96 protein-coding genes, 5 tRNA genes and 1 riboswitch are annotated in these 92,244 nt (G+C 33.0%); of the genes, 14 read left to right on the top strand and 87 right to left on the bottom strand.

The window, feature by feature from the left end:
• Nucleotides 1-56 precede the first annotated feature (56 nt).
• The 17 genes from BK821_RS12035 to BK821_RS11955 all read right to left on the bottom strand — a co-directional run bounded on the left by BK821_RS12035 (nt 57) and on the right by BK821_RS11955 (nt 15,732).
• Nucleotides 57-139 (bottom strand) — tRNA-Leu (locus BK821_RS12035).
• A 347-nt stretch (nt 140-486) separates the two neighbouring features.
• Nucleotides 487-933, bottom strand: coding sequence for a SprT family protein (locus tag BK821_RS12030; protein WP_046837767.1), 447 nt, complete (start codon nt 931-933; stop codon nt 487-489).
• A complete protein-coding gene (locus tag BK821_RS12025) occupies nt 926-3,076 on the bottom strand; it encodes a Tex family protein (protein ID WP_046837768.1) in 2,151 nt (716 codons plus the stop codon). The genes BK821_RS12030 and BK821_RS12025 overlap by 8 nt, the downstream gene beginning before the upstream one ends.
• Before the next feature lie 158 nt (nt 3,077-3,234).
• Nucleotides 3,235-4,005 (bottom strand): RNA polymerase sigma factor SigB, encoded by a 771-nt coding sequence (gene sigB, locus BK821_RS12020; protein ID WP_063410319.1) that lies wholly within the window; start codon nt 4,003-4,005, stop codon nt 3,235-3,237.
• Nucleotides 3,980-4,462 carry an anti-sigma B factor RsbW gene (rsbW, locus tag BK821_RS12015; protein ID WP_046837769.1) on the bottom strand — a complete coding sequence of 161 codons (483 nt, stop codon included), beginning with the start codon at nt 4,460-4,462 and terminating at the stop codon, nt 3,980-3,982. The genes sigB and rsbW overlap by 26 nt, the downstream gene beginning before the upstream one ends.
• 1 nt (nt 4,463) lies before the next feature.
• Nucleotides 4,464-4,790, bottom strand: a complete 327-nt coding sequence (locus BK821_RS12010) for an anti-sigma factor antagonist (protein WP_046837770.1) — start codon at nt 4,788-4,790, stop codon at nt 4,464-4,466.
• Between the two features lie 79 nt (nt 4,791-4,869).
• On the bottom strand, nt 4,870-5,871 hold the full coding sequence (locus BK821_RS12005) for a SpoIIE family protein phosphatase (RefSeq protein ID WP_046837771.1): 1,002 nt from the start codon (nt 5,869-5,871) through the stop codon (nt 4,870-4,872).
• A 349-nt stretch (nt 5,872-6,220) separates the two neighbouring features.
• Nucleotides 6,221-6,583: a type II toxin-antitoxin system PemK/MazF family toxin gene (locus BK821_RS12000; protein WP_046837772.1), complete on the bottom strand. Its 363-nt coding sequence runs from the start codon at nt 6,581-6,583 to the stop codon at nt 6,221-6,223.
• Nucleotides 6,580-6,750, bottom strand: coding sequence for a type II toxin-antitoxin system antitoxin MazE (gene mazE, locus BK821_RS11995; RefSeq protein WP_046837773.1), 171 nt, complete (start codon nt 6,748-6,750; stop codon nt 6,580-6,582). Before mazE ends, BK821_RS12000 begins: the two co-directional genes overlap by 4 nt.
• 87 nt (nt 6,751-6,837) lie before the next feature.
• Nucleotides 6,838-7,986 carry an alanine racemase gene (alr, locus tag BK821_RS11990; protein ID WP_046837774.1) on the bottom strand — a complete coding sequence of 383 codons (1,149 nt, stop codon included), beginning with the start codon at nt 7,984-7,986 and terminating at the stop codon, nt 6,838-6,840.
• Nucleotides 7,987-8,101: 115 nt separating this feature from the next.
• Nucleotides 8,102-8,452, bottom strand: a complete 351-nt coding sequence (acpS, locus tag BK821_RS11985) for a holo-ACP synthase (protein WP_046837775.1) — start codon at nt 8,450-8,452, stop codon at nt 8,102-8,104.
• 54 nt (nt 8,453-8,506) lie between these two features.
• A complete protein-coding gene (locus tag BK821_RS11980; RefSeq protein WP_071331714.1) occupies nt 8,507-9,013 on the bottom strand; it encodes a PH domain-containing protein in 507 nt (168 codons plus the stop codon).
• Complete coding sequence (locus BK821_RS11975) at nt 9,006-10,508, bottom strand: PH domain-containing protein (RefSeq protein ID WP_071331713.1); 1,503 nt, start codon at nt 10,506-10,508, stop codon at nt 9,006-9,008. The genes BK821_RS11980 and BK821_RS11975 overlap by 8 nt, the downstream gene beginning before the upstream one ends.
• Entirely contained in the window at nt 10,501-10,980 is a 480-nt protein-coding gene (locus tag BK821_RS11970; protein ID WP_046837778.1) for a PH domain-containing protein, read from the bottom strand. The genes BK821_RS11975 and BK821_RS11970 overlap by 8 nt, the downstream gene beginning before the upstream one ends.
• Before the next feature lie 217 nt (nt 10,981-11,197).
• Nucleotides 11,198-12,718 carry a degradosome RNA helicase CshA gene (gene cshA / locus BK821_RS11965; RefSeq protein ID WP_046837779.1) on the bottom strand — a complete coding sequence of 507 codons (1,521 nt, stop codon included), beginning with the start codon at nt 12,716-12,718 and terminating at the stop codon, nt 11,198-11,200.
• A gap of 572 nt (nt 12,719-13,290) precedes the next feature.
• Nucleotides 13,291-14,649: a UDP-N-acetylmuramoyl-tripeptide--D-alanyl-D-alanine ligase gene (locus tag BK821_RS11960; protein WP_046837780.1), complete on the bottom strand. Its 1,359-nt coding sequence runs from the start codon at nt 14,647-14,649 to the stop codon at nt 13,291-13,293.
• A 12-nt stretch (nt 14,650-14,661) separates the two neighbouring features.
• Nucleotides 14,662-15,732 (bottom strand): D-alanine--D-alanine ligase, encoded by a 1,071-nt coding sequence (locus BK821_RS11955; RefSeq protein ID WP_046837781.1) that lies wholly within the window; start codon nt 15,730-15,732, stop codon nt 14,662-14,664.
• A 270-nt stretch (nt 15,733-16,002) separates the two neighbouring features.
• On the opposite strand from BK821_RS11955, the gene BK821_RS11950 reads away from it, so the two are divergent.
• Nucleotides 16,003-17,211, top strand: a complete 1,209-nt coding sequence (locus BK821_RS11950) for an FtsW/RodA/SpoVE family cell cycle protein (RefSeq protein WP_046837782.1) — start codon at nt 16,003-16,005, stop codon at nt 17,209-17,211.
• Between the two features lie 137 nt (nt 17,212-17,348).
• Here the strand turns inward: BK821_RS11950 and BK821_RS13385 are convergent, their stop codons facing one another.
• From BK821_RS13385 to csoR, 3 genes are all read right to left on the bottom strand, one after another.
• Nucleotides 17,349-17,489, bottom strand: coding sequence for an Lmo0850 family protein (locus BK821_RS13385; protein WP_101118351.1), 141 nt, complete (start codon nt 17,487-17,489; stop codon nt 17,349-17,351).
• Between the two features lie 216 nt (nt 17,490-17,705).
• Nucleotides 17,706-17,909, bottom strand: coding sequence for a putative copper chaperone CsoZ (csoZ, locus tag BK821_RS11945; protein ID WP_046837783.1), 204 nt, complete (start codon nt 17,907-17,909; stop codon nt 17,706-17,708).
• A 15-nt stretch (nt 17,910-17,924) separates the two neighbouring features.
• Nucleotides 17,925-18,218 carry a copper-sensing transcriptional repressor CsoR gene (gene csoR / locus BK821_RS11940; protein WP_046837784.1) on the bottom strand — a complete coding sequence of 98 codons (294 nt, stop codon included), beginning with the start codon at nt 18,216-18,218 and terminating at the stop codon, nt 17,925-17,927.
• A gap of 143 nt (nt 18,219-18,361) precedes the next feature.
• Here csoR and cls point away from each other — a divergent pair, with 143 nt between their 5' ends.
• The gene (cls, locus tag BK821_RS11935; protein WP_046837785.1) at nt 18,362-19,846 is read left to right on the top strand and encodes a cardiolipin synthase; all 1,485 of its coding nucleotides are present in this window, start codon (nt 18,362-18,364) and stop codon (nt 19,844-19,846) included.
• Nucleotides 19,847-19,950: 104 nt separating this feature from the next.
• Nucleotides 19,951-20,598, top strand: coding sequence for an HD domain-containing protein (locus BK821_RS11930; RefSeq protein ID WP_071331712.1), 648 nt, complete (start codon nt 19,951-19,953; stop codon nt 20,596-20,598).
• A 137-nt stretch (nt 20,599-20,735) separates the two neighbouring features.
• On the opposite strand, the gene yidC is transcribed toward BK821_RS11930, so the two are convergent.
• From yidC to BK821_RS11895, 7 genes are all read right to left on the bottom strand, one after another.
• Nucleotides 20,736-21,605: a membrane protein insertase YidC gene (yidC, locus tag BK821_RS11925; protein ID WP_046837787.1), complete on the bottom strand. Its 870-nt coding sequence runs from the start codon at nt 21,603-21,605 to the stop codon at nt 20,736-20,738.
• 87 nt (nt 21,606-21,692) lie between these two features.
• Nucleotides 21,693-22,331: a thiamine phosphate synthase gene (gene thiE / locus BK821_RS11920; RefSeq protein WP_071331711.1), complete on the bottom strand. Its 639-nt coding sequence runs from the start codon at nt 22,329-22,331 to the stop codon at nt 21,693-21,695.
• A 3-nt stretch (nt 22,332-22,334) separates the two neighbouring features.
• Nucleotides 22,335-23,126 carry a hydroxyethylthiazole kinase gene (gene thiM, locus BK821_RS11915; protein ID WP_071331710.1) on the bottom strand — a complete coding sequence of 264 codons (792 nt, stop codon included), beginning with the start codon at nt 23,124-23,126 and terminating at the stop codon, nt 22,335-22,337.
• Nucleotides 23,116-23,937, bottom strand: a complete 822-nt coding sequence (thiD, locus tag BK821_RS11910) for a bifunctional hydroxymethylpyrimidine kinase/phosphomethylpyrimidine kinase (protein ID WP_071331709.1) — start codon at nt 23,935-23,937, stop codon at nt 23,116-23,118. The genes thiM and thiD overlap by 11 nt, the downstream gene beginning before the upstream one ends.
• Nucleotides 23,930-24,619: a thiaminase II gene (gene tenA / locus BK821_RS11905; protein ID WP_071331708.1), complete on the bottom strand. Its 690-nt coding sequence runs from the start codon at nt 24,617-24,619 to the stop codon at nt 23,930-23,932. Before tenA ends, thiD begins: the two co-directional genes overlap by 8 nt.
• A gap of 80 nt (nt 24,620-24,699) precedes the next feature.
• A riboswitch (TPP riboswitch) is annotated at nt 24,700-24,798 on the bottom strand.
• A gap of 144 nt (nt 24,799-24,942) precedes the next feature.
• Nucleotides 24,943-25,614, bottom strand: a complete 672-nt coding sequence (locus tag BK821_RS11900) for a transglycosylase family protein (RefSeq protein WP_046837792.1) — start codon at nt 25,612-25,614, stop codon at nt 24,943-24,945.
• A gap of 477 nt (nt 25,615-26,091) precedes the next feature.
• Nucleotides 26,092-26,511, bottom strand: coding sequence for a single-stranded DNA-binding protein (locus BK821_RS11895; protein WP_046837793.1), 420 nt, complete (start codon nt 26,509-26,511; stop codon nt 26,092-26,094).
• A 189-nt stretch (nt 26,512-26,700) separates the two neighbouring features.
• Between BK821_RS11895 and BK821_RS11890 the strand changes: the two genes are divergently transcribed.
• Nucleotides 26,701-27,144 carry a YwpF-like family protein gene (locus tag BK821_RS11890; RefSeq protein ID WP_046837794.1) on the top strand — a complete coding sequence of 148 codons (444 nt, stop codon included), beginning with the start codon at nt 26,701-26,703 and terminating at the stop codon, nt 27,142-27,144.
• A 58-nt stretch (nt 27,145-27,202) separates the two neighbouring features.
• On the opposite strand, the gene fabZ is transcribed toward BK821_RS11890, so the two are convergent.
• The 31 genes from fabZ to BK821_RS13660 all read right to left on the bottom strand — a co-directional run bounded on the left by fabZ (nt 27,203) and on the right by BK821_RS13660 (nt 55,037).
• Nucleotides 27,203-27,640, bottom strand: a complete 438-nt coding sequence (fabZ, locus tag BK821_RS11885; protein ID WP_046837795.1) for a 3-hydroxyacyl-ACP dehydratase FabZ — start codon at nt 27,638-27,640, stop codon at nt 27,203-27,205.
• A 57-nt stretch (nt 27,641-27,697) separates the two neighbouring features.
• Nucleotides 27,698-28,963: a UDP-N-acetylglucosamine 1-carboxyvinyltransferase gene (murA, locus tag BK821_RS11880; RefSeq protein ID WP_046837796.1), complete on the bottom strand. Its 1,266-nt coding sequence runs from the start codon at nt 28,961-28,963 to the stop codon at nt 27,698-27,700.
• Nucleotides 28,964-29,064: 101 nt separating this feature from the next.
• The gene (locus BK821_RS11875) at nt 29,065-29,298 is read right to left on the bottom strand and encodes a DUF1146 family protein (protein ID WP_046837797.1); all 234 of its coding nucleotides are present in this window, start codon (nt 29,296-29,298) and stop codon (nt 29,065-29,067) included.
• Nucleotides 29,299-29,527: 229 nt separating this feature from the next.
• On the bottom strand, nt 29,528-29,932 hold the full coding sequence (locus BK821_RS11870) for a F0F1 ATP synthase subunit epsilon (RefSeq protein ID WP_046837798.1): 405 nt from the start codon (nt 29,930-29,932) through the stop codon (nt 29,528-29,530).
• 19 nt (nt 29,933-29,951) lie between these two features.
• Nucleotides 29,952-31,364 (bottom strand): F0F1 ATP synthase subunit beta, encoded by a 1,413-nt coding sequence (atpD, locus tag BK821_RS11865; RefSeq protein WP_046837799.1) that lies wholly within the window; start codon nt 31,362-31,364, stop codon nt 29,952-29,954.
• A 21-nt stretch (nt 31,365-31,385) separates the two neighbouring features.
• Nucleotides 31,386-32,252, bottom strand: a complete 867-nt coding sequence (gene atpG, locus BK821_RS11860) for an ATP synthase F1 subunit gamma (protein WP_046837800.1) — start codon at nt 32,250-32,252, stop codon at nt 31,386-31,388.
• A 30-nt stretch (nt 32,253-32,282) separates the two neighbouring features.
• Nucleotides 32,283-33,794, bottom strand: coding sequence for a F0F1 ATP synthase subunit alpha (gene atpA, locus BK821_RS11855; RefSeq protein ID WP_046837801.1), 1,512 nt, complete (start codon nt 33,792-33,794; stop codon nt 32,283-32,285).
• 21 nt (nt 33,795-33,815) lie between these two features.
• Nucleotides 33,816-34,355 carry a F0F1 ATP synthase subunit delta gene (locus BK821_RS11850; protein WP_046837802.1) on the bottom strand — a complete coding sequence of 180 codons (540 nt, stop codon included), beginning with the start codon at nt 34,353-34,355 and terminating at the stop codon, nt 33,816-33,818.
• The gene (locus BK821_RS11845; protein WP_071331707.1) at nt 34,355-34,882 is read right to left on the bottom strand and encodes a F0F1 ATP synthase subunit B; all 528 of its coding nucleotides are present in this window, start codon (nt 34,880-34,882) and stop codon (nt 34,355-34,357) included. Before BK821_RS11845 ends, BK821_RS11850 begins: the two co-directional genes overlap by 1 nt.
• A 98-nt stretch (nt 34,883-34,980) precedes the next feature.
• Entirely contained in the window at nt 34,981-35,193 is a 213-nt protein-coding gene (gene atpE / locus BK821_RS11840) for a F0F1 ATP synthase subunit C (RefSeq protein WP_002510315.1), read from the bottom strand.
• Between the two features lie 41 nt (nt 35,194-35,234).
• The gene (atpB, locus tag BK821_RS11835; protein ID WP_071331706.1) at nt 35,235-35,957 is read right to left on the bottom strand and encodes a F0F1 ATP synthase subunit A; all 723 of its coding nucleotides are present in this window, start codon (nt 35,955-35,957) and stop codon (nt 35,235-35,237) included.
• A 29-nt stretch (nt 35,958-35,986) separates the two neighbouring features.
• A complete protein-coding gene (locus BK821_RS11830) occupies nt 35,987-36,337 on the bottom strand; it encodes an ATP synthase subunit I (RefSeq protein WP_046837805.1) in 351 nt (116 codons plus the stop codon).
• A 155-nt stretch (nt 36,338-36,492) separates the two neighbouring features.
• Nucleotides 36,493-37,623: a non-hydrolyzing UDP-N-acetylglucosamine 2-epimerase gene (gene wecB / locus BK821_RS11825; protein ID WP_046837806.1), complete on the bottom strand. Its 1,131-nt coding sequence runs from the start codon at nt 37,621-37,623 to the stop codon at nt 36,493-36,495.
• Between the two features lie 22 nt (nt 37,624-37,645).
• Nucleotides 37,646-38,275, bottom strand: coding sequence for a uracil phosphoribosyltransferase (gene upp, locus BK821_RS11820; protein ID WP_046837807.1), 630 nt, complete (start codon nt 38,273-38,275; stop codon nt 37,646-37,648).
• Nucleotides 38,276-38,293: 18 nt separating this feature from the next.
• Nucleotides 38,294-39,532, bottom strand: a complete 1,239-nt coding sequence (gene glyA / locus BK821_RS11815) for a serine hydroxymethyltransferase (RefSeq protein ID WP_046837808.1) — start codon at nt 39,530-39,532, stop codon at nt 38,294-38,296.
• Between the two features lie 23 nt (nt 39,533-39,555).
• Nucleotides 39,556-40,080: a TIGR01440 family protein gene (locus BK821_RS11810; protein ID WP_046837809.1), complete on the bottom strand. Its 525-nt coding sequence runs from the start codon at nt 40,078-40,080 to the stop codon at nt 39,556-39,558.
• Between the two features lie 147 nt (nt 40,081-40,227).
• Entirely contained in the window at nt 40,228-40,650 is a 423-nt protein-coding gene (locus BK821_RS11805) for a low molecular weight protein arginine phosphatase (RefSeq protein WP_046837810.1), read from the bottom strand.
• Nucleotides 40,647-41,693 carry an L-threonylcarbamoyladenylate synthase gene (locus BK821_RS11800; RefSeq protein ID WP_046837811.1) on the bottom strand — a complete coding sequence of 349 codons (1,047 nt, stop codon included), beginning with the start codon at nt 41,691-41,693 and terminating at the stop codon, nt 40,647-40,649. Before BK821_RS11800 ends, BK821_RS11805 begins: the two co-directional genes overlap by 4 nt.
• A gap of 93 nt (nt 41,694-41,786) precedes the next feature.
• Nucleotides 41,787-42,623 (bottom strand): peptide chain release factor N(5)-glutamine methyltransferase, encoded by an 837-nt coding sequence (prmC, locus tag BK821_RS11795; protein WP_046837812.1) that lies wholly within the window; start codon nt 42,621-42,623, stop codon nt 41,787-41,789.
• Complete coding sequence (gene prfA / locus BK821_RS11790; RefSeq protein ID WP_046837813.1) at nt 42,610-43,686, bottom strand: peptide chain release factor 1; 1,077 nt, start codon at nt 43,684-43,686, stop codon at nt 42,610-42,612. Before prfA ends, prmC begins: the two co-directional genes overlap by 14 nt.
• Complete coding sequence (locus BK821_RS11785; protein WP_046837814.1) at nt 43,686-44,285, bottom strand: thymidine kinase; 600 nt, start codon at nt 44,283-44,285, stop codon at nt 43,686-43,688. Before BK821_RS11785 ends, prfA begins: the two co-directional genes overlap by 1 nt.
• Before the next feature lie 206 nt (nt 44,286-44,491).
• Nucleotides 44,492-44,749, bottom strand: a complete 258-nt coding sequence (locus tag BK821_RS11780; RefSeq protein WP_046837815.1) for a type B 50S ribosomal protein L31 — start codon at nt 44,747-44,749, stop codon at nt 44,492-44,494.
• A gap of 146 nt (nt 44,750-44,895) precedes the next feature.
• A complete protein-coding gene (rho, locus tag BK821_RS11775; protein ID WP_046837816.1) occupies nt 44,896-46,212 on the bottom strand; it encodes a transcription termination factor Rho in 1,317 nt (438 codons plus the stop codon).
• Nucleotides 46,213-46,375: 163 nt separating this feature from the next.
• Entirely contained in the window at nt 46,376-47,803 is a 1,428-nt protein-coding gene (locus BK821_RS11770) for an aldehyde dehydrogenase family protein (protein ID WP_046837817.1), read from the bottom strand.
• A gap of 308 nt (nt 47,804-48,111) precedes the next feature.
• Entirely contained in the window at nt 48,112-48,435 is a 324-nt protein-coding gene (locus BK821_RS11765) for a winged helix-turn-helix transcriptional regulator (protein ID WP_046837818.1), read from the bottom strand.
• Nucleotides 48,436-48,524: 89 nt separating this feature from the next.
• Nucleotides 48,525-49,784 carry a UDP-N-acetylglucosamine 1-carboxyvinyltransferase gene (locus BK821_RS11760; RefSeq protein WP_046837819.1) on the bottom strand — a complete coding sequence of 420 codons (1,260 nt, stop codon included), beginning with the start codon at nt 49,782-49,784 and terminating at the stop codon, nt 48,525-48,527.
• A 333-nt stretch (nt 49,785-50,117) separates the two neighbouring features.
• The gene (gene fdaB, locus BK821_RS11755; RefSeq protein ID WP_046837820.1) at nt 50,118-50,978 is read right to left on the bottom strand and encodes a class IIb fructose-bisphosphate aldolase FdaB; all 861 of its coding nucleotides are present in this window, start codon (nt 50,976-50,978) and stop codon (nt 50,118-50,120) included.
• Nucleotides 50,979-51,302: 324 nt separating this feature from the next.
• Entirely contained in the window at nt 51,303-52,913 is a 1,611-nt protein-coding gene (locus tag BK821_RS11750; protein ID WP_046837821.1) for a CTP synthase, read from the bottom strand.
• Nucleotides 52,914-53,235: 322 nt separating this feature from the next.
• Nucleotides 53,236-53,781 (bottom strand): DNA-directed RNA polymerase subunit delta, encoded by a 546-nt coding sequence (gene rpoE, locus BK821_RS11745; protein WP_046837822.1) that lies wholly within the window; start codon nt 53,779-53,781, stop codon nt 53,236-53,238.
• A 111-nt stretch (nt 53,782-53,892) separates the two neighbouring features.
• Nucleotides 53,893-54,753: a GNAT family N-acetyltransferase gene (locus BK821_RS11740; RefSeq protein ID WP_046837823.1), complete on the bottom strand. Its 861-nt coding sequence runs from the start codon at nt 54,751-54,753 to the stop codon at nt 53,893-53,895.
• A 155-nt stretch (nt 54,754-54,908) separates the two neighbouring features.
• Complete coding sequence (locus BK821_RS13660; protein WP_256201634.1) at nt 54,909-55,037, bottom strand: hypothetical protein; 129 nt, start codon at nt 55,035-55,037, stop codon at nt 54,909-54,911.
• A gap of 262 nt (nt 55,038-55,299) precedes the next feature.
• On the opposite strand from BK821_RS13660, the gene coaW reads away from it, so the two are divergent.
• Entirely contained in the window at nt 55,300-56,097 is a 798-nt protein-coding gene (coaW, locus tag BK821_RS11735; protein ID WP_046837824.1) for a type II pantothenate kinase, read from the top strand.
• A 101-nt stretch (nt 56,098-56,198) separates the two neighbouring features.
• Here the strand turns inward: coaW and BK821_RS11730 are convergent, their stop codons facing one another.
• The 3 genes from BK821_RS11730 to BK821_RS11720 form a co-directional block, all read right to left on the bottom strand.
• Complete coding sequence (locus BK821_RS11730; RefSeq protein WP_046837825.1) at nt 56,199-56,864, bottom strand: DUF2750 domain-containing protein; 666 nt, start codon at nt 56,862-56,864, stop codon at nt 56,199-56,201.
• A 159-nt stretch (nt 56,865-57,023) separates the two neighbouring features.
• Nucleotides 57,024-58,220 (bottom strand): L-aspartate--L-methionine ligase LdmS, encoded by a 1,197-nt coding sequence (ldmS, locus tag BK821_RS11725; RefSeq protein WP_071331705.1) that lies wholly within the window; start codon nt 58,218-58,220, stop codon nt 57,024-57,026.
• Nucleotides 58,217-59,401, bottom strand: coding sequence for a M20 family metallopeptidase (locus BK821_RS11720; protein WP_046837827.1), 1,185 nt, complete (start codon nt 59,399-59,401; stop codon nt 58,217-58,219). The genes ldmS and BK821_RS11720 overlap by 4 nt, the downstream gene beginning before the upstream one ends.
• A gap of 278 nt (nt 59,402-59,679) precedes the next feature.
• Here BK821_RS11720 and BK821_RS11715 point away from each other — a divergent pair, with 278 nt between their 5' ends.
• Nucleotides 59,680-60,150, top strand: a complete 471-nt coding sequence (locus tag BK821_RS11715) for an S-ribosylhomocysteine lyase (RefSeq protein WP_046837828.1) — start codon at nt 59,680-59,682, stop codon at nt 60,148-60,150.
• Nucleotides 60,151-60,268: 118 nt separating this feature from the next.
• On the opposite strand, the gene BK821_RS11710 is transcribed toward BK821_RS11715, so the two are convergent.
• The 4 genes from BK821_RS11710 to deoC form a co-directional block, all read right to left on the bottom strand.
• Nucleotides 60,269-60,622 (bottom strand): DoxX family protein, encoded by a 354-nt coding sequence (locus BK821_RS11710; RefSeq protein ID WP_046837829.1) that lies wholly within the window; start codon nt 60,620-60,622, stop codon nt 60,269-60,271.
• Entirely contained in the window at nt 60,619-61,806 is a 1,188-nt protein-coding gene (gene deoB, locus BK821_RS11705) for a phosphopentomutase (protein WP_046837830.1), read from the bottom strand. Before deoB ends, BK821_RS11710 begins: the two co-directional genes overlap by 4 nt.
• A gap of 11 nt (nt 61,807-61,817) precedes the next feature.
• Nucleotides 61,818-63,119, bottom strand: a complete 1,302-nt coding sequence (locus BK821_RS11700; RefSeq protein ID WP_071331704.1) for a pyrimidine-nucleoside phosphorylase — start codon at nt 63,117-63,119, stop codon at nt 61,818-61,820.
• 63 nt (nt 63,120-63,182) lie between these two features.
• The gene (gene deoC, locus BK821_RS11695; protein ID WP_046837832.1) at nt 63,183-63,845 is read right to left on the bottom strand and encodes a deoxyribose-phosphate aldolase; all 663 of its coding nucleotides are present in this window, start codon (nt 63,843-63,845) and stop codon (nt 63,183-63,185) included.
• Between the two features lie 180 nt (nt 63,846-64,025).
• Here deoC and deoD point away from each other — a divergent pair, with 180 nt between their 5' ends.
• Entirely contained in the window at nt 64,026-64,736 is a 711-nt protein-coding gene (gene deoD, locus BK821_RS11690) for a purine-nucleoside phosphorylase (protein ID WP_046837833.1), read from the top strand.
• 178 nt (nt 64,737-64,914) lie between these two features.
• Here the strand turns inward: deoD and BK821_RS11685 are convergent, their stop codons facing one another.
• From BK821_RS11685 to BK821_RS11640, 9 genes are all read right to left on the bottom strand, one after another.
• Nucleotides 64,915-65,361, bottom strand: coding sequence for a Dps family protein (locus tag BK821_RS11685; protein ID WP_046837834.1), 447 nt, complete (start codon nt 65,359-65,361; stop codon nt 64,915-64,917).
• A gap of 180 nt (nt 65,362-65,541) precedes the next feature.
• On the bottom strand, nt 65,542-66,405 hold the full coding sequence (gene rbsK, locus BK821_RS11680; protein ID WP_046837835.1) for a ribokinase: 864 nt from the start codon (nt 66,403-66,405) through the stop codon (nt 65,542-65,544).
• An 18-nt stretch (nt 66,406-66,423) separates the two neighbouring features.
• Nucleotides 66,424-66,807 carry a thiol-disulfide oxidoreductase DCC family protein gene (locus tag BK821_RS11675; RefSeq protein WP_071331703.1) on the bottom strand — a complete coding sequence of 128 codons (384 nt, stop codon included), beginning with the start codon at nt 66,805-66,807 and terminating at the stop codon, nt 66,424-66,426.
• Between the two features lie 428 nt (nt 66,808-67,235).
• Nucleotides 67,236-68,606 carry an EVE domain-containing protein gene (locus BK821_RS11670; protein ID WP_071331702.1) on the bottom strand — a complete coding sequence of 457 codons (1,371 nt, stop codon included), beginning with the start codon at nt 68,604-68,606 and terminating at the stop codon, nt 67,236-67,238.
• Nucleotides 68,607-68,678: 72 nt separating this feature from the next.
• Nucleotides 68,679-69,659 (bottom strand): YeiH family protein, encoded by a 981-nt coding sequence (locus BK821_RS11665; protein ID WP_046837838.1) that lies wholly within the window; start codon nt 69,657-69,659, stop codon nt 68,679-68,681.
• Between the two features lie 238 nt (nt 69,660-69,897).
• Nucleotides 69,898-70,125, bottom strand: coding sequence for a hypothetical protein (locus tag BK821_RS11660; RefSeq protein WP_046837839.1), 228 nt, complete (start codon nt 70,123-70,125; stop codon nt 69,898-69,900).
• A 16-nt stretch (nt 70,126-70,141) separates the two neighbouring features.
• Nucleotides 70,142-71,083: a type I phosphomannose isomerase catalytic subunit gene (locus BK821_RS11655; protein ID WP_046837840.1), complete on the bottom strand. Its 942-nt coding sequence runs from the start codon at nt 71,081-71,083 to the stop codon at nt 70,142-70,144.
• A 614-nt stretch (nt 71,084-71,697) separates the two neighbouring features.
• Nucleotides 71,698-72,396 (bottom strand): FadR/GntR family transcriptional regulator, encoded by a 699-nt coding sequence (locus BK821_RS11645; RefSeq protein ID WP_046837842.1) that lies wholly within the window; start codon nt 72,394-72,396, stop codon nt 71,698-71,700.
• Nucleotides 72,397-72,525: 129 nt separating this feature from the next.
• Nucleotides 72,526-73,182 carry an SDR family oxidoreductase gene (locus tag BK821_RS11640; protein WP_046837843.1) on the bottom strand — a complete coding sequence of 219 codons (657 nt, stop codon included), beginning with the start codon at nt 73,180-73,182 and terminating at the stop codon, nt 72,526-72,528.
• Between the two features lie 167 nt (nt 73,183-73,349).
• Between BK821_RS11640 and BK821_RS11635 the strand changes: the two genes are divergently transcribed.
• Both BK821_RS11635 and czrB read left to right on the top strand, forming a co-directional pair.
• A complete protein-coding gene (locus tag BK821_RS11635; RefSeq protein WP_046837844.1) occupies nt 73,350-73,646 on the top strand; it encodes an ArsR/SmtB family transcription factor in 297 nt (98 codons plus the stop codon).
• A gap of 22 nt (nt 73,647-73,668) precedes the next feature.
• Nucleotides 73,669-74,625: a CDF family zinc efflux transporter CzrB gene (gene czrB, locus BK821_RS11630; protein ID WP_071331701.1), complete on the top strand. Its 957-nt coding sequence runs from the start codon at nt 73,669-73,671 to the stop codon at nt 74,623-74,625.
• Nucleotides 74,626-74,712: 87 nt separating this feature from the next.
• Here czrB and BK821_RS11625 read toward each other — a convergent pair whose 3' ends face one another.
• Nucleotides 74,713-75,444: a metallophosphoesterase family protein gene (locus BK821_RS11625; RefSeq protein ID WP_046837846.1), complete on the bottom strand. Its 732-nt coding sequence runs from the start codon at nt 75,442-75,444 to the stop codon at nt 74,713-74,715.
• 131 nt (nt 75,445-75,575) lie between these two features.
• Here BK821_RS11625 and BK821_RS11620 point away from each other — a divergent pair, with 131 nt between their 5' ends.
• The gene (locus BK821_RS11620) at nt 75,576-76,691 is read left to right on the top strand and encodes a hypothetical protein (RefSeq protein WP_046837847.1); all 1,116 of its coding nucleotides are present in this window, start codon (nt 75,576-75,578) and stop codon (nt 76,689-76,691) included.
• A 272-nt stretch (nt 76,692-76,963) separates the two neighbouring features.
• Here BK821_RS11620 and BK821_RS11615 read toward each other — a convergent pair whose 3' ends face one another.
• The 4 genes from BK821_RS11615 to glmS all read right to left on the bottom strand — a co-directional run bounded on the left by BK821_RS11615 (nt 76,964) and on the right by glmS (nt 81,064).
• Nucleotides 76,964-77,821, bottom strand: a complete 858-nt coding sequence (locus tag BK821_RS11615) for an HAD family hydrolase (RefSeq protein WP_046837848.1) — start codon at nt 77,819-77,821, stop codon at nt 76,964-76,966.
• Between the two features lie 68 nt (nt 77,822-77,889).
• Entirely contained in the window at nt 77,890-78,672 is a 783-nt protein-coding gene (locus BK821_RS11610) for an ABC transporter ATP-binding protein (protein ID WP_046837849.1), read from the bottom strand.
• A 40-nt stretch (nt 78,673-78,712) separates the two neighbouring features.
• Nucleotides 78,713-79,069 carry a DUF2200 domain-containing protein gene (locus tag BK821_RS11605; RefSeq protein WP_046837850.1) on the bottom strand — a complete coding sequence of 119 codons (357 nt, stop codon included), beginning with the start codon at nt 79,067-79,069 and terminating at the stop codon, nt 78,713-78,715.
• Nucleotides 79,070-79,258: 189 nt separating this feature from the next.
• Nucleotides 79,259-81,064: a glutamine--fructose-6-phosphate transaminase (isomerizing) gene (glmS, locus tag BK821_RS11600; RefSeq protein ID WP_046837851.1), complete on the bottom strand. Its 1,806-nt coding sequence runs from the start codon at nt 81,062-81,064 to the stop codon at nt 79,259-79,261.
• Between the two features lie 662 nt (nt 81,065-81,726).
• Here glmS and BK821_RS11595 point away from each other — a divergent pair.
• Genes BK821_RS11595 through BK821_RS11580 form a run of 4 tightly spaced genes read left to right on the top strand, consistent with a single transcriptional unit; the run spans nt 81,727 to nt 86,925 of the window.
• Entirely contained in the window at nt 81,727-83,280 is a 1,554-nt protein-coding gene (locus BK821_RS11595) for a PTS mannitol transporter subunit IIBC (protein WP_071331700.1), read from the top strand.
• A gap of 37 nt (nt 83,281-83,317) precedes the next feature.
• Complete coding sequence (locus BK821_RS11590) at nt 83,318-85,381, top strand: BglG family transcription antiterminator (RefSeq protein WP_071331699.1); 2,064 nt, start codon at nt 83,318-83,320, stop codon at nt 85,379-85,381.
• Nucleotides 85,382-85,387: 6 nt separating this feature from the next.
• Nucleotides 85,388-85,822, top strand: a complete 435-nt coding sequence (locus BK821_RS11585) for a PTS mannitol transporter subunit IIA (RefSeq protein WP_046837854.1) — start codon at nt 85,388-85,390, stop codon at nt 85,820-85,822.
• A complete protein-coding gene (locus BK821_RS11580; RefSeq protein WP_046837855.1) occupies nt 85,822-86,925 on the top strand; it encodes a mannitol-1-phosphate 5-dehydrogenase in 1,104 nt (367 codons plus the stop codon). The genes BK821_RS11585 and BK821_RS11580 overlap by 1 nt, the downstream gene beginning before the upstream one ends.
• Nucleotides 86,926-87,074: 149 nt before the next feature.
• On the opposite strand, the gene glmM is transcribed toward BK821_RS11580, so the two are convergent.
• The 8 genes from glmM to BK821_RS11540 form a co-directional block, all read right to left on the bottom strand.
• Nucleotides 87,075-88,427 (bottom strand): phosphoglucosamine mutase, encoded by a 1,353-nt coding sequence (gene glmM, locus BK821_RS11575; RefSeq protein WP_046837856.1) that lies wholly within the window; start codon nt 88,425-88,427, stop codon nt 87,075-87,077.
• Between the two features lie 28 nt (nt 88,428-88,455).
• Nucleotides 88,456-89,388: a CdaR family protein gene (locus BK821_RS11570; RefSeq protein ID WP_046837857.1), complete on the bottom strand. Its 933-nt coding sequence runs from the start codon at nt 89,386-89,388 to the stop codon at nt 88,456-88,458.
• Nucleotide 89,389: 1 nt separating this feature from the next.
• Nucleotides 89,390-90,196: a diadenylate cyclase CdaA gene (cdaA, locus tag BK821_RS11565; protein ID WP_046837858.1), complete on the bottom strand. Its 807-nt coding sequence runs from the start codon at nt 90,194-90,196 to the stop codon at nt 89,390-89,392.
• Between the two features lie 140 nt (nt 90,197-90,336).
• Nucleotides 90,337-91,242, bottom strand: coding sequence for an arginase (gene rocF, locus BK821_RS11560; protein ID WP_046837859.1), 906 nt, complete (start codon nt 91,240-91,242; stop codon nt 90,337-90,339).
• A gap of 636 nt (nt 91,243-91,878) precedes the next feature.
• Nucleotides 91,879-91,951 (bottom strand) — tRNA-Lys (locus tag BK821_RS11555).
• A gap of 3 nt (nt 91,952-91,954) precedes the next feature.
• Nucleotides 91,955-92,029: transfer RNA gene (locus BK821_RS11550), tRNA-Gln, on the bottom strand.
• Between the two features lie 4 nt (nt 92,030-92,033).
• Nucleotides 92,034-92,117: transfer RNA gene (locus tag BK821_RS11545), tRNA-Tyr, on the bottom strand.
• Nucleotides 92,118-92,135: 18 nt separating this feature from the next.
• Nucleotides 92,136-92,211: transfer RNA gene (locus BK821_RS11540), tRNA-Val, on the bottom strand.
• Nucleotides 92,212-92,244 lie beyond the last annotated feature (33 nt).

Raw genomic sequence — 92,244 nt, 5'->3', positions numbered from 1 at the left:
GAGGTTTTGCCATTAAACTACACCCGCTTTATTTCGAATAATTAAAAGTTTTTTGATGCGGCCGAGAGGATTTGAACCTCCACGGGATTACTCCCACTAGGCCCTCAACCTAGCGCGTCTGCCGTTCCGCCACGACCGCTTGGCTAAACGATTAATTATTAAAGTTACAACATTAATTGTAATCTATTTGTAAATATTTGTCAATACGTTTTTAAAATTTAATTAACAAAATTAATGTTTGCTTTACTTGATTGCTTATCAATTTCGCAACGTTTATTATCATATAATATAATCAAACTATCGTCAATGTTATTTCAAAACAAAAACGAGTAAAATGACATTGTTTCACATATATTTATCTTATTATCACAAATTACATAAAAAAACATATGTATTCAGCTTCTAAAGCAGCATTTTTGCCATAATAAATATAAAAAGCGAGTAGAAAATCATCTTTATCATTGATTTTCTACTCGCCTAATCGCTTTATTTTTGTTGTACTAATTTACCTTTGCAATGTCCACAAACCATTTTAGCTGTATCTACTTTTCTTATTCTCGGAAATTCCATTTCACATTTATTACATTTATAAATATAATTTGCTCTTTCTTCATAAGTTTCTAATGCTGCACAATATCTAGGTGCCCCAGTCTTTGTACTTAACACTTTAAAATCATTATCTTTGTGTTTATAACCTTTACCTTGAATATGAAGATGATAATGGCATAACTCATGCTTGATTATACTTTCAATCGCTTCTTGTCCAAATTTATAATACTGTTTTTCATTAACCTCAATATTATGATTTCTGAGTAAGTAACGTCCGCCAGTTGTTTTTAGCCTTTTGTTGAAATACGCTTTATGTTTAAAAGGCATACCAAAATATTCTTCAGAAATAGTTTCTGTTAATCGTTGTAACGTCTTATTATCCATTAGGATCAATCATCGTTAATGAAACTTTCCCTTTTTTATCATCTATATCAAGAATCCAGACATCTACAATATCACCAACACTAACAATGTCCATTGGATTTTTTACAAATTTCTTAGAAAGTTTAGAGACGTGAACAAGCCCATCTTGTTTTACTCCTATATCAACGAATGCACCAAAATCTACAACGTTTCTAACTGTACCACTTAATTTCATATTTTTAGATAAGTCTTCAATGGACAATACGTCTGATTTTAATATTGGTGTTTCAAATTCATCACGTGGATCTCTATTTGGTGCAATCAATGATTGAATTATATCTTCTAATGTTGGTTGGCCAATATTTAATTTTTCAGCCATCGTTACTACGTCTAATTGATTTAGAGCAGCTTTAAGTCTTTCTGTTCCTAAATCTTGCGTATCCATTTTAATTTCACTAAGTAATTGATACGTTGCATCGTAACTTTCTGGATGAATAGATGTATTGTCTAGGGCTTCTGTACCATCTACAATTCTTAAAAATCCTATACTTTGTTCAAACGTTTTAGCCCCAAGTCGTTTAACTTTGGCTATATCTTTATTATGTTTTATAGCACCATTTTCTTCTCTGTAGTCAATAATATTTTGAGCTATGGTTGTTGATAAACCAGAAACATATTGTAATAATGATCTCGATGCTGTATTTACATCTACACCTACTTGGTTAACTGCTGTTTCTACGACAAAAGTTAACGCGCCTTCTAATGCTTTTTGATTCACATCATGTTGATATTGACCAACGCCTATAGATTTAGGATCTATTTTAACGAGTTCACTTAAAGGATCTTGTACTCTTCTACCAATAGACACAGCACTACGTTCTTCTACTTGAAAATCTGGAAATTCCGTTCTTGCTACTTCTGATGCAGAATAAACGGATGCTCCGGCTTCGTTAACGATGATAAATTGTACGTTAAGTTTATGCGTTTGTATCATTGTAGCAACAAATTGTTCTGTTTCTCGACTTGCTGTACCATTACCTATTGCTATAAGTTCTACGTCATAATCCTTAACAAATTTAACAAATAAACTTTCAGCTTCTGCTTTTTTATTAACTGGTGGATGTGGATACATGACGCCTTTTGCAACGAATGTGCCAAAAGGATTAATCACAGCCAGTTTACACCCTGTTCTAAATGCAGGGTCTACACCTAATATTTGTTTACCTTGCATAGGTGGTTGTAATAATAGGTTTCTTAAATTTTCACTAAAAACATCAATAGCATGATTTTCTGCTTTATCAGTTAAATCAGCCCTTATCTCTCTTTCGATAGAAGGCATAATTAGACGTTTCAAACTATCTTTAATCGCATCTTCTATGATGTAGGTACCTTCATGCTGACCTTTAATTTCATTTTTACGTATAAAATTGTCGATGCCTTGAGTATCCATATCTAATTTTACGGATAGCACTTTTTCTTTTTCACCACGGTTTACTGCTAATACTCTGTGATTGGCAATTTTTCTAATTGGTTCTGAATAATCATAATACATGGAGAATATTTCTTTTTCATCTTCTGCATTCTTTTTCTTTTGTGTAATGATATTTCCGTGCTGGAACGTATCTTTCAATATTTTTGTTCTATATTTAGGTTCATCTGAAACTAATTCTGCGATAATATCTTGTGCACCTTTAATTGCTGCTTCTATTGAATCAATCTCATCATTTATAAATTGTTGTGCTTTCGTCTCAATCTTTTCATTTAAATTCGTTTGCTGTAACCATTTAGCTAATGGTTCAAGACCTTTTCTTTTAGCTTCAGTAGCTCTTGTTTTTTTCTTTTGTTTAAATGGTCTATATAAGTCTTCTACACGTTGTAATTTTGTTTGTTTTAAAATATCATTTTTAAGATCCACAGATAATAGACCTTGTTCTTCTATATTATGTATGACTTCTTCTTTTCTTTTTTGAAGATTAACCATATATTGGTATTCATCATCTATTTGTTTAATTTCAACTTCATCTAATCCCCCAGTTTGCTCTTTTCTGTAACGAGCAATAAAAGGTACCGTGTTTTTATCTTCTAATAATGATAAAACAGCATTGATTTGTTTTGTTGAAAAATTATACTTTTCATTTATAGATTGTATTAAGTTACTATCCATAGAATCCTCCACTCATTTATTCCTATTTATTTTTGTCTACATATATTTTAACATATAAAGATAATACCTTTTTTAAAAGTAGTATCGGGATGATTGAATTACATAAAAAAATAAGGCAGCTCCTAATAGTGTAGGAATGCTGCCTTATTTTATTGTTATCATTTATTTGCTGCATCTTGAAGTTTTTTAATTGCTGTTCTTTGCAGCCTAGATACATGCATTTGACTTAACCCAATTCTTTCGCCTGTTTCTTTCTGACTTAACCCTTCAATAAAGGTACATTGAATTATTTGTCTCTCTCTGTCAGTCAAAATTGGCAATATCTTCTCTAATATCATTCTTTTTTCAGTTAAATCATAATTATCATCTTGTTGACCCATAATATCTAATAAGGTCACCGTCGAACCATCTTTATCTGCTTCGATTGAGTGGTCAACACTAAGTGCATTATAACTCTGCCCCATCTCCATTGCTTCAAGTACTTCTTCTTCACTCACTTCAAGTCTATTGGCAATTTCTTCAATTGATGGTGACCGTTCTAATTCATTAGTTAGCTCATCGCTTACTTTTTTAATACGAGGACCAATCTCTTTAATCCTTCTCGGTACATGAACACTCCATGTTTTATCACGTAAATAACGTTTAATCTCGCCAATAACAGTCGGTACTAAAAAGGCTTCAAACTTTCTATCAAAGGATAGGTCAAATCGGTTTATCGCCCCAATCAAACCAACCATACCAACCTGAACGAGGTCTTCGTGATGAGATTGACCTTTTGAATATTTATATGCCAATGATTCGATTAACTTTCTATAATGTCTAACAAGTTTATCTTGAGCATCTGTATTTTTATTATTTTGTTGCTCATTTATCCATTGGTTAATTTGTTCAGGTGATACATCATTAACTGATTTCGACTCTCTCGCCATTATTTCGCACCTGCTCTTTTTTAATATACTTTATCATGCTGATTGTCACGCCTGATTTTTTATCAACCGTAACTTCATCCATTAATGATTCAATTAAAAATAGACCCAATCCGCCTTCTCTTAGGAAATCTATATTTTCGTCTTCTCTATATGGTCCTAATTTTTCTTTTGTTTCTTCATAATCAAAGCTTTCTCCTTGATCAGAAATTACAATTTTAATTTTATCATCAAAAATTTCAAAACAAAGATTTATCATTCCTACATCATCTGGATCATTTTTGTATGCATGTTTTACCGCATTAGTCACCGCTTCACTTACTGCAATTTTAGCATCTTCAATATCATCATATGATGCACCCGCACGTGAAAAAACACCTGATAGCGTCAAGCGTATTAAACTCACATATTCCGCAGAGGCTGGTAACCGCATTTCAATATAATCTTGTTTTAATTGCATGTTATTCGACCTCCGTTCCTTCATTAACATGCATCAAATCTTTTAATCCAGTGATATCAAACAATCGACTTATTCGATCTGAAACACCTAATATAAATAATTCTTTATCATGTTGATTTAGCGCTTTTAACGTACCTACGAATAATCCTAAACCAGTGGAATCCATGTAACTTACGTTTTCTAAATTCACATATATATCATGAGTTCCTTCTTGGCGCATCGGCACTAAGACTTCTTCTAATTCCGGAACAGTATAAACGTCTAACTCACCGCCAACTTTCACCTCATAATGCGTATCATGAGTTACTGTTTCAATATTAAGATTCATAACATTACACTCCTAATTATAGTCTAATTCTTAACTTTTATACCCTTAAAATACAAAACTAACCTTAACTATTAAGAATCTAATTAACCCTTTTTATAATTAATATAGTCAAATCATCTCTCTTATCAGGGTTTTGTATCTTCAATATCGCTTCATAAAGAAGTTGAACAATATCTTGAGGATGCATGTGTTTGTATTTGTGAATCATACTTAAAAGATGGCTTTTATCTAAAAAGTCACCTTGTTCATTTCTAACTTCAGTAACACCATCCGTAAATATAATTACAAAGTCATCTATATATATCGGTATTTCTTGTTGTTTATACCTAGTTTGTTGATTAACACCTAATACTCTGCCTCTTACACTAATTTCCTCAAATTCTTCTGTTTCAGCCCTATAGATATAGCCTGGTTCATGACCAGCAGAACTACAATATAACAGATGATTTAACTCTTCATATAACCCATAAAACATCGTTACAAACATGTTTTGGTTAACATTTTTTTCTACTACTCTATTTAGACGTTTTAAACCATCACTTGGAAGTTGGGAATGACCGTATGAGTCCATACCAAATTTAATCATACTCATCGCTAGCGCTGCTGGTATACCCTTACCAATGACATCAGCTACTGCAAAACTCATTGTTCCATCTTTGTGATCTATTAAATTAAAGTAATCTCCGCTCACCTTTTGTGCAGCTACAGAGATAACGCCAATTTGAATACTATCGAATTGAGGAATATCGGTTTTAAGCATAGTTTGTTGTAATCTCGAAGCTAAGTCGATTTCTTTATCATGATATTGCAATCGATTTACAAGTTGTTGGTAATCTCTATAATTATAACCAAAACCTTTTACTACTTCTTTAAGCACATTGAAAGTTTTTAATATTTGAGTTTCATCTAAATTCAACATTTTCACATAATTTTTATGCATTTCCACAATATCTTCTGGTAATAAATCTTTTTTTATCACCTCGTTTGTGAAGATTTCAGTTTTATTCAATAAATCTGTTGTGTCTGTTGTAATTAAACTTTCATCAATTAGCGCTTTATATTGATTTTTGAATTCTTCCACGCAGTAATTCCTCCTCAAAATGCAAATATAAATCGCGTATACCGATCTTTAACATATCTCAAAACTTTACGTCCATCTTGTCATCATATTAATAACATTTATATCGAATATTTTATAAATATACTATTTCAATTAGGCTCAGCCATTATCTTTGGGTATTAAAAAAGCTTTAGGATAACCTAAAGCTTTTCAACTTAGACATCCTATTTAAAGGTCTTATACTACAAAAACTGGAAATCACTATAATCTTGAATCCATTTAATTTTGTATTTAAGTGCTTATTACATGTTATAGAGAATTGATGTCTATAATTCACTATTGTATTAATTTGTTTAACTCACCTTTAAAATTAGGATTTGTTTGTCCTAACACTATGTAATCCTAAGCTTATGTCAATAGCATTGTTTACTTCTCTCATTTTATCATCAGAGAGATAAGTTAATTTTTCTTTCAGTCTGTTTTTATCTAAAGTTCTAATTTGTTCTAACAAAATAACAGAATCTTTATCTAGCTTATACTTACTTTTTTCTATTTCTACATGTGTTGGTATTTTAGCTTTATTTATCCTACCAGTAATTGCTGCTACAATTACGGTAGGACTATATTTATTTCCAGTATCGTTTTGTATAATCACGACAGGTCTAATTCCCCCTTGCTCAGACCCTTGCACTGGTGATAAATCAGCTAAATAAACGTCGCCTCTTCTCATCATTCATTGTTATTCTTAGAGCTGATGTAGACTTCGTTGCAATCACAAGCTTCACATTCAAATGGAAATGCTTCTGCTGCAAGGGAGAGGTTTAAGTCGGCCATTTGAGAATAGCCTTCTTTTAGTAATTGTTCAATACTGTGATTTCTGCTTTGAGTAAAACTTACCATGAATAAAGACCTCCATGAGACTAAAATAGAATATAATATGTTTTGTTGTTAGATACATAATAACAAATTTTACACACAGTGACTATACTATTTTAATAATTCATTGCGAATTTCTAGGTCCTCGGTCCCATGATATACCCGTGGGAGTCTTCTATTAAAGCGACATAAAACTTCATAATTAATTGTTTGTTGTTGTTGTGCCAAAGCTTCTGCAGATTGTGGACTATCGCTATGATGGTCCATTAAAATCACTTTATCTCCCGCTGTAACTACTTCAGGAATTTTTATTATAATTTGGTCCATACATACTTTTCCTATCACTTCACATTGGTGACCATTGACGTTCACATTGAATCCAGACATTAATCTTGGGTAACCATCTGCATATCCGACTGGAATAATTCCTATTTTGGTAGGTTCATTTGCTGTATAGATGCTGCCATAACTCACAGATTCACCTGCTTGTAATACCTTAGTTTGAACAACTTCACTAATCCATTGTGCGCTAGGTTTCAAATGTACTTTAACATTTGATTTTACATATTCTGAAGGATAATAACCATATAACGAAATTCCTATTCTCACTGCATTACAAAATTGAGTGTCTTTCATTAATGCACCTGCAGAATTTTGGGAATGAATATAATCAGGTCTTTCTACTTGATTAACAATTTCTTCAAAATTGGATTGTTGTTGATTCATTGAATCTCCAGGTTCGTCTGCACAAGCAAAGTGAGTAAATACTCCTTCAAAAATCAAATGATCATGCGAATGAATCAAATCTATCACAGATTGATATTCTTCAACATTCTTCACACCTAATCTGCCCATACCAGTATCTAATTTGACATGAATCCATAGATCTTTTTCATTTTTTTCTGATATTTGCTGTATTGCCTCATTCAACCATTTTTCAGAAGGGACAGTGATTGCAACACGATGCTGTATCGCTTTATTTATATCATATGAAGGGATTACACCTAATACCAGTATCTTGGCATTAATACCATGCATGCGTAATTCTATAGCTTCATCTAAAGTTGCTACTGCAAAAAACTCAGCACCGTTATCCATGAGTTGACGTGCAATCATTATACTACCAAGTCCATAACCATTTGCTTTAACTACTGGGATAACTGTTTTACTAGGATGTAGTTTCTGAAACACTTGGAAGTTTGAAACGATAGCATTTAAGTCTACATTCAAATAGGTCGATCTATAATACTTATCAGACATAAAATAAATACCTCCTGTATTAATTAAATAAGTTTTTCTATAATTAACTCAATTTTATAATAAGCTAGATAGGATAGCCAAATTAAACATACTGACATTTATATATTTTCAAATATTATACTTCTAAAATGACTTGGCTCATAGCATAATGTTCAGTATGTGTAATACTCACATGAACGCTAAACCCTTCATAATTAATACACGGTTTGCCTAATTCATCATTAAAACAATCTATTTCATTCAACGCGATTGTTTTACCAAGACCTGTACCTAATGCTTTACTAAATGCTTCTTTACAAGCAAATCGTCCAGCTAAAAACTCAATTTTACGTTTTTCCAAGTTCAAATCATTGAACTTTTGTTGTTCATTTTCACTTAATACACGCTCTACTAATTTACCTTGCCTTTGCAAAAGTGTTTTTATTCTATCAATTTCTATTAAATCTATACCAATACCATGTATCATAGGCCCCTCCTCATATTGATACGCTTAATAACAAATTTAAGTATGTTTGGATTTTTAAGCATTATTTGTATCTGGCTCTGAAGAATGCGGATAATTTATTTGCTTTATTTGCTTTTTAAGCAAAATCGCAGTTTCTTTTTTTATCAAATTTATTTTAGCATTACCGCCAGCAGTTGATAATGTGATACTAGACAAACCGTATTTTCTCATTAATATACCTTCATGTGTATCAACATTTTGTATTCTAAATAACGGGATTTTCACTATTTTAATAAACCAAAAACCATTTCTCACAATAATTTCATTCTCAGTTAACTTATATTTGAAAATTTTAAATTTGTATATTGGAATGATTACAACTTCAAATATCAAAAGTAATAGTACTATGATAAAACCGATAATCAATATCCAATTCATTACATTTGGGGCTAGCCAATCTAGCCATAATGAGTAAACAACATACACTGCTGCAATCACCATACATAAGACGGCAACTATAATAATACCAGTAAGTCGCATGACTTTTTTTCCAGATGAATCCATATAATTATAATTAGTCATGAGGATTTCCTCCTAAATACCATGATTGTAAAGCTGTCACATCACTATCATTACTATACTTTAATCCGATATTATCATTCGAAGGACCTTTGGCAATTATAAAATTAAAATTAGCCAAATTATTTTTTTCTAAAAATGGATTTTTTTTAATTTCCATACCTAATATTTTATCATGTTTAAAGTAAGTATTTTTAAATCCAAATGGCGTCACATTACGCACAACTAGTTCATCGTTTTGAATTTTAAAACCGGATACTTTTACTACTTTCAAACTATGGATAATATGTACTATGATAATTAACCCAACAACAAGAAAAATCCACGGTTTCCAAAAGTATGCCACAACACTAGCAATGATAATAAGCAATAAAGCTTGCCTCCAAAACAACCTATGAAATCCTCTCCAAGGCATACCTTGTTTCGCTGGCGCAAACGCCATATTTGGCATAAGATTTTTAATTATTTCAAAGGCCTTTTCACGCTTGATAAACGGCAAAATCATAACGTTACCATCTAACGAAACATCATCTTTATCAAAATCTTCCATATCACTTGTAATAACAAAATGTATAGAGGTATAGCCAAATAAGTTTCTTAAAAATGATTGTTTTTCAACCACTGATTGTACCCTATCTGTAGGCACCGTAATATTTTTAACATTAAATAAGCCATATTTAATGTTTAACTGATTGTCTTGTTGCGTAACTGTATAATTAAAATTACGTATAATTACAATCAATGTACCAATCGCATAACTACCTACTATAACCAAAGCAATCATCATAATGATAATTACTGAAATAGCTTGTGATATATGCGCAAATTGTCCTGTTATTTTTTCCCAAGGAATTACATCAGAAAATCCACCTATAATAGGTGATAACGCAGCAAAAGCTACTCCAATTGCTCCACTTGTTAGAGCCATCAATAAAAGTTCCTTAAATTTCAATTTATACAAATGAATGATTTGAGGACCTTTAGTTTCTAATGTCTTATCATGTCCTTGTAAAGTATCATCTTGTTGGGAAACTTCAGCAGTATTGATTAAATCTTGTTGTTTTGCTTTAATAGCTTGTTGAATGAGTTCACTTTGATTTTTAGAAACTGTATCTAAATCAATGCCATCACTCGGCGTTTTAATCTGTAATTTTACGCCTCCCACAAGTTGATGAATGACGCCTTGCGTAGTATCTAATGTTTGAATACGACGTATATTCAATTCTTTTCGTGCTTTTGTAAATATACCTGTCGTTAATACAAAGTGATCGTTTTCTATCCAATAACTCGTATTATATACTTTTAGAACTTGCGTCACAAAAGAAAACAGAAAGAATATAAACACTATCCCTGGAAATATGTATGAACGTATATTAGTAAAGTCAAAATCTTTCAAGTTAAACACTAAAAAGATAATTACTAAAAAGATATTTTGTTTGATCGCATCAATAACACCCGCTAAGTATGAAATAGGATGTAACTTTTGAGGATTATACATCGTAATCAGCTCCTCTTAGGTAACTTAATGATTTCGATTCAATAACTATCGCTTCTTCATCAGTCAATAATGGAAAACTAACTGTATGTCCCGCAGTTATTAATGAAACTTTAGCTAATCCTAATCTACTTAATATAGGATTATATTTGCGCTCAATCAATTGAGTTCGTTCTAATTTCACTATTTTATGAGATTTAAAAAAGAAATCATATTTTATTTCAATATGTTTATTTTCTACTCGATAAAAAGCATACTTATATTTTATCCAGGGTGTAATTAAAGTATACAAAATATTAAAAACTATAAAAGCAATGATTAAATACAAGATAAAATGCCACCAATTAAAGTGACTCCATAAAAAAAATACAACCGTTGCTATAACCATACTCAACATAAATTCTAATACTTTTATTGTATAGTAATACTTCATAGCTTCCTTTGGACTTCTCTTAAACAATAGGTCTTTAGCCATTTGTACACTCCTTAATAAAGATTCCAATTAATTATAACATAGCATTTATATATACTTCATCGTCCCTTTAAAATGTACTACAATTTAAATATCAAACAAATAAGTTGTTTTAGTCATTTATATTATAGAAACTATCCTACAACTTGATATACAACAAAAAAAATCATCTCACGTTAATGAGATGATTAAACCTAAATTTCATATATGATAAAGCATTCTATTTTTTATGGTCTGCGAATGTGCGACCTTTCATTGATTTCTTGTTATTGTTTTTGTCAGAAGAAGGTTTTTCGTTCTTCTTCTTGTTATTGTTGAATCCGCCTTTTGAGCGACGATTTTTGTTATCGAACTTGTTGTTGTTACCACGTTTATTGTTATTACCACCACGTCTTGGGCCTTTGCTTTGACGGCCTTTACGAGATAATGGTTTTTCAAATGTTAATTGTACATCAACATCATCATTTGACTCTACTAATTCTTGTAATAATGAAGCAACTAAATCAACATCGCTATATTCTTCAATTAATTCAGAAGCAATGCGTTGTAATCTAGGTTCATTTTCTCTAGTCATCCAATTTTGAACTTTACCTTTAATATCGTTTTCACGTGCTTTTAACACTTCTTTACGATGAGGTGGTCTTAATGCTTGCATTTCTCGCTTGTTAGCTTGTTCAATTTGACGGATGTAATCCATCTCAATTGGGTTAACAAATGTAATTGCAATACCTTCTTTACCAGCACGACCTGTACGTCCGATTCTATGAGTATAACTTTCTGTATCTTGAGGGATATCGAAGTTATAAACATGACTCACGCCTGAAATATCAAGTCCTCTTGCTGCAACATCAGTCGCAACTAAGATATCTAGTTGATCGTTTTTGAATTTTTTCAATACTTCTAAACGTTTAGCTTGTGTGATATCACCATGTAAGCCTTCAGCTTTATATCCTTTAGAAATTAACGCACTTGTTAATTCATCTACACGACGTTTTGTACGTCCGAATACAATTGCTAATTCTGGCTGATGTACATCTAAAAAGCTTGTGAAAGTATCAAATTTTTCTAATTCTTTTACAATTGTATAGAATTCTTCAATTTGAGGATTTGAAGTTTCATTGTTCATTGTTTTAACAATAACTGGAGACTTCATAAATTGTTGTACTAGTGTTTGGATTGCTTTCGGCATTGTAGCAGAAAACAACATTGTTTGACGTTGTGATGCTGGGATTTTGTCCATGATAAATTTCATATCATCGATGAAGCCCATGTTCATCATTTCATCCGCTTCATCTAATATAAGCGTATGAATATCAGTAGTTTTCAAAGTACGACGATTTAAATGGTCAATTACACGACCTGGTGTACCTACTACTACTTGTGGTCCTTTTTTAAGAGATCTAATTTGACGATCTATTGGCATACCACCAAAAACAGTAACGACTTGTACGTTTTGGCCTTTACTAAATTCTTTAATAGATTCAGCTACTTGCATAGCTAATTCTCTTGTTGGTGCAAGGATTAGTGATTGAACACCTTCTCGACCCGCTACTTTTTCGATTAACGGAATACCAAATGCGCCTGTTTTACCTGTACCAGTTTGCGCTTGGCCAAGAACGTCTTTGCCTTCTAAGGCAAGAGGGATACTCTCTTTTTGAATAGGAGTGGCATCACTGAACCCCATTGTTTCTAGGGTTTCTGCCATCTTATCTGAGATCCCTAATTCTTTAAAATTTTGCAATATAATTCTCCTTTATTTATCTGTATTTCTATACATATATGTTCACTTAAGTTTCTTCAACTTCTTAATAGTACCACCTCAAGTGTATAATCGCAATAAACCAAATTTGAATAAATGGGTCGATTATCAATAGTTTCCTAATTACTACTCTTTTGTAAATGTTGTGATATATAGGTTGTAAGCGTTTGATTGACTTTCAGGTGATTACTTTTTTTCTTCTAAAAAAAATTTGTTAATTTATTTATTCAGTTAATTGTCTCATTATTCTTTCGGTATATTACACTTTATTTAATTGTTATTTAAAATAATTGTTAGATGTTTATACATATAGATTACAGAGATTTTTAACACATAGGTATATAATATCATTTCTTAATACCTATATTCTTTTACCCGTTTAAATACTACACTAACACTTTATGTGTTGTTCTCTAATCGCTATTACGCATTTAAAACATAAAACACAATATATCTCTATTCAAGAAATATATTGTGTTGAAATCTCCATTATTATATTTTACGTATTCTCATAATATTTACTTTGTACTATATTAAAATAGCATTCAAACTATTTATTTCAAAAGTGTTTCTACAACTTCCTCTAACTTCATACCTCTCGAACCTTTTATAAGCACTTTATCTTCAGGTTGTAGATGTGTGAGTAGTGCAGCTATCAAAGCATTTTTATCTTCATAGTGTTCAGCGTGTTGGACATAATCCTTTCCACTATTATAGATGTAAGCCGCTTCTTGGCCAAATGTAAATAATGTACTGATATCTTTATCTTTCAAGTACTTTCCTACAGCTTCATGCATCATTTGGCTATCAGTACCTAATTCTAATACATCACCAAGCACAATGATTTTTCGTCCTCTCATACCAGAAAGTGTATCTATGGCTGCTTTCATACTTGTAGGACTCGCATTATATGCATCATTTATTACTACCGTATGATCCTCAGTAATATGCTGTTCCATTCTCATACCAGTCAACGTCACTTGAGCTAAATTATGAAATATCGTATCGTAATTTAAATTCAATCGTTTACCTATAGCAATAGCATAGGTAGCATTCTTCATATTATGTTCACCTAATATTGGCAATTCATATCGTTCTTCACCATTAACATTAAATGCTATACCTTCATTTTCAATATCTTCTAAATGACAAACGAGTGTATTATGAGCTGCTTGACCTACGCTTACTAATTCAACTTCTTTTAAATTTTGAACATGTGGTTCTAATAATGGTTCATCGCCATCATAAATAAATAAACCATCTTTCTTTAAACCTAATGTAATTTCAGCTTTAGCTTGTGCAATACCTTCTCTAGACCCTAAATCTTGCATGTGTGATTCTCCAATATTGGTAATCACTGCAATATTAGGTTCAGCTAATTTTGATAACAGCTCAATCTCGTGAAAACCAGACATCCCCATTTCTAAAATAGATATCTCAGTGTCTAAATCTAATTGTAATATAGTTAACGGTAATCCAATTTCATTATTATAATTACCTTGTGTTTTCTTTACTTTAAATTGAGGTTTCAACACACTTTCAATCATATCTTTAGTGGTTGTTTTCCCATTTGAGCCTGTCACGGCTATCACTTGAGGATTTACAAATTCTAAATACGCTTTAGATAATTGTTGTAATGCTTCAAGCGTGTCATCAACCCATATGATTGGACCAGTAACTTGTTCATCTAAAGCAACATCTTTTTGATAAAAAGCTGCACTTGCACCATCTTTCAATGCTTGAGCAACGTATCGATGTCCATCAACATGCTCTCCTTTAAATGGAATAAATAAATTTTGATCATTAACAACGCGTGAATCTATAGATACACCTTTAATTGTATAATCCATATATTCATTATCGATGTCACATGGAATCCAGTCTTTGACTTGCTCTAAAGTTACTTCAATCATGGTTTATACTCCTCAATCAATTATATATTTATTTTGTTTTTTATCTTCATGTTTTTCTTTTGCTAACTCAATTAACTTCTTAATTAAATCAGAATATGAAACGCCCATATTTTCCCACAGACTAGGGTACATACTAAATGCAGTAAATCCTGGCATAGCATTTGTTTCATTTATGAAAATTTGATTGTCTTCTGTAACAAAAAAGTCTGCACGTAATAAACCAGAACAGTCAGTAGCTTTAAACGCTTCAACTGCCATATTTCTTAGTGTCATTTGAACTTCTTCATCTAAATCAGCTGGAATATCTAATTTAATATTTCCATCTTTGTACTTAGCTTTATAATCATAGAAGGCTACTTCCTTAATCACTTCACCTGGCCAAGTCGTTTCAGGATAGTCATTACCTAATACAGCGACTTCTATTTCTCTTGCATCAATACCTTGTTCAATCACTAATTTACGGTCAAACTGAAATGCTTCTTCAATTCCTGATTTTAATTCTTCTTCATTATTACATTTACTGATACCTACACTAGAACCTAAATTTGCAGGTTTAACAAATACTGGATATTCTAATTTATCATGTACTAATTTTAAAATATTATTTTCATATTTATGGTATTCACTTCTCAAAAAACTTACATATGGTAATTGCGGTAATCCTCTATGTTCGAATAATTGTTTCATTACTAGCTTATCCATCGAACTTGAAGCTGCTAATACACCGTTACCTACATATGGTAAATCTAGCACTTCAAATAAACCTTGTATCGTTCCATCTTCACCATTTGGACCATGTAATAGTGGAAATACTGCGCTATATCTATCTCCTGTACTACCAACACTTAGTAATTGAGAGATTTCACCAGCAGCAACGTCAGTTAAACGTAAAGTGTCTATATTATTTATAGTGTCCACGATATTCTCTTTCTTTTTCCAGTCACCATCATTTGTGATGTAAATAATGTCTACTTGATACTGATCTTTATCAATGGCATTTAAGACATTTTGTGCTGTTAATATTGAAACATCGTGTTCCGCACTCTTTCCTCCGTATACGATACATACATTTTCCTTAGCCATAATTTTGCCTCCATATACAATTCTTAAACTACATCATATCACGATTTAATAATTTTTTGCATTTGTAAAGTAGTTTAATAATCATTTATTTTTCGTTCTATTATATAGATGTTTTGAAAGTTTATGTAACTCACCTATTTCTATAAATTCAAAATAATCTATTTTAAATTTTCGATTTAGCACCCTACTTCTAGCAATATGTTAAAAAATTCGGTAAAATCTATATATAATACATAGATAGAGAAATTTAGCTTTTCAAAGGAGTAAGAAATGAGTACTTCACGTCAATTGAAAAAAAACCATTGGATACGTCGGATAGACTGGAAATTAATAGCTATCCTAGCATTATTTGCAATTATTAGTGTCACAATTATCAATTCAGCAATGGGCGGCGGACAATATAGTGCCAATTTCAGTATTAGGCAGATTTTGTATTATGTCTTTGGTGGGTTCATTGCATTTTTAATCATGCTTGTTTCCCCAAAAAAATGGATGAAATATACATACTTACTATACTTCATCCTTTGTCTTGGGCTGTTTGTATTAATCATCATTCCAGAGACACCGTTTACGCCAATTATTAATGGCGCTAAAAGTTGGTATAAATTAGGCCCTATTAGCGTACAACCATCAGAGTTTATGAAAGTCATATTAATTTTGGCGTTAGCAAAATTAATTACAAAACATAATAAATTTACTTTCAATAAATCTATTGAGACTGATTTTAAATTACTATTTAAAATCATAGGTGTCTCTATTCTTCCAATGGCATTAATTCTATTACAAAATGACCTAGGTACGACGTTAGTCATATGCGCTATTATCATAGGAGTAATGATTGTTAGTGGTATTTCTTGGAAAATTCTAGCACCTTTATTTATTGGAATTATCGTGTTTGCTTCTGGTATTATCTTGTCAATAATATACAAACCTTCTCTAATAGAAAGTGGCTTAGGTATTAAAACTTATCAACTTGGTAGAATCAATTCATGGCTTGATCCTTATACATATAGTAGTGGAGACGGCTATCATTTAACTGAGTCTCTTAAAGCTATTGGTTCCGGTCAACTTTTTGGTAAAGGTTTTAATCATGGTGAAGTTTATATACCGGAAAATCATACTGACTTTATTTTCTCTGTCATTGGAGAAGAATTTGGATTTATTGGATCTGTAATATTAATTTTGGTATATTTAGCCCTTATTTTCCATTTAGTAAGGCTTGCGACACAAACAAATATGTCCTTTAACAAGTTATTTATTATTGGTTATGTAGCGCTCATTCTTTTCCATGTCTTACAAAATATAGGTATGACAATACAATTGTTGCCTATTACAGGTATTCCATTACCATTTATAAGCTATGGTGGTAGTTCAATATGGAGTCTCATGTTTGGTATAGGGATATTATTATCAATTACTTATCATCAACCTAAACAATATGCGCCTGCATTAGAAAATACTAAATTAACTAGAAGTTAACAAACATTTTTTAATTTAACTATAAAAACTGCTAAAATCAATAGACCTGATTTTAGCAGTTTTTATATTCTTATATTTACAAAACAATAAAAAAACGACAAGAGTCGTTGACTCCAATCGCTTAATTAAGTAACATACTATTTCAGTTCGTTAGCGGTTTTCACAGTAGTTGGTAAAGTATGCATAACTTCTAATCTTGATTTGGTTTTCTTTATGTTTACCCCTAATGATGATAATAGATTAACTACGTTTTGAATCTTATCGTTATCCTTACTCATATCATCACCCCTAACTTTCAGCTTCTACTTCATATTACCCCAATTATATATAAATTACTACATTATAACCAAATTTTTTTAATTTATTAAAATTCCAGTCTAAATTTTCGACATATTTACGTTGTATAAATACCATAAAAAATATAAAAACAACTCAAACATATCTAATGCAACTTTTAAAAATGTAAAAAGTAATTAAAAAATTATGCTACTGAATTATAGGATGGCAAAGCCTAAATCATACACTTCTTTTTCTAGGTTATTTAAACTTGCTGGCGTTTCAAAATCAATTGATATGGTCTCATTGGTTTGATTTACCGACACTTTTTTCACACCATCTATCAATTTCAAATGTTCTTCAAGCTGCTTTTGTTGTGTCTTGTTATTTATACCCGATACATGAATGACTTTAGATTTCATCTTCCTATTATACCTCTAATCTTTCATTAATTTTTGAAAAGTAACTAACAATTCTTCCATTGCTTCTTCTTGTTGCCCTTGATTGACTTTATTCATGATACAACTTTTCATGTGGTGATCTAATAACTTCGTTGCCACACTATTTAATGCTGACCGTGTAGCTCTAATTTGTGTCAACACATCATCACAATATACATCTTCATCGACCATTCTATTAATTGCTCTTACTTGACCCTCTATACGGTTCAATCTCGATTTTAAATTAGCTTTATTCTGTTCCGAGTGGTGTGCTTTTTGTATTTCCTCCATATATTAAGGACCTCCTATTGATTTGAACTATATAATATACCCCTGATAGGTATAAGTCAAGTGATAAAAGGCTATGGACGTGTTACAATAATTGAGACTTTTACAAATTTAAATAAATTGCTTTGCATTTTTGGGGGTTTAATATGATAGATATTTTTTCAATTTCATATAGTCACACAAACTTAATAATAAATGTTCTTTTAATTAGTGCATTTATATTAAACCTTATCTTTGCTTTTATCATTATTTTTATGGAACGACGATCTGCAGGTTCAATTTGGGCATGGGTCTTAGTTTTAGTCTTTATCCCAGTACTTGGTTTCATCATTTATCTATTATTTGGTAGACAAATCCAACGTACTCATATCTTTTCAATAGATGAAAAAGATAAGATTGGCATAGAAATGATTGTGAAAGAACAGCTTGAGGCATTGAAAAATGATGAGTTTTCCAAAGGTAACCATCAAATAGTTAAATTCAAAGATATGGTTCAAATGCTGTTATACAATAACGCAGCGTTTTTAACTACAGACAATAACCTCAAAATATTTACAGACGGTAAGGAAAAATTTGATGCTCTAATTAAGGATATTTACGATGCCCAAGATTATATTCATATTCAATATTACATTTTTAGAAATGATGGTTTAGGAAATCGTATTTTAAGAGCACTTGAGCAAAAACTTGAAGAAGGCCTAGAAGTTAAGATGTTGTATGACGATATGGGGTCTCGTACATTATCTTTGAAGGATTTTAAAAGCTTCCACAAAAAAGGTGGTCAAGTAGAAGCTTTCTTCCCTTCAAAACTTCCATTGATCAATCTTAGAATGAACAACAGAAACCATAGAAAAATCGTAATTATTGATGGCCATATTGGTTACGTTGGTGGTTTTAATGTTGGTGATGAATATCTAGGATTAAAGAAAAAATTTGGGTATTGGAGAGATACACATTTACGTATTGTAGGTGATGCAGTCAATGCCTTGCAGTTACGTTTTATGTTGGACTGGAATTCACAGTCTACTAGGGATAATCTGAAATATGCCGAGCGTTATTTTCCTGATGTTGAGTCTGATGGTACTGTAGGTATTCAGATCGCTTCAAGTGGTCCTGATGAAACATGGGAACAGATAAAATATGGATATCTAAAAATGATTGCTTCCGCAAAACATTCTATTTATATCCAGTCTCCTTATTTTATTCCTGATCAAGCTTTTCTAGATGCAGTTAAAATTGCTGCTTTAGGTGGTGTGAATGTAAATATTATGATACCTAATAAACCTGACCATCCATTTGTTTATTGGGTTACCTATAAAAATGTAGCTTCCCTCTTAGAAGCAGGCGTTAATATTTTCCATTATAACAACGGTTTTTTACATTCAAAAATGCTTATTATTGATGACGAAGTAGCTAGTGTTGGAACAGCAAATATGGACCATCGCAGTTTCACACTTAACTTCGAAGTTAATGCTTTTATTTATGATACGCTTATCGCACGAGAACTTAGAGTAGCTTTTGAAAAAGATTTGACTGTATCTTATAGATTAACCACAGAACTTTATGAAAAACGAAGTTTATGGATTAAATTTAAAGAAGGCATTTCGCAATTATTATCACCTATTCTGTAGTTGTATTACAGGTCTAAAGTAACGCTTTTAATAAAAGCTACTTTAGACCTTTTTGTTACAAATCTTTTTAAATCAATTAAACATATATAAAGGAGCAATATTGTATGCATACAAATGATATATTAAAATCCGCAGAATCTTACATGATTACTTTTCACACTAGTGATTCTACTGGGCATGATGTTGCCCATATCAAACGTGTTGTAAATATGGCTAAATATATCGCTAATAAGGAAAATGATGGAGATTTATTAATTATTGAATTAGCCTGTTTATTACACGATACAATTGATGAGAAACTTACTGATGGTAAACAAGCAAAAATAAAATTATTGGAATTTTTAAATCAACTTGCACTATCCTCACATCAGCAAGCAGACATTCTACATATTATTGAAAATATGAGTTATCAAGATGGACAAAATAATTCAGTACAATTATCTATAGAAGGTCAAATCGTGCGTGATGCTGATAGACTTGATGCAATTGGTGCCATTGGAATCGCTCGTACATTTCAGTTTGCTGGTCATTTTAACGAACCCATGTGGGTTGATATACAATCTGATGCAGCGTCTAACCATGAAACTACGGATTATATTGACTGGTCTCCTTCAGCGATTAAGCATTTCTATGAAAAATTATTCAAACTCAAAGATTTAATGCATACTGAAACTGGTAAACGTATCGCCCAACAACGCCATGAATATATGAAAGGGTTTGTGAATCAATTCTTTAAAGAATGGTATGTTTAACGTTGAAGTTGCACAGATTTTATTTTAAACCACAAAAAAGTACCCGCCTATTAAAAAATAGACGGGTACTTTTATTTTGAGTATGGCTATTTTTACCATAAACGCTTTTATAGATTTCAATCAATAATTAAAATAAGTTATTTTTTCTTATTTTTCTTTGAAACCACTTGCGTATTTGATCCTTTAGTTACTGAGTTTGCTGTGTTTTGCTTCATCGCTTCTATCATTGGCGCAACTTCTTTTTGAGCAAGTTTAGAATAATACATATTCGCTACTTGTGTTTGTACGATTAAGAAAGCCGCACTCACTGACCAATATAAACCTAAAGCTGATGCTGAACTTAATGAAATCCACACAATCATAATTGGTGAAATCACCATCATCATATAACCCATTTGACGCTGTTCGTTTGGCATACTCTTACTTGAAACATAAGCTTGTAAGAAGTATAAGATACCTGCAATAATTGTAATCCAAATGTCAGGTTTGGATAAGTTGAACCATAAGAAATTAGGATGCTCTGTAAAACCACCGCTAGAAGGATATTTCAATACAAAGAATAATCCCATAATGATTGGCATTTGTATTAGCATTGGTAAACAACCTAACATACTCTTCATTGGGTTCATATCATATTTTTTATATACTTCCATCATTTCTTGGTTTGCTGCCATTTTTTCTTCTTGGGTACGCGAACGCTTAACCTTCTCTTGAATCGCATCAATATCAGGTTTTGCAACTTTCATTTTTTCACGCATCATATGACTATTTTTATAATTAGATAACATGAATGGCAATAATACTAAACGAATTGCCAATACAAGTACGATAATTGCTAAACCATAGTCATTATTAAAACTAGTCCCCAACCAATGTATAACTTTGTCCATCGGCTCAACGAACGTATTATAGAAAAATCCATCCTTATTTTCAGGTTTTGAATAGTCACAGCCTGCTAAAAAGACCATTACACCTAATAATAAAGGTAGTAGCGCTTTCTTCTTCATTTTTCCACCTCTAATGATATATTCACATAGAATTTATTTTATCACACTCAAGGAAAAGTAGAAAACAAAAAAAGAAAATATTATACTTTATTCGACAGTTTGTAAAAATTGTTGCACCGTTTGTTCGATATGTTCACTTTTAGCAATCGCTGATATTAGAGAAAGACCATCTGCACCTGCACGTAAGACGTCGCTTGCATTCTCTAAACTAATACCGCCAATCGCAACAATCGGAAAGTTATCTATATAATTTCTTAATTGAGGTATCATTTCTGGCCCTACTGGCGCGTTTGCATCTCCTTTAGATGCCGTGGCATACATTGGACCTACACCAATGTAATCAACGTATGTTAAATCAGACCGATTATATTCTTCAACATCACTTACACTAAGACCGATTATTTTGTCTTTAAATTGCTTAGCAAATGTACTTACATCCAGATCATCCTGCCCTACATGTATTCCATCAGCATTAATTTCTTCGGCTAGAGCTACATCATCATTAACTATAAATGGAACTTGATAACTATGACACAGCACACATAACTGTCTCGCCAATTTGACTTTCGCTTGTCCTTTTAGTGCTGTCGTACCTTTTTCTCTAAATTGAAACATTGTAATACCAGCCTCTAGTGCTTTAGTCAATATCTCTTTAATAGAAGTATTTTCAGGTACATCTTGTGTACCACAAATGAAGTAGACTTTTAAGTACTCTTTGTTAAACATGTATTACACCTCTTGTATACGACGATAGGTTAAATAATCATCGAATGAAATATGATAAAGCGCATTAAGTAATTCAATCATAAAAGTGCCAGGACCTTTATGATGAGCCACTGCTTCTGCTTGTTCAGCAGCGATATTATATAGAGTTACTGCTTCTACTATCGCTTCTCTTGCTTGATCTTTTTGAGATGGTAAAAAACTAGCTATTACTCCGCCTAATAGACAGCCAGCACCTGTGACTTTAGTAAGCATCGGAGAACCATTTGCACTTTTTATAATTTTGTTATCTTGTATAATGACATCTTCTTTTCCTGTAACGACTATGGTTGTTTTTAAATACTCATGTGCAAGTTTCGCAATTTCAACAGGATTTAATGTCACATCGCCATCTGTGCCTTTCATAGTTGTATCATTGTGTACTAAGGTTAAAATTTCAGATGCATTACCTTTAATTACCGCAATATCTACTTCTTGTAAAAAACGATGACAAAATGCTTTACGATATTGTGAAGCGCCTACTGCAACTGGGTCGAATACCACAGGAGTACCCACTTTATTCGCAGTCTTTGCAATAGTCATAATGTCTTCTTCTTTTGCTTTTGTGAGTGTACCGATATTTATTAATAATGCATGCGCTGCATTTAACATATCGGTAGCCTCTTCTGGTGCTTCACTCATTGCAGGACTCGCTCCTAAACTTAATAAACCATTAGCAGTAAAATTTTTAACTACATCATTAGTATAGCAAATAACTAACGGTTGATTAGCTCTTAGTATTTCTATATTATTCGTCATCTAAACCGACCTCTTTCATATACGCAAAATGATTTACTGGCCCTTTTCCTTGACCAATTTCAGGAGTATATTTAATACTTAATGCGATAAATTGTTTAGCTTTGTTTACAGCATCATAAATCGATTTTCCTTTAGCTAACTCAGCAGTAATCACTGCTGAAAATGTGCAACCAGTACCATGCGTATGTTGTGTTTCATAACGCGGTGACTCAAACGTGAATACATCTTCTTTGGTAAATAAATAGTCTTTTGCTGTATCAAGGTTTTCTGAATGACCACCTTTAATGACCACACCTTTACTACCAATATCGTTAATAAATATATTACCAGCCTTATAAATTGAAGCTTCATCCGTTATCTTTAATCCTGTAATTTCTTCAGCCTCTGGTAAGTTTGGTGTAGCAACTTTTGCATAAGGTAATAAAATATTTTGTAAATCTGATTTGGCATCATCATCCATTAAAGCATCACCACTTTTAGCTAACATCACTGGATCTATCACATATGGAATTTCAGGATATTTTTTTAAATATGATTGAATTAATTCCATCATTTCTTTAGATGCAATCATACCTGTTTTTAGAGCTTGAGGTAATTCATCATCATATACGCTTTCAAGTTGTTCAGATAGCCAGCTTGTTTCAAGATTGTGAATGTGTTGCACACCTTTGGTATTTTGAGCCACAATGCTTGTAACCGCTGCCATACCGTATACACCACAAGCATGAAATGACTTTAAGTCTGCCATTACGCCAGCCCCTCCAGTTGGATCTGTTCCAGCTATGGTTAATGCAATTTTAGGTTTATTCATTATTATCTCCTCCGTAAGACCAAAATTCTTCATTAACTGACATATTAAAGAAATTACGTTCATGTACTGTACTCTGTAAAAAACAGTCTTTGATATCGTTTTTTTCTTGATTAGTACAATTTTGAGTTAATTTATCCATTAAATTATCAAAAACATGCACAAGCTCATCCATTTCTGTACTGTAAAAGACAAACCATTCTTTCAATAGTGCATCGTTATTAAGCAATTCATCTTGCAAAGCTTGTTTAGCAATGACCTGATAGACATACGGACAAGGTGCCATTGCTGCAATTGTATATGCCGCGTTTTCTTTTGCATAAGCATTAAAATACATATGTTTTATATAATGATCACCACTTGGCGGCCATACTTTCTCTTTTATAATTTCATTATAAGGCTCGTTAACAAAATCAGCTAATATTTCATGTGCCTCTACTTCCCCATCTACAATAAACTGAATTTGTTCCACTAAAAATTGGATATCTTCTAATTCCTGCATTTTTGGTATAAGCAACGCATAAATATTTGCAAATTCTTTTAAGTATGAGGCATCTGCCCTCAGGTAATACTTAATTACATCTTTAGGTAAATCACCTTTTAGCATACCTTGGATGAACGGATCTTGATAAATATCTTCTATGATTGGTTGTGAAGCTTGTTTTAACTCACTTGAAAATAACACTCTTAGTCCTCCATATAATAAAAAAAACTACAAACCCAACTAGGTATGTAGTTAATTGATAGGAAAATTAATGAATTAAACTATGAATTAAACTACTTTCCTACGTTGGTATTAACCAAATCAGGTTGTAAGGGTCTGAATAAATTCATCTCAGCACAAAGGCTCCCCTAGTAGTAATTTTATAAATTTTATATTTATTTAAACATAACAAAATGTATTAAATAATGCAAAAGAATGCGCTTCATACAAAAAAGCATCCCTATCGTTATAATAGAGATGCTTACTTTAATATTAAAATAGTAATCCAAAGGTACTACTTGAAATTATGCAGTAACCCATTGTGATGCACCAGCTGAGTTATATAAATCTACTGCTGCTTGGTCTTGTACTGATTCTGGTGCTTCAGTTGGTGATACACCTTTATATTCTGCAGGTGCTACTGAATCCCATGTACTTTGTAAGAATTGGTATTTACCTGCTGCACCTGATGAAGGGTTTACAGCTTTAAGATCGCCGCCTGATTCACGTTGAGCGATTTGTTGTAAATGCGCGTTAACATTTACTGATGAACCTTCTGAAGCTTGACTTGATTGAGTTGTAGTCGCTTCTTGTTGTGGTTGTTGTGTTTCTGCTGTTTGTGGTGCCGCTTCTTGTTTTGGTGCAGATTCTTGTTTTGGTTGTTCTGTTTGTTGAGCTTGTTCACTGTTATCTGTAGATTGTTCTACTGAACCATTAACATTTTCACCATAGCTCCAGCTAAAGTTTTGGCCGTCTGATTCAAAGTGATAGTCAACACCATTTAAATTAAAATTATAGTTATATGAACCTTCTTGAACAGGAGATTCATTTAATTGGCTTGAATTTGATTGCGCTAGTTGTGCTAACTGCGCTTTATCGATACCTTGTTCTGAAGCATCTGCTGTATTTCCTGCTGATGCTGCTCCTGTAACTCCTAGACCTACTGCTACTGTTGATGCAATAATTGTTTTTTTCATTTCCAAAAAGTCCTCCTATAAGGTAATTAGTTTTATGATTAATTTGCTAGTTACAACTATAACATCTAAAAATATGTAGTAGGTTACAGAGAAATAAAAAAAACAAGGATTTTTTTACATGCAAATTACATGCTAAATATGTATTATTCTACCAAACTTATAATTTAAACTTCATCATAATGCTATTTAAATACTAAATTAGCCTACCCTGTCGTGTAATAGCTTTGTAATTTATCAGATTATTCAGTCTAATAATCTTAGTTTTTCAGTATGCTTATCATTATTTTTCAACTATATTTTCACTTTTCCTCAATCATCATAAATAAAGTTATCAGCAGAGTATTGCATTCAATAAAGTAGCTATCTCTCTTATTTGGATTTTAAGAGAGATAGCCAGAAAGAAGTATAATTGATAGTAGGATTTGATGTATATTAATTTGGATGGATTATATTTGGGATAGTTATGATGTGGGAGTATTATACAGTTTCATATATATCATTTTGTTGTACAGTTATTTCATCTAATGACTCATGGTTGGGTTCTAGTTGGAATGGCTCAAATACCTTTTCTGTTTCAACTGTTGATTGTGGAGACATAAATTTGATGGTTTCAATATAAATTTCTGATACAAAGTGTGTCTGTCCTTCTTTTGTAAATTTACGTGATTGCATTTGTCCTGTAATACCTACCAGTGAACCTTGGTTGATATATTTTTCAATATTACTGGCTATCTTCCCAAATGCTTTACAATATAAATAGTCACAAATCGTATTTTGATGCTTATCCTTATAGTTTCTAGTTACTGCTACACAAAATGTAGCTAATTTACCGCCCTCCTTTTCAAATATTTTTGGAGCTTTAGTAAGTCGTCCTACAATGACGATATTATTTATCATGTGTCACCTCCTTCCTGTTCTAATCATATTTAATTTCGATTTTAGAGTCAAAATACACTTTCAACTTTTTCAAAAGCAAAATCTCACAGTTTTCTACAATTATTTCCTTTCTGTTTTAAAACTACGTTATAATGATTATATAAATAAAGTAATTGTAGAATTTAAATTTACTAATTGGATGTGAAGACGATGAAAACATTTAAAGCCGTTCGCTTTCAAATCGTATCAGAAAGTGGTGGAGTGACTGAATACGAATTAGATGATGGGGTCATTATAAACAAGGAAAATAGTGGCACTGGTTGGTTACTTGAAATCGTCATTTCAGACTTCCATTATGAAACAATGAAGCAACACATGGAAGATGAGACTTTACTTGATATACGTGTAGTTATTACACGTCCAGCGAATGATCCAGCGCTCTTTGATGCTACAATAAAAAATATTAGTCGCCTTGAACATTCAATTTCTGTAGTTTTTGAATGTCATATTTATACACTTAGACAAGTATATGCTGAAAGTTTATTAGAACAATTGATAGACGAAGGCCTAACTGGAGAAGACTTAAAAAAATCATTTAATCGAATGATGCAATCTAAACCAAGGCTCAAAGATGAAAGAATTGAAAGAAATTAACATAAAAAAGCCTTAAAGATTTGTTAATGCTATCAAATCTTTAAGGCTTTTTTATTTATTATTTATCTTGCAACGCAAACGTTAGCTCACAGCTACAAGCAAGTTGACCATCTACAGTAGCTTTCGCATTACCTTTACCGATAGGCCCTCTCATCTTAGTAATCTCAACTTCTAATACCAATGTATCTCCAGGTGTTACCTGTCTCTTGAATCTACATTTATCGATGCCTGCAAACAATGCAAGTTTTCCTTTATTGGCGTCATCATTTAACATAGCTACTGCACCAGTTTGTGCCAAAGCTTCAGTAATAAGAACACCAGGCATTACTGCATATTCAGGGAAGTGGCCTTGGAAAAACGGTTCATTACCAGATACCTGTTTAATTGCTACACAACGTTTACCTTCTTCATATTCAACAACTCTATCTATTAATAGAAATGGCTGTCTATGTGGTATGATTTCTTTAATTTGGTTATAGTCAAAAATTGTTTCCATTTTGCTTCCTCCAACTCTTTATTCTCTGATGATTAATATTTAAATACTAACACAGTATTAGTCTTGAGTACGTTTAATATCTGCACCTAAAGCTTTTAATTTGCCATGTAAGTCCACATATCCTCTGTCTAAATGTATGAGTTCAGTTACTTGAGTCGTTCCATCAGCTACTAGACCAGCTAATATTAATGCCGCAGCTGCACGTAAATCTGTTGCTTTGACTTGAGCACCTTGAAGTTCACTTTTTCCTTCTATCTTAGCGCTTCTGCCTTCTACTGTTATTTGAGCATTCATACGTTGGAATTCAGCAACATGCATGAATCTATTTTCAAATACCGTTTCAGTTACAACTTTGTGACCATCTGCAGTTAATAATAATGCCATCATTTGAGACTGCATATCTGTTGGAAAACCAGGATGTGGCAATGTTTTAATATCCACTGGTTTTAGTGGACCATCTACACTAACTCGAATCGAGTCACCTTGATATTCTAAATTAACACCCATCTCTTCTAGTTTATACACTAGGCTTGTCATATGCTCTTTAATGGCACCATGAACCACGATATCTCCACGTGTGATAGCACCAGCGATAAGTAATGTACCTGCTTCAATTCTGTCAGGAATGATTGAATGTTCAACACCGTGTAACTTTTCAACACCATGAATTGTAATAGTATCAGTACCTGCACCTACTACATTACCACCCATTTCATTAATATAATTCGCTAAATCAACAATTTCAGGTTCACGTGCTACATTTTCTAAGACTGTTTTACCTTCAGCTAAAGAAGCAGCCATTATAATATTTTGCGTAGCTCCTACACTTGGAAAATCTAAATGAATTGTTGTTCCTTTCAAACCATCTTTGGTGCTAGCATAAATAAATCCTCCATCCATATGGATGTCTGCCCCTAGCTCTTCAAACCCTTTAATATGTTGTTCGATAGGTCTTGAACCAATAGCACAGCCACCTGGAAGTGCTACTTTTGCATGGCCAAGACGGGCTAGAAGTGGTCCCATAACTAAAATACTTGCTCTCATTTTACTCACGTATTCATATGGTGCTTCTTCATTTAATTGTTTTGTAGCATCAACAGTTACTAATTCTGCTTCTTTATCATAAGAAACATCAGCGTTTAACGTCGATATCACATTGTTTATTGTTTCGACATCACTTAGTGCCGGTACATTCTTAAGTTTACTCACACCTTCAGATGCTAAAAGTGAAGCAGTTAGTACGGGTAAAACAGCATTTTTTGCGCCTGACACCTTAACTTCGCCTGTTAATCTATTTCCACCATTAATTTCTATCTTATCCATCTTAAATCCTCCACTTAACTACTTTTAAAATTACGTTTTTTAATTTCTTGTTACTTCCAAATCATTATATCTATATTCTCAAAAAAGATACAGTAATTGAATTATTGCGCCAAATATTTTATTTGAGTTGAAAATTGTAATAAATCAACAATAAAGTTGCTAACAGCTGTTCCTAATAAAATCGCTACAAATATCATACATATTTGTACTTGCAGAGGATATCCCTTTTTAAAAAATTGATCTAATCTCACAGCATTAAGTGCCCAATAAGCAAGACAAATACAAATAACATGCAATATGAGATGAACAATTGAAAATTGTCCCATATATTCCATAAGTCCTGCACCTCGCTATTCACTAATTATTTATTTTACATGAAATATGACCCAAAAGATACTGAAGCCCCAAATTATATGGCATGCTCTATTATACTTTATTATAAGATATTTTTCCCATTATCCTGTGCTTTATTCATCAATTACTAAAAAATAATATTTCAAATTATTAAGAGGAGACATAAAAAAATTGAAGCTCCTATTTTAAGGAACTTCAATTTTTTAAGTCTTATTGTAAGTTAGCAACACGAATACGGTTATTTGCACGTTCTAATGCACGTTTGGCTCTATTAATGTCACTATCATCTTCATCATTATTCAAATGAGATTCTGCTCTAGATTTAGCTAATTCTGCTCTAGCCACATCTATTTCTTCAGCAGGTTCTGCAGTTTGTACAATAATGGATAACTTATCTTGTCTAACCTCAACAAAACCTTCACTCACTGCAATATATTCTGAACCGCCGTCAAAATTAATTTTGGCATAGCCAATTTCAAGCGCTGCAACTGTAGGAATATGTCCATACATGACACCAATGTCTCCAGCAGTAGTTTGTAATACTGCAAGATTAACATCATCTCGGTCGTAAACAGAACCATTAGGAGTGACAATATTTAGGCTTAATGTGTTCATTATCCATACCTCCTAATTTTTAAACTTCAACACCCATATCTTTAGCTTTTGCAATTACGTCATCCATACCACCAACAAGTCTGAATGCATCTTCAGGGATATGATCGTATTTACCTTCTAAGATTGCTTTGAAGTCTTCTACAGTTTTCTTAACTGGTACATATGAACCTTTTTGACCAGTAAATTGTTCAGCTACGTGGAAGTTTTGAGATAAGAAGAACTGAATACGACGCGCACGTTCAACAGTTTGCTTGTCTTCTTCAGATAATTCATCCATACCTAATATAGCGATGATATCTTGTAATTCTCTATACTTCTGTAATGTAGATTGTACGTTACGTGCAATTTCATAGTGCTCTTGTCCAACAATAGTTGGTTCAAGCGCTCTTGATGTTGATGCTAATGGATCAACAGCTGGATAAATACCCATTTCTGTCAATTTACGCTCTAAGTTTGTTGTAGCATCTAAATGCGCAAATGCCGTCGCTGGTGCTGGGTCTGTATAGTCATCCGCAGGTACGAAAACTGCTTGAATAGAAGTTACCGATCCTTTGTTTGTTGATGTAATACGTTCTTGTAATTGACCCATTTCCGTTGCTAATGTTGGTTGATAACCAACCGCAGAAGGCATACGACCTAACAATGCTGATACTTCAGAACCAGCTTGCGTGAATCTGAAGATATTATCAATAAATAGTAAAACATCTTTTCCTTCTTCATCACGGAAGTATTCTGCCATAGTTAAGCCAGATAAAGCTACACGCATACGTGCACCAGGTGGCTCATTCATTTGACCAAATACCATTGCTGTTTTCTTAATAACACCACTTTCACTCATTTCAAAGTACAAGTCGTTACCCTCACGTGTACGTTCACCTACACCAGCAAATACTGATATACCACCATGCTCTTGAGCAATGTTATTAATTAATTCTTGGATTAAAACTGTTTTACCAACACCGGCACCACCGAATAATCCGATTTTACCACCTTTAATATAAGGTGCGAGTAAATCAACAACTTTAATTCCTGTTTCTAAAATTTCAACTTTTGTAGATAATTGATCAAATGCAGGCGCTTCTCTGTGAATTGGATCACGGCGAGCTGAATCATCAATTTTTTCATCTAAATCAATCGTTTCGCCTAATACGTTGAACACTCTACCTAAAGTAGCATCTCCAACTGGAACACTAATACTTTGACCACTGTCTCTTACTTCCGTACCACGTTTTACACCATCAGTCGAATCCATAGCTATCGTACGGACTACGTCATCACCAAGTTGTAACGCTACTTCTAATGTTAAAGCAATAGTTTCATTATCTTTTTCAACATTAAGTACTAAGGCATTGTTAATTTCTGGAACTTCATTGTGTTCAAAACGAACATCAATTACTGGACCCATAACTTGTGTTACACGGCCTAATCCCATGCTGTTTTCCTCCTTTAATAGTTATTCAAGTGCAGCCGAACCGCCAACAATTTCTGTGATTTGTTGTGTGATTGCTGCTTGTCTAGCTCTATTATATTCTAATGATAAATCATCAATAAGTTCTGTCGCATTGTCAGATGCATTTTTCATTGCAGTCATTCGTGTTGCATGTTCACTCGCTTTTGCATCTAGAATTGTACCGTATATTAAGCTTTCTACATATTGCGGTAGAATAACGCTTAATATCGATTCCTTATCTGGTTCAAATTCATAAGAAGACATTTGGCCATGTCCTAAACTTGAATCTTCTGGAGATAATGGAAGTACAGTTTTCATTGACGGCTTATGTTCTAATACACTTACGAAATGACTGAAATAGATTTTTACTTCATCTACATCTTCATCACTGTATAAATCAATTGCTTTTTTAGCAATTGCTTGTACTTCTTTAAATGAAGGTTGATCAGGAACTTCTGTTAATGATTCACGAATTTCATAACCTTTGTTTTTAAGGAAATCAACACCTGTTTGTCCTAATACTAAGATAGTGTATTCATCTTTACTTGCATGCTTACTTTCTATATCTTTTATTAGGTGTTTTAATACATTTGCATTATACGCTCCTGCTAATCCCTTATCACTAGTAATAACCAGATAGCCACTCTTCTTCACTTCACGTTGTTTTAACATTGGGTGGTGTGAATTTTTATCTGCACCAGCAACAGCAGTTATTGCATCTTGCATTTTTTCCATATAAGGTCTAAATTGCTTAGTATTTTTTTCAGCACGACGCAATTTGGAACTAGATACCATGTTCATTGCTTTCGTGATTTGTTTCATTTTTTGGGTTGATTTTATACGTGTATCAATCTCTTTTAGAGATGCCATTATCTCACCACCTTTTATTTACTTTAACGATTATGCTTCTGTTCTACTAAAACTTTTTTTGAATTCAGTAATAGCTTTTTCAAATGCATCGTCATTCGGTAATCCACCTGAAGTTTTAATTTCTTCTAATAACTCTGAAGCATTAGATTTAGCCCATTGATTTAATTCATCTTCAAAACGAGTAATATCTACAACAGGAATATCATCTAAATAACCTTTAGTTAAAGCATAGATAATTAATACTTGGTTTTCTACAGGTAGTGGTTTGTTTTGATCTTGTTTTAACACTTCAACCGTACGTTTACCACGTTCTAATTTTTGAGCTGTAAATTCATCTAAATCAGAACCAAATTGAGCAAATGATTCTAACTCACGGTAAGACGCTAAGTCTAAACGTAACGTACCCGCAACTTTTTTCATTGCTTTAATTTGTGCAGAACCACCTACACGTGATACTGATTGTCCAGCATTGATTGCTGGTCTAACACCAGAGAAGAACAAGTCTGATTGTAAGAAGATTTGTCCATCAGTAATAGAAATTACGTTTGTAGGGACATATGACGAAATATCTCCTGCCTGTGTTTCAATAATTGGTAATGCAGTAATTGAACCGCCACCAAGCTCGTCATTGAGTTTTGCAGCTCTTTCTAATAATCTACTATGTATGTAGAATACATCACCAGGATAAGCTTCACGGCCTGGAGGTCTACGTAATAATAGTGATAGTTCACGATAAGCTGATGCTTGTTTTGTTAAGTCATCATAAACAACTAACACATGCTTACCATTAAACATAAATTCTTCACCCATAGTAACACCAGCATAAGGTGCAATATATAACATAGGTGCTGGGTCTGCAGCTGATGCTGAAACTATAATTGTATAATCAAGTGCGCCTTCTTGGCGTAATTTTTCGACGTTTGCACGTACAGTTGAATCTTTTTGTCCGATTGCAACATAGATACAAATTGTACCTTGATCTTTTTGATTTAAGATTGTATCGATAGCGACAGTCGTTTTACCTGTTTGACGATCACCGATGATCAATTCACGTTGTCCACGTCCAATAGGTACAAGTGCATCAATCGCTTTAATACCTGTTTGTAATGGTTCGTCTACTGATTTACGGTCCATTACACCAGTTGCTTTTTTCTCAACTGGGCGTGACTTAGTAGTATTAACTGGTCCTTGACCATCAATTGGTTGACCTAATGGATTCACAACTCTTCCAATTAACTCGTCACCGACAGGAACTTCCATAATACGTCCAGTACGTTTTACTTCGTCCCCTTCTTTAATATCAGTGTAAGGTCCTAAAATAACAACACCAACATTCGATTCTTCTAAATTTTGTGCTAAACCTAGAACGCCGCTTTTAAATTCTACGAGCTCTCCAGCCATAACATCATTTAATCCGTGGATTAAAGCTATACCATCACCAATTTGTAGAACTGTGCCTACATCAGTAACAGTAGTTTCTGACTCATAATTTTCTATTTGTGAGCGAAGTAATGCACTGATTTCTTCAGCTTTAATGGCCATCTATGTCACTCCTTCAATTTTTTATTTCACTCTAATAAATTGCTTTTCTAATTGAGCAAGATCTTTTTGAATACTTGCATCCATAACTTTTGTGCCGACTTTAATTCGAACGCCACCAATAAGCTCTGGATTAATTTTATTTGTAATCATAACTTTAGTAAGATTTGTACGTGATTTAATTAGTGATTCCATGCGTGATAAATCTTCTTCAGATAATTCATACACGGATTCAACTACTGCCTCATCTTGATTATGATGTTGATTATACATAGCTACAAAAGCGATATATATATCATGAATATGTGAGAGATGACGATTATTAGCAAGTATCGTTAACATGTTTTGTAAGTATTGATTGGCATGGCCAAAAACAACAGTTACAAAACGACGACGTTGCTGAACATCTTTATGAGGATCTTCATCAAACGCTTTTAATTTTTTTGTCTCTGTTTGAACTGCTTCATTGATTGTTGAAAGTTCTTCGTACATTAAATCAAGATTATTATTATCTATAGCAGTGTCAAATAACGCCTTGGCATATTTTTTTGCTATGTTAGCCATTATTTATCGCCTGCCTCTTTAATGTACTTTTCAACTAATTCTTTTTGGTCTTTTTCTGAAATTTCTTTTTGTAATACTTTAGAAGCTATTAATACAGAAAGCTCAGAAACTTGATTGTTAATATCAGCAATAGCGCGTTCTTTTTGGCTGTTGATTTCATTTTGTGCAGTTTCAACCATGCCATTTGCTCTAATATTTGCTTCATGAATAATTTCTTCATGTTGTTTGCGTGCTTGAATTTTAGAGTCTTCTAAAATCTTTTGAACCTCATCTTGTGTTTCTTTTAGTGTTTGTTTGTTTTGTTCTTCTAACTTTTGTGCATTTAGCTTAGCTTGTTCGGCATCATCAATATCTTTATTAATATCGCGTTCACGTTTATCCATTACTTCTTTTAATGGACCCCATGCGAATTTTTTCAATAAAGCCAGCAGGACTAGAAATGTTACTAATGTAACAAGCACTGTCCCCCACTGAACACCTGAAGCTTCAGCTGCACCAAGTACGAACATATTTGTCGTAGCAGTCACTTACATAGACACTCCTTTCATTCATTATAATCGTAATTCTATAGATAAAAACGAATGGCGAAAGCACATAATGGCTTCGCCTTTTACGAAAAATGTAATTACATGAACATTACGATGAATGAAATTACAAGACCAAGGATAGGTAATGCTTCAACTAAACCAATACCGATAAACATAATTGACATTAACTGTCCACGTGCTTCTGGTTGACGAGCGACACCTTCTACTGTTCTTGAAACGATAAGACCATTACCAATACCTGCTCCTAGTGCTGATAAACCGATTGCGATTGCTGCTGCGATTAAATTCATTTATTAAATCCTCCTAATTTTCTCTTTTAATTTTTTTATTTTTAATGGCTGTCCTGAACTTTATGGGACATATACACCATTGATAACATTATGAATATATAAGCCTGTATTGCGCCAATAAATATTGAGAATGCTTGCCAAATAACTAAACCTGGTAACCCTATAATCCAACCCCATGCTGGGAAGTTAAATATTAATCCAGCTAATAAGCCTAGTAATAACTCACCTGCAAAAATGTTACCGTATAAACGTAACCCTAACGTTAGGGTTGAAGTAAACTCTTCAAACACGTTAATCGGCATAAGGAATATAGGTTTTGTATAATTTCCAAAGTATTTCTTGGTGCTTTTCATCTTAAGTCCATAAAAATGTGTTAACAATATTACTAATGTAGACAATGTTAGCGTTACTGTTGCATCAGCAGTTGGTGATTTCCACCACAAGGTATGTCCTGAAACAATAGAGAACGGTAAACCAATCATATTACTAACAAATAGAAACAGTATCAATGTCACTGCAAGGAAGTGGAATTGCCCACCTTTTGACCATGCCAAATTACTTTCTATAATGCCTCTAACAAAGTCAAATACCCATTCTATAAAGTTCTGTTTACCAGTTGGACGTTTCTTGAGGTTTCGTGTGCATATAATAGCTATGATAAAAACAATAACCGCTGAAATAATCAACATCATAATAGACGATAGATTAAACACGATGTCTATACCAAACACATTCCAACCGACTAGAGGGTGTTCATGTTGCATTCTTTCTCACCTCTTTCATTTTTAAAAATTTAGTTCTTTTGAATAAATGGTTTGAAGATAATTAAAACATATGAAATCAATAAACCAACAATTACACCAAAAATATTAATATAGTCTTTAAATAATACCCAAATGCAACAAGCTAGGATCACCGTTAAATATCTCCACACGTTGCCCGTTGAAATATGTATGTTATCCTTTTCTTTAGCTTTTGCTAAAAAATATTCAAACGTAAAGGTGTTAATAAGTGAACCTATTGTTCCAATAACAAGACCTAATATAAATGGCGAGCATGTGAAAATAAACACAATAACTAGTACAATGATACCATATAAATAGTACTGTATGTACTGATTAAAAATGATATTGAAACGTTTCATTTTTGTGCCTCGTTTCATTTTATAGTTCATTTATGAAAACCGTTCCAATCATATAGTTTTAATAATAATATAGGGTAGTTAACGTGTCAATTCTATTCAAATTGTAGTTAAAATTTTTACAAGCTTGTCACAAAATCGACACATTAAGCCCAATATTATTTGAAAGACTCCGGTTTTTCTGAAATTAAGTGGAAATAGTATTTTATATTTTCACAAATTCTTTTTGATGCTTTACCATCTCCATAAGGATTACGTGCTTCACTCATAGATTGATATACCGTCTCATCTTCTAACAATTGTTTTGTTGATTCAAATATATGTTGCTCATTTGTACCAACGATTTTCAGTGTGCCTGCATCCACGCCTTCGGGCCTTTCAGTAGCATCTCTCAATACTAAAACAGGTTTCCCCAGTGACGGCGCTTCTTCTTGTACACCACCCGAATCTGTTAATATCAGATAAGCTTGTTGAGCAAAATTATGAAAATCAACCACTTCTAACGGTTCTATCAGTTCAATACGTGCATGGTTAGACAAATATTTGTCTGCTATTTGTCTAACTTTCGGATTTTTGTGTACAGGATAAACCACTACAACATCTTCATACAATTCTACAATATCTCTAATAGCTTTAAAGATATGAGCCATAGGTTCACCTATATTCTCACGTCTATGTGCAGTTAATAAAATAATGCGTTTGTCTCTATGTTTTTCAATAATTGCTGATTGATAATTATTATGAATTGTTGTCTTCATCGCATCAATTGCAGTGTTACCTGTAACAACAATAGATTCTAAAGGTTTATTTTCTGCAATCAGATTATTTGCAGCATTATTGGTAGGAGCAAAGTTTAAATCAGCCATTACTCCTACCATTTGCCTATTCATTTCTTCAGGAAATGGAGCATATTTATCCCATGTTCTTAATCCCGCTTCCACGTGACCGATAGGAATCTGATTATATAATGCTGCTAAACTCCCAGCGAATGTTGTCATAGTATCACCATGAACAAGTATCATATCCGGTTGTTCTTTTTTGATAACATCCTCAATCCTTGTCAATATACGAGAAGTAATATCAGATAGTGACTGACCTTGTTTCATAATATTCAAATCATAGTCTGGTTCTATATGAAAGCTGGTTAGTACAGAATCTAACATTTCTCTATGCTGTGCAGTAACCACAACTACAGGTTCTAGTTCAGCATCATTTTGCAATTCTAATACTAGAGGTGCCATTTTCACTGCTTCAGGACGTGTCCCAAAGACAGTCATTATTTTTTTCATTTTACTCCACTCCTGGACGAAACTATTTTGTTCCGAATAAACGGTCTCCTGCATCACCTAGCCCTGGTGTAATATAAGCATGATCATCTAATTTTTCATCTAATGCTGCGATGAAAATATCGACATCTTCATGTGCTTCTTGTAGTTTTTCTACACCTTCAGGCGCTGCGATTAAGCACATAAAACGAATGTTTTTCGCGCCACGTTTCTTCAAAGAATTAATAGCTTCAATAGCTGATGCACCTGTTGCTAACATAGGGTCCACGACTACGATTTCTCTTTCTTCAATATCTTGTGGTAATTTCACAAAATATTCTACCGCTTCAAGTGTTTCTGGATCTCTATATAAACCAACGTGACCAATTCTAGCTGCCGGTACTAAATTAAGTATGCCTTGTGTCATACCTAAACCTGCTCTAAGAATCGGTACAAACGCTAATTTTTTACCAGTTAAACGTTTAGCTATCATTTTAGTCACAGGTGTTTCAACTTCAACGTCTTGTAATTCTAAATCTCTCGTTACTTCGTATGCCATAAGCATACCCACTTCATCTACTAACTCTCTGAATTCTTTTGTCCCAGTATGTACATCACGAATATAACTTAATTTGTGTTGAATTAGCGGGTGATCAAAAACATGTACTTTGCCCATAATTTACTTCCTCCAATTTTAATTATATAAAGGATGTTTTGTAGTTAGAGCTTTAACTCTTTCTTTTCCTTCTTCTAATGCTTTTTCATCCTCAGGATTTTTTAATACTAAGCTGATTATTTTTGCAACTTCTTCAAAAGCAGCTTCATCAAATCCACGTGTTGTTGCAGCAGGTGTACCTAAACGAACACCACTTGTTACGAATGGTTTTTCTTGGTCAAAAGGAATTGTATTTTTATTACATGTAATGCCGATAGCGTCTAATGCTTCTTCAGCTGCTTTACCTGTAATGCCAACAGAATCTTTAACGTTTAAAGCAACTAAATGATTATCGGTACCGCCTGATACAACTTTGAAACCTTCACTTATAAGTGTTTCAGCTAGCGTTTTAGCATTTTTAACTACTTGTTGTTGGTATACTTTAAAGTCATCTTGTAGCGCTTCACCAAATGCTACTGCTTTAGCAGCGATAACATGCTCTAAAGGTCCGCCTTGAATACCAGGGAAAATTGTTTTATCAATTTGTTTTTTGTATTCTTCTTTACATAAAATCATTCCACCACGAGGTCCGCGTAATGTTTTATGTGTAGTTGTAGTTACAAAGTCTGCGTATTCTACAGGATTTGGATGTAAACCAACAGCAACTAAACCAGCGATGTGTGCCATATCTACCATTAATTTTGCGCCTACTTCATCTGCAATTTCTCTGAATTTTTTGAAATCAATAGTTCTAGAGTAAGCTGAAGCACCTGCGACAATTAATTTAGGTTGACTTTCTTTAGCAACTTTTAATACTTCATCATAATCGATTTGTTCATTTTCTTTGTCTACACCATACTCAACAAAATTGTAGAATTGGCCACTAAAGTTTACAGGGGCACCGTGTGTTAAGTGGCCTCCATGACTTAAGTTCATTCCTAATACAGTATCACCGTGTTCTAATGCTACGAGATAAACAGCCATATTTGCCTGAGAACCAGAGTGTGGTTGGACATTGACATGTTCAGCACCAAATAATTTTTTGGCACGTTCGATTGCTAAAGTTTCAGATACATCCACATATTCACAACCGCCATAGTATCTTCTGTTTGGATAACCTTCAGCATATTTGTTTGTTAATACTGAACCTTGCGCTTCCATAACTGCTTCTGAAACAAAGTTTTCTGAAGCAATAAGCTCGATATTGTTGTTTTGACGGTTGAATTCATTTTGAATCACTTCATATATTTCTTTATCTTGCTCTTGAATAAATGACATTGGGTAATTTCCTCGTTTCTGTATTAGATATATTTTGCTCTTTCGCCACCAATTTTCTTAGGTCTTGAAGAAGCGATTGTTACAATTGCTTCACCAATTTGCTTAACACTTGTACGTTCTGGAATCGCTACATGCTGTATATGCATCCCAATTAAAGTTTGACCTATATCAATACCTCTTGGAACTGATATGTGTTCAACTACGATTGGATCTTGCATATGACGATAGGCATATGTTGATAAGCTACCACCTGCATGAACATCAGGTATTACTGTCACTTCTTCCATCGTAAGTGGGTTGAAATTAGACCTTTCAATGGTTATTGCTCTATTAATATGTTCGCAGCCTTGAAACACAAAAGATGTACCTGTTTCATGTTCAACTTCTTTAAGTGCTTCAAAAATTTCTTGTGCTACTTCCATTGATCCAACACTGCCTATACGTTGACCAATAACTTCTGAAGTAGAACAACCAATTACGCATAATTCATTAGCTTTAAAGAATGATTTTGACTTTAACTCATTTAGCAATAACTTCAAATCTTCCATTCTCCCACCCCATTTAAAACATTGATTTTAAAAGTATATATATACCTAGATGTGATGAAACATACAAAAAATAACCGATAGCAAATTTGCTACACGTCATTATTATAACGTATTTAGTTACTCACTTATACCAATTTCACAAATTTATTACTTTAATATTTTATTTTTTAAACGTTCTATCAGTATAGTCAATTCGTCATAAATTTTAAGGTAGTCTGCTTCATTCCCGCCATATGGGTCAAAGACTTCTCCATTTTGCTGAACGTATTCATTTAAAGTAAACACTTTTTCAGTATCAACATAATTTTGTTGAATTGCTGCTTTATGTGCTCGCGACATCGTCAATATTAAATCGGCATTCAAATCTGTTTCGTTAAATACCTTTGCATGAGATGGGTTAGGCAACTTGTTTTCATTTAATATATTCAATGTGTGTTGTGAAGTCGATGCTCCCTCTATTGCAAAAATACCACGTGATTCAATTGTGATTGATGGCATTTTAGCTTTAGCTATACTTTCTGCCATAGGACTTCTACAAGTATTACCTGTACAAACAAAAATTATTCTCATAGCTGCTCTCCTTTTATGATTGATTGATTTGTAGCTTTCATCATTCTATTCATAATTGCTGTTGTACTATCGTTGATTTGAAAACCATAAATATATGCATTTTCAATTGTCGTTTCTTCATCGATTTGATGCAATATAGGATATAGGTTATGATTAGCACCTTTAATATCATCCTCAGTTTCACATAAAGGTATGAAAATAGCTGTTTTAGGTACAATATTTCGTTTACTTTTAGGCAAAATAAAAGCAGTATGACTCCAGTCTTTATTTGAGATAGGAGTGTCACCATTTAATTCTTCAACAATCTGTATCGGCGTATCCGGGGCATAATGCTTATATTTCATACCCGGGGCTATAGGTTGTTCTATATTTAAAGTTGTTTCTGTAGCAATACTATTTGGGATAATACTTTCAATCATTGTCTTTGTAATTGAACCAGGTCTAGCTATCCTAAATGGAAATTGTGTACAGTCTAATACGGTACTTTCTAACCCTTCTTCACTTTGATCACCATGAATAATGCCATCTATACGTCCAGCTAAATCATTAAACACGTGATCAAAAGTTGTCGGTGAGGGTCTACCACTTAAATTTGCACTAGGTGCAGCTATTGGCATATCTACATATCTTAATATTTCTCTTCCAATTGGATGGCTTGGCATTCTCACTGCTATCGATGCAAGACCTCCACTTACACGTTTACATAAGTACCCTTCTTTCAAAGGTAAGATAAAGGAAATTGGCCCTGGCCAAAAATGTTTCATCAATAATTTGATATCCTCTGTTAACCCAGTAGTAAAGGCTTTTAAATCATTTATATCATATATGTGTACAATCAATGGGTTATCTGACGGTCTTCCTTTTGCCTCAAAAATCTTTTTAACCGCTTCATCATTTCTAGCATCGGCGCCTAATCCATATACTGTCTCTGTAGGCAAGGCAATTAATCCACCTTGTTCAAATATATCTTTTATTTCATTAATATAAGGATAATCGCTCAGTTGATTTTTATAATCACGTACATCCCATATCTTCGTTTCCATCCAAACACATCCTTTCATTACATTATTAATTTTAAAACAAAATAAGAAGTTATGCACTTACATGACTAATCATGTCTAGTACATAACTTCCTATCACCACTCAAAGGAAATGATTCTATCATTTCCATTAATGTCTTTTATAATATGAACATCTAATAACGGATATTTAGCATTAATTTTTTGTTTTAACGTTGGACCTTGTTTAAACCCGATTTCAAATACTACTTTAGCTTGAGGTAATAATATTTCTGGTAACTGCTCCAATATCTTTTCGTATATTTTATACCCTTTATCCTCTGCAAAAAGCGCATTATGCGGTTCATATTTTAAAACAGTGTCATCCATGAGCGTTGCCTCATCATCGTCTATATAAGGAGGATTGGAAATAAGCCCATTCACTTTTATACCTTGAGTGATTAATGGTTCCAATGTATCACCTTGTAGAAATTGGACATCTACCTGATGTAATTGTGCATTTTCTTTTGCAATCATCAATGGTTCACTATATAGATCCGTGGCATACACTTCTAATGTTTCATCCATCATTTTTAGCGTGACCGGAATATTGCCACTCCCAGTTCCTATATCAACCACGCAATCACCATGATTTAATTGTTTAAAGAAATGAAGCATAACTTCTTCAGTTTCTGGTCGTGGTATCAAACAATGTTGACTCACTTTAAAGGTTTCTCCGTAAAACGATTGGAATCCTACAATATATTGAATAGGTTCTCCCGTTAACATTCGTTCTTTAGCGGTATTAAAAAGCAACAAATGTTCATTGGGAACATCATCATTAAGATGCGTGATAAAGTCTGATTTACTCCAACGAAACAAATCTAACATTAACCACTCGGCACGACTAGGTTCAAAACCTATCTCAACACACTTGGCTTTTGCTTCATCAAGCACAGCTTTATAATTCACCATTATTAAGCTCTTTCAATTTGTCAGTTTGTTCTGCTACTGTTAATGCATCTATAACTTCGTCCAATTTCCCTTCCATAATTTGATCTAACTTTTGCAGTGTTAAACCAATGCGGTGGTCAGTCACACGACTTTGAGGATAATTGTATGTTCTAATACGTTCTGAACGATCACCTGAACCAACAGCTGATTTACGTTGAGCAGCATATTTTTGTTGCTCTTCTTGTAATTTCATATCAAATAAGCGCGCTTTTAATACTTTCATCGCTTTTTCACGGTTTTGTATTTGAGATTTTTCTGAAGAGGTTGCAATGATGCCTGTTGGAATATGTGTAATACGCACAGCTGAATCTGTAGTATTGACATGTTGACCACCCGCACCACTAGAACGGTACGTATCGATTTTAATATCTTCGTTGCGAACTTCTATTTCAACATCTTCTACTTCTGGTAATACTGCCACCGTTGCAGTTGAAGTATGGATACGTCCACCTGATTCTGTCTCTGGAACACGTTGTACACGATGCGCACCATTTTCATATTTTAATTTACTAAATGCACCTGTACCTGAAACTGAGAAACTGATTTCTTTATAACCACCATGGTCACTTTCAGCTGCTTCAACAATTTCAGTTTTATAATTTTGAATTTCAGCATACTTAGAATACATTCTATATAAGTCACCCGCAAAAATTGCTGCTTCGTCTCCACCAGCAGCAGCACGAATTTCAACAATTACGTTTTTATCGTCATTTGGGTCTTTAGGAATCAATAATAATTTAAGTGATTCTTCAAGTTCAGGTATTCTGCTGTTTAGAGATTGACTCTCTTCTTTTAACATTTCGATTTCTTCTTTGTCTTTTGTTTCTTTTAACATTTCTTCTACATCTGCAACGTCTTCTTTTACTTGTTTATATTCACGATAAACCTCAACAGTTTTTTGTAAATCTGCTTGTTCTTTTGAATATTTACGTAAGTTATTAGGATCGTTTACAACTTCTGGATCACTCAATAATTCATTTAATTGTTCGTATCTTTCTTCTACAATATCTAATTGATCAAACACTACATTTCCTCCTTCATATGATCACTTGGTGCAACGATGTGATGGGCCCTACATCTCGGTTCATAACTTTCATTTGCTCCAACTAATATAACTGGATCATCTATTTTTGCTGGGTTTCCATCAATTAATCTTTGTGTGCGACTTGAAGAAGCACCACAAACAGCACAAACTGCTTGCAGTTTCGTAACTGCTTCACTCACAGCCAATAGTTTAGGGATTGGTTCAAAGGGTTGACCTCTAAAGTCCATATCTAATCCTGCTGTAATGACTCTATGACCTTTTGCAGCTAATTGTTCAACAATTTTTACTACGCCTTCTTCAAAAAATTGCACTTCATCTATACCTATGACATCAACTTCTGTCAAATCGTGTTTTAGTATCTCGGCTGCTGTTGAAATATTGATTGCTTCAATAGCATTACCATTGTGAGAAACAATCTTATCTTTATGATAGCGGTCATCTATAGCCGGTTTAAATACAACTACTTTTTGCTTAGCATAAAGGCCTCTTCTTAATCGACGAATTAATTCTTCAGATTTACCACTAAACATACTTCCAGTAATACATTCAATCCATCCGGAATGATAAGTTTCATACATCATGCGTTCCACCTTTTTTCAAAACATAATCGATTCATTATATCATATTTTATGAAATGAAATATGCTATTTTTCTAAGATATTTTGTTATTTTATGTATCAGAACGGTTGAAACCCGTTCTTAATTTCATCGTATTTCACACTATCAAATACGTGATAATACAAAAAAAGCACTCTCATTATATGAGAATGCTTTTTCGCAACAATTATTCGTTGCTTGATTTGTAACCAAATTTTTTGTTGAAACGTTCCACACGACCATCCGCAGCAGCGAATTTTTGGCGTCCTGTGTAAAATGGATGTGAGTCAGATGAAATGTCTAAACGAATAACTGGGTATTCGTTGCCATCTTCCCATTCCATTGTTTCAGATGAAGATTTAGTTGAACCACTTAGGAATTTAAAATCCGTTGTTGTATCGTAAAATATAACAGTGTGGTATTCAGGATGAATATTTTGTCTCATTGTTTTCAGCTCCTTTGCCCTGAACCATCTGGAACAGAGTTTATTTGTGAGTTTTTTACCCAATACTTGATAATTATAATTGCTTTAATTATAAAACGCAACCCTTTATCCGATATTAAGTTATTATGGACTCGGTTATTTAAACTTTAAATAATTGGTTTTCCTGTCTTAGTGCTTTCTTTAGCAGCTTTTTGTAATTGTTCAAAAAATTCTTTATTGTTATCTGTACGTTTCAATTTACGTACAAATCTTTCTGTGAAGTCAAGCGAATCTGTAAACATATTACGTAATTGCCATAATGATTCTAATTCTTTAGGAGAAATCAATAATTCTTCTTTCCTTGTAGAACTACGACCAATATCAATGGCTGGAAATACACGTCGTTCCGCTAATTTACGGTCTAAGTGTAATTCCATATTACCTGTACCTTTAAACTCTTCGTATATCATGTCATCCATACGAGAACCTGTATCTACTAAGGCAGTTGCTAATATCGTCATACTGCCACCTGCTTCAATATTTCTTGCAGCGCCAAAGAACGCTTTAGGCTTGTGTAATGACGCTGGATCCAATCCACCAGATAAAGTACGGCCACTTGGTGGTATCACTAAATTATACGCACGCGCCAATCTTGTAATAGAATCCATTAAGATAATGACATCTTTCCCGACTTCAACAAGTCTCTTTGCACGCTCCAATAGTAATTCCGCCACTTTGACATGGTGTTGTGGTGGTTCATCAAACGTAGAATGTACAACTTCTGCTGATTCTACTGAACGTTCTATATCTGTAACTTCCTCTGGACGTTCTCCAACGAGTAATACAAATAATTCTGCATCTGGTTTATTGATAGCAATCGCGTTGGCAATTTCTTTTAATAAAGAAGTTTTACCTGCTTTTGGTGGTGCAACAATCAGACCACGTTGACCTAAACCTATCGGCGTTATTAGATCCATAATCCGAGTTGAATAATTTTGTTGTGTTGTTTCTAACATGATACGTTCTTCTGGATATAATGGTGTTAACGCTTGGAAGTGAGGACGCTTTTTTACTTCTTCTGCATTCTCATCATTTACAAAATCAACTTGTAATAAACCATAATATTTTTCATTATCTTTAGGCTTTCTTACTTTACCAGTAACTTTATCACCACGTTTAATTTCAAAACGTCGGATTTGACTGGCAGATATATAAATATCTTTTTCACCTTTAGAATAATTGACTGTTCTTAGGAAACCATAACCATCTTGTTGGATATCATCTAAGATACCTTCCATATAATAATTACCGTCTTTTTCCATTTGCGCTTCCATAATAGCAAGAACGAGTTCTTTTTTATTAAGTTTACTATAATTTATTAATTTAAGAGATTTTGCTTTTTGAGTGAGATCTTTTGTAGTGTAATTTTTGTACAATTCGTGGAACGACTCATATTGAGGTGATGTTCGTACTTTGTCAGGCATTATCTTGCACCCATTTCATAAATAAGTATTTAAATAACGTTTTGCATAGCGCTATTTACTTTTCTAACTATAGCAAATTTTTTATTTAATTACAAAATGTATTTTACTTACTAAATATCAAAAAAAGCAAGACAGATAGACTGTCTTGCTTTCAAACAACTGATTATTTATAATAACCAGCAATTGATTTTACTTCTAAGAATTCTTCAATACCATAGTCGCCCCATTCACGTCCAATACCTGATTGTTTATAACCACCAAATGGTAGATCTGGTTTACGTCCAGCATTATTAATTTCAACTGTTCCAGCTTCAATTGAACGTGCTACTTTTTGTAAGTTAGCTGTATCTTTACCATATACATATCCAGCTAAACCATATTTTGTATCATTAGCAATTTCAATTGCTTCATCTAAATCATTATATGTGATAATAGACATGACAGGACCAAAAATTTCTTCTTGTGCAATTGTCATTTTGTTATCGACGTTATTAAATACTGTCGGACGTGCAAAATATCCTTCGTTGATTCCTTCAGGTTTACCAGGTCCACCGAATAGTAATTCAGCACCTTCTTCAATACCTTTATCGATATATGATTGAACTTGGTCAAATTGTTTTTTATTAATAAGTGGTCCAACTTGAGTACCTTCTGCTCTAGGATCACCTACTTTAACTTGACTAAATTGCGCTTTAATAGCAGTTAAAAATTCTGCTTTGATACTCTCTGGCACTAATGTTCTTGTACCTGCAGTACAAACTTGTCCAGTATTGTGAATAACTTTATTCATAGCAGCACTAGCAGCACCTTCAATATCTGAATCATCTAAAATGATGAATGGTGATTTACCACCTAATTCAAGTGATACTTTTTTGAAATCTTCTGCGGCTTTTTTCATAATACTCGTACCAGTAGGACCTGAACCAGTAAATGAAACCATTCTCACTTTAGGATGTGAAGTCAATGGATTACCTACACCAATTCCGTCTCCATTCACTAAGTTGAACACACCTTTTGGCACGCCTACTTTATCAAATATTTCTGCTAAGATAATTGCAGCGAATGGTGTTTCTTCAGATGGTTTTAATACGACTGGACTACCTGCAGCAAATGCAGCAGCTAATTTTAATGAAGTTTGGTTAGTTGGGAAATTCCAAGGGGTAATTAGACCAGAAACGCCAATAGCCTCTTTCACTACTAAATCGTCGCCACGTCTTTCTTCAAACTGAAAATCATTTAATGCATCGCGCGCTGCTTCAAAATGATCTAATCCCATACGATAGTGAACTTCTTCTGAGACTGATAGCGGTGCACCCAATTCGTCCGTCATCGCTTCAATAAGGTCTTCTTTTCTATTTTTATATTCTTGAACAATTTTATCTAATAGTTCTTTTCTTTCTTGAACTGGAGTATTTCTAAATTCTAAATAAACATTTTCTGCGGCTTCTACTGCTTTGTTAACGTCTTCCTCGTTACCTTTAGCGATTGTACCTGCTACTTCTTCTGTAGCTGGATTAATCACTTCAAGCGTTTCTCCACTCGCACTTTCAACCCATTGTCCATTGATATATTGTTTATTGAAACTTCTCATTAATCATTCACTCCTTAACTTGTGTTGATACCCATATTCTAACCAAATTTTAAAATTTTTAAACAATACTGCTCACAAAAATAACATAAAACGTTTTCTTTATCATTTACTTTACGCCTTCATAGTTATTCATACGCTTTACCTAAATTATTTATATAGGAAATGCTTTAATTACTGTTGTTGATAAAAATAATGTATTTATTAAAAATTTTATAAAAAAAGACACTCACCTAGTAAATGAGTGTCCTACAAGTATTCGGACTGAATGTTATTTCTAACCTTCAGCCAATACATGTTTAAAATCAAAATTAATTGTTCTCAAGTTCAATATAATCTTGAGCCCATTTTTCCATTGGTACTAATGCTTTTGCCAAAGCATTACCTTTATCTGTAAGTTGGTATATGATATTCATTGGACTAGTAGAAACAATTTTTTTCTCTACTAATCCCCATTCACTTAAGTCTGTTAATTTTATACTAAGTGCACGTGGTGTGATTGTTTTCAAATCACGTTTCATGTCAGAAAAATGTGCTGAACTTTCTGTACACCTAGATAAATAATTAATTATAAGACCGTTCCAACTTCTCCCTACTATTTTAAAGGTTTCTTCTAGATAAGGGCAAACCTCCATGGTCATCACCTCATATCGCTTATATTCTATAATTAAAGTCACTTAAATCAAAACTTTAATTTTTTAGTATACTTATTATACCACAAAAATTAAACTTCTTCAGTCCAAATGTCTGCACCAAGTGATTTTAATGTTTCAACGATATCTGTATATCCACGATAAATATGTTTTACGTTATAAATTGTTGTTACACCTTCTGCTAATAAACCAGCAACTATAAGACATGCACCTGCACGTAAGTCACTTGCATAAACTTCAGCACCTGTAAGTTTAGATGGTTTAATTTTAGCTGTGCCGTCATCTGCTGTAATATCCGCACCCATTTGACGTAACTCATCTACATGTTTAAAACGTGCAGGATATATTGTCTCAGTTACAAAAGAAACCCCATCAGCCATAAATAATAATGGTGTAATTGGTTGTTGCAAGTCAGTAGCAAAACCTGGATAGACTAATGTTTTAATATCTACGCTTGTATAAGGTAAACTACGCTTAATTCTTGCGCTGTCTTCTCCAACTTCAATATCAACGCCTAATTCTTTTAATTTTACTATTAAAGGTTCTATATGCGTAGATATAATATTATTGACTTGAATACCATCGCCACATGCACCTGCTATACACATATACGTACCCGCTTCAATGCGATCTGGAATAACTTGATGACGTGAGCCATGCAAATGTTCCACACCATTAATCTTAATCGTACTCGTACCTGCACCTTTAATATCAGCACCCAGGCTTATTAAAAATGAAGCTACATCTACAACTTCAGGTTCTTTGGCAGCATTTTCTATCACTGTATGTCCCTCAGCACGCACAGCAGCCAACATAATATTTATCGTTGCACCAACACTCACAATATCTAAGAATATGTTAGCGCCTGTTAACTTATCTGCTTCGATTTTCATTGATGTTTCGCTAGATTCATCAATCTTTGCTCCTAAAGCTTTAAAACCTTTGATATGTTGATCAATTGGTCTAGGTCCTAATGGACAGCCTCCAGGCAAACCGATGACACATTTTTTAAACCTACCAAGCATAGCTCCCATCATATAATAAGATGCGCGTAAAGATTCAACTTTATTGTTAGGAAGCACAGCATTTTCAATTTCATTTGGATCTATTTCTAAAGTCGTTCCATCTAAATCCGTCTTAATATTTAAATCTCCTAATAAACTGACTAAAGTTTCAACGTCAGAGATTTGCGGAAGGCCTTCAATTGTTACATTATCCTCTGCTAAAATTGCAGCCGGGATAATAGCTACTGCACTATTCTTTGCTCCATGAATATTCACTTCGCCTTTAAGTGTTTGACCACCTCTAATTTTAATCACTTCTTGAGCCATTCGCTTGTTCTCCTTTACCTTTCTATCGGTATTTCTATTCCACTACAACATTAGCATTATAAATTAAATTTTTACGATTTGTAAAGTTCATCAATTTACCAAAACTTTTTCAAAATAATATTAAGTAATGTATAACATGAATAATTTTTTTCGCTACCTTTTTTATTCCCAATGTTTTACAGTCTAAATCATAATAATATGTTTTTCTTATAAAATTTATGTAAATACTTCGCATTTAATATTCTGTATTCATTACTAAATACAGTTAAATTATAACATAAAAAAATAACTATTATACAATAGTATAATAGTTATTTTATAATAGTTATTAAATTATTTTGCTTGGTTAGAAGTGCCAAACTCTTTAATTTTACCAATAACAGTTGCTTTGATTGCTTCACGTGCTGGTCCTAAATATTTACGAGGATCATACATTTCAGAATCATTGTTTAAAGCTTCACGAACAGCTTTAGCAGAAGCAATTTGGTTTTCAGTATTTACGTTGATTTTAGCTGTGCCAAATGGAATTGCTTTTTGGATATCTTTAGTTGGGATACCAGTACCACCGTGTAATACTAATGGTAAACCAGTTGAAGCACCAATTTCTTCCATTTCTTTGAAACCTAATTGAGGTTCACCTTTATAAGGTCCGTGTACTGAACCTAATGCTGGTGCTAATGTATCAATTCCTGTTCTTTCAACAAGTTCTTGACACTCTTTAGGATCTGCATAGATAACGCCTTCAGCGATTATGTCGTCTTCTTGTCCACCAACAGTACCTAACTCAGCTTCAACTGATACGCCATGTTCATGAGCATATTCTACAACTTTTGAAGTGATTTCGATATTGTCTTCAAATGATTCATGTGAAGCATCAATCATAACTGAAGTAAATCCAGCATCAATTGCTTCTTTACATTTTTCAAAGCTTGAACCGTGGTCTAAGTGAATTGCTACAGGAACTGTAATTTCTTTGTCGTGCATTAAACCTTCAACCATTTTCACTACAGTGTAGAAACCACCCATATAACGAGCAGCACCTTCAGATACACCTAAGATAACTGGAGCATTCTCTTCTTGAGAAGCTTCTAAGATCGCTTGTGTAAATTCTAAGTTATTTAAGTTGTATTGACCAACCGCATAACCATTTTCTTTTGCATCTATTAACATTTCTTTCATTGAAACTAAAGGCATGAAAGTTCCTCCTTGGTGCTTTAAGCACATATTTTTACAATCTAATTATATCAAAAACACAAACTTTTTGCATTATTCTGTATAATTGTAAGCGTTTTTATTTCATTTTTTATTTTTAAATCCTATAAATGAGTATATTTATCATCTTATTTTTTGTAAAATCACAACTTTACACACTTTCGTTTACAATTACTTATTAAAAATCATATATTTTTATACCAATAACGTTAAATACTATTTTCATCACTAAACTTTATAATTTGAAATTTTAAAAATAAAACGCATGGTTATTTAACTTATAATAAACCATGCGTTTTTTGTATGTTATTTATTTTGTTGATTTTTTAATGACGCTTCGATAAACGCTCTGAAAATTTGTTGTGGACGGTTAGGTCTAGATAAAAATTCTGGATGGAATTGACATGCAACGAAAAAGTCATTTTCAGGAATTTCTACCATTTCAACTAATCTGCCATCAGGGCTAGTACCAGAGAAAACCATTCCTTTAGCTTCTAGCTGTTCTCTATATTCATTGTTAAATTCATAACGATGACGGTGTCTTTCTTCAATATCAGATTCATTATAAATAGAATGCGCTAAAGTACCTTCTTTAATATGACAAGGATATAGTCCTAAACGTAAAGTACCACCTAAATCTTCGATATCTTTTTGTTCTGGTAATAAATCGATAATTGGGTATGGTGTATTTGGATCTAATTCCGCTGAATGTGCACCTTCTAAACCAATTACGTTTCTCGCAAACTCTACAGTTGCTAGTTGCATACCTAAACATATGCCGAAGTATGGTACGTTATTTTCACGAGCATATTTAATTGCTGAAATCTTACCTTCACTCGCACGGAATCCAAATCCTCCTGGAACTAAGATACCATCTACTTCAGATAATATATCTGCTACATTATCATCCGTAACTTCACTTGAATCAATCCATTTCACTTCTATATCTTTCTTGAATGGATAACCTGCGTGTTTTAATGATTCTACTACAGATAAATAAGCATCTTGCAAACTAACATATTTCCCAACTAAACCAATAGTTATTGTTCCTTCTAAACCATTCACGGTATCTAATAGGTGTTGCCATTCATCTAATTGTGTATCATATTTAGCATTGAGTTCTAATCTCTCGATTACAATATCATCCATATCTTGTTTACTCAATTGTAATGGAATTTCATATAATGAATCCGCATCACGACATTCAATAACGCTAGCTTTATCGATATCACAGAATAATGCAATTTTGTCTTTTAAATCTTGCGTTAATTCATATTCAGTACGAACGACAATCAAATCAGGTTGAATGCCTAAACCACGTAACTCTTTAACACTGTGTTGCGTTGGTTTTGTTTTCATTTCTCCTGCCGCTTTAATGTATGGTAATAGCGTACAATGTACATACATTACATTTTCTCGACCTAAATCACTTCTAATTTGTCTAATTGCTTCAATAAAAGGTAATGATTCAATATCTCCTGTTGTTCCACCAATTTCTGTGATAACAACATCAGCATTTGTACTTTCCCCCGCTAATAATAAACGCTCTTTAATTTCATTTGTAATATGAGGAATGACCTGAACAGTTCCACCTAGATAATCTCCACGACGTTCTTTTTTCAATACGTGAGAATATACTTTCCCTGCTGTTACGTTTGAATATTTATTTAAGTTAATATCAATAAAACGTTCATAATGTCCTAAGTCTAAATCTGTTTCTGCACCATCATCCGTCACAAATACTTCCCCATGTTGATATGGACTCATAGTACCTGGATCAACGTTTAAGTATGGATCGAATTTTTGAATTGTTACCTTTAATCCTCTATCTTTTAATAATCTTCCTAATGATGCAGCTGTAATACCTTTACCTAATGAAGAAACGACTCCACCAGTTACAAAAATAAATTTTGTCATGTTATGCCTCCTATTAATAAAACGGTATTTTCTTTCAATACCAGATATTGACACTTTAGTGTTTGATTCGATTCACTTGCTTATTTGTGGTTTATCCTGTTTTACATATTAAAATTATTGTTTAATATTATTGATATGTATTACTGTAATAAACAACTTTTAAAATAAACTAAAACTTTTATAGTAAATAAAATAAAAAAATCGCTCCCTCTCACAAGTTTGTAAGGGGGAGCGTATAATATTTATACACGTCGTCCTAATTAAAGGAGCCCGAATAAAATTTTATCATGTTCACGAGAAAAGTCAATTAAATATCACAGAATTACTTTTCTGTTTCTTCCTCTTCTTCAAAATCTTCTTCTTCTTCTTCGTCATCTAAGTCTTCATCATCTTCATCTATCACGATATCAGATTCATCAATTTCTTCATCAACGTCGTCTTCTTCTGGATCTTCTGGATCATTTAAAGTTTCTTGATCGTCTGTAACAGCTGGAATGTCATCATCATCGTCTGTTTCATCTTCACCAAGTAATTTTAAGTTTTTATCTTCTTCATCATCTTTATCAAGGATGTCGAATTTTTGGATTGTTGGCGCGATTTTTTCTTCAATATCATCTACTGAATACCAATCACGTAAGCCCCAAATGTTTTCTCCAACATTTAAGAAACGACCATCCGTATTTAAATCAGTGTAAAACTGTACAATTCTATCTTCAATTTCACGATCTTCATAGTGACCAAGTGCTTTAAACTCATCAATAATATCATATAGATTCATCGTATCGCTTTTTTCATGCAATAACGTATAGGCCATATCGATAAATGATTTCTCATCAACCATTTCTTTTGTATAATCTTGAATTCTCATAATTAAATATTCTTCCTTTCAAAGGCATTATCCAAATCAGTACTGTGTTCGTCTTAAATTATATTAACAAATGTAAATTATAAATGACAATATGAGATTTCGCAATCGCTATTAATAATTTAGGTATTTTTCAAAAACGATAAAATCATCTGCGGCATCAATTTCTACAAAATTGCTATTTATGCATAACGGTTTTAATTCGTTATTTTCGCCATATAAAGTTATCGTTAATAATTTAACTCCACCAAACTGTATTCTTATATATGTTGAGAGCTGTCTCAATGCGCTTTCAGCAATACCATGATGCCGTTCTTCTTTATTAACTTCTACTGACGATATGTTCATTCGGTCGTCGTGTTTTTCTAATGCAATAAATCCTACTTTGTAATCATCTTTAAATAAATCAATGATGTGTATATTATAAGGTGTATCATCCGTGCTAGGTTTTAATTTCAAAGAAGATACATATTTTGAATCTAAATCTAAATAATACAAGCGTTCTTTACCAATAGGTCCTTCTTCTTTAGTTGCAGCATGCATAAAACCAGCGCGTTCATATACATTCCAAGCACTTTTATTTTCAGCATCGACAACTAAATATAAATGATTAAACTCCGGAAATAGCAGTTGAACATATTGCGGAAGATGCATCATCATTTTTGTCCCATAACCAAAACCTTGGAAATGCTCATTAATTGATAATGATCTCACGTAAATGACTTGGTTAGGTGTATCGTAACCTTCATGTTGATAATATTGGTGCAACACAAAAAATCCCACTACTTGGCCTTTATCATTTAAAGCAATATTTGGAATTCTATTTTCATCATGAATCGCGTCTTCTAAAACATCTTTAGGTAAAGACGAATAAATTTGTTGGCGCTCATTTAATTTAAAATTATAGAGTTCATCTTTATATTGTTCTTCGTACACTTGAACAGTAATATTTTCGAATTGCTTTTTAATAAACATATTTAATCCCCTATTTAAATCGTATTCATTATCTTACAATACCACTTTTGCAATATTTATAATCTTTATAATTGATGTTTTATTATTTATTTTAAATTTTAAAAATTTATTAACCAAATTACTTTAAACTGGCCTTTATTTGGCCATGCATTGCATTAAAAAATTTTTTCAATAGGCATATGTGTTTTACCCCATTCACACAGCGCATCATATACGCATTGTTGTTCAATCATATCATTAGAAGGTATATGAAATAACGTTGGTGTTGTCATCGCTTCATTCATGACCCTATGTACTTAAAATATGGAATATCACGTTTCATTATTATGTAATTCAGCACGTAACACCCACCATTGGTTTTATTAAGTATTTTTTCTTGTCTTCCAATTAGCATTTCCATAAAAATTAATCGCTTTAATTACATCATTAACTTAAATACATAGGCTTAGTTAAATATTAATTGCGTACTCTTTAACTTCATATTTGATTTTCTAATATTTTATTATAATATTAGTTATAATGTAAAATATTTGGGGGGACGCTTAGATGAAGATTGGCATTGATGCTGGAGGCACTCTAATCAAGATTGTTCAAGAAAATCATGGCAAACGAAAATATAAGACTAAATTAACAACAGAAATTGATGAAGTTATTGCTTGGCTAAATCAACAAGATGGAGCGCATATCAGTTTAACAGGTGGGCAAGCTGCATTAATTCAAAAACAATTAAAGTCTGATTCACAGACATTTGTTGAATTTGACGCTGCTTCAAGAGGTTTAGAAATACTTTTAAAAGAGCAAGGTCACTTTTTAGATGATTATATATTTACCAATGTAGGTACAGGTACTTCATTACACTATTCAAATGGTAAAAGTCAACAACGTGTTGGTGGCGTGGGTACCGGCGGTGGAATGATTCAAGGACTGGGATACTTATTAACAGGCATTAAAGATTATCAAAAATTAACAAACACTGCGCAAAATGGTAATAGAGAAATTATTGACCTAAAAGTTAAACATATATATAAAGACAGTGAACCGCCTTTATCTGGTGATCTAACAGCTGCAAATTTTGGTCATGTCTTACATAACTTAGATCATACCTTTACAGATGCAGATAAATTAGCTTCTGTCATAGGCGTTGTTGGCGAAGTTATTACAACAATGTCAGTGACTGTGGCAAGGGAACATCAAACTGAAAATGTTGCATATATAGGGTCATCATTCCATAACAATGCCTTATTAAGAGAAGTCGTTGAAGATTACACAGTATTACGTGGATGTAAGCCCTATTATATTGAACACGGCGCTTTTTCTGGAGCACTTGGCGCTATTCATTTATAAGTAATTATAAACCAAAAGCGAGTAACGGAATATGTGCGTTACTCGCTTTTTGACATCTCAGACATGTCTAAAAATAATTAAATTTAATCCTCAACCATATATTAGAATGTGAGTTGATCTATAACTTTTTGTGGAGATACTATTGTGCCAATAGCGCCGGGTTTCAAATCAATAGCTACTGCCTTATGATCATCGCGTAAAGTATCTAACCATTCACCAAAGACTTCGCCCTCAATTTCAATGATTTCACATTCTTCAAAATCTGCATTTCTTACTTTTTCTGCTCTATTTCTAATACTCCAAACTGGCATGATTTGCGGCTTATCTGGTCGATCATCACTTATTAATATGAATCTCTTTTCATTTTTGTTTGTGAGCCCAAATACCGCATCATCTTTTGCTACATCCTTAACAAATTCTTTCAAACGAATATGATCTAAATCAGACATCATTTCGTCCGCCACTTTATAAATATCTATTAAATCTCCATCTGTATGAGTCACAGGGTTCATCAATATTTCTTCGCCTTCATCAAACACTTTTTCCATTTCATAAGTGACAAATCGATCAACATCAAGTTGTTTAATGTGGCTATACTCAATTTCATGTTTGTCTAAAAATGACTTAGCTTTTGCTTTGTCTGTCCAAACGCATACAATATCCTTACCCAAAATCTCATGTTTGATTAATTGCTTTGATTTTGTAGCAACGTAAAACACTTCATTTACTAAAATATCTTGATAAAATGAACTTTCTTTGTAAGACATTCTAACACCTTCAATTCATTTTTAATAAAGTACCTATACTGTGAATATAAATAATTCTGTAGTGATAGTCAATCTCTGTTTCATCCCTATAGGTTAAGGCTTATAACGCCTATGGTGTACGTTGAGCCATAGATACCAGAATTGTTTCGAATTTTATATTCAATTTACATCTAGTTCTTTTAAAAATTGTTGCTCAATTGCTTCAATTTCCGCTTTTGATTCGCCATGCCATATGCACCCAAATCTTGATTTTACGTCTTCATTATCATACCAATCACCATCATAATATGATAATGGGAATAACACACCTTTATTAACATATTTTAGAATTGTATTAAAAAAACGTGCATTATCAACGGGGGATATATAACTATAAAATTTGTGATAGCCTTTGTCTAATAATGGCTCAAGTAATAACATACTTGTAGAACCATTTTGTCTAAAGTTCAAATCAATAGCATAAACGTCTCCATTTTTATCTAATAATAAATCGAATCCTGCTACTCCATAGTAACCTTTAGAAACCCCTATTTCCATAATTTCTCTACCCGCTTCAATAACTGTTTCAGGTACTTGTTGCACATTTTGATTTCCTTTATAATGACCATATTTTCCTGTTAGCTGTTCAGAGGTTCCTATATATCTAATACCTTCTTGTTCTGAATATGCATATTGAACACAATAATTTGCTATAGCTTCTACTTTTTGTTCAATAATTATACTATCTGTTTCTTCTTGCGCAGCCATAATACGCGTTGTCGCCTTAGTTAAATCATGCTCATTATAACAAATCATAACACCATAACCGCCTGCAGTAGGCAAATCATCTCCAGGCTTTAGCACAAATGGGAAATTCCACTTCGATACTGCATCCGTGAAATGCTGGATATCAATCACTTCTCTATTTGGCAAATATTTATAATTTGTCCATTCTGGTATACGCGCTTTGTTATTTAATGCCGAAAATATATCTTTATCTAATGCATAAAATGATTTATTTAGAATCGTTTCATCATGAATATATTGAAAATATATTTTTTTATTTTCTTTATGTGCTAAATATTTAATTAATTGCTCATAGCTCTCTTGATCTTTGAACTTAAACACATTTGTAGGCATAGTTTTACCAATTGTTTCTAATAACGTCTTCAATTTATCTGTAACACTTGCCTCGTGTACAATAACTGGTAATTGATTTGCTATGATAAGTTCTCGACCAGTTAAAAAATTGGATTGGTGTTCTTCTGGTTCCAACCAAGGATTTGAAATATAGGATGGCCTAGACGTATAAACGATATTCGAATCATAAAGATCACTAAGGGTTAGTTTAGGACTTAGAGAGCTTCGATTTGTCATTTCTTGTGCTCCTTTATAAATTGATGTTGTTCAATTATGGATTCAAATAATGTTTGGTTTTCAATTAATTCTAATCCCATTAATGATAAGATTTTAGCTCCTCTAATTAGCGCTTGATCACCATGCGTACTACCTGCTGCTTCACGAAAGCGATGGGTATGTCCAACTAAGTTACGTGACCCTATTTTAATGTGCGGATGAATGGTTGGTACGATATGACTCACATTTCCAGTATCTGTAGAACCATATCCAAAATCATCATCAATCACTGCTTCCCCCATTTCGGTAGCATATTTCGCAAACAGGTCGTCTAACTTAGATGTTTTTATAAATTCATTCACACCATTTTGTATAGGTCCAAATTCATAGTCACAACCTGTTTGAATAGCGGCACCTTTAGCTATTTGACCCACACGCTCTGTTAACACATCTAACTCTTTACGCGAGGTAGCTCTTGTATAGAATCTAGCATGTGTAAAGTCTGGAATAATATTTGCTGCTTTACCTCCATCTAAAATTACACCATGTACGCGCTGACTTTTTTTAATGTGTTGGCGTAATTGGGAGACCCCATTAAAATAAGAAATCATAGCATCAAGCGCATTTCTTGCTTCATCTGCATTTTCAGACGCATGCGTACTTTTACCATAAAATTTTATATCTAAAACATCTACAGCCAAAGTATTTATCGTTCTATAAGTTTCATTGCCAGGATGAACCATTAGAGCTACGTCTAATTCATCGATAACGCCTTCTTTTACGTACGTAGCTTTAGCGCTGCCATTTTCACCGCCTTCTTCTGCTGGGCAACCTAACACAACTACTTTACCACCAATTTTATTGATGACTTGTTTTAAAGTTATACCCGCTAATACACTAGCAGTACCTATAATATTATGGCCACATGCATGTCCTAACCCTGGTAGTGCATCGTATTCTGCTAAATACCCTATTGTCGGACCTGGTTGTCCTGAATCATAACGTGCAATAAAACCTGTCGCATGACCCGCGATATCTGTCTCTAATTCAAAGTCATGTCTTGTTAAATTTTCAATGAGTGTTCTAGCAGCAAAAATCTCTTCATTACCCAATTCAGGTCTTTGATGAATTTGGTGACTTATTTCCAAATAATTAAGTTTTTCGTTCTCTATATAATCTAAGATAATTTGTTTGTTTTCCATATACTCCACTTACCTCCTAAGATACAACAACATTGTCAATTGCTTGAATAATATGCAATAAGTAAAAAAGCAATATCATATCCCCATATTATTCTATATACACAAAACACATTTTAATTATTACTTATTTTATCGGCTTTATAAGTTTCTGTCATCACTTATCTGAAATTTTAGTAAATATCTTTCTTTATCTTTGTATCTATACCACATTTCAGAAATTGTAAATACTTAGCCTTCTTGTTACAATTAATTTACTGAACATATTAGGAGGATATAACATGCCAAAAATGAACGTTGAAAGTTTCAATTTAGATCACACAATCGTCGATGCACCTTTTGTTAGATTAGCTGGCAAAATGGAAGGCGCTAATGGAGATGTTATTCATAAATACGATATTCGCTTTAAACAACCGAATAAGGAACACATGGAGATGCCAGGATTACATTCACTAGAACACTTAATGGCTGAAAACATTAGAAATCACTCTGATAAAGTCGTTGATATTAGCCCTATGGGTTGCCAAACAGGTTTCTATGTTTCATTTATTAATCACGATGACTATGAGGATGTTTTAAATATTATTGAACAAACTATTCATGATGTCTTAAATGCATCAGAAGTTCCAGCGTGCAATGAAGTACAATGTGGTTGGGCAGCAAGCCATTCACTTGAAGGCGCTAAAGAAATTGCACAAACCTTTTTAGATAAAAGATCTGAATGGCATGATGTATTTGGTGAAAATAAATAAAAGTCTAGGCTATATCTCCTAGCATAATAATAAAGCCCCAACAGAATTTAAAATGTCTGTTGGGGCTTTGATTTATACACTTACACTATCATTACTGATACAATTGTGCTTTTTATTATTATAATTTATGAATAACTCTCATCATTACAAATTGTAATGGAAGTCGACTATATAAAGCCCATTTAGGTAATTTTTTATCACCTAAAGGAATGTTATGTTGGGCCATATAAATGTTTGCCGGTAACACTGCTAATAAAAATGCATTGATTCCTCTTTTTAAACACAATGATGGTCGTTTAGAAATTAATACTATCCCAAACACAATTTCAAACACACCAGTTATAAGTACTGCTGCCTTTCTAAATGGTAAGTAGTCTGGAACAATATTTCTAAAACTTTCTTCATTTTTAAAATGTAATAATCCTATTATACTAAAAGCTATACCGATGATGATACGAAGCAACTGCCTCATCTTTCTACACCCATTTCTTTCAAATAACTTTTCCCAAATTCAGGTAATTTCACATTGAAATTATCCGCAATCGTAGCACCTATTGAACTAAATGTATCATCTGTTGAAAGCTCATGGTATTTATCGATTTTGGGACTAAACATAAGTACTGGAATATACTCTCTTGTATGATCAGTGCCCTCAGCCGTTGGATCGTTTCCGTGATCGGCTGTAATAATGACTAAATCATCTTCTCTCAAATTATCTATAAGTTCGGGTAACCGTTCATCAAATGCTTTAATCGCTTGGGCATAGCCTGATTTATCACGACGATGACCATACAAAGCATCAAAATCAACTAAATTTAAAAAGCTCAAACCATTAAAATCATGTTTTACAGTGTCTATGAGTTTATCCATACCGTCCATATTATCTTTAGTACGTACAGATTCTGTTACCCCTTCACCATCAAAAATATCATTAATTTTTCCTAAGGCAATAACATCATAGCCTCCATCGCTCAACTCATTCATAACTGTTTTACCAAATGGTTTCAATGCATAATCATGTCTATTCGATGTCCTTTGAAAAGCACCTGGCTCACCTAAATAAGGCCTAGCAATAATTCTACCTATTAAATATTTGGGATCTTTCGTTAATTCTCTTACTTTTTCACAAATATCATAAAGTTCTTCTAAAGGTATGATATCTTCATGTGCAGCTATTTGAAGTACAGGATCAGCAGAAGTATAAACGATTAAGTCGCCTGTCTTCATTTGATGTTCGCCCCATTCATCGATAATTTGCGTACCAGAAGCAGGGCGATTCGCTACAACTTTACGTCCAGTCATTGTTTCAATTTCAGTAATAAGTTCATCTGGAAACCCTTCTGGGTACACTTTAAATGGTTGCATGATATTTAAACCCATAATTTCCCAATGACCTGTCATTGTATCTTTGCCTACTGATGCCTCACTCATTTTAGTATAAAACGCTTGAGGTGTTGTTTCTTTGTCAATTACTGGTAAATCATCAATATTACCTAATCCTAATTTTTGTAAATTGGGTAACGTCTGATTAAAACCTTCTAATGTATGCTTTAATGTATGACTACCTTCATCATTAAATGCTTTTGCATCAGGACCTTCACCAATACCTACTGAGTCCATTACGATTAAGTGTACTCTTTTAAAAGGTGTAGTCATTATGTCCACTCCTATTCTGTAATAATTTTATGAATCAATGTTGGTGCTTCTCCCTGTTCACTTACTGTAATACTTTGATTTAACTTTTCTATCACATCATCAATGTTGTCTCGATTACTGTGTATTGTTAGTAACGCGTCACCTTCACTAACTTTATCTCCAACTTTTTTGTGTAGTACCAGACCAACACTAAGATCAATATCGTCTTCTTTCGTTTGTCTACCTGCACCTAACATCATTGAAGCTACACCCACTTCATTGGCAATAATTTCAGTCACAACGCCAGATGATTGCGCTGGTAATTCAATTTTATATTTAGCTTGAGGTAATTGAGACAAGTCATCTACAACTGAACCATCGCCGTCTTGATTTTCTAAAAACGTTCTAAATGTCTCTAATGCTGATTCATCTTCAATTGCTTGTTGAAGCATTGTACGTGCTTCCTCTAGGTCTTTAGCTTTCCCGCCTACTACAACCATTTGGGAACCTAAAGTCATGACTAATTCAGTTAAATCTTCGGGTCCTTTGCCTTGTAGCGTTTCAATGGCCTCTTTAACTTCTAAAGCATTACCTATAGCATTACCTAATGGTTGACCCATATCAGAAATAATTGCCATTGTATTTCTACCTACATTATTACCAATGCTAACCATAGCGTGTGCTAATGCTTCAGCATCTTCTAATGTTTTCATAAATGCACCGTTACCTGTTTTCACATCTAAAACAATAGCATCGGCACCAGCAGCAATTTTTTTACTCATTATTGATGATGCTATTAATGGTATTGAATTTACTGTGCCTGTAACATCACGTAAACCGTATAATTTTTTATCTGCAGGCGTTAAATTGCCTGTTTGTCCTATTACAGCAACTTTAGATTCATTAACCAGTTTAACAAATTTTTCCTCACTGATTTCAACATGGAATCCTTTGACAGATTCTAACTTATCAATTGTCCCACCTGTATGACCTAGTCCTCTACCACTCATTTTAGCGACTGGTACGCCAACTGATGCAACTAAAGGTGCAAGTACCAATGTTGTTGTATCGCCAACGCCACCTGTAGAATGTTTATCAACTTTGATACCATTTATATCCGATAAATCAATGACATCTCCTGAATTGACCATTGCCATAGTCAAAGCTGCTCTTTCTTCATCATTCATATCTTGAAAAAATACCGCCATAGCTAGACTAGAAGCTTGATAGTCTGGAATATCACCATTAGTATAACCAGTGATAAAAAATTCAATTTCTTCTTGAGTAAGTGCTTGGCCATCACGTTTTTTTTCAATTAAATCTACCATTCTCATATCAGTAGACCTCCCCTTTTGTATATCATGCTTATTCATAGATAAGTATACTATTCTTTAAAATTAGTAATCAGAGTCACTTTCTAAGCCTTGAATAATTTGAACTCCTGCGCTAGCGCCGATACGTGTAGCACCCGCTTCAATCATATTATTAAAATCTTCTAAATTTCTTACGCCACCTGATGCTTTCACTTCTAAAGCATCACCAACAGTATCTTTCATTAATTTAACATCTTGTGGAGTAGCTCCGCCGCCTGCGAAACCAGTCGATGTTTTAACGAAATCAGCACCTGCTGCTTTACTCAATTCACAAGCTTTTACCTTCTCATCATCTGTTAATAAACATGTTTCGATAATAACTTTTACCGTCTTACCATTAGCAGCAGCTACTACACCTTCGATATCTTTTTGAACTTCTTCATAACGTCCATCTTTTAAAGCACCAATATTGATAACCATATCTACTTCTGATGCGCCATTATTTATAGCATCTTCTGCTTCAAATACTTTTGATTTTGTAGTTGTTGCACCTAATGGAAAACCTATCACTGTACATACTAAAACATCTGAATTGCCTAACAACTCAGCTGCATACTTCACATGTGTAGGGTTAATACAAATAGATTTAAAATTAAAATCTTTTGCCTCTTCAATAATTTTATCAATTTGCACTCTTGTTGCTTCAGGCTTAAGTAGTGTATGATCTATATACTTTGCGTAATTCATTTGGAATCCTCCTAATTTTTTGTTTATAAAAATATGTTCAATATCGCTTACAATTATAAAGCAAAATTAAAAACTTATCCTTAATAAACTTTCCCTTTAACCCTTATACTACAAAAATTCGCAAAAATAATAAACAAATGTTATCTTTAAATTGATAAGAATTTAAAGGAGAAGATGATTATGACAAAAGGTACACCTCATATTCAACCTAACGGGACTAAAATTGCAAAGACTGTATTGATGCCGGGAGATCCACTTCGTGCAAAATACATAGCCGATAATTATTTAGAAAATGTTGAACAATTTAATGAAGTAAGAAATATGTTTGGTTATACTGGCACATATAAAGGTAAAGAAATTTCAGTTATGGGCTCTGGCATGGGTATACCAAGTATTGGTATTTACTCTTATGAGTTATACAATTTCTTTGATGTTGATACTATTATCCGTATCGGATCTTGTGGTGCATTACAAGACAATGTTAATCTTTACGATATTATTATAGCGCAAGGTGCTTCTACGAACTCTAGTTATGTAGATCAATATAATATCCCTGGCCACTTTGCTCCTTTAGCTGATTTTGACTTAATCTTGAAAGCTAAACAAAAGGCTGATGACATTGGTGCAACTACACATGTAGGTAATATTTTATCTTCTGATACTTTCTATAATGCAGATGAGACATTTAATGAAAGATGGCAACGCATGGGTATATTAGGAATAGAAATGGAATCTGCTGCTTTATACTTAAATGCTACGTATGCTAACAAAAAAGCGTTAGGTGTATTTACTGTTAGTGATCATATTTTGCGTAATGAAGCAACTACTGCAGAAGAACGTCAAAATTCGTTTACTCAAATGATGGAAATCGCACTTGAAATGGCTGAATAATTTTCGTCATTTATAACATTTTGGGAATACAAAAGCCGGTAAAGGAAACCCTTTACCGGCTTAATTTTATACATAGTGTTTTCTTAGTTTATCTTTTAAGTTGGTTGATCCATACGCTATATGTATTTATAAAGAGGATTAGATTTTTAAATCTAGTCCTCTTTTATTATATCTCGTATTATTGTCCTAAATAAGATTTTAACATCCAATTATGTTTATCAATATTAGTACGCATACCGATAAACATGTCTTCTGTTACATCATCATTAGCATTTGAAGCTACTTCTATTGCTTCTTCTAATTGTTTTGAAACATTTGTGAAATCTTTAGATAATTCTTCTACCATTTCTTCAGCTTTATAACCTTTGCCAGCTTCTTTAATAATTGAAAGTTCTAAACTTTCTTTTAAAGTTGCTACAGGATTGCCTCCTGCTGCTAAAATACGTTCAGCTAAATCATCTATATATTGGCTTGCTTCATCATATAACTCTTCAAATTTTGTGTGTAAAGAGAAGAAATTTGGCCCTTTAACATACCAATGAAAATTGTGTAATTTGGTGAACGCTACTGTCCAGTTTGCTACTTGTTGATTTAATACTACTACTACGTCTTCATTTTTTGCCATGTTTAAATCTCTCCTTTAAATTTCGTTGTTAGTTCGAAAAAACAACTCATGTTCTTGATTACATTAATTATTATATAATAATAATTATAATCTGTAAAGGGTGATAGCTCTCTAAATTAGAATTATTTTAAATTAAGAACTAGCGCTATCACATTGAATATATACCCTGATTATCCATCGTTAATCTAAGTCTTTTCTGTATGGCATAGCGCTTTGCGCACCTAATCCTGTTATAGCATAACTGCCCGCTAAATTTGCAAATGCAACTGCATCATCAAGTGTTTTATTTTCAATTAGTGCCACTGCCAATGCACCGTTAAATGTATCTCCAGCCCCAGTAGTATCAATGACTTCTTTCTTATAACCTGCTACAAGCCGTTGAGAATCGCTATAGAAAACCGCTCCTGATGCGCCTTTTGTGACTATCAATTTATTAGGATAATTTGTTAATGCTTTATCCACCTGATTTTCAAATAATAATTCACTTTCTGATTCATTTGGCGTAACCCAAGTCACTTTTTCTATAATGTCATGATCAAGCTTACGATAAGGTGCAGGATTTAATATGACTTTCATATCATGTTTCTCTGCAAAACTAACTACCGCTGCTATTGTTTCTTCAGGTATCTCATGTTGCATGACGATAATATCTCCAGCATTAAAATGCTCTAACTTAGGTAATACTTTATCAGCTGTAACATAACTGTTAGCAGCCGGTACAACTATAATACGGTTATCATCTTCAAATAATGTAATATGAGCTGTCCCAGACGCTTCATTTTCTATTATATCTATATAATCTGTATTTACATTGTTTTGTTCTAAGTTTCGAATAATCTGTTTTCCATATTCATCTTCACCTACTGCACCAATCATATATACGTTATCACTTAAACGTGCTGCTGCTACAGCTTGGTTAGCCCCTTTTCCACCAGGTGTAGTAAAAAATGTATCTCCCATCACCGTTTCACCCGCTTTAGGTATCATGTTTGTTTTCACTACTAAGTCTATGGACGCACTGCCGACTACAATAATATTTCCCATTTTGCTTCCTCCGTCTATTCAGTCAATAAAAAATGATTTTTCATATTCATTAGGCTTATGCCAATGTGTTTTCCACATTCTATTTCTATTATCTGCAAATAAATTATATCCTAAATCTCTTAAAATTTTAGGCGTCAATTTTAGTAATATACCTAGCCATTTATAAGTTGTCAGTGACATAATTAAAGTAGCAATCGCATCTGACTTATATTGTAAATGATCTCCTTCTTGTAATATCACACTATTATATTGACGTGCTTCTGGATAATTTTCTAACAAGTTTTGTGCTGTTTCACCTTGTAATTGTGCAAATTGATAACGACTTGATAGCCCATTTTTGATGAGCCAAATCGCATAATTATAGCAATAAACACAAGTACCATCATAATAAATAATTGGCATATCAATACACATCCTAACAGTATAAAATTTTCTTTCTTTTAAGATTCGAATATGTTCAGTCTCTCTATATATTATATCCTAAATTCACCAAAATAAATCATATAACCCCTTATAAAAGTATGCGCTTCCAACAAATATTACTATACACTACATTTTATAAAAAATGTTATGAAAAATTAGAAGCGTTTAGCTATGTACGAAGTTGGAAACCAGATGAAATTATATTTCTATCTTTTATCTTCTATAAATAGCACATTACTTGAAATTCAATATGGTACTATAGCCACTATATATACTGGATTTCAAACATAGGGCAAAATGCTTACAAGTATGAATATCTTAAAAAACACCGCCAAACGAATTAAGTTTGGCGGTGTTTTGAAGTTCTAGCTCCAAAATGAATTAATTGAGTAATTTTTATTCATTCACTATACGTCTTGATTCACTTTTACAATTCGCGCATATTTTAAAAATTGTTCTGTATACTTACGTTTAATTTCATTCAAATCATCATAAGTAATACCTACAATATGCCAATTAGGATTAAAGTGATAGAATGAATCCTTTTTCCTTGACCATTTAATCATATTACCTTCTTTATTATAACGTGGTAAAGTCATTTCGTAACCTTCTAAAACGTTAATGTACGTTTGGAATATATCTGGATCAATGCGGTTAAAATTATCTATAACTAAATGGCTTTTATCTTTGCGTGGCATTAGACTTGTAATAAATCCTTCTCTGTAATACAGTGCGCCAGCTTCATTAGGTAAATATTTACCATAAAGCATGTCCTCAGTGAAATCCGGGTGTCCCGCAATAATAACTGGATTGGCATTTGCTTTTTGCAATAAATCTTCAGCAGCTTTTAAGCCCTCACCTTTATCTACCAAAAGTAATATAAATGGTTTGATATCTTCGTCAGGTTTATCAATGATATTATCACTCTTAACAGCCTCAAATTGAGATTTCAATCCATCATTTTCACTCATTTCAAGTATTGCTTCAAATTGAGTTTGTGACATACTCGCTATTGCTTGCTTGGCATTCTCTTGCAAGTAATATAAATTTTTTAATTTTGGATGTTTATTTAATGTCCCTAATGATACGGGATCAATTTCTTGTTCAAAATACACTTCGATAGCTGTGCTGTTTGTTCTACCCGGAATTGGGGCTTTTTCATGTATATGTCGGCTTACTTCACCAACGCCAATTACAGATTGGTCCCGCTTTTTATTATAAAAAATGATTTGGTCACCAATTTCAAGTTGAGTATAAAAATGGTACCCATTACGTTTTATGCCATTATAAGTATGTGTATATATCGTATTATAAGATTTCGGCTCAAATTCTACTTCTTCAGCTATGAAGAAATACCTAGGTATCTTAGCCTCACCTTTACCTAAACGGACAATTAAATCAAATTCGTCCTGTGATATTTCATTAAATAATGTTTCTTTCATATTTCTTATTCTAAACTCTAATTGTTCACTTCGTTTTAAATAGTCTGTTGTTAATGGTTTAAGTTCCTCTTGTAATTGAAATTGCACACGAATTTTATTTTGAGCACCCGTTTGTACGCTGGTAATTTCACCACACCCTAATAAACCAGTATCCATTTGGACTTGATAAAAGATAACACGATCTCCCACTTTAGCTTGTTTGAAAGATCTGAAACCTTGTGAAGGATTAAATTGTGCACCTGATTCAAATAATGTCTCTTGCCCAACTAAAGATTCGTTATGATTCCAGCGATTATATCCGCAATTCAACCAAAAATAACTTATTTCCTCTGCCATTTAGATACTCCTTATCTCATGTAAAAATTCTATCTTTCCTATTATATGCAAAAAGTACTTATGTAACAATCATTACAATAAGTTTATTAATTTCATAGTAAGTAAGCTTGTTACAATAACTACAATCCACGTGATTAAACCTATAAATAGCGGTTTAAAACCGGCTTGTCTAAACTGTCTAAATTGAACTGTTAATCCAATGCCGCCCATTGCCATAGTAATTAAAAACAAGGAAAGTTGATGAAAAATATTAATTATTGTAGGGGAAAAGTTTAAAATTGTACTAATCAGTGATGCTACTACAAACCACATTATGAACCAAGGAAATACATTTTTCACTGCTATCTTAGACTGTTCTGATCGTGCTTGACGAATAGTTCTGTATGTAAAGAATAATACAACTGGTATTATCATTAAAGTTCTCGTTAATTTTGTAATTGCACCAGTTTCTAATGCTGTATTACCATAGTTTGAAGTCGCTGCTATTACGCTTGAAGTATCATTAATAGCCGTGCCTCCAAAATATCCAAATGCTACTTCCCCCATATTTAGAACATGTCCTAACGGCGGAAAAATGAACACTGCAATTAAGTTGAATAAAAAAATTGTGGCAATCGCCAAAGCAACTTCACTTTCTTTAGCTTTAATTACAGGACTTGTTGCTGCAATAGCTGAACCACCACAAATAGATGTTCCTACAGCTATTAAAATACTTAAATTCTCACTAGTCCTCAACCATTTCATCAATAAATAAACGGTAAGAAATGCTGCGCCTAATGTGATAATTATAATTGGAAGTGACTTCCATCCTATCGCCCCTATAGAGTGAAAACTCAATGTAAATCCTAATACTACAATGCTATAATGCAAGATTTTTTTACTACTGAATTGGATGCCCGCTTCATATTTTTTAGGGATCACAAACAAATTATTAATAATGATACCTATAACAATCGCAAAAATTGCACTACCTACTACTGGAAATTTACTCCCTAATATTGTTGCAACCATTGCGATTACTAAGGTCATGATAATTCCTCTAGTCTTATTCACCTTTCCACCTCCAATTCAAATTCCATTTTACCATATTTTTATTTAAATAAACTGCATAGATAAATAGCATGTTATTTAATTTTATTTTATTGATTATCTTGTCATCAATTAAGATTGTTGAGCTTATTTCAAATCTTTAATCCTCCTACTGTTTCATAATGCTTAGAATGACATAAGAAAATCAACTCATAAAAAAAGTATCTTTTACACGTATGTAAAGATACTTTTTATTTAACTATTAGGCTACTGTCAAAGCGCCCATGATTGGCATAAAATTAATTAATACGCCGCCTAACTTTAATAAACCACTTATTTCTTTGTCAGGAATTGTAATCAGTGCTGTAACTATGCCAAGTACACCAATCGTAATTGGAAATGCTAGCGAAGGATAATCAGGTATTTTCAGAAATATGCCTATGCCAGATATAATTCCACATATTAATGATATATACAAAAATTTATACATTATGACCCTCCTTTTACTATAAGTAACTTACTATCAATTCATAATCACCTTCAAAAATTGTATCTAAATCTTCTGAAGTTAAAATAAAATTTTGGCCTTTATTCAATGTATAAACTTCACCATCTACTATAACTTGACCTTGTCCTTTCAGTACTGAAACTAACACAAACTCTCTCGGTTTCATATAATTTAATGTACCTGAAATTTCCCATTTCACCATAGTAAAAAAATCATTAGATACTAACTGTATCCGTTTATGATTTTCAACAATTTCTGTATCGGTTGATATATTGATGCTTTCATTAGAGACTTCAATCACATCTTTTGCTTTGCTTTGGCTTAAGGGACGTGTATGACCCGCTTCATTTTCTCGATTATAGTCATATACTCTGTATGTTACATCCGAAGATTGCATTGTTTCATATACTAGTATACCAGCACCAATCGAATGAATCGTCCCTGCAGGAATGAAATAAAACTCTCCTGGCTTAACTTTAACTTTATTAAACATTGATGATTCATATTGTGCTTCATTTAGTTTATCTATTGCATTTTCTTTAGTATCTATATTAAGACCGTATATAATTTCAGCGTCTTTTTCAGCATCCACGATGTACCAACACTCTGATTTACCATATTGCCCTGCTTCATTTTCATAAGCATATGCATCATCAGGATGTACATGAACTGATAATGCTTTCTTAGCGTCTACTATTTTAGTCATTAAAGGAAAATCCTTACTCGGAAAATCTCCAAATAATTCTCTATGTTCATTCCACACTTGATCTAAAGTTTGCCCTTGATATGGTCCATTTAATATTTCACAGCTACCGTTGGGATGTGCGGATATGCCCCACACTTCTCCGATATTGTCACTAGGGATATTATAGCCAAACGATTTAAGTCTGCTACCACCCCATATTTTTTCATGAAATATTGGCTTCAAAAATAACGCCATGAATCACACCTCCAAATTCTTAAGTTGATTAATACTTTACTTTTTATCTATTTTTTTATCGTATACAAGTCACTGCTTATGTATCTATGTATTTTTTATGTTTTTCTGAACTATTGTGATTGTATCATAGATTTAAACTTACTATGAAAGTATATATTGAGATTTTAATAACTTATGCTGTCCTTGATGATATCACCACACTCATATGACGGTTTCTTACATTAGTTTCGCCCAACCTCATATATACAAATTACAATAATATATTTGTTAAATTGTTTTTGATTAGTTTTTAAATTGTTTTTAAATTTATCTTGCCAAATGATTACTTCAAATAGTATAATGACAAAAGAGTTACGGAAACGTGCTCTACTCGTGTTACATATAAGGTAATTACATGATGAATTATACACTTGAAAAAGGTTAAGTACTTTTTCAAAAATATAAAATTTGCTATTAAGTCCAAACTCCGGAAAAGTTTGGGCTTTTTTAATTTGCTGTGCTCCCATTTAACTCCATTGCAGCACTTAGTTTCAACCCAAGCTAACATACTTTAACTATACAATTATAAAAATGCCATTTCAATTTATATTTTGAAATGGCATTTTATTATTGTATTACTGCTCTTTAAAATTTGCTAAAATTGTTACTTTGACTTCTAGCAAATGAGATTGCATAGCCTTAACAGCACGTTTACTATCTTGCTCAAGAATAGCATTATAAATAGCTACATGTTCTTCATGTAATCTATGCATTGTTTTTTGAGCACTATAGATAAATATTTTACGTGTTTCTTCCATAGAATCTTTCATCAGTCCTGAAATATTATTTAACAATTCAACTAATAGGGAATTTTGCGCTGCTTTAGCAATTAATAAATGAAACCTTAAGTCTGCCTTTTCACCTGAAGTCCCATCTGTGACAGCCTCTCCCATTTCATTTAATGCTTCTTCCAGCCTCTTTAAATCCTCTTCACTTCGATTTATGGCAGCCTTTTCAACTGTAGAACTTTCTACAATTTCTCTTAACTCTAGTAGTTCTTTAATTTGTACTACGGAATTAAATTTATCACCTAATTCAAAGAATTTAGGTTCAATTTGTTTGATAAACGTTCCATATCCTTGCTTTAACTCAATAACCCCTATTGTTCGTAGCGCATTCAACGCCTCCCTAATCGATGCCACGCTTACCCCATAAGTCTGAGCTAACTTTTGAATAGAAGGTAATTTATCTCCTACCTTGTACTCACCTGACTTAATACTTTCTAATATAATATCTGCAACTTGTTCATAAATTTTTTTGTTTGAAATTTTCATGATTACCTCCAAACGATATGTACTATTGTATCAAATTTATACCATTATTTTATTGTAAAAGTCATATATATTAAAAAAGAGCCAATTTACATACAAATGTAAATTGGCTCTTAAATAAGTTTCACTTACTTATTTTGTAAAGTTAGTTAAAGCACTAGTGATTTCTTCTTCTCCACTAATGATTTGAAACTCTGTGTTAAGCAAATAATCTGTAGTAACTACTTCTTTGAGTACTGTCGCTACATCTTCTCGTGGAATAGTGCCTCGTCCTTCAAAAAACGCTCCCACTTCAATTTTATTCGTACCCGCTTCATCTGTTAAGCCGCCTGGATGCACAATTGTGTATGGTATATTAGCTTGTTTTAAGTATTCATCGGCATAGTGTTTTGCAATCGTATATGGTTTTAAATCTCCGCTTGCATCAAATGCTTCTCTTCTAGAATCATAAGTTGAAACCATCACATATTGTTTCACATGATTTGCTTCACTTGCTTTGATAGATTTAATTGCACCATCTAAATCTACACTGATTGTTTTATCTGCACCAGTACTTCCACCTGATCCTACTGAAAAGATCACTTTATCATAGCCTTTAATTTTTTCTGTAAGTGTAGCTAAATCATCAGCTTCTACATCAATTAAAGTAGCTTCAATACCTTTATCTTTTAAAGATTTGACTTGTTCTTCTTTTCTCACACCTGCAGTGAAAGATTCATTGCTATCTTTTAATTGATTTACTAAATGCTGGCCAACGCCACCATTGGCTCCAATAACTAAAATACTCATAAAATTTTACCTCCTTAATAATATTGATATTTAAAGTTTACCACTTTTATAGGATATTCAAACCAAAGTGCTCGTATATACAATCTCATAGCTTAATTTGACAATTTCCGCCCTACATATTAATATATGAATAAATGTTCATATATTAATATGTAGGGGGTCTCGATATGGATGATTCATTTGATCAACAAACGATTGATAGCGTAACTGAAATTTTCAAGGCTTTAAGCGACGGGAATCGTATCCGAATTATGCATTTATTATCACATGGAGAATGTAGTGTTGGTCATATTGCACACACTTTGGATATTAGTCAATCTAACGTTTCACATCAATTGCGTTTATTAAAGCAAGCCCATTTAGTTAAGTCAAAACGTGACGGACAATCTATGATTTATACTTTAGATGACACACATGTAACAACTTTGTTAAAACAAGCGATACATCACGCCACTCATAAATAAGCTAAGAAAGGTGGTTTTTCGTATGACTGAAAAACACAACCATAATCATGGTCATGTACACACAAATAACAAAAAAATATTACTAATTAGTTTCTTAATCATAGGTATATTCATGATTGTTGAAATTATCGGCGGCTTTGTTGCCAACAGTTTAGCATTGTTATCTGATGGTTTACACATGTTTAGCGATACAATTTCATTAGGCGTTGCTCTGCTTGCTTTTATATATGCCGAAAAGCATGCAACGCAATCTAAAACATTTGGTTATAAAAGATTTGAAATACTTGCCGCGCTATTTAATGGCATTACTTTATTCGTTATAGGGGTTGTCATAATTGTAGAAGCTATTGGACGTTTCTTTACACCAGAAGATGTTAAGTCCACAGAAATGTTCATCATTAGTCTTCTTGGACTTATTATAAATATTATAGTTGCCGCTTTAATGTTTAAAGGCGGAGATACCTCTCATAATATTAATATGCGAGGTGCCTTCCTTCACGTTATGGGTGACTTATTAGGTTCAGTGGGTGCAATTATTGCTGCTTTACTCATTTGGGGATTTAATTTTACAATTGCTGATCCTATAGCAAGTATCATTGTTTCTATTCTAATTATAAAAAGTAGTTGGGGTATCACAAAATCTTCTTTAAATATATTAATGGAAGGTACACCAAGTGACGTCAATTTGTCTAAAGTCATTTCTACAATTATTGATGAGCCCCAGGTTGAAAATGTACATGATTGCCATATATGGACAATATCAAATGAAATGAACGCCTTAAGCTGTCATGCTGTTGTAGCTGATACTATGTCTATCCAAGAGGGCGAAGTGCTCTTAAATCGACTAGAGCATAAGTTAGAACATTTAAATATTCAACATATGACCATCCAATTAGAAACAAACGCACATCAGCATGATAATGCAACATTATGTTCATCTATTGATAAAGGTTCTGATGTACATGCCCATGTCCATTAACCTTTTTATTCTAAATCTTAAACAACTAAGCACCGTATCATCTAAAGTAAATGATACGGTGCTTAGTTTAGTTTTAACAGTTTTCTGTTATAAAAATTTATCAAATATGAGCTCTTTCGCTGGTACTTGTTTCTCATTAAATCCTCTTATGAATTCTTCATTATCATAAGGTACTTTCACACGTTCAAATGAAAATTCATCTTCCTCAATTGTTACAATGCCATACACTGCATATGCGCCATTATTTAATCCTACTGATCCAGGATTGAAATAAACAGTTGATTTGTCATCATATAAATGTACAGTATGATTATGTCCAAATACAATTAAATCCGCATTTTTATCAGCAAATAACGCTTTAACATTTTCTTCACTTGGCTCAACAATTGGACTAAATGGTTGCCCATCAATTGGTGTCTCTAATTTCTCATTAGGAATTTCGTAGTGAATAAATAATATTTTTTTATTATTCAATGTCAGCTCCATGACACGTGATAAGCCATTTAATCTATCATAATAATCTTCATCTAAATGACTTTCAATCCATTGATGATGTTCATAGAATTTATCTTTTAAATCTTCTGGATAGGGTGTTTCATTGACGAGCGACATCACTGCTTCATCATGGTTACCTGCTATAATTTCCATATCATCTCTATCAAAGATAGCATCCAGTACTTTGTTCGTTTCATGTCCGACTCCAATATTATCGCCTAAGTTATAAATTTTATCGATTTTTTCTCTTCTATCAATATCATCTAAAACTGATTCTAAGGCATCAAAATTTCCGTGGACATCAGTAATTATTGCAAATTTCATGATGATATCTCCTTTCAACTTGAGTTCATTCCGATATTTTAACATTTTATTGCTGTTTTGTTACCTATTAATTTTAAAATCTTTAATTTTCTGATATCGTAATCTTATCACTAAAAAGGAGTGCTTAAAATTTGTTTAAATTTCATAAACTAGCTTTACAAAATGCTAAACCACAACATGCTAAAATTTTACTTTTTACAATAGTAAGTTTTGTCATATTATTTGCTTTAACTATATTGACGTTTATGCCAGTTCAACCAGCGCTATATAAATTCGCTATGGCTATGGCTATGCAACAATCAATCGTAGGTTCAATATTTATATTAATCCTAACATTACTTGTTCCATTATTGTTCTTTGTATTTATTGGCTATCCATTAATATCAGGAACTATCTACACTATAGACAAAGCAATAAATAAAGACAAGGTAAACTTTAAAGATTTATTTTCAACATTTAAAAAAGGAAAATATGCTAAAAGCTTAAAACTATCTTTATTCGCCTTAATATTTATAATCCTTCTATTAGTAGTTAATATATTATTATCTAAATTACTAAATCTAGGTATTGCTCAATTATTTGGTGCGTTACAAGGTCCTTTAAGTAGTTCTGATCATGCGCTTGGCATTTCATTGACATTACAAATTATTGCAGCAACTTTAGTCGTGTTTATTCAATCATTTATTTATTGGTTTATTACTATTTTAATTATCAACTTCACATTAGCATTCATTAAAGACCCTAATAAAGGTGCTTGGGGATGTATCAAACGTGGATTTAAAGGTATTAAAAATGGTAGAAAAACATGGTTCAAATTCTTCATTGGATTATTGTTATTAAATTTACTTGTAATTATTCTTGCTAATCCAGTAAGTCAACTGATTTCAATTGGCACTGGTAGCATTTCACAAAAAGTTGCATTAACAATCATCTACATTGTAAGTGTGCTTGTTGTACTCATTAGATTAGCTGTTTACTATACAAATATGTTAGCTATCATTCAATATTATAATAACGATGGTGAACCTATCACATCTACTGAAAACAAAAAAGATAAAAAAACAGATCAATCCGAACAACAATCAAAAGTTAAAAACAGTGTTTCAAATCAAACTGAAAAGTCAGATTTGAATAATAAAAAAGAAGATGTACAAAATAATGTTAAATCTAATTTAAATGATAAAAATGATGATGTACAAAACAAATCTTCAGAATTAAAAGATCAATTTAATAAATCAGATAAATAACCTGTTCATTTTATAAAAGCCAATGTAGCTCATAGAATAGCTACATTGGCTTTTTGTAATATGTTGGATAATTATACCTTTTATGATTAATGGTTCAATTTAGCAGCTTCTCTATCGATTATAAACGTATTTCATATCATACTTTATATTAATCAATAGAAATCTTCTTAAAAAATATTGTCTAAATAATAAAAGCCAAGTCACAATAGGTTAACTGTAACACTGTAACTTGGCTTAATTTCTTAATTTTTAAATTAACTACACTAAAATACTTAGTTATTTATAAAATGTTCACTTAAGTATGCTGCAGCACCATTTTCTTCATTTGTTAATGAAGTAACATCTTTGGCTAATGCTTGTATTTCGGGTCTTGCATTCTTCATAGCAACCGTATAATGACCAAATGCAAACATCGCTCTATCATTATCGCTGTCACCAATAACTAATGTTTCTTCTTGTCGAATGCCAAAATGTTCTATCATTTCTTTTATACCAGTACCTTTGTCTACTTCAAATGCCATTGTTTCAGCGTTGAAGCGTGATGAATTAGAAACACTTATGTGTAGTGCCACTTCATCTTCGATTAATTGATTACGAAAATTTGTAATCTTATCATAGTCTGGTGAAAATAAATATATTTTAGAAAAAGTACTATCGGGTATGCTATCTTCCCAATCAACTTTTTTCACAATAGATTCTTTTCTTGAAGTCCATTCGCTCTCACCAACTTTTCCAGGTGGTGTATTAGCTTCAAATAGTTCTTCAGCCCATGCTTTATCTTCTTTAAGTACAATACGCTGTCTATCAAAGGGAAATACCTCATAATAAATTGCTTGTTGTTTTGCACGTTTCACGATTTCAAGCACTGTATTATAAGATAAACTATGCTTAAATATCGTTTCTTCTTCAACTACACCTAATGTACCATTTGAACTAATAATACCATCTACTTCAAAAGACTCAGGTACTAAATAATGTATTTCATCATGCGCTCTTCCAGTAGCTAAGAATACTTTATAACCCTGATTTCTCAACTGACTGATGACTTTTACTGTCTCTATATCTACACGGTTATCTTTATGTAAAATTGTACCGTCCATATCTAAAAATATTGCTTTAACATTATCCATTTCTATAAGTCCCCCATCACATATTATCGTATTAAATTATTGCACTATCTTTTCATTTCTGCAATGCACTATTCCTGTAAAAATAATGAATAACGTTGATTTTGATTATTAACATATACATTTCTATTGAAAAATTCACTCAATGTATTACTATTAAGGACTGAAGTTAAATCCCCTTGCTTATAACAGCTACCATCTTTTAATAAAAAACCTTTTTGGATACTACATGTTATTTCTTCTACAAAATGGGTAACATAAATCACTGCTAGTTGTGGATTTTGTTTATAAAGTGAATCTAACGCATTTAATAAATCTTCACGCGCAATAAAATCTAATCCTGAAGCCGGTTCATCTAAAATAAGTAATTGTGGGCTACCCATCAACGCTCTTGCTATAAGTACTTTTTGCCTTTCTCCTGTAGATAAATAGCCATAATATTGATTTTCAAAATCTGACATACCCATTTGTGCCAAATACTTTTTAGCCATATCTATATATGATTGATGCACTTCTTGGAAAATACCTATAGACTTAAATATGCCACTTATAACTACATCTATCACGATTTCCCCATCTTGAAATCGGTCCATTAAACTATTCGACACAAATCCTATTTGCGCGCGTACATTATCCGCAGAATAGCCCTTTTTACCTGGTTGCATTCCAAATAATGTAAGTTCACCTGAAGTATGAGGTTCATATGCATTTAAAATATTAAGCAATGTCGTTTTACCAGCACCGTTTAACCCATATAACATCCACTTATCACCTTTATTGACTTGCCAACTTACATTTTTAATTATTTCTTTCCCTTGCTTTCTTCTAGCAATATGCTTTAAATCAATAAGCATCCATATTCCCCTTTTCCTAACTGTACTTGCACGATATTTTCTATTTATCTTCTCTCATGATATTTTCAATCGCCTTGCCTTTTGCTAATTCATCAATTATTTTATCTAAATAACGAATTTCTTTCATAACTGATGCTTCCATATCTTCTACCCGAACACCACAAATGACACCAGTGATTTTATTTCTATCTGGATTTAACTGTGGCGCTTTCACAATAAATGTTTCATAGTCTGTATCATCTTCTAACATTTGATCTATCTGTTTTTGGGAATATCCAGTCATCCATCGAATTAATAAATCTGCTTCTGCTTTGGTTCTTCCCTTTTTCTCAACTTTAGTTATAAGATGAGGATACACGGACCTGAACGCCATTGTATATACTTTGGGTTTAGTCACTATCATTTCCCCTTTATCTTCCATAAGACCTATAATATAATAATTTAAGCATAATAGAATCTTTTGTCATTTGAAAATAATTTGTCTAAGCATTATACAGCTATATCTTCATCTTAGTAAATAGAATATATACTAAAAAACAGGCGTTAGATATGAACTGTCATATCCAACACCTGTTACAAAATAGATTTATTCTACAGTAACTGATTTTGCCAAGTTACGTGGTTTATCCACATCTAAATCTCTGTGTAATGAAGCATAATAAGCAATTAATTGTGTTGTGACAACTGACACTAACGGTGTTAATAACTCATGTACATGTGGAATTACATAAGTGTCGCCCTCTTTGTTAAGTCCATCCATTGAAATAATACAAGGGTTTGCACCACGTGCCACAACTTCTTTCACGTTACCTCTGATTGAAAGATTAACATTTTTTTGTGTCGCTAAAGCAATGATTGGTGTACCTTCTTCAATAAGCGCGATTGTACCGTGTTTCAATTCACCACCAGCAAATCCTTCTGCTTGAATGTATGAGATTTCTTTGAGTTTTAATGCGCCTTCTAAACTCACATTATAATCCATTGTTCTACCGATAAAGAATGCGTTACGTGTTGTTGCTAAGAAATCAGTAGCTATTTGTTCCATAATGTCTGCATCATCAACAATAGCTTCAATTGCTGTAGTTACCTTTGCTAATTCTGGTAATAAATCAATATTTGCTTCTCTACCGTGCTCTTGTGCAACGATTTGTGAAAGTATTGATAATACCGCAATTTGTGCTGTATAAGCTTTAGTAGAAGCTACAGCAATTTCAGGACCTGCATGTAACAATAATGTATGATTAGCTTCACGAGAAAGTGTAGAGCCAGCCACATTAGTAATAGTTAGTGATTTATGACCTAATTTATTAGTTTCTACCAATACTGCACGACTGTCTGCAGTCTCACCTGATTGTGAAATATAAATGAATAAAGGCTTTTCTGAAAGTAACGGCATATTATAGACAAACTCTGAGGCTACATGTACTTCTGTAGGAACACCAGCCCATTTCTCAATAAACTCTCTGCCTACTAAACCTGCATGATAACTTGTTCCAGCTGCAACAATATAAATACGATCTGCTTCTGCTACATCCTTAATAATATCCGCATCCATCTTCAAGTTACCATCTTCATCTTGATATTCTTGAATGATTCTACGCATTACTGCAGGCTGCTCATGAATCTCTTTAAGCATATAGTGATCATAGACACCTTTTTCAGTATCAGAAGCATCAATTTGCGCTGTATAAGCATCTCTTTCTTGAACACTGCCATCTTGAGCCTTAATGATAACTTCATCACGTTTAACGATAACAATCTCATGATCATGGATTTCTTTATATCTATTAGTTACTTGTAACATCGCAATTGCATCTGAAGCAATAACATTGAAATCATCACCAACACCAATTAATAGAGGCGATTTATTTTTAGCCACGAAGATTGTATCTCGATCAGCACTATCGATTAAACCAAGCGCATATGAACCTTCCAATAATGATACTACTTTTGTAAATGCTTCTTCAGTTGGAAGTCCTTCATTTGAAAAATATTCGACCAATTGTACAATAACTTCTGTATCAGTTTCTGATTGGAATGCAATTTCACTCAAATATTCATTTCTTAGTTCTTCATAGTTTTCAATTACACCGTTATGTACAAGTGTAAAACGATTTGAAGATGATTGATGTGGGTGTGAATTTTCATAGTTTGGAACACCATGTGTTGCCCAACGTGTATGACCGATGCCTACACTGCCATCTGTTGCATCACTATCAGCAACTTTTCTAAGCTCAGCAATACGACCTTTTGCTTTAAATACAGATGTACCTTCATCATTGACTACTGCTACACCAGCTGAATCATAGCCTCTGTACTCTAATTTCTCTAAACCTTTTAATAATAATTCTTTAGCATTATCATGCCCGATATATCCAACAATTCCACACATTTATAATTTCCTCCAATGTTATGGTGATTGGGTTTCTACGTTCAGCGTAAACGAACTTGTTTTTAAATAGCATAGCCCTATTTTAGACAGACCGCTTCCTATTGTTAAGTAATAGGAAAGTCCTGTCTAAAAAAGCATGCAGCTATCCCTCTCACCTTATAATAGTATTTTTATTTAATTATTGGCTATCTTATTAACTTTGTGCACTAGGTTGCCCCAATGTTTTCCTTAATAAGCTCTCGAATGAGCCACATCCGGGATAGCATCCGCCGATGGTTCGATAACTATCCTCCTCGTCTACAAGCTTCGATATGATGTCTATTAAGATTTCTGTTATAAACCTTAAATTTTAAACATATAACCTCTTCACTTGTACAGGCGCTTTAATTGAACTCGCTTGTTAATTAACCTCCCTTCCTTCAATACAACCCATTGTACAATGTTTAATATATCTATTGCAAATAATATATTAATTTCGTGTTCATAATCTTTTAAAATTTTTACTATCGTATATATTATGCAAAATATTAATTCTTTTCGGTCACTATAGTCATAAACTTGTCAAAAACATTGTGACAAAATTGAAATTACTTTAAGTTGTTAAATTAGATGAACAACCATACAATGAAGTTACAAATAAAAGAGAAAAAGAGGTGCAAATTATGTCACAAACTCAAACTGAAGAAAAAAACGGTATTGGACGTAAAGTTCAAGCATTCGGCTCTTTCCTAAGTAGTATGATTATGCCAAACATCGGCGCTTTTATCGCATGGGGATTTATTGCAGCGATATTTATTGATGGTGGTTGGTGGCCAAACAAAGATTTAAGTGAGTTAGCTGGACCAATGATCACTTACTTAATTCCATTACTTATCGCATACAGTGGTGGTCGCCTTATACATGAAATGCGCGGTGGTATTATTGCTGCTGTAGCAACAATGGGTGTTATCGTTGCCTTACCAGATACCCCAATGTTACTTGGTGCAATGATCATGGGACCACTTGTAGGGTGGCTAATGAAAAAAGTCGATGGCTTTATTCAACCAAGAACGCCTCAAGGCTTTGAAATGCTATTCAATAATTTCTCAGCTGGTATTTTAGGTTTTATCATGACAATTATTGGATTTAAAGTTTTAGCACCAATAATGGAATTTATTATGCATATCTTATCCGTAGCTGTTGAGGCTTTGGTACATGCGCATTTACTTCCATTAGTCAGTATCATTGTTGAACCAGCAAAAATCGTATTCTTAAACAATGCGATTAACCATGGTGTGTTTACCCCGCTCGGTGCTGATCAAGCAGCTTCAGCAGGTCAATCTATTTTATATACAATCGAATCAAATCCTGGACCTGGTTTAGGTATCTTAGTAGCTTATATGATTTTTGGTAAAGGGACTGCCAAGGCAACATCATACGGCGCTGGTATCATACACTTCTTAGGTGGTATTCATGAGATTTACTTCCCTTATGTGTTAATGCGCCCGCTATTATTCATTGCTGTAATCATAGGTGGTATGACAGGTGTTGCTACATTTTCACTTTTTGACTTTGGATTCAAGAGCCCTGCCTCACCAGGGTCTTTCATAGTTTATATTCTTAATGCCCCTAAAGGAGAGTTTTTCCACATGATTTTAGGTGTATTATTAGCGGCTCTCGTTTCATTTATAGTTGCTGCTATTATCCTAAAATTCACAAAAGAACCCGAAGAAGATTTAGAAGCGGCTACTGAGAAGATGGAAGCAACAAAGGGTAAAAAATCAAGTGTAGCTTCTAAGTTATCAGGGAAAGAAGATAGTAAAGCTACAACAACTGCTGGCGCGACTACAGGCACAGCTACCGATGAAACTTCAAATAGCGATGCAAATAATGATGCAGACATATTAAATGATTATGATACAGAAAATGTCCATGCGCATGATTATAGTAAAGTAAATCATGTGATATTCGCATGTGATGCAGGTATGGGATCTAGTGCTATGGGTGCAAGTATGTTACGCAATAAATTTAAAAAAGCAGGCATACAAGATGTAAATGTGACTAATACAGCAATTAATCAATTACCAAGTGATGCTCAACTTGTTATCACACAGAAAAAACTAACAGATAGAGCAATCAAACAAGTTCCAAGTGCAATTCATATCTCTGTTGATAATTTCTTGAATTCACCAAGATATGACGAACTATTAGAAAATCTAAAAAATGAAGAAAATTAATTTACATTAAAATAGAACGATACGGGAGGGTCCGGCTATGTTTTTGAGTACACGTGAAAAAGAAATTATCGAAATGTTAATTAAGTATCACGGTCAATATGTCAAAATTTATGACATTGCTCAATACTTAGCTGTATCCTCTCGTACTATTCATAGGGAATTAAAATCTATCGAGTCTTATATTAATTCATTTAATATCAAATTAGAACGCGTAACAAAAAAAGGCATACAATTTGATGGAGATGAACAAGCTATTACTGCACTCAAAAATATGCTGCTCAAGCAAAATACAATTGACTTATCTCATGAAGAACAAAAAGTAATTATTTTATATGGTTTAATTCAAGCTAAAGAACCGATTAAACAATATGGCTTGGCACAGGAAATTGGTGTATCTACACAAACATTAGCTAAATTACTAGATGAATTAGATTATGAGCTCGACCAATATCAATTGCAGCTTCATAAAAAACGTGGTGAAGGCATTCGTTTGGAAGGAACTGAGTCAAAAAAACGTGAGTTATTAAGTCAACTTATGGTTAATAATTTAAATAGTACAAGTGTTTATTCTGTTATTGAAAATCATTTTGTGTATCAGTCCTTAAATCACTCTCAATTATCTATGGTGGATATGGACAAAATTTTCCAAGTCGAGCGCATACTTATGGATCACTTAGGCCAGCTTCCATACGCATTAACTGAATCAAGTTATCTCACTTTGACTGTCCACATCGTCTTAAGTATCGATCGTATGTTAAATGGTGAGTATGTCTCTATTAGTGAGGATATCTATAATAGTGTTAAAGATTCATTTGAACATGAAGTTGCACATGCTTTAGCTATACATTTAGAAGACATCTATGATGTTCAATTTAATCAAGCTGAAGTTACTTTCATTACCATTCACTTACGTGGCGCCAAACGAAAAGAGTCTGACGATATATTTAAGGATGAGAAAGATGAGAAAGATGAGAAAGATGAAAAAGATGAAAATAAAATCAATCAGTTCACACAATTTGTTATTAACAATTCATCTCATAAATTTAACGATTTAGAAACCTTAACAGAAGGTTTAAGACTCCATATTATTCCGGCAATTAATCGTTTGAACGCTAATATTGAAACATATAATCCATTAACAGAAATGATTAAGTATAAATACCCTAGCCTTTTCGAAAGTGTCCACCAAGGTCTCATTCAGACTTGGCCGAACTTTGTTTTCCCAGATAGTGAAATTGCTTTTATCGTCTTGCATTTTGGGGGTGCAATTCAAAGTCAAAGTACAAACAACTATAAAGTATTAGTTGTTTGTAGTAGTGGTATTGGCACAAGTCGTCTACTCGCTACACGATTACAACAAACATTCAGCGAAATACAACATCCTAAACAAGCATCTGTAGGTGACTTAATTGAAATTGATACATCACAATACGATGCTATTATTTCAACCGTTGATTTAGACATAACTGTTCCCTATCTAACTGTGAACCCTTTATTGCCAGATTCAGATATTAACCATGTAGCTGCATTTTTAAATATGCGTAAAGATTCAATAGCAACGACAGGTTCAGAAATTGAAAATATCAAACAACATATTAAAGCTCCTGAGGATCAACTTAAATACATTAGAAAAGGTTTAGAACTTATAGATTCTGTATATATTGATTATACGAGTATATCTGACTTGTCCAATTATTTAACTGACAAACTTATATCATATGAAATCATTCATCATCACTCGTCATTCGCTGAACTTATTAAAGATTGTATAGATAAACAAGGTTTTGTCCTAGAACCTTATCCGATAGCTATACCTCATTTAAAGCATGAAATCATTCAAAAACCTATTATTTTAATTACTATTTTGAATGAACCCATCTTGCTTAAAAGTAATCAAAATGACAATCAATCGATAAAATATTTGTTGAATATGTTTATACCCCCTGATGATTATTTGGCTAGTCTTGTCAGTGATATATCTGGAGACATGGTAGAACATTTAAAGCAAATTGATGAATTTATGAAACACCCTGAACAACTAAAAGATATGTTGAAACAGCATTATCTAATACATTTAAAAAATCAATTAAACATGGAGTGAAGAAAAATGAGCGAATTATTCAGTAATGAAAATATATTTATTAACCAAAAAGTTGGAACACAAAACGAAGCAATCGAAAAAGCAGGACAAGCTTTAGTATCAAGTGGTGCTGTGACAGAAGCATATATTCAAGCAATGAAAGACCGTGAAGAAATAGTGACTACATTTATGGGCAATGGCTTAGCTATCCCACATGGTACTGATGAAGCTAAAACAAGTGTATTAAAATCTGGACTTACTTTAATCCAAATACCTGAAGGCGTTGACTGGGACGGCGAAGAAGTGAAAGTTGTTGTAGGTATTGCTGGTAAAGATGGTGAGCATTTGGATTTACTTTCACAAATCGCAATCACTTTTAGCGAAGAAGAAAATGTAGAGCGTATCGTAAATGCTTCGTCTGCTGAAGAAATTAAACAAGTCTTTGAGGAGGCTGATGCATAATGAAAGCATTACACTTTGGTGCTGGAAATATTGGTCGAGGTTTTATTGGTTATATATTAGCTGACAACAATGTGAAAGTAACTTTTGCAGATGTTAATACCGATATTATTAATAAATTAGATGAAGTACATGAATATGACGTTATTTTAGCTGATGAAGCACATACAACAACACGTGTACACAATGTTGATGCCATTAATTCAGCAGCGCCTTCTGATAGCTTGAGACAAGCTGTGTTAGAGGCTGATTTAATTACAACTGCTGTGGGCGTTAATATTTTACCAATTATCGCTAAATCTTTTGCTTCCTATTTAAAAGAAAAGGAAACACCTGTAAATATAGTTGCATGTGAAAATGCAATTATGGCAACTAACACTTTGAAAAAAGCAATTTTAGATTTAACTGGGCCTCTCGGTGATCATATTCATTTTGCCAATTCAGCTGTTGATCGAATCGTTCCATTACAAACAAATGAAAATATTTTAGATGTAATGGTTGAACCTTTCTATGAATGGGTGGTTGAAAAAGATGCATGGTTCGGTCCAGAATTAAATCACATTAAGTATGTTGATAATTTAACGCCTTACATTGAAAGAAAACTTTTAACCGTAAATACAGGACATGCTTACCTTGCCTATGCAGGAAGCTATCATAATCAAACAACGATTTTAGAAGCAGTAAATGATGAAAATATCAGATATGGTTTACAAAATGTATTAAATGAAACAAGTCAGTACATCACAAGTGAGTTTAACTTTACAGAACAAGAGCAGGTACAATATGTCGAAAAAATTATTGATCGTTTTAAAAATGCCAACCTTTCTGATGAAGTGACGCGTGTAGGACGTGGTTCTATTCGTAAAATTGGTCCACAAGACCGTATTATTAAACCATTAAATTATTTATACAAAAACAACTTAAAACATGATGGCTTAGTAAAAGCAGCAGCATTATTATTGAAATATGATGATACAAATGATGAAGAAACTGTTGAAAAAAATAATTATATTAACGCTCATGGTGTCGAAGCATTCTTAAAAAATTACGCTAAGATAGATGATCAATTAGCGACTGAAATCGTTAAAGAATATAATGTACTATAACAAGTAAAAACCGAGAGATACTTAAATCTAAGTATCTCTCGGTTTTATTATGTTGCTGACGTATAATAATGCATTAATAAAATAAAAATAGCTACCGACAATGATACTTGATCGGTAGCTTATTCGTGTTAATCACTAAACACGTCTTATTATTCTAATCCCATTTTTTCTTGAACTACATCTGCAATCGTTTGTGCAAAACGTTGTGCATCTTCATCAGTTGCAGCTTCAACCATAACACGTACAAGTGGTTCTGTGCCTGAAGGTCTAACTAATATACGACCTTCTCCATTCATCTCTACTTCTACTTTTGTCATAGCTTCTTGTACATCTATATTTTCTTCAACACGATACTTATCTGTAACACGTACGTTGACCAATGATTGAGGATATTTTTTCATTTGACTTGCAAGTTGGCTTAATCGTTTACCAGTCATTTTGATTACACTGGCTAATTGAACACCTGTTAACAAGCCATCACCAGTAGTATTATAATCCATTAAAACAATATGTCCTGATTGTTCGCCACCTAAATTATAATTACCTCGTCTCATTTCTTCTACAACGTAGCGATCGCCCACTTTAGTTTTGTTTGACTGAATGTCTTCATTTTCTAAAGCTTTATAAAAACCTAAATTACTCATAACTGTAGAAACAATCATATTATCATTAAGTTCTTGGTTTTTTGACATTGCTTGACCGATAATAAACATGATTTGATCACCATCTACAATGTCGCCATTTTCATCAACAGCAATAAGTCTATCACCATCGCCATCAAACGCTAAGCCAAAATCACTCTCAGATTCAACGACTAATTTTGCTAATGTTTCAGGATGTGTTGAACCAACATTTTCATTTATATTATAACCATTTGGATTACATCCAACAGTAACTGTATCAGCTTCTAAATCACCGAATAAAAATGGTGCTAAAGATGAAGTTGAACCGTTGGCGCCATCTAGAGCAATCTTCATTCCATCTAAGTCAACATCAACTGTTGATTTTAGATAGCTAATATATTTTTGAGCACCTTCAAAATAATCAGAGTAATGAACAATATCTTCGCCTACTGGTCTAGGTAGTTCTGGATTCTCCTGATCTAATAGTGTTTCAATTTCTTGTTCTTGGTCATCTGATAATTTAAAACCATCTGAACCAAAAAATTTGATTCCATTATCTGCAACTGGGTTATGCGATGCAGATATCATGACACCTAGTTCAGCTTCCATCTCACGAGTTAAATAAGCAACACCTGGCGTAGAAATAATGCCTAAACGCATAACCTCTGCGCCAATTGAAATAAGCCCTGCAATTAATGCTGACTCTAACATTTCACCTGACACTCGTGTATCTCTACCTACTAGTACTTTAGGGTGATCTTCACCTTTATTATGTGCTAAAACATAGCCACCATAACGCCCTAATTTAAACGCAAGTTCTGGTGTTAATTCTTTATTTGCTATGCCCCTTACGCCATCTGTACCAAAATATTTTGCCATTATTTATGTCTCCTTTATTATAAGAAATCTACTTAATTGTAATCTTAGCATCTGTTGCTTTAGGTTCTACTTTAGATACTCCATCAGGTAATTTGAATTTTACATGTTTTTCAGTTGATTCAGTCACACCATCCAAATTAACTTCAGCTGTCAAAGAATCAATGTCATCTAAATCATCTCTATTACCATAAATTTCAACTTCTTCATTGTCTAAACTGACATTATCTAATTCTAGCCCATTTGATAAAGTACCTATAGTTTTCGGTTTCACTTTAACTTTTTTACTGTAATCTTCTACCTTAACACTCAAATTAACTTCTTCTGGTTGTACCGAAACATTAATTTTATTTAAGTTTCTATCAAAGGCTGTAATTTTTGCTACATCTGTAGTATCTTTAGAAATCTTACTTTTATTTTTATATGTTGCTTTTAAATAAGCTATATTATCAATTTGATCCTGACCACCTGTCACTTCAACAGAATCTGGTGAAACAGTTTGATCACCGACTTTAAAATCAGAATTCAAATCACTATTACTTACATCTGGTTCTACTTTCAATGTTTTATGAACTTTTTTTTCCAGGCTAACTGTGGTTTCTTTAGGTTTAACATTATAGTCAATATCTTCATTAAGACCATTAACTTGGAATTGAGCAGTGTGGTTCCCTGCTTTTTGTCCTCTGAGGTCTAATACTGCTTTAATATTTTCTCCATTTTCAGCTTTAAGCACCTGTGACTGTGGCCCAGATATTTCTACATCCACCTTATTAGGAACATCGCTCGCATATAAAGATTCATTGTTATACTTTACTTGAACAGGAACATCTTGAATGGTATCAGTTGATTTCTGTCCAAGGTGGTCAGCATCAAATATATTACCAAACATATTATTTGCTGATAAGAAAAATACAAGCGCTAATACAAGTGCAATTAATCTTAATCCCCATTTACTTTCTAACATTTTACTTCACACCTTTCTGATGAAAGTGTGTGCCAAACCAATGTTCAGCTAATAATTCTTCAAAAGCTTCGGTTGAAATATCTTTTCTTAATTTGCCATCAAATGTAACTGAGATTGAACCAGTTTCTTCTGATACAACTACCGTAAATGCATCTGATACTTCAGATATGCCAACTGCTGCTCTGTGTCTTGTACCTAAACTTTTAGCAATTTTTGCACTATCTGATAGTGGTAAATAACTTGCCGCACTTGCTATTTTATTCTCCTGAACAATCATCGCACCATCATGTAATGGGGTATTAGGTATAAATACGTTTGTTAATAGTTCTTGAGATATTTCTGAATTCATTGCAATACCTGTTTCAATGTAATCCTGTAATCCTGTTTCTTTTTCAAACACGATTAATGCTCCTATACGACGTTTAGCCATATATTGTACGGCTTTTGATACTGATGAAATAAGTTTGTCTTCATCACTATTTAAATTGGACGAATAACGTTTAAAAAGACTACCTCGTCCTAGTTGCTCTAATGCTCGTCTAATTTCTGGTTGGAATATAACGATTAAAGCTAAAACACCCCATTGGATCACTAAATCAAATAAACGGGATGTGGCTGTTAAATTTAACATTTTACTCACTTGTTGACCAATAACGATTACTACAATGCCTTTTAATAATTGAATGGCTTTTGTACCTTTAAAAACTGTGATGAGAAGATAAAGTACATACCATACTATGAGTAAGTCGAGTACACCGGCAATAATTTTCACTGTACTCCAGTTATCAAAAAAATTGGATAAATCCATAACATCTCCTCCGGTATTCTATTCCCATGCTATATATTATACCAATCATAACACTAACTGTCATATTTAGTATTGCTTTTCCCAGTAAAATTAATAAAACTGATACAGCTTACGCCATACCAGTTTTATCTATAATATTTTTATAAAAGTGTTTCTCCAAAAAAGCTGCCTACTAAACTTACTGCTTGTTCCGCTGTATGATTATTTTGGTCAATTAGTGGATTTACTTCAACGATATCCATTGAAGTAATTAAATTAGAGCTATGTAATAACTCTAAAGCGAAGTGACTTTCTCTATATGTTAATCCACCTAATACTCTCGTACCTGTCCCTGGTGTTTCTACTGGATCTAAACCATCGACATCTAAAGATAAATGAATACCATCTGTTTTATGTTCTAAATATTCAATTGTTTCTTCAATAATCTGTTGAATACCATAACGGTCTACATCAGCCATTGTATAGGTCTTAATATTATTTTCTTTTATGTAACGGCGTTCTCCTTCATCTAAATCCCTCATACCTATGAGCACTATATGTTCTGGTTTGACTTTAGGTGTATAATTCGAAATGTTTACAAGCTGTTCATCGCCGTCACCAGCTAACACACGTAATGGCATGCCATGAATATTACCGGATGGTGACTCTTCAGGTATATTCAAATCTCCATGGGCATCATACCAAATCACCCCTAGATTATCATAATGCTTGCTAACTCCAGAAATAGAACCAATGGCAATAGAATGATCTCCACCTAACGTTAATGGAAAATGATTTTTCTCTATGCTCTTTGATACTGCTTCACTTAAATTATTTGAAACTGTTATAATTTCTTCTAAATTACGTAATCCATTTTGTTCAGAATTAAATTTATCTAAATCAATCGTTGGTACCTCAATATTACCAGTATCTTCTACTGATAAACCAATTGCTCTAATACGCTCTACAAGTCCCGCATATCTTATTGCATCTGGTCCTAAATTGACACCAAGTTTTCGTTGACCATATGTAGAAGGCGCGCCAATAATTTCTATTTTCTTGTCCATGTTTAAAACCCCTTTGTCTTCGTGTGATACTAGAATAATCTAAACACATAGAAGATTCAAGCCAATTCATTAGCCAAACATCCTTATAAATTTTGCATTTTACATATTAAAACATAATAATGATTTATAATTCATAAAAACGAGCCATACTGCCTATTTTAAAGGTTTTTAGTCATATTTATGTATATAAAAATTTTTTATAATTTTCAGTTAATATCCCATTTACATATCAATTGAATTGACTATATTATAAATAAGTATACAAAAAAAGCATCCCTCAAAAGAGGAATGCAATAGANGTGCTCTACCAAGCTGAGCTACTTCCCGTACAAAATTCAGTTTAACTACATTAATTTTAATAATGNACTAGAATAATCTAAACACATAGAAGATTCAAGCCAATTCATTAGCCAAACATCCTTATAAATTTTGCATTTTACATATTAAAACATAATAATGATTTATAATTCATAAAAACGAGCCATACTGCCTATTTTAAAGGTTTTTAGTCATATTTATGTATATAAAAATTTTTTATAATTTTCAGTTAATATCCCATTTACATATCAATTGAATTGACTATATTATAAATAAGTATACAAAAAAAGCATCCCTCAAAAGAGGAATGCAATAGAGTGAGCCATAGAGGATTCGAACCTCTGACCCTCTGATTAAAAGTCAGATGCTCTACCAACTGAGCTAATGGCTCTAATGGCTGGGCTAGCTGGATTCGAACCAGCGCGTGACGGAGTCAAAGTCCGTTGCCTTACCGCTTGGCTATAGCCCATAAATGGTGGAGGGGGGCAGATTCGAACTGCCGAACCCGAAGGAGCGGATTTACAGTCCGCCGCGTTTAGCCACTTCGCTACCCCTCCGCGCTATTAAGTTAAAGATGGTGGAGGATGACGGGTTCGAACCGCCGACCCTCTGCTTGTAAGGCAGATGCTCTCCCAGCTGAGCTAATCCTCCAATATTGTATGACCCCGACGGGACTCGAACCCG

The organism is Staphylococcus sp. LCT-H4 (genome assembly GCF_001866145.1).
Classification (GTDB): Bacteria; Bacillota; Bacilli; order Staphylococcales; family Staphylococcaceae; genus Staphylococcus; species Staphylococcus succinus.
Note: the sequence above shows the minus strand (reverse complement) of the source record. Positions and strands in the feature narration are given on the sequence as shown.

What these genes read in the sequence shown, in the direction of transcription:
- BK821_RS12030 (WP_046837767.1), bottom strand. Translation starts at nt 933, where the DNA reads ATGGATAATAAGACGTTACAACGATTAACAGAAACTATTTCTGAAGAA.
- BK821_RS12025 (WP_046837768.1), bottom strand. Translation starts at nt 3,076, where the DNA reads ATGGATAGTAACTTAATACAATCTATAAATGAAAAGTATAATTTTTCA.
- sigB (WP_063410319.1), bottom strand. Translation starts at nt 4,005, where the DNA reads ATGGCGAGAGAGTCGAAATCAGTTAATGATGTATCACCTGAACAAATT.
- rsbW (WP_046837769.1), bottom strand. Translation starts at nt 4,462, where the DNA reads ATGCAATTAAAACAAGATTATATTGAAATGCGGTTACCAGCCTCTGCG.
- BK821_RS12010 (WP_046837770.1), bottom strand. Translation starts at nt 4,790, where the DNA reads ATGAATCTTAATATTGAAACAGTAACTCATGATACGCATTATGAGGTG.
- BK821_RS12000 (WP_046837772.1), bottom strand. Translation starts at nt 6,583, where the DNA reads ATGATGAGAAGAGGCGACGTTTATTTAGCTGATTTATCACCAGTGCAA.
- mazE (WP_046837773.1), bottom strand. Translation starts at nt 6,750, where the DNA reads ATGGTAAGTTTTACTCAAAGCAGAAATCACAGTATTGAACAATTACTA.
- alr (WP_046837774.1), bottom strand. Translation starts at nt 7,986, where the DNA reads ATGTCTGATAAGTATTATAGATCGACCTATTTGAATGTAGACTTAAAT.
- acpS (WP_046837775.1), bottom strand. Translation starts at nt 8,452, where the DNA reads ATGATACATGGTATTGGTATAGATTTAATAGAAATTGATAGAATAAAA.
- BK821_RS11980 (WP_071331714.1), bottom strand. Translation starts at nt 9,013, where the DNA reads ATGACTAATTATAATTATATGGATTCATCTGGAAAAAAAGTCATGCGA.
- BK821_RS11975 (WP_071331713.1), bottom strand. Translation starts at nt 10,508, where the DNA reads ATGTATAATCCTCAAAAGTTACATCCTATTTCATACTTAGCGGGTGTT.
- BK821_RS11970 (WP_046837778.1), bottom strand. Translation starts at nt 10,980, where the DNA reads ATGGCTAAAGACCTATTGTTTAAGAGAAGTCCAAAGGAAGCTATGAAG.
- BK821_RS11960 (WP_046837780.1), bottom strand. Translation starts at nt 14,649, where the DNA reads ATGATTGAAGTAACTTTAGAGCAAGTCAAAGACTGGATTCCATGTGAC.
- BK821_RS11955 (WP_046837781.1), bottom strand. Translation starts at nt 15,732, where the DNA reads ATGGCTAAGGAAAATGTATGTATCGTATACGGAGGAAAGAGTGCGGAA.
- BK821_RS11950 (WP_046837782.1), top strand. Translation starts at nt 16,003, where the DNA reads ATGAGTACTTCACGTCAATTGAAAAAAAACCATTGGATACGTCGGATA.
- BK821_RS13385 (WP_101118351.1), bottom strand. Translation starts at nt 17,489, where the DNA reads ATGAGTAAGGATAACGATAAGATTCAAAACGTAGTTAATCTATTATCA.
- csoZ (WP_046837783.1), bottom strand. Translation starts at nt 17,909, where the DNA reads ATGAAATCTAAAGTCATTCATGTATCGGGTATAAATAACAAGACACAA.
- csoR (WP_046837784.1), bottom strand. Translation starts at nt 18,218, where the DNA reads ATGGAGGAAATACAAAAAGCACACCACTCGGAACAGAATAAAGCTAAT.
- cls (WP_046837785.1), top strand. Translation starts at nt 18,362, where the DNA reads ATGATAGATATTTTTTCAATTTCATATAGTCACACAAACTTAATAATA.
- BK821_RS11930 (WP_071331712.1), top strand. Translation starts at nt 19,951, where the DNA reads ATGCATACAAATGATATATTAAAATCCGCAGAATCTTACATGATTACT.
- yidC (WP_046837787.1), bottom strand. Translation starts at nt 21,605, where the DNA reads ATGAAGAAGAAAGCGCTACTACCTTTATTATTAGGTGTAATGGTCTTT.
- thiE (WP_071331711.1), bottom strand. Translation starts at nt 22,331, where the DNA reads ATGTTTAACAAAGAGTACTTAAAAGTCTACTTCATTTGTGGTACACAA.
- thiM (WP_071331710.1), bottom strand. Translation starts at nt 23,126, where the DNA reads ATGACGAATAATATAGAAATACTAAGAGCTAATCAACCGTTAGTTATT.
- thiD (WP_071331709.1), bottom strand. Translation starts at nt 23,937, where the DNA reads ATGAATAAACCTAAAATTGCATTAACCATAGCTGGAACAGATCCAACT.
- BK821_RS11900 (WP_046837792.1), bottom strand. Translation starts at nt 25,614, where the DNA reads ATGAAAAAAACAATTATTGCATCAACAGTAGCAGTAGGTCTAGGAGTT.
- BK821_RS11895 (WP_046837793.1), bottom strand. Translation starts at nt 26,511, where the DNA reads ATGATAAATAATATCGTCATTGTAGGACGACTTACTAAAGCTCCAAAA.
- BK821_RS11890 (WP_046837794.1), top strand. Translation starts at nt 26,701, where the DNA reads ATGAAAACATTTAAAGCCGTTCGCTTTCAAATCGTATCAGAAAGTGGT.
- fabZ (WP_046837795.1), bottom strand. Translation starts at nt 27,640, where the DNA reads ATGGAAACAATTTTTGACTATAACCAAATTAAAGAAATCATACCACAT.
- murA (WP_046837796.1), bottom strand. Translation starts at nt 28,963, where the DNA reads ATGGATAAGATAGAAATTAATGGTGGAAATAGATTAACAGGCGAAGTT.
- BK821_RS11875 (WP_046837797.1), bottom strand. Translation starts at nt 29,298, where the DNA reads ATGGAATATATGGGACAATTTTCAATTGTTCATCTCATATTGCATGTT.
- BK821_RS11870 (WP_046837798.1), bottom strand. Translation starts at nt 29,932, where the DNA reads ATGAACACATTAAGCCTAAATATTGTCACTCCTAATGGTTCTGTTTAC.
- atpD (WP_046837799.1), bottom strand. Translation starts at nt 31,364, where the DNA reads ATGGGATTAGGCCGTGTAACACAAGTTATGGGTCCAGTAATTGATGTT.
- atpG (WP_046837800.1), bottom strand. Translation starts at nt 32,252, where the DNA reads ATGGCATCTCTAAAAGAGATTGATACACGTATAAAATCAACCCAAAAA.
- atpA (WP_046837801.1), bottom strand. Translation starts at nt 33,794, where the DNA reads ATGGCCATTAAAGCTGAAGAAATCAGTGCATTACTTCGCTCACAAATA.
- BK821_RS11850 (WP_046837802.1), bottom strand. Translation starts at nt 34,355, where the DNA reads ATGGCTAACATAGCAAAAAAATATGCCAAGGCGTTATTTGACACTGCT.
- atpE (WP_002510315.1), bottom strand. Translation starts at nt 35,193, where the DNA reads ATGAATTTAATCGCAGCAGCAATCGCAATCGGTTTATCAGCACTAGGA.
- atpB (WP_071331706.1), bottom strand. Translation starts at nt 35,957, where the DNA reads ATGCAACATGAACACCCTCTAGTCGGTTGGAATGTGTTTGGTATAGAC.
- BK821_RS11830 (WP_046837805.1), bottom strand. Translation starts at nt 36,337, where the DNA reads ATGAAACGTTTCAATATCATTTTTAATCAGTACATACAGTACTATTTA.
- wecB (WP_046837806.1), bottom strand. Translation starts at nt 37,623, where the DNA reads ATGAAAAAAATAATGACTGTCTTTGGGACACGTCCTGAAGCAGTGAAA.
- upp (WP_046837807.1), bottom strand. Translation starts at nt 38,275, where the DNA reads ATGGGCAAAGTACATGTTTTTGATCACCCGCTAATTCAACACAAATTA.
- glyA (WP_046837808.1), bottom strand. Translation starts at nt 39,532, where the DNA reads ATGTCATTTATTCAAGAGCAAGATAAAGAAATATATGAAGTGATTCAA.
- BK821_RS11810 (WP_046837809.1), bottom strand. Translation starts at nt 40,080, where the DNA reads ATGGAAGATTTGAAGTTATTGCTAAATGAGTTAAAGTCAAAATCATTC.
- BK821_RS11805 (WP_046837810.1), bottom strand. Translation starts at nt 40,650, where the DNA reads ATGAGAATAATTTTTGTTTGTACAGGTAATACTTGTAGAAGTCCTATG.
- BK821_RS11800 (WP_046837811.1), bottom strand. Translation starts at nt 41,693, where the DNA reads ATGGAAACGAAGATATGGGATGTACGTGATTATAAAAATCAACTGAGC.
- prmC (WP_046837812.1), bottom strand. Translation starts at nt 42,623, where the DNA reads ATGGTGAATTATAAAGCTGTGCTTGATGAAGCAAAAGCCAAGTGTGTT.
- BK821_RS11785 (WP_046837814.1), bottom strand. Translation starts at nt 44,285, where the DNA reads ATGTATGAAACTTATCATTCCGGATGGATTGAATGTATTACTGGAAGT.
- BK821_RS11780 (WP_046837815.1), bottom strand. Translation starts at nt 44,749, where the DNA reads ATGAGACAAAATATTCATCCTGAATACCACACTGTTATATTTTACGAT.
- rho (WP_046837816.1), bottom strand. Translation starts at nt 46,212, where the DNA reads ATGCCTGACAAAGTACGAACATCACCTCAATATGAGTCGTTCCACGAA.
- BK821_RS11770 (WP_046837817.1), bottom strand. Translation starts at nt 47,803, where the DNA reads ATGAGAAGTTTCAATAAACAATATATCAATGGACAATGGGTTGAAAGT.
- BK821_RS11765 (WP_046837818.1), bottom strand. Translation starts at nt 48,435, where the DNA reads ATGGAGGTTTGCCCTTATCTAGAAGAAACCTTTAAAATAGTAGGGAGA.
- BK821_RS11760 (WP_046837819.1), bottom strand. Translation starts at nt 49,784, where the DNA reads ATGGCTCAAGAAGTGATTAAAATTAGAGGTGGTCAAACACTTAAAGGC.
- fdaB (WP_046837820.1), bottom strand. Translation starts at nt 50,978, where the DNA reads ATGCCTTTAGTTTCAATGAAAGAAATGTTAATAGATGCAAAAGAAAAT.
- BK821_RS11750 (WP_046837821.1), bottom strand. Translation starts at nt 52,913, where the DNA reads ATGACAAAATTTATTTTTGTAACTGGTGGAGTCGTTTCTTCATTAGGT.
- rpoE (WP_046837822.1), bottom strand. Translation starts at nt 53,781, where the DNA reads ATGAGAATTCAAGATTATACAAAAGAAATGGTTGATGAGAAATCATTT.
- BK821_RS11740 (WP_046837823.1), bottom strand. Translation starts at nt 54,753, where the DNA reads ATGTTTATTAAAAAGCAATTCGAAAATATTACTGTTCAAGTGTACGAA.
- BK821_RS13660 (WP_256201634.1), bottom strand. Translation starts at nt 55,037, where the DNA reads ATGAATGAAGCGATGACAACACCAACGTTATTTCATATACCTTCTAAT.
- coaW (WP_046837824.1), top strand. Translation starts at nt 55,300, where the DNA reads ATGAAGATTGGCATTGATGCTGGAGGCACTCTAATCAAGATTGTTCAA.
- BK821_RS11730 (WP_046837825.1), bottom strand. Translation starts at nt 56,864, where the DNA reads ATGTCTTACAAAGAAAGTTCATTTTATCAAGATATTTTAGTAAATGAA.
- ldmS (WP_071331705.1), bottom strand. Translation starts at nt 58,220, where the DNA reads ATGACAAATCGAAGCTCTCTAAGTCCTAAACTAACCCTTAGTGATCTT.
- BK821_RS11720 (WP_046837827.1), bottom strand. Translation starts at nt 59,401, where the DNA reads ATGGAAAACAAACAAATTATCTTAGATTATATAGAGAACGAAAAACTT.
- BK821_RS11715 (WP_046837828.1), top strand. Translation starts at nt 59,680, where the DNA reads ATGCCAAAAATGAACGTTGAAAGTTTCAATTTAGATCACACAATCGTC.
- BK821_RS11710 (WP_046837829.1), bottom strand. Translation starts at nt 60,622, where the DNA reads ATGAGGCAGTTGCTTCGTATCATCATCGGTATAGCTTTTAGTATAATA.
- deoB (WP_046837830.1), bottom strand. Translation starts at nt 61,806, where the DNA reads ATGACTACACCTTTTAAAAGAGTACACTTAATCGTAATGGACTCAGTA.
- BK821_RS11700 (WP_071331704.1), bottom strand. Translation starts at nt 63,119, where the DNA reads ATGAGAATGGTAGATTTAATTGAAAAAAAACGTGATGGCCAAGCACTT.
- deoC (WP_046837832.1), bottom strand. Translation starts at nt 63,845, where the DNA reads ATGAATTACGCAAAGTATATAGATCATACACTACTTAAGCCTGAAGCA.
- deoD (WP_046837833.1), top strand. Translation starts at nt 64,026, where the DNA reads ATGACAAAAGGTACACCTCATATTCAACCTAACGGGACTAAAATTGCA.
- BK821_RS11685 (WP_046837834.1), bottom strand. Translation starts at nt 65,361, where the DNA reads ATGGCAAAAAATGAAGACGTAGTAGTAGTATTAAATCAACAAGTAGCA.
- rbsK (WP_046837835.1), bottom strand. Translation starts at nt 66,405, where the DNA reads ATGGGAAATATTATTGTAGTCGGCAGTGCGTCCATAGACTTAGTAGTG.
- BK821_RS11675 (WP_071331703.1), bottom strand. Translation starts at nt 66,807, where the DNA reads ATGCCAATTATTTATTATGATGGTACTTGTGTTTATTGCTATAATTAT.
- BK821_RS11670 (WP_071331702.1), bottom strand. Translation starts at nt 68,606, where the DNA reads ATGGCAGAGGAAATAAGTTATTTTTGGTTGAATTGCGGATATAATCGC.
- BK821_RS11660 (WP_046837839.1), bottom strand. Translation starts at nt 70,125, where the DNA reads ATGTATAAATTTTTGTATATATCATTAATATGTGGAATTATATCTGGC.
- BK821_RS11655 (WP_046837840.1), bottom strand. Translation starts at nt 71,083, where the DNA reads ATGGCGTTATTTTTGAAGCCAATATTTCATGAAAAAATATGGGGTGGT.
- BK821_RS11645 (WP_046837842.1), bottom strand. Translation starts at nt 72,396, where the DNA reads ATGAAAATTTCAAACAAAAAAATTTATGAACAAGTTGCAGATATTATA.
- BK821_RS11640 (WP_046837843.1), bottom strand. Translation starts at nt 73,182, where the DNA reads ATGAGTATTTTAGTTATTGGAGCCAATGGTGGCGTTGGCCAGCATTTA.
- BK821_RS11635 (WP_046837844.1), top strand. Translation starts at nt 73,350, where the DNA reads ATGGATGATTCATTTGATCAACAAACGATTGATAGCGTAACTGAAATT.
- czrB (WP_071331701.1), top strand. Translation starts at nt 73,669, where the DNA reads ATGACTGAAAAACACAACCATAATCATGGTCATGTACACACAAATAAC.
- BK821_RS11625 (WP_046837846.1), bottom strand. Translation starts at nt 75,444, where the DNA reads ATGAAATTTGCAATAATTACTGATGTCCACGGAAATTTTGATGCCTTA.
- BK821_RS11615 (WP_046837848.1), bottom strand. Translation starts at nt 77,821, where the DNA reads ATGGATAATGTTAAAGCAATATTTTTAGATATGGACGGTACAATTTTA.
- BK821_RS11610 (WP_046837849.1), bottom strand. Translation starts at nt 78,672, where the DNA reads ATGCTTATTGATTTAAAGCATATTGCTAGAAGAAAGCAAGGGAAAGAA.
- glmS (WP_046837851.1), bottom strand. Translation starts at nt 81,064, where the DNA reads ATGTGTGGAATTGTTGGATATATCGGGCATGATAATGCTAAAGAATTA.
- BK821_RS11595 (WP_071331700.1), top strand. Translation starts at nt 81,727, where the DNA reads ATGTCACAAACTCAAACTGAAGAAAAAAACGGTATTGGACGTAAAGTT.
- BK821_RS11590 (WP_071331699.1), top strand. Translation starts at nt 83,318, where the DNA reads ATGTTTTTGAGTACACGTGAAAAAGAAATTATCGAAATGTTAATTAAG.
- BK821_RS11585 (WP_046837854.1), top strand. Translation starts at nt 85,388, where the DNA reads ATGAGCGAATTATTCAGTAATGAAAATATATTTATTAACCAAAAAGTT.
- BK821_RS11580 (WP_046837855.1), top strand. Translation starts at nt 85,822, where the DNA reads ATGAAAGCATTACACTTTGGTGCTGGAAATATTGGTCGAGGTTTTATT.
- glmM (WP_046837856.1), bottom strand. Translation starts at nt 88,427, where the DNA reads ATGGCAAAATATTTTGGTACAGATGGCGTAAGGGGCATAGCAAATAAA.
- BK821_RS11570 (WP_046837857.1), bottom strand. Translation starts at nt 89,388, where the DNA reads ATGTTAGAAAGTAAATGGGGATTAAGATTAATTGCACTTGTATTAGCG.
- cdaA (WP_046837858.1), bottom strand. Translation starts at nt 90,196, where the DNA reads ATGGATTTATCCAATTTTTTTGATAACTGGAGTACAGTGAAAATTATT.
- rocF (WP_046837859.1), bottom strand. Translation starts at nt 91,242, where the DNA reads ATGGACAAGAAAATAGAAATTATTGGCGCGCCTTCTACATATGGTCAA.